Origin of the sequence: Burkholderia sp. AU17457 (assembly GCF_002223255.1) — a bacterium.
Lineage (GTDB): Bacteria > Pseudomonadota > Gammaproteobacteria > Burkholderiales > Burkholderiaceae > Burkholderia > Burkholderia sola.
The window spans coordinates 1,030,695-1,142,742 of sequence record NZ_NKFB01000008.1; the positions used below are offsets into that span (position 1 = coordinate 1,030,695).

Genomic DNA, 112,048 nt, shown 5'->3' on the forward strand with positions numbered 1-112,048 from the left:
AGCAACTTCCTGCCGGCGATCGTGTTCCTGTTCTACGGCCGGCTCGGCCCCGAGCAGCCGGACCTGCGCTGGACCCACGCGTTCCTGATCGGCGGCGTGCTCGCGCTCGTGCACGGCGCGTGGCTGCTGCGCCGCGCGCAGCGCAACAGCATCGCGATCGGCGTCGACCTGTTCCTCGTGATCGGCGCGGTGCTCGCGCTCGTGTCGCCGACAGGTAGCCGTTTGTGGGGCGAGGAACTCGGGCCGGCCGCGATGCTCGTCTGCGTGCTGGTGGTCGGCATCGTGCATACCGCGTGGTCGGACGGCGGCTTCGTCGACGGCACGTTCGTCGACCATGCGCGGGTGCGTTCGCTGTCGCTCGTGCTGCTCGCCGTCACCGTCGTCGCGCTCGCGGTGTCGATCGCGATGCGCCACAGCCCGCTGTGGGGCGGCGTCGTGCCGCTGATCGCGCTGGTCGTCGTGCGCGGCCGGCTGCGCAAGCAGCTCGCGCGGGCACGCTGACGATGAACGCGTTGCCCGCACACGCGGCACACCCCGCGCAACGGCACGCGCTCGCCGCGGCGCTCGGCGACGGCTGGCTCGAAGGCGCGGCATGCGAGCCGTATGCGACCGACGTCATGCAGTACGGCGGCGTGCCGCTCGGCGTCGCGCGGCCGGCATCGACCGCCGACGTGCGCGCGCTGGCCCGCGTCGCCGTCGCGCACCGGATCGGGCTCGTCGCCCAGGGCGCGCGCAGCGGCCTCGTCGGCGCGGCCGTGCCCGATCGCAGCGGCACCCAATGCGTGGTGTCGTTCGAGCGGATGCGCGCCGTTCGCGCGTTCGATCCGGCCAATCGCAGCATCACGGTCGACGCCGGCGTGCGGCTGTCCGACCTCAACCGCGTGGCGGGCGAAGCCGGCCTCTGCGTGCCCATCGATCTCGGCAGCGATCCGGCGGCCGGCGGCCTCGTCGGTGCGAACGCGGGCGGCAGCCGCCTGATCAAGTACGGCGACGTGCGCCGTCACGTACTCGGCGTCGAAGTCGTGCTGGCGGACGAAGCCGGCACCGTGATCGACGCGCTCGCGCCGCTGCGCAAGCGCAACGCGGGCTTCGACGTCGCGCAATGCTTCATCGGCGCGAATGGCGCGAACGGGCTCGTGACGGCCGTGTCGTTCGCGCTCGCGCCGCTCGAACGGTCGGCGTGCGCGGCGTTCGTCGCGTTCGCGTCGTACGATGCGGCGCTCGCCGGCCTGCTCGCGTTCGAACGCGCATTCGGCGAGATGCTGTCGGCGTTCGAGTTCATGTCGGCGGCGGCGGTCGGTTGCGTCGCGGCGGCGTTTCCGGCATTGCGCGCGCCGTTCGAGCCCGGTGAAGCCGCCTGCCACGCGCTCGTCGAGATCGCGACCGGCATGCCGGGGCTCGATGCGCTGCTCGAGGAACGCGCGGTCGCAACGCTCGACGCGCTGGCCGGCGATGGCCTGGTGCTCGACGCGGCGTGCGCGCCGGCGGAACGGTTCTGGCGGATTCGCGACGCGCTGCCGGCCGCGGTCGCGCAGGACGGCCTGCCGCTGTCGTTCGACGTGTCGTTCCCGCGCGGCGCGCTGGCCGGATTCGTCGCCGACGCCGAGCGGTGGCTCGCCGCCGCGCATCCGGCGCTGCGCTGTCATGCGTTCGGCCATTTCGGCGACGGCGGCTGCCATCTCGTCGTGTCGATTCCGCCTACCGCGGCGCAACGCTACGGGCCGCTGCAGCAAATGGCGCTGCGCGGCGCGCTGTACGACCGCGTCGTGCAGGCAGGCGGCTGCTTCAGCGCGGAGCACGGCGTCGGGCCGGTCAATATCGCGTACTACCGCAAGCACGTGCCGGCCGCGCAACGGCAGCTCGCCGGCGCCGTCCAGCACGCGATCGATCCGCTGGGTCTGGTCGGACGCGTTCGCTACTGATTCGCCGATTCGCGGCGCCACGGAGATTTCGCATGATGTTTCGACACCCGCCCGAGCGCGGCATCGCGTCCGAACCGGACGCCGACCCTTCGTCCCCCGGCATCCCGGCCAGGCTGCCCGACTCGGGCGTGGTGGTCAACGTGCGGGGCGTCGCCTGCGTGATCCCGTTGCCGCCGCGCGACCATGCGCGCCCGGCGCTGTGGCGTGCGCTGGCGGACTGGCGCGACGAACGGTCGGCCGATCGCCACGTCGAGCCGGATGGACGGCAGGATTGAGCAGCCGGCTCGCGGCGGGCCGGCAAGCGCCCACATGCGGCCGCGGCGCCGGACGACCAAGGGTGTCCGGCGCCGCGACAGGCAAAGCGTGCAATCAGAATACCGCGTGCCCGCTGATCAGGCTCGGCAGCCACGTCGAGAAGAACGGCATGTACGTGACGATATTGATCGCGCTGAAGATCGCGAGGTAGTACGGCCACGCCATCTTCGTCGTCTCGCCGATCGACACGTTGCCGATCGCGCAACCGACGAACTGCACCGACCCGATCGGCGGATGCACGAGGCCGAGCGAGCAGTTCAGCAGCAGCATGATCCCGAACTGCACCGGCCCGACGCCGCACGCCATCGCGATCGGCAGGAACAGCGGCGTCGTGATCAGGATGTGCGCGGCCATGTCGACGAACGTGCCGAGGAACACCTGGATGATGTTGATGTACAGCAGCATCAGCCACGGCGCCGCGGTCGACTGCTTCAACAGCCCTTCGATCGCATCCGGGATCTCCAGGTACGACATCTGGAAGCGCAGCATGTTGGACACGGCGATCAGCAGCAGCACGACACCCGTCGTGCGCGCCGCATGCGACAGCGCGCGGCGCAGCTTCTCGGCCGTCAGCGTGCGGTAGACCACCGCGGTCAGCACGAGCGAGTACACGACGGCGATCGCGGCCGCTTCGGTCGCGGTGGCGATGCCCTTCGCGACGCACACGAGGATGATCGCGATCACCATCAGCCCGGGCACCGCACCGACGAAGCTGCGCAGCACCGCATACCAGCCGGGAAACCGCGGCAGCGCGGACGAGCCGTCCTCACGGCGCGGGTAGCCGTGACGCACGGCCTGCCAGTACGCGGCGGCGAGCACGAAGCCCATCACCCACAACACCGGCAGGAGTCCCGAGAACAGCAGGTCGCCGATCGACACGCCGCTCACCGGCTGGCCGTGCAGCATCCCGGTAATGCCCTGCGCGGCGAACGCGTAGATGATCATGTTGGTCGACGTCGGCATCAGCGCGCCGGCGAGCGATGCGTGCGTGGTCACGTTGACCGCGTACGCGGCGCTGTAGCCTTCGCGCTTCATCAGCGGAATCACCACGCCGCCCATCGCAGACGTATCGGCGGTCGGCGAGCCCGACACGCCGCCGAACAGCGTGCACGCGACGACGTTCGCCATCCCGAGGCCGCCGCGGAAGTGGCCGACGGTCGCCTGCGCGAAGCGCAGGATCCGGTCCGCGATGCCGCCATGCAGCATCAGCTCGCCGGAGAAGATGAAGAACGGCACCGCGAGGAACGAGAACGCGTTCATCCCCGAGATCATCGCCTGCATCGCGGTCGCGATCGGCAGGCCTTCGACCATGTAGGTCAGTACGCATGCAATGCCGAGCGCGAACGACACGGGCACGCCCAGCACGAGGAATATCAGAAAACTGACGGACAGGATCGCGAGTTCCATGGCGTTATTGTCCCGACGAAGAACGGCGAAGCGCGAGCAGGTGCTCGAGCGAGAAGAAGATGATCGCAACCGCCGCGGGCATCGTGATCAGGTAGCGCACGCCTTCGGGCAGCCCGATGATCGGGATGCGGTCGCCCATCGTCTCGACGGCCATGCTGCCGCAGCCGATCATGATCATGATCGCGAACGCGATCAGGCTCAGGTGCTGGATCGCGACGACGACCGTGCGCGCCTTCGGCGACAGTCGCCGCACCAGCGAATCGAGGCCGATGTGGCCGCCGTCGCGCACCTTCATCGCGGCGCCGAACATCGCGATCACGATCACGAGCAACAGCGCGATCGGCTCGACGAAATCCGGTGCGTTCTCGAACACGTAGCGCATCACGACCGCATAGAACACCAGCACCGTGAGCACCGCGAGGCACGCCGACGCGATCACGGCGAGCACGCGGAACAGCCCGTCGTTCACGCACCGCAGCAGCGGCGCGGCCGCGCGCGGCCGGCACGGCGGCGCGCCGTCGGTGGCCGGCGCGTCCGGCGAGCCCACGGTCGCGGCGCCATTCAAGGAAGTGCGACGCGTCACTTGGTGGCCTCGATCTCGTCGACGATCTGCTTCATCTGCGGCGTCTTTTCATACTTGGTCCACAGCGGCTGCATCGCCTTCACGAACGCCGCGCGGTCGATTTGCGCGGCCGGCAGGATCTTCGCGCCGCCCTTCGTCACCAGTTGCTGCGCGGACGCCTCGCGCGCGGTCCACAGCTTCTGGTAGTACGGCACCGAATCGGCCGCCGCCTTCCTGAGCGCCGCCTGCTCCTGCGGCGACAGCGTGTCCCAGATCTTCTTCGAGAACACCAGCACTTCCGGCGTCATCGCGTGCTGCGTTTCCGAGTAATCGGGCGCCACTTCGTAGTGCTTGGTTTCCTCGTACGACGGCAGGTTGTTTTCCGCCGCATCGACAAGGCCCGTCTTCAGGCCCGTGTATACCTCGGCGAACGGCATCGGCGTCGGCGTGCCGCCCATCGCGCGGATCTCGTCGACCATCAGGTCCGACGGTTGCACGCGCACCTTCAGCCCCTTCATGTCGGCCGGCGAGCGCACCGGGCGCTTCGCGTAGATCGAGCGCGCGCCGCTCTCGTAGAACGTCAGCGCGATCATCCCCTTCGCGGTGAACGCATCGAGGATCTTCCGGCCGGCCGGGCCGTACATCGCCTTGCGGAAATGGTCGACGTCGCGGAACAGGAACGGGAACGACGGGATCAGCGATTCCGGCACGATCTCGTTGAACGACGCGCCGTTCACGCGCGCCATGTCGATCGCGCCGATCCGCACCTGGTCGACCGTGTCCTTCTCGGAGCCGAGCGCGCTGTTGCCGAACACCTTGATCGAATCCTTGCCGCCCGTCTGCTTCGACAGTTCGTCGCCCATGAACTTCACGGCCATGTTGGTCGGGAAGTTGTCGCCGTGCACGTCCGCCGAGCGGAACACGCGCGCCTGCGCAGACAGTGCGAAGCCAGCCATCAAGGCGACGGCCAGGACGGTACGGGAGCCGGTGAATCGGTGCTTCATGGTGAGTCTCCTGGATGGTCGATCGTTGTTGTGCGGCGATCCGGCGGCCCGCTCGGGCTTCGCCGAGACGATTTCCGCAATCGCCGAGTCATACGTCGTATGATGTGTTGAGCGAATGTACGTCGGTTAACCGTTTAACTCACTTGGTGCATACCCGTATAACCGCTTTCATCAAGGGCTTGATGAGGAATCGGGAAACCGGATTCTCCGTTTTCCTCCTTTCTCGCGAAACGTTTTCCGGAAGCGGATCGCGATCCCGATCGCGCATCGGCGTCGCGGTTTTCGCCCGCTCAACGGCCTTCTTTCGCTTCATTGGTCGACGTTATAGGATGACTGACCATGATCTTGCCGCGCCGCCGCGATAACCGTGCGATCGATCCGTCGTCGGGCGTGCCGCCTGACAGGCACGCGCGATGCGCGCCGCCACAGCGTGAAAACGCGAAAGGAGCCAGTCATGTCGATCACGAAGCGATCAGCGCCAACCGACCCGGCCACACCGCCGAACGCCGGCGACGAAGGCCCCGCGGACGCGCCGGGCATCGGTGAGGACACGTGCCGCGTCTGCCGCGGCACCGGCATGGTGGAGGGACAGACGTGCACCGTCTGCGGCGGGACGGGCAAGGTACTGCAGGGAATCGGCGGTGGATAGGTAAAAACGCAGGCGCGCCCGCGCGCACGGATCGCTCAGGTCTGCATGACCAGCGACGTCAGTTGCGCGGCGCGCGCCACGTCCGTCTTCGTGTAGATCGACTTGATCTGCGCGCGAACCGTGCCGATCGACACGCCGCGCAGCGCCGCGCATTCCTGCGGCGAGCGCCCGTCGCAGCACAGCAGCACGGCGAGATCGGCTTCCGCCGACGACAGCCCGTAGAACACCCGCAAGCGCTGCGCGCGCGCCGACGGCGAACGAACGTCGGCGGCCGTCATCAGCGCCGCGACGCCGGGCCGTTCGCGCGCGAGACGCGACTGTTCTGGAACGGGGATCAACGCAAGCGGCAGCGGCTCGCCCGTCGCACGACGCAGCAGCAGTCCGCCGCGTGCGAATGCATGCCGCCATTGCGCATCGTCGACGCAGCCTTCCGGCGCGAAACGCCCGTTCAGGACCCGCAGCGCCGGTTCGGCGGCGATCAGCTGATCGGCCGCGCGGTTCGTATAGCGCAGTTCACGCTGCGCGCCGAGCAGGAATACCGGCACCGGCACCGCGTCGAGCGCCGATTCCGCGGCGGCCACGCGCGCTTCGAGCTCGCCGATGCGCGCGTGGATGCGCAACGCGCGGCTGATGTGGGCGCCCATGATTTCGATCGCCCGACGCTGCTCGTCGGACAGCCCTTGCGATTCGGGGCCGCCCTGTACGCTGAGGAAAGCGCCGGCGCCCTCGCCGCGATGGATGTACAGGCCCGAAATGCTGCCGAGCCCGAACGGCTGCAGGAATTCCCGATAGAACACGCCATGTGTGCGCTGCCGCACCGACAGGTGCTTGACGTCCTCGAACCAGCGCCCTGCCTGCCAGTCGGCGGCAACCGGCACGACCGGGTCGTACAGGTAGAACTCGGTGTTGTAGCTGCGGTGGCACGCGGCGACCCATGACGGATCGTCGCCGGCCGCCCGCTCGATCGCCGGCAGCCGCGCCGCATCGTCGAACGACAGCAGCGTCGCCATGCGTACGCCGACCGACATGCGCAGGCCGTCCAGCACCGCTTCCCATCGTTGGTCGCCCAGCGCCGCAGCATAGACGTCATCGATCCATGCCGATGGAATCAACCCGTTCATCTGCATCTGGCCACCCCGTGCCGTGCGTTTTTATTGAACGCCGTTCGGGCATCTTACTCAATCGGCCTCATTGTTCAAATTGCCGATGCGGGTGTGATCGAAATACCACGGTGATGACTGCTTCTCGTCAAACGAAACGGTTATTTTCGACAGCGAGAAGCAATCCGTGTTGACGCGGGGCGGCCTGCGCGGCGCGGGTCGGCGAGATGGCGCCCGGTCAAGACGATGCAACCGAACATGCGACGGAGCGCGTTGCGCCGCCCGGTCCGACGATGCACTTACTTCATCGTCGTGAACCGCGCTTCCATCTCGTCGATCTTCGCGAGCACCGCTTCGCTCAGCTTTCTGACGTGACGCGGCACGTCGGGCGTCGACAGCAGTTCCTCGATACGCCCGCGCCAGTATCTCGGATGCCTGACGCGCCCCGCGCCCGACATCGACACATCGGCGACGGCCGTCTCGCTGTCCAGCAGCGCCACCATTCTCTGGATGTGAGAGAGCTCACGTTCCACATAGTCTCGTGCGAGCATATTGATTGAAATTCCCCGAAATACGACATGAGGCCTTCCGTCATCCACGCGCGATCGTCCGCGGTGCCACGACGCACCGCATACGTTGCGCATCAGCGTACGCGCCGATCATGTCAACCGATTGTGCGGACGCACACGGCGATCGACAAAGGAATGACGGGCCTGTCCGATTGTCCTGGCGACATCCGGTCGCGATGCCCCGTTGACCATCGTAGGCCCACCGTTCGGCGCCGGCATCCCCAAAAATGGGGATGCCGGCCGATATGGGCTGGACGACGACTTCCGGAAAGGACGGGGGTAAAAACGGCCGGCTGGCGCGACGGCTCGTTGCACGGCAACACGATGGCGGCATTCCGGCGAATCGTGCGCTTTCACGTCTGACGAATCGGCCATCGGCAGCGACGTGCGGCTTCGTCGCACGCCTCGCGAGATTCCAACGCACGGGGCATCGTAGCAGTCGCAATTCCCTGGACGGGGAATCGAGCATGGGCGTGCCCGGTATCGCGCCGCCTGTCGCCCCTTGCATGTCGATTGGCGCGCTTTGCGAGTGAAGTGGCGCGCAAATGGCGGCATCATGGCGCATCCTTTCTGCCACGGAATCCCGTCCATGAATATCGATACCGACCTGCCCGTCATGGTGACCGGCGCGACCGGTTATGTCGCAGGCTGGCTCGTGCAGCGGCTGCTCGAGGCCGGCCTGACGGTCCATGCGGCCGTCCGCGACCCCGACAGCCCGGACAAGCTCGAGCATCTGCAGCGCATCGCGGCCGGCCAGCCCGGCACGATCCGCTATTTCCGTGCGGACCTGCTCGAACCCGGGTCGTACGCCGACGCGATGGCGGGTTGCGGGACCGTGTTCCATACCGCGTCGCCGTTCACCGTCACCGTTCGCGATCCGCAGAAGGAGCTGGTCGATCCGGCGCTGCTCGGCACGCGCAACGTACTCGAGACGGCAAACCGCACGCCGTCGGTGCGGCGCGTCGTGCTGACCAGCAGTTGTGCGGCGATCTACGGCGACAACGCCGATCTCGCCGCGACGCCCGATGGTGTGTTCACCGAAGCGATCTGGAACACCAGCTCGTCGCTGACGCATCAACCCTATTCGTATTCGAAGACGGTCGCCGAGCGCGAAGCGTGGAAGATCGCTCGCCAGCAGCAACGCTGGGATCTCGTGACCATCAATCCGTCGCTCGTGATCGGGCCGGGTATCAATCCGTACGCGACGTCGGAGAGCTTCGAGATCGTGCGGCAAATGGGCAACGGCACGATGAAGGCCGGCGTGCCGGATCTCGGCATGGGCGCAGTGGATGTCCGCGACGTCGCCGACGCGCATGTGCGTGCGGCGTTCCTGCCGAGCGCCCACGGCCGCTACATCGTGTCGGCACACGACACGAGCCTGCCGGCGATGGCCGCCACGCTGCTGGAACGGTATGGCGCCGACTATCCGGTTCCGCGGCGCATCCTGCCGAAATGGCTGGTGTGGCTGGTCGGCCCGCTCGCGAACAAGAGCGTGACGCGCCGCATGATCGCGCGCAACGTCGGGCTGCCCTGGCGCGCGGACAACAGCCGCAGCCGCAACGAACTGGGGATCCGTTACCGCCCGCTCGCCGAGTCGATGAACGACTTCTTCCAGCAGCTCGTCGAAACCGGGCAATTGCGCCGATGAACCGCTTCGCGATTTCGCCGGGCTGGCAGGTCGTGATGGTCGACCTCGGCCTGCGCGTCGACGAACTGCTGCGGTGCGCACAGTTGCCCGCCGATCTGTTCACGCGGCCGGAAAACGGGCTGACGACCCGCGAATACTTCCGTCTGTGGCGCGCGATGGAGGACATGGCGAATACGCCGGCCGTCGCGCTGCGCATCCTCGATCTGCTCACCGTCGAGACCTTCGATCCGCCTCTGTTCGCCGCGTTGTGCAGTCCGAACCTGGAGATCGCGCTCCGGCGGATCGGCCAGTTCAAGCCGCTGATCGGCCCGGTCCGGTTGCGCGTATCGCACGAGGCCGACGCGCTGACCCTCGCGGTCGACTTCCTGGAGCGCGACATCCCGCCACCCGGCATGCTGGTCGCGGCCGAACTCGGCTTCTTCGTGAAACTCGCTCGGCTGGCGACCCGTACCGAGTTGCCGGCGCGCGCCGTCACGCTGCCGCGCGACGTCAGCCCCGATCCCGGCTATGCGCGCTTTTTCGGCGTGACGCCGCGGTACGGCGATGCGCCCTCCGTGAGCGTGGCGCTGCAGGATGCGCGGCGTCCGTTCGTGACCGCGAACCACGCGATGTGGCAGATTTTCGAGCCCGACCTGCGCCGTCGCCTCGACGCGCTGTCGGCCGATGCCGGCATCGTCGAGCGCGTGCGCGCGGCGCTGCTCGAATTGATTCCGGGCGGGCTCGCCACCGCGGACGGCGTCGCGCAAACGCTTGCGATCAGCAAGCGGACGCTGCAGCGGCGGCTCGGCGACGAAGGCGCGAACTTCAAAACCCTGCTGGCGGAAGTGCGCGAGAAGCTCGCGTGGCATTACCTCGATCGCTCGGATCTGCCCTACAGTCAGATCGCTTTCCTGCTCGGCTACCAAGATCCGAATTCGTTCTTCCGCGCATTCAACGAATGGACCGGGATGACGCCCGACACAGCCCGCTCGCGCACGGCGCACTGATCGATACCACGCGGGCCGCTGTCCGGTCGCCGCCGTTATCCCGAATCAACCGGCGGCGGCGCCGCGATTCAGCCCGAAAATGAAATCGGCTTCGACCGACGCGCCCTTCGGCAATTGCAGCACGCCGACCGACGAACGCGTATGGACGCCGGCGTCGCCGAGCACCGCGACCAACACGTCCGACGCGCCGTCGGCCACTTCGCTTTGCATCGTGAAGCCGGGCGCGCTTCGCACGTACACGGTCATGCGCGGCACCGTTGCGATCGCATCGAGCGTGCCGCACTGCTTACGGATCAGCGCCAGCGCGCGCAGCGCGGAAATGCCGGCCGCGCGGCGGCCCTCTTCCAGCGAAACGGATTCGCCGACGATACCGACGAAATGCACGACTTCCCCGATTCGCGGCACCTGGCCGGCAATGTAGGCGGTGCTTCCGTCAATCAGGACCGGCGTGTACTTTCCGCCGATCCTGATCGTTTCGTCCGGATCGAATCCGAATTCGGCTGCGACCTGTTTCAGCTTTTCATCCCTGTTCATCAGTGAATTCCCCAATCCCTCTGAAAAAAGATAAAGAATAATTGAGTCTCCGAAGCTTGTCCCGTACGAGAAGATCGGACGCAAACGATCCCGTCAAGCCACTTCTCAGGTGTTCGAAGCAGTCATCCATTGCGATATCCACAATGGAATTCGTAGTCGAAGCAATTTTCTTCGTCATTTCCGGTTGAAACCGCTATCATGTATGGACACAACCTGAAGAGTGATATATGGCAACTTACAAGGAACTGAAAGCCCAAATGGATGCTTTGGCCGAGAAAGCCGAAGCAGCGCGCGCCGCTGAATTCCAGGCGGTCGTCGACGACATCCGCACCAAAGTCGCGGAATACGGCATTACCGAAAAAGACATTTTCGGTACGCGCCGCGGTCGGCCGACCAAACAGGCGGGCGCCCCCGTGCAGGCCAAGTATCGCGATCCGAAGACCGGGGCCACCTGGTCGGGCCGCGGTCGCGCGCCCGCATGGATCAAGGATGCGAAGAATCGCAATCGATTCCTGATCCAGGAATAAGATTCCCCGCATATGGGCTGGCGCGTGATTCAACACGCTGCCCGGCAAATTGGGCATTGATTGGGACATCGATACCGGCGGTATTCCACGGCCGCTCCGGTTGACGAGGTTTTGCCCGATCGGCGTGTCGCGCACGGGTTGATCCACCGACCGTGCCGCACGCCCATCCTTTCTTCAGCGTTCGTAATAGATCGCAAGCCAGACAGTTTGCAGTTCGTCATGCGTCCATGCGACACGATGACGGCAATGCGGCTCGATCAGTACGTAATCTCCGGCGCGCATATCGAGCCGCGTCGCATCCTCTTCGAATTCGAGCACGGCCGCGCCGGACAGCAGCACGACCCATTCGGCTCTTGGGTCGTCATACCAGAACCCGGCCGGGCTCGCATGCCCCATTGATACGATTCGCTCGACGTTCACGCGCGAGCCCGTGACGAGCATGTCGATTCGCTCGTCGCCGCCGCGCCGCCCTTCGACGCTGAATAAATTACCGGTTTGAAGTTGCATGGCTTCGCCTCGCCGTTGACCTTCGGGTAAAGGATGCGGATTTAAACGCGACGGGAAATATTCGCTGCAGCCTGACGTCGCCCAGGGTTGGCGTGCATCGTTAAAAAACCGTATCAAAAAGATGAAGACTGACGGTGATTTCACCGGCGCCGATTCGTTGCAGCGATAAGGCACGCATCGGCATTCTTTTAGCGACGCACGCCGGAACACGCCATTTCGATAAAAGCCGGCCAACATCCTGCCGCCCTGCGCAGCGTCGGGACAAGGGCTGTTCATGCCGATGACCAGCTTTCAAACGTGTCTCGGTCGACCCATTTTCCGTTCGCTGGCTGGCATGAGCAAGCATCGGCAAGGTCATTCGTTCTTTATTTCGATTCGAGGCGGCGTCTGCCTCTTAAGCGACAATATTGTCTCGGGCGTTGATATCGATAGCGAGCGTCGACGAAGTACCGGCCTGCGTCAAACCATCCCCCTCAACCAGCCCAACAACACCGCCTGCGCACTCCCGTCCGCCACTGGCGCGGGGGCCAACAGGTAGTAATCCGATCCATCCTCGACGAACCCCATCGGCGCAACCAGCACACCGCTTTCGATGTCGTCGCGCACCAGATGCCACGGCCCGATCGCTACCCCCAGCCCCGCGACGGCCGCTTGCAGACTGAAATAGAAATGATCGAACTGCTGCCCGTGCCCGTTCGCGGCCGGCTGATTCGCCGCCCGCGCCCACGCGTTCCAGGCGTCCGGCCGGGTCCGCGTATGCAGGAGCGCAGCGTCCGGCTTCAACGCGCGTCCGCCGCGCCGCGACGCAAACCACGCACCGACCTTGTCCGGCCGGCAGACCGGTCCCACCCGTTCGGCGAACAGATGCTCGGCGTGATACCCCGCCGGCCACGGGAAATCGTTGCGACGAATCGCCATGTCGATACCGCTGTCGAACGAGAACGGCCCGCCCGCCGCGGCCAGATGGATATCGACGCCCGCATGCCGCGCCTGAAAATCCGGCCAGCGCGGGATCAGCCAGCGCATCAGGAGCGTCGGCTCGCACGACAGCACCGAACGCCGCGCACGGGCGGCCTCGGTGCGCAACGCGTGGGCGGCGTGACGCATCAGGCCCAGGCCGTCATGGACGGCCTGGGCGAGTGTGCGGCCCGCATCGGTCAGGAACACGCGCCGGCTGCGCCGCTCGAACAGCGCCACGCCCAGATCGTCCTCGAGCAAGCGCACCGCGCGGCTGACGGCACCATGGGTCAGGCACAGCTCGTCCGCCGCGCGACTGAAATTCTCGTGACGCGCCGCCGCGTCGAAACAGCGCAGCGCCATCAGCGACGGCAGGTTCGTCCGAATCGACTGTGATTCAAACTCACCATTCTGGTCAGAAATCATCGTTTTTCCTGATGAGGCACGATCGATAAGATTGTGCCATCAACACATCCCCCGCAGGAACGACGCCATGACCGAACTGATAGTCGTAGTCACCATTACGCTGCTGGCCGTCATCAGCCCGGGACCGGACTTCGCGATGGTCACGCGCAACAGCCTGATGCAGTCGCGTCGTTCCGGCGTGCTCACCGCGTGCGGGATCGGGCTCGGCGTGACGGTCCACGTGAGCTATACGCTGCTGGGCGTCGGGCTCCTGATCCGTCAGTCGCCGTGGCTCTTCGATGCCGTCAAGCTGATCGGCGCGATCTACCTGATCTACCTCGGTGCAAAGATGCTCACGACGAAAGCCGGCAGCGTGCAAGCCGACACGCGCGTCGCGCCGCTGTCCGATCTGGCCGCGCTGCGCACGGGCTTCCTGACCAATGCGCTGAACCCCAAAACCACGGTGTTCATCGTCAGCCTGTTCATGCAGGCAGTCCGGCCCGACACGCCGTTGATCGTGCAGATCGGCTACGGCGCATTCATCGCGACCGCCCATGCCGGCTGGTTCAGCCTCGTGGCGATCTGTTTCTCGGCCACGGCTGTCCGCGATCGCCTGCTGTCGCTGCGGCACTGGATCGATCGCACGTTCGGATGCCTGCTGGTGGGCTTCGGCGTCGCGCTCGCCATCGCACGCGGCGGGCGCTGACACGCGACCCGCGCCGGCGACGTCAGAACGTCGGTGCGATCGCCCGTGCTTCGTCGATCGCCCGGCTCCGGTCGGCCTTCCCGTCCGGGCCGAACAACGTGCGCTCGACGACGATCCCCGTAATGTCCGTCACGCCCACGAACTTGAGCCACGTTTCCATGTAAGGGCGCTGCAGATCGAATTCGGCGGCCGGCGTAAACGACCCGGGCGACTGATAGGCGAGCCCGCGTGCGTAGACCACCGCCGCCTTTTTCCCGGCCAGCTTGCCGGTGAAACCCGTTCCGTCGAACGTGAACAACACATCCTTCTGCGAGATCACGTCGATCAGGTGCTTGAGCTTGTACGGAATGCTGAAATTCCACAGCGGCACGCCGAACAGGAATTTGTCCGCTTCGTGGAACGGCGCCGCGAGCCGCTCGATCTGCTGCCACGCCGCCGCCTGCTCCGACGTCAACGCCGTGCCGCTCAGTCCGGCATATTTCGCGGCCAACGCGGCGGCGTCGAATTCGGGCATCGGCAGATCCCAGATATCGAGCTTCCGGATCTCGTGATCGGGATGGGCCTGCCGGTACGCGTCGAGAAACGCATTGCATACCTCGATGGACGCCGAATGGGCCTTGTTGGGTGAGCCTTCGATATAGAGCACGCGTGTCATGGCGCCGGTCCTTGCCAAGAGTGACGACGGCGCGCCGGATGCGCGCTCGCCCACTTCGCTTCGCAGCCTATCGGGTCGGCCTATAATCCGGAAACGATATTAATTAATCAAATTAACCCGGATTGGTGATAAATGAATGCTCCCCTCGACACGGCGCTGCTTCATACATTCGTTGCGGTTGCCGACGTGCGCAGCTTCACCGGCGCCGGGCGTCGGTTGAACCTCAGCCAGTCCGCGGTCAGCGCGCAGATCCTTCGTCTCGAGGAACAGGTCGGCCAGGCGCTGCTCGTGCGCAACACGCGCAGCGTCACGCTCACCGGGCATGGCGAAACGCTGCTCGGCTACGCACGCGCGATGCTCAATCTGAGCGCGGAAGCCCGCGCCAGGCTGGGAACCGGTGACGCCACCGACGTCAAGCTGCGGATCGGCGTGTCGGAAGACTTTGCAGGCGGCTGGCTGCCGGACCTGATGCGCCGCCATGGCGCCGCGCGGCGCGGCCTGCGGCTGGATCTGGTCGTCGACATCGGAGACAGCCTGTTTCGGCGGCATGCCGACGGCGAATTCGATCTCGTGATCGGCAGCCGGTGCTCGCACTCGGGCCACGGCGCGACGTTATGGCACGAGCCGCTCGTCTGGGCGTTCGCGCGCCACGAGCCGCTTCCGGAAGGCGACGTGCCGCTCGCGTGTTTCCCCGATCCGTGCCCGTACCGCGGCGCCGCCATCACGGCGCTCGCGCTGGCCGGCATGCGCTACCGGATCGCGTGCGAAAGCCCCAGCGTGACCGGCATCCGCACCTTCGCACGGGCCGGCATCGCGATCGCGCCGGTGCCGCGCAGCGCGCTCGACGACACGCTTCGTGAACTGGGATTGCCCGAAGGCTTGCCGGAACTGCCGGAGATGGAATTCGTGATGATGCACGACGCGCGGATGCCGGCGGCCGTCGAATTCGCCGCGACGATTCTGGACGAAACCGCTGCCCGCACGGGCGCGGGCAAGCGCAACCGGGTGTAGCGGTAGCGCCCGCGAGCGATCGCCGGCGGGACTCCGTTCAAATCACCTCGAAGCGCAACCCGGCATGGCGCACCAGACGCTCGATATAGCGTTCGTCGAACATCGTCGCAGGTGTCCAGAACCCGCCGCCGCGTCCGGTCTTCACGCCGTCACGGCTGCAATCGAGTGCGAGACCGATCGCGGCCTGGCCGAGCATCTTGCCGGCGGAGCCATAGCCCGGATCGCGATCGCCGGTGACTTTCACACGCAAGGTTCGGCCGTCGTCGGTGCGGCCGAAGAAGCGCAAATCGTAGCGGCCGGCCTGCTGGGCTTCGACGCTCGGCCCTTCGCCGGGTTTCGGCAGCAGGAAGCGCTCCATCAGGCCGCACACCGGCCCGATGAGGACGCCGACCATGAATGCACCGAGGCCCGCCACCATCGTCAGCGCGGTCATGCGCCCCTTCAGACCCGTGCCCGTCATCACGGCTTCGTCATAGGTAAAGCGGCTGCCGTACGCATGGCCGGCCAGCGCATTGGAGCGATGCACGACGCGCTCGTTGATCGCCGCCATCACGAACGGCGCGATCCACGCATCGCAGTCGCGATCGAATTCGGCGGATCGAACCGCATGCTGCCGCACGGTGAAACCATGCCGTTGCGGGCACAACGAATAAGGATCGAGCAGTTCGCGGCGCAATGCCGGATCGGCAGCCGCTTCTCGCACCACGTTGATCACGCTGGCCACGGTGCCGCCCGATGCACCGCCCTTCAGCGTTTTCACGCGCATCTTCACGTGAGCGGCCGGCACGCCCCACTGTTGCCGAGCCTGTTGCTGCAGGAAGAACACGCCCATGTCGGACGGCACCGAGTCGAAGCCGCAGCAATGCACGATGCGCGCGCCCGATTGGCGGGCCGCGGGCTCGTACTTGTCGATCATCCGCTTGATCCACTGCGTTTCGCCGGTGAGATCGCAATAGTCGGTGCCGGTCTGCGCGCAGACCCGGACCAGCGGCTCGCCGTACAGCGCGTAGGGGCCGACCGTGGACACCACCACCCGCGTTTGCGCGCACAGCGCCCGGAGTTGCGTCTCGTCGGCCGCGTCGGCGACGATGATCGGCACCGTCTGCGCGGCCGCGCCGAGCGTATCCCTGACCTGCCTGAGCTTCGCGTCGGATCGTCCCGCGATCGCCCAGCGCAGCGTTTCGCCCGCACCGGCGTCCGACAGAAAGTCGGACAGATAGCGGGCCAGGATCTGCCCGACGAAACTGGTGGCGCCGAATACGACGAGATCGTAGGTCGGTTGCGGCATGGACGACTCCTTCGGTGCGCGCACGTCGCACGCATCCGTATCGTTAGCGTGGCTTTCCGGGTTCATCGAAGGCCGTCAACGGCGTCGGCAGATTCAGCACCAGTTGCGCATCCTTGACCACGTCGAGACGCATGATTGTGGATGCGCCGAGCCCGTCGAGCAACTGGCTGAGCGGCCCACCGTGCCGCACGAGCTCGACGTTGCGCGGCAACAGGCGCTGCGCGAACGACAGCATGTTGGTCTGCACCGACGCCTGATGCCATGCGCCGTCGATGCGGTTGACCATCGTCGTCGTGCCCATGTGCGATTGCGACGGCACGCTGGTCAGCACCGGCAGCGGCACGCTCAGGCTCAGATCCGGCCGGCCGCCCGGACCCGCGACACGCGCGCGCGCCGTGGCGCCGATGCTCACGTCGATATCCGCGAGCCACTTGGGCAGCTGATAGCCGTGCACGCCGCGTACCCGCGCGATTTCCGTCGTGACCGGCAGCGCGAGCACGTGCGCGAAGAAACTCCGGCGCCGCATCGAGTCGATCAGCTCGAGCGCGTGCGAGCCTTTCGCGCCGGGCCGGCGGATCACCACCGCGACCGATACTTCGTCATACGGATCGTTGTCGCACACCGCGTACGAAAAGAACGTCAGCGCAACGAGCCCGTAGCCGGGCAGCGCCCGCAGCGGTTCGAGCGGAACCGGCAGCATGGTGCGCAGGCGTTCGAGCGGCGCCAGAAACAGCAGCTGAATGCTGCTGGAACGATAGTAGAAGTTCGGCGCCCAGGTCGGGCCCACCCGCGAGATCACCTGACGCTTCGGAATCCGCCGGAAAAAATCGATGTTCCCCGCGGCGGGATCGCGCGCCACGACATCCAGGTCCGGATTCATGCGGAACCGGTCGTAGTACCCGCCCTCGGGCACGTCGACCGTGTGCGGCCCGAATTCGACCTGTGTAAAACGCCTGTCCATGTTCGTTGTCTCCCGTCGATGGTCGACCAGTGACAGGCGAGATACGAAGCCTGCCGATTCACTGTCGTCGGCAAGCACTCTAAGCTTCAAGTCAACTTCAAGGTCAAGGCGACGAGTAGAGGAACATGTCGGACTACGGCGGCGCACTTTTCAAGTCGGTCCTTTCGCGTATCAAACAGGACGATCATCGCGCATATGGACGATCAGCCACCGTCGGCAGCGTTGGCTTATAGTGCCGCTTGCCCATTCAACGAAGAGAACAGTCATGAAACTGCAGGCCCGCGGTCCATTCGAAGTGAAGCTGAATCCGGAACCCCTGAGTCCCGTCGCGGAACACAGCGGGCTCGGCCGCATGTCGCTGGACAAGCATTTTCACGGCGATCTGGAAGCCGTCAGCCAAGGCGAAATGCTCGCGTTTCGCAGCAGCGTTCAGGGTTCGGCCGGCTACGTCGCGATGGAAACCGTCCACGGCGTGCTCGGCGGGCGCAAGGGCAGCTTCGTGCTGCAGCACTGCTCCACCATGACGCGCGGGCAGCCGACGCAGTCGATCACGGTCGTGCCCGATTCCGGAACGGATGAATTGCTCGGGCTGTCCGGCACGATGCTCATCGATATCGACAACGGCCAGCACGCGTACCGCTTCGACTACACGTTGCCGGACGCACCGCAATAAGCGTACACGTCACGCGAGCGCCGCTTCGCGCAGCCGGAACTGCGCGACCGCCGCGCTCAGCCGCGCGCCCTGTTCGTCGAGCGACAGTGCCGCGGCCGCCGCCTCCTCGACCAGCGCGGCATTGCGTTGCATCGTCTGCTCCATCTGGATCACCGCGGCGTTCACCTGCTCTCCCGCGACGATTTGTGCATGAATACGTTCATCCATCGTGTACTCGAAGGATAGTGATGAGAGTGCAATTCTCGCATGGCGTCGAGGCTCCGCTGCGGATGCTGGATGTGCATCTCTTGGCCGACGGAGCCCAACAAAGGGGCATCTATATTTCGCAAATGGCAACTGTTTCGTTTGTTCTACAGTAAACTGTAATTTCCCTGAAGGCCTCAATAGGAAACCTGATTTCGACACCGTTAAACCAAGCGCACCTCAATGAAGTAGCCACAAGTGTCTTAGCGTGATGTCATGCGAGCCGATAGTCAAACTTGGCCGAGCATGAACAGTGTTAGCAATGTCAGACGCCATCAAGCCCGGGGAATCCATCACTTTTTGAGGGAAGGATCGGCAGCCAAGCCGATCGCCGTTGGTCATACTTTCACCGCGGGCTGTTTTCCCAAGGTATCGCTTCAGGCAGGGTACAGGGGAGGTATTTGTCCCACCAAGCACGTAAGCAATCATGCCAGCATGCTGCATGCGACTCGCATACCAACCATCAGCAAATCGCTTCATGCCCTTTTTGTCGTACAGGCTTAGCCCCCTAGACCGATCGAGCACCTTGCATTCAAAGAATAGCGCATCGTGCTGGTCGTCGCTCACTTCCGGGCGAGGTATGGCCGGGTAGATGGTGAGATCGGGTGTAGGGTCTATAGATGTGCCTGACGAATTTCGCACTTTCGAATCACGAGTTGGAACGCCAAATAGCGAATTATTGAAGCCGGGCGGAAAATCAGCTTTTCTCAGTGCCACAAGCTCTGTCTTCAATTCGTCAGTAATCTGATCCTCGTCACCAGTCGCTAGCACCGTCGGGCATCTGTTTTTGACACGTTTCCACGCCTCACAAATCGCCAAATCAACAACTTCCACTAGCGCTTTGCCCCACGCCGGGTAGATATTTGATTGGGGCGGCGTTCCCAGGTTCGCAAACATGTGGTTTATTCTTTGTTAGTTGACGAGTGGTCCATGCTGCAGCCAGTCCAAAGCTCTAAGACGCGCTTGCGTACGCGTCCAGTAGCGAGATTGACTTAGCTGCCCCATCAATTGCGAACCATCCTTGCGGCGAACACAAATTTGCGATGACCAATATGTTCCAGCAAGAGATGCCATCGCCTTGAGATCTGCCACAGGAGAGTCATGATCCGCATCCTCGGTCGAATGAGGGGATTGCATTTCAACAAAAGCCCAACCATCGATGTATTGCTCCAAGGACGGGTAAGCGATGTCTTCGCACCTTCCTTTCAGGAAAGGACGAACCAACCGATTAAACGTCTCCGTATACGCTTGCAACTGAACTGGCGTGACGGATTCGCTGGCGCCCTTGCGGGTGCCCGTGAACGGAAGCTCCATCGCGAGTGTATCTTGGATCAATTGCTCGTCCGCAGCCGACAAATCATATAGCGAAGCCATAACCGAATCGACTCGGTTCCAGCATTCCTCTCCCGACCGTAGCGCCGCTGCGACCGCGGCCACTTCTTTACGCAAATTCCCGTCAACTCCGTCGATGTCTACCAAGGGAAACGCATCGAGGTCTGACTGAAGAGAAGAATCTCGTTCAACACCGAATTTCGGGCTGGTTAGCAATTGATAATACAAAAATAAATCGCTATATGAAAGCACGTACAGCAAGTCAACGAGAGGCTTGAGGGTTTTCCGTCCGTGAAATGACAATCCAAAGAAGCTTTCGCTGTATGCGGCATCCGATTCTGCGTAAAGCGCTCCACGCAATGCCCGGTCGCTTTTGGGTGACTCGCGGAATAGCAGAAGAGGACCTCGATAAATCTCACGCGCGCGAGGCCACTGCACATGCGTCAGACCGAAAGGTGTTGCATGCTTTGGGACACTAAATCTCATAGCGAGCGTGGCAAGCGGCAAGCCTTCCAAATGAGCAGCCGATTGGGTTCTCTTGAGCTCTTTGCCGAGTTGATAGCCACTCCAGAACTTCAAATTCGCCGACTCGAGCTGCTGAGCTACCGTGCGACTACTTTTCTTCTGAATCCGATTCAAGAGATCCACCCCTAAGAGACCGCCCTTGAAGACCGCCTTCAGTGCATATACGCTGCTTCCAATCAATCTTAGCGGAATCGATATCGCTGCCGATGGATCAACACGAAACTGCCCCATTTCCGCCAGTTGAGGTTCGTGCTTCGGGCTGACAAAGAAAAAGCTTTCCCCTCCAACCGGCTTCTCGTTCTGTGCGACAAGCAGCATAAACGGAGCACTATTCGTCGGCCAAAGCTTCTTGTCCTGGCGAAGTGCGGCGAAGTTCATGATCCCCGTCACGCGAACGGCGCTAAACACTCGCCTCCTGAGTTCGTACGCTTCCGGTTGGAACAACAGTCGGGCATGCAAGGCAAAGCCTAGCGCCCCAGCCGGTTTAGCCCATCTGGCGGAGGCAAGAAGAAAAGCAACGTCGGGCGAACCATACCTCGCGACGAGCTGGCTAGGCACCATAGCATCGTCCTCTGACTCTCGCGAAATTGACTGCGACTCTGAGGAGAATTCGACGTCCGGAACTTTCGACAGTCCAGGAGACGGGGTTGCGAGGTCAGCCAACAGCCCGGTCATACAATTATTCAGCGCTACTGCTGCCTCCCCTTTCAGACCTGTCCACGGAGGATTACCCACGACAATGTCGAACGATTTTTGGTAAATCGCACGTACCCGTGTGGACAGGCTTCCAAGCTCATCGTCCGCGTTTTCTCCTCCGAGCGCTTCAACATCGACGACGTGCAGCACGCTCCCGATCAGCTTTTCAAACTTAAGCTCACTCAGAGGACTCGGCGCCGGATCCAATTCAAGCGCGGCCAGATACAGACTCAAAGCACTGATGTTCAGAGCATCGCGATTGATGTCGAAACCTGTAAGTTGAGTCATCAAGATCTGACGAATATCCGTTCGCGACGGGCGGGTGCCGAACGCCCGCCAGCGTTCCGCGACCAACCGTCTAAACGCGAGGACCAAGAAGACTCCTGCGCCTGCAGAAGGATCGAGTACCTTTGCATAATGAGGTGCGCAGGACCGAACCGCACTAAACGCACCATCGATCACGACTTCAGCAAGTTGACGAGGGGTGAAGTGAACACTTGTCGCACGAGCCAAATCGGGCACAAATTCATGCGCAAAATCTTCATAAACCTGACTAAGAACATCAACTGGTACGTGACGAAAGCGGATGCCTGACCAATCCAGAGGCAGTTGCCCACCGACCGATCTGTGCTGAATGTTCGTTAGATGCCAGCAGATCGTGCCGATATTTTTACCGGCGAGCCTGATCAAGCCTTCATAGTCTTTATCTCCCAGAGAGAGCAAGTCGCCATTAAACGTCTTATCCAACCATCTGCAGGTATCGACCAACGATGCTGCATCAGCAAACATCGACACCAGTGATTGTTCTTTAGAAGAAATTGACGAAGTGCTACTCTCCGTCACGATCCCTCTATCCACCAAAAAGCGAAAAAACAATGCTCGCCCAACCAGGGCGATCACTTGTTGAATCGAAAATCCTGGCGCAGCCTTTTGAATGCCTCTTGCTGCATCAACGAGAAGCTGAAAAAGGAGAGTTTCAAGCCATTTCTCGTTAGCGCGGCTTTGTGCAGTGCTGCTCGATAACGGAACACCGGCGCTCAACAGCGCTCGCCAAGACGGTCGATCATCCTTGTCACGTAGTTTGAGCGGAGGGGGAGCCGATTCAAATATGGCGAGGGGGTAAACATCGAGCACGCCGGGCCGGACGACGCAAAGATACCTAGCATCCGATCGACAAGCCAGGACGCGCACAAGCTCAGCCAAACGGGCCTGAACCCCTTGGGGCAAGTCTCCCAAACGGTTGCCCCGAATCACGTAGGCAAATGGCTGCCCGCTTGATTCAACAACCGCATCTGGCAAGACTTCAGTGGATGCTTGATTAGTTGACATCAAGTCAACGTACCGTATATGCCGTGGATCAGGAGTTTTATCAAGACGCACCAAGCTATCGGGATTTACACCGCTTAGATTAAGCTCCTGAATGAGATCATCCAATGTCATTTCCGACGTACCCCGCTAATTCGGCTTTCCGCGCCGCTCTCTCTTTTGTCAGTTGCACTCGCGGGCTCTGCTGTCGATCGGGCTATAGCGACCGGACCGAGATCGAGCGAGCGCTGCCCTGCCCAGTCATACCGAGGGTCACTGTTCAAGTGGTTGTAGACGCGCTCAAATATCGGCTCGACCGGCAAAACGATACCGTCGTCGACGGAACAAAATGGGGCAAGATACCGCACCGCCGGAGGTTGTACGTTTATGAGGAGACGTGCATGTGCGACAACGTCCCGGGGACCGCTCATCATCGTCCGCAGTTCTTCGAAAACTGACGCCACCGCGTCGCGGCGCAGCCCATAGCGCGTCTGAAGTTCACAACAAACGGCGAGCAGGACAAGTTCCTGGATGGAATACTCCCGTGCGACGCGTGCACGTTTCTCGTGTTCGTCGAACCCGGGGAGGCCCGCCAGAAGTCCGCGCAGCTGATGCCGGGTTAGCCCTGTAACAGCCGCGACATCAGCGGTTGTAATGCGTTTGGATATCATCTGCGCATAATAGACGCAGAAGTGCGCTGCGGCAACGCACTTCGAGTTGTTCGCACAATATTAAATGAATACTTAAAAAAGACTTGGCGTTGATGTCCAAAGTGCGGGCACTTCGCCCCGCAGATGATGGAGGCGGGGCTTCTTGTCAATCGAAGGGACACAGCCCGCAGCACGGGAACAACTGGTACCCGGAGCAGCCCGTCGAAACGCCGGACATAGGCTCTCGCTTAAACCAGCGAGTAGGCATAAGACTGTGTTTTTGCCTAACACCAGGCAGGAAGCGATGGAAATGTTGACGGGCCGCGAGCGTTGGCGGCGCTGGAAACAAGGGGAACAGCAATGAAACTGCAGGCCCGCGGTCCATTCGAAGTGAAGCTGAATCCGGAACCCCTGAGTCACGTCGCGGAAAGCAGCGGGCTCGGCCGCATGTCGCTGGACAAGCATTTTCACGGCGATCTGGAAGCCGTCAGCCAAGGCGAAATGCTCGCGTTTCGCAGCAGCGTTCAGGGTTCGGCCGGCTACGTCGCGATGGAAACCGTCCACGGCGTGCTCGGCGGGCGCAAGGGCAGCTTCGTGCTGCAGCACTGCTCCACCATGACGCGCGGGCAGCCGACGCAGTCGATCACGGTCGTGCCCGATTCCGGAACGGATGAATTGCTCGGGCTGTCCGGCACGATGCTCATCGATATCGACAACGGCCAGCACGCGTACCGCTTCGACTACACGTTGCCGGACGCACCGCAATAAGCGTACACGTCACGCGAGCGCCGCTTCGCGCAGCCGGAACTGCGCGACCGCCGCGCTCAGCCGCGCGCCCTGTTCGTCGAGCGACAGCGCCGCGGCCGCCGCCTCCTCGACCAGCGCGGCATTACGCTGCATCGTCTGCTCCATCTGGATCACCGCGGCATTCACCTGCTCGATGCCCGACGACTGCTCGTCGAACGCCTGGCTGGTTTCGCCCATGATCGCGTTGACGCGCTCGACCGCCGCGACGAGCTCGGCCATCGCCGAGCCGGCCCGTGCGACAAGGCCGCTGCCGTCTTCGACGCGTCGCGCGGAATGACCGATCAGCTCGCGAATTTCCTTCGCCGCCGCGGCACAGCGCTGGGCGAGCCCGCGCACCTCGGTCGCGACGACCGCGAAACCACGCCCCTGCTCGCCCGCGCGCGCGGCTTCGACGGCGGCGTTCAACGCGAGGATGTTGGTCTGGAACGCGATGCTCTCGATCACGCCGACGATGCCGGAGATGCGCGTGGAGCTGTTCGAAATCTCCGACATCGTCTCGACGACGCGCTGCATCGCTTCGCCGCCGCGCGACGCGATGCCGGCCGCGCCCTCGACGTACGTGCGCGCATCGCGCGCATTGTCCGCGTTCTGGCGCACGGCCGCCGTCAGCTGCTCGACGCTCGCGGCCGCCTGCTGCAGCGACACAGCCTGCTGCTCGGTGCGCGCAGACAAATCGACGTTGCCGCTCGCGATCGTGCGCACGTCGCCGACGATCGTCTCGGTGCTCGCGCGCACCTGGCTCACGGTCTCGACGAGGCCGTCCTGCATCCGCTTCAGCGCATTCAGCAGATACGCCATTTCATTGGCGCCCGGGACGACGACCGCGCCGGTCAGGTCGCCTTTCGAGATTTTCTCGAACTGGTCGACCGCGAGGTTGATCGGCTCGATGATCGCCTTCGAGAGCACGCGCTGCGCCAGGAACCCGACGACGAGCGCCAGCGCCGCGACCGCCCCCATCCCCCATACGATCCGATGAAAATTGACGCCGGCCGCATCGTAGCGCGCCTTCTGGCGCGTGACCTGGAACGATTCGAGCGCGTCGATCGCCGCCTGGTAGGCGGCGAACAATGCGGGCGGCGCCGTGCGCTGCGTGTCGAGGAAGTTGAACGCGTCGTCGCCGTCGAGCTGCGACAGCGCCTTCAGGAACACGCGGTCGAGCAGCGCGCGACGATGGTTCTGCAGCGTATCGAACAGCGCCTGCTCGCTGGCGTCGCGCGCGTGCAGACGCGTGTACGCGTCCAGTTCGTCGTTGCTCTGCTTGAGCAGCGCGTGAAGTTGCGCGACTTCGTCTTTCGCCGGCTGGCCGGCGCTGATGATCTGCGCGACGTCGCTCATGCGTTCGCGCAGCACCAGCATTCGCTCGGAACTGGTCTTCAGGTGCAGCAGCGACGCGGTGTCGTCGCGGTACATCGCCTCGAGCGAGCCGTTGCCGATGTAGAGCGCCGCGATGCAGGCGCCGACCACCAGCACGAGCAGCACGGTATAGCCGGCGATGGTCGCGACGAGTCCACCACGGATAGTGAGTTGTTTTCGCATGACGTTCCCTTGAGCCGGCCAGGCACGGCCAGCGGCGGATGTGAATTCCGGAACACGAACGACGCGCGCCATCACGCAGTACGCGGCGCGGGGGCTGCGAACGGGTTAACGGCGCCGGGAACGGGCGGCTTTTATCCGCACGCGACGCGAATCTTGACGATTGCGACAAGGGAAGGCGGAAGCAGCGCGGCTACCGGCCGCCGCCGCGCCTGGAACGAACCTCGTCGGCCGACAGGATGCGCTGATGCCCGGTGCGCGGCCAACCGTTTCCGCACGCGTCCGGCACCATTGCCCACCGATCGCTATAGCGCATGTCGGCAGGCGTTTCCGGCGGATCGCCGGCATCGCGTCACGCGTCGGTCTCGTAACACAGCCCGTATTCGCCGTTCGCTCGCCTGACGCGCGCGAACCCGGGTTCGCCCAGGTGCATGCCGGCGATCAGCAGCCCGTCCGCGCTGACCCGATCCAGCAACCGCGAACGCGTCGTCGCCGCCTGCGACGCATCCTGGTCGAACGCGATCGATACGTCCGGCCGCTTGATCTGAATATGCGGAAAATGCACGATGTCGCCCCACACGAGCAGGCCTCGATCGCCGGATTCGAGCACATAGCCGGTGTGTCCGTCGGTATGCCCCGGTAGCGGTATGGCCGCGATGCCGGGCAGCACCTCGCCTTCATCGAAGGTCCGCAACGCGTCGCCGTAAGCGTCGAATGCGTGACGCGCGATCCGGAAATTGCCGCGGGCGCGTTCGCTGGCGCGGCTCAGGTTGCCGTCGTCCCGCCAGAATTCGACCTCGCGTCGATGCGCGACCAGTTCCGCATTCGGAAACGCCACGTGTCCGGCCGCATTCACCAGCCCGCCGACGTGGTCGGGATGGGCGTGGGTGAGCAGGACGGTGTCGATCGCGACAGGATCGATATCGGCAAGTCGCAAATTGTCCATCAGGCGGCCGCCCCATTCCTTGATACCGCCGGCTCCGGCGTCGATGAGAACCGTGCGGCCCGCGCCGCGCACCACGTAGCAGTTGATATGCACGGCGGACGGCTGCTGCTGGCCGGCCGCGCGCTGCATCGCGGCAGCGTCGGCCGCGTCGATATTCGACAGGAAATCGAGACTGGCCGTGAGGTAGCCGTCGCTGATCGCGGTGATCGTGAAATCGCCGACACGCCGGCCGGGAAACGTAACGTTGGACATCATGCTTCTCCGCAGCGGCTAGTTCCGGGCGTGAAGGTCCGGCGCGGCATGACCGAAGCAACGGATGCGCGCCGTCAGCCCCGTGCGGCGAACGATCGCGTGATCCAGCGCCTCCATGAACGCGTTCATGACCGCGGGCGGGCGAGACGACGCCACGCGATACCGGATTTCCGCGAAAACGGGATGCCCGCATCCGTGCCGGACCGCCACGTAAATGACGTGGACGTTCGTCAGTTCCGCCTGCAGGACATCCGTGCACAGTTCGATGCAGTCGCCGGAAAGTTCGGCGAGGCGCGCGTCAGGCGGCATGCGTTCCGCATCGATATGGAAAGTCAGGTTAGGCATCGCGGGCGGCCTTCGTCAGTTGCGCCGTCATCGGTGCGTACAGGTCAAGATCGTCCGGCACGTTGTCGGCAAGCGGCGCATCGCTGCGCGGCAGGACCGCGAGCCAGCGACGCGCCGGACACTGCTCCAGTGCAACGGCCTGCATGGCCAGCGGCTCGAGGCCCAGTTCGATCATCGAGTCGGGTCCGCTGGCGCTCAGCACGAGCAGTTCGTCGGCATTGACCGCCGGCGCCGGACCGATATCGCCATAGAGGTTGCGGTGCCAGTCGGTGATGTGCTGCTGCCACCGCGCGAAATTGCCGCCGCCCTTGCGCCGATATTCATCGCCGGTCAGCACGTCGAGGCCGTCGATCGTGTGAACGGCCAGATAAACGGGGCAACCGTCGCTGATCGCGCTGAACCGCTGCGACGTGTGAAAACCGGCCACCGAGATGAGGGCCGGCAGCTTGTCGAGACTGTAGAAGTCGTTCCATTCGGCTTCGCTCGCCGGGTCGGCGAAGCTGCATTCCACGGTGTAGATCATCGGCTTGTCCTTCGCTTCGAATGCGGGATATTCAGTGCAGTGACGTAATGCTAATCTGCGGTCTCCCACGTAGATATCGACTTAAAGTCAGCCTTCAGTGATATTTGATCAAGCTGACGCTCGAACACACTCCGACCGGCGAGACCCCGATGCGACGCAAGATCCCGAGCAATTCCGCGCTCCTGGCCTTCGAGGCCGCGGCCCGACACGGCAGCTTCGCCCGCGCCGCCGACGAGCTGGCGCGCACCGAGGGCGCGGTCAGTCGCCAGATCGGCCGGCTGGAGGCATTCCTTGGCGTGACGCTGTTCGAGCGCGTCGGCAACCGCGTGCGGCTGGCGCCCAACGGCACGCGATACGCGGTACAGGTGCGCGAGATTCTGGATCGCCTGGAACGGGACAGCCTGTATCTGATGGGGCAGCCCGTCGAAGGCGCGAGCATCGACATCGCCGCGATTCCGACCTTCGCGACGCGCTGGCTGATCCCGCGGCTGAAGCGCTTCCAGGATCGCCATCCGAACGTCACCGTGCATATCGCCGAACGGATGGAACCGTTCCTCCTGGCCGGCAGCGGCTTCGACGCGGCCATTCATTTCGCGCATCCGGCCTGGGCCGGCATGCATGTGCATCCGATGCTGGAAGAGGTGCTGGTGCCCGTCTGCAGTCCGGCGCTTCTTGAAGGCGCCGGCGCGAACCCGTCGCTGGATGCGCTGCCGCGCCTTCACCGGCGGCAGAATCCGGATGCGTGGCAGGTCTATGCGCAGGAGACCGGCATCGTGCTGACCAATTCGGCGGTCGGCCCGCGATACGATCTGCATTCGATGCTGATCGAGGCCGCGCTGGCCGGCCTTGGCGTCGCACTGGTGCCGCGCCTTTACATCGGGGCCGAGCTTGAACAAGGGCGTCTGGTCGCGCCCTGGCCCGACGGCAAAGCGGTGACGAAAAACTTCTGCCTCGTGCTGCCCGAGCCGATCGAATTGAGTGCGGCGCCGGTGCGGGCGTTTGCGGAGTGGGTGCTGGGCGAGGCGCGGGATTCGGTGCGTTGATGCAGTGGCCGGACGTTCATCGCCACACGGATTCGGAAAATCCTGCAGCCCCCTCCGCTAATCGAGGTACGGCTTCAACACGCCCGCGATCCAGTCCATGAACGCCCGCACGCGCGGCGAAAGATTGCGCCGATGCGCGACGACGAGCGACGCGGCAAGCGGCTCCGGCCGCAAGTCGGGCAATACCTCCACGAGCGCGCCGCTTTCGATGTGATGCGCGAGCGCCGAATAGCCGGCCTGGATCAGCCCGATGCCGGCCAGCCCCGCCGCGTGATAGGTCTGCACGCTGTTGACCTGCATCGCGCTGGGCAACGGTAGCCACGCATAGCCGTCGCCGTCCGGATACTCCCATCCGGGATGCCGCGCGCCGAGCGTCAGCGTGTAGTGGATCATCTTGTGCCCCTGGCTGCGCAGATCGGCGAGCGTGTGCGGTACGCCATGCCGCGCGAGATAGTCGGGGCTCGCCGCATTCGTCATGCGCAGCCGGCCAAGCGGCCGGGCAATCAGCGTCTCGTCGGCGATCGGACCCAGCCGGATCACGCAATCGAACCCTTCCCGAACCAGATCGACACGCCGGTCGGTACTGGAAAGCTCCAGCTCCAGATCCGGATGCGCGGCCATCAGTTGCGGCAGCGCCGGCACCACGACACTGCGCGCGAGTTCCGTGGGCATGTCCACGCGCAACCTGCCGCGCAGCGACGTACCGCGCCCCGAGAACATCGACTGCAACTCCTGCACTTCGGCGAGCAGGTCGGTTGCGCGCGCATAGAACGCGCGTCCGTCTTCGGTGAGCTGCACGCGCCTCGTGGTTCGATGCAGCAGCGCGACACCCATGTCCCGTTCGAGCACACGGACGACCGTGGATACCCGTCCTTTCTGAATACCGAGGCTTTCGGCCGCACGCGTGAAGCTCGCCATTTCGGCGACACGGGCAAAAATCAAAAGCGCGTCAAGGTTCTGCATTGTTCATCCGGAAAGTAACGGAACGTTCAATCTGTCGTCGTTTATAACCCGGTTACGGCTCGGTAGAGTAGTTTCCCACGTCGTCCGAACGACAACCCGAACGAAAGGAAACCACCATGGATCAACTCTACCCGCCGGTAAAAACGGTCGTCGTCTATCACTCCGGCTACGGCCATACGCAACGGATGGCCGCCGCTGTCGCGGACGGCGCCGGCGCCGCACTCGTCGCGATCGATGCCGACGGCCACCTCGCCGACGATGCGTGGAACTCGTTGGCCGACGCCGACGCGATCCTGTTCGGCTCGCCGACCTACATGGGCGGCCCGAGCTGGCAGTTCAAGAAGTTCGCGGATGCATCGTCGAAGGTCTGGTTCGACAGCGGATGGCAAAACAAGATCTTCGGCGGCTTCACCAATAGCGCAAGCGTCAACGGCGACAAGCTCAATACGCTCGAATACTTCTTTCTGCTGGCCGGACAGCACGGCGGCATCTGGGTCAGCATGGACATCAAGCCGGCCAATCTGAAAGCGTCGACGCGCGACGACCTGAACCGCATGGGCGCCTACATCGCGCCGATGGCGCAGACGCCGGCCGATGCGTCGCCGGAAGAGATGTCGCCGGGCGATCTCGAAACGGCGCGCCGCTATGGCGCGCGCGTCGCGGCGATCGCCGGGCAGTTGCGGGCCGGCAAATCACGCGCCAACTAACGTTCCGACGTTCATGCGGGGGCGCCACCGGTCAACGCCTCGCATTGTGTCCGGCCGATTCTGAAGGGCGCCGCATCGACGTCCTCCCCCGCCATCGATGGCGGGGCTCTCGGAGCAAATTCTGATGAAATACAAGCAATTGGGCCGCACCGGCCTGTATGTGTCCGAGCTGTGCCTCGGCACGATGACGATGGGTGGCAACGCGGATGCCGGCATGTGGGCGGCGATCGGCGCGGTCGGCCAGGACGACGCGAACCGTTTGATCGCCCGCGCGCTCGACGCAGGCGTCAACTTCATCGACACCGCCGACATTTACTCGTTCGGCCAGGCCGAACGCGTGGTCGGGCAGGCGCTGCGCGACCTCGGCGTCCCGCGCCACGAGATCGTGCTGGCGACGAAGACGGCCGGCGTGATGGGCACGGGCCCCAACGACCAGGGTGCGTCGCGCGGTCACATCATGGATTCGGTGCAGCGAAGCCTGGAACGGCTCCAGGTCGACCATATCGACCTGTACCAGATTCACGCGAGCGACCCCGTGACGCCGATCGAGGAGACGCTGCGCGCGCTCGACGATCTGACGCGGCAGGGGCTGATTCGTTACGTCGGCGTGTCGAACTGGCGCGCGGGCAAGATCGGCAAGGCGCTCGGCCTGAGTGCCGCGCTTCACGCGACGCGTTTCGAGACGCTGCAGGCGTACTACTCGATCGCCGGGCGCGACGTGGAGCGCGAACTCGTTCCGCTCGCCGTCGACGAGCAGATGGGGCTGCTCGTGTGGTCGCCGCTCGCCGGCGGATTGCTGTCGGGCAAGTTCGGGCCCGGTGCGTCGACCGAAGCAGGTTCGCGGCGCGGCCATTTCGATTTTCCGCCGGTCGATCTGGATCGGGCTTGGCCGTGCGTGGCGGAGATGCGCGCGATCGCCGGCGCGCACGGCGTGTCGGTCGCGCGGATCGCGCTCGCGTGGCTGCTCGCGAAGCCGGCGGTCACGAGCGTCATCATCGGCGCCAAGCGGATCGACCAGCTCGACGACAATCTCGGCGCGGTCGACGTCGTGCTGACCGACGACGAACTGACGCGTCTCGATGCCGTGAGCGCGTTACCGCCCTGCTATCCCGGCTGGATGATCGCGCGTCAGGAAGCGGGCCGGATTCCTGCACCGTTCACACCCGCGGCGCAATAGGATCGGCGGTACTTCATCTCATCGGCGGTTCGACGCGGGCAGGGGCGAGTCGACCCGTGTCGAACCGGGTGCGTGCATCCTCGCGAACGCATCGCGCAAATCGGCGCAAAACGCGTCGCCGATCATCGACAGCGGCTGCGATGCGGACGTCACCAGGTAGAAGTGATCGGGCACGGCCGGCTCGAAAGGCTTGACGGCCACGCGCTGGCCCGCGTACGCGGCCGTCACCGGATCGATCAGCGCGACGCCGGCGCCGTTCGCGACGAACGCGACGATCGTCCGCGACAGCTGCGCCTCGATCGACAGCACGCGCGACACGCCGGCTTCGACGAACACGCGGTCGATCGCGCTGCGCGCCTCGAAACTCGGCGGAAACGAGATGAACGACTCGTCGCGCAGGTCGGCCGGCTGCACGACGCGCTTGCGCGCAAGCCGATGCCCGCGCGGCACGATGCAGCACATCGCGCTTTCCGCGAGCCGCTCGCCGCGCACGGCCGGATGCGGGACGGGTTCGGCGATCAGCCCGACATCGCATTGCCCCGACGCGACCTTGTCGACGACGGTGGACGCACTATGCGCGAGCAGCGTGATGTCGACGCCCGGATGCGCGTGCGAGAAACGGGTGACGATTTCCGGCAGCAGGTCGAGCGCGACGGCGGGCGAACCCGCCACGCGCAGCGTGCCGCGCCGCATCGCGCGGATCTGCTCGGCGGCCTGCGCGACGCGGTCGAGGCCGACGAACGCGCGTTCGACCTCCTCGTACAGCACGCGCGCCTGCGCGGTCGGCGTGAAGCGCCCCTGCTGCCGCTCGAACAGCACGAAGCCGATCCGCTCCTCGAGATCGGCGATCAGCCGGCTCACGGCCGGCTGCGAGATATGGAGATCGCGCGCCGCGCGCGTGACGGTATGGCGCTGCATCACCGCGCGAAACGCTTCGATCTGGCGAATCCTGAGCGAGGGCGTGGTCATAACACTGGATTATGGGTCGTTGATCAAGCTGTATTGGACAGCCCATTTTGCCTGTCCGAACATCGGTTCCGCAACGTAATGAAAGCAAGGAGCCGCACCGCCATGGGATATAACATGCAACCGCCTCGTCCGCGACACCGGAGCCGCGCATGACCGTGCGCCGCTTCGACGTCGTCGTGGCCGGCGGCGGTCTCGTCGGCATGGCCATCGCGTGGGGCATCGCGCGTCTCGGCCAACGCGTCGCGGTGTGCGACGGCGACGACATCGCGTTTCGCGCGGCGCGCGGCAATTTCGGGCTCGTGTGGGTGCAGGGCAAAGGCGGCCGCTGCCTGCCGTATGCGCGCTGGTCGTGTGAATCGTCGGCGCGCTGGCGCGCGTTCGCCGCGCAGTTGCAGCGCGAAACGGGCGTGGATTGCGCGTTCGAACGGCCGGGCGGCATCGAGCTGTTCGAGCATCGCGCGGAACTCGACGGTGCGACCGGCCTGCTCGAATCGCTGCGCCGGCAGGACGCCGCGCTGTCGTACGAGGTGCTCGATCCCGCCGCGCTGCGGCGGCTCATCCCGTCGGCGTCGCCGTCGCTGGCCGGCGCGCTGTGGTCGCCGAACGACGGTCACGCGAATCCGCTCGCCACGCTGCGCGCGATGTTGCAGGCGCTCCAGCAGTGCGGCGGCGTCTATCTGCCGCGCAGCGAAGTCGCCGAGATCCGCCCGCGCGCCGGGCGCTTCGAGATCGACACGCGCCACGCGCAACTCGAAGCCGGGCGCGTGGTGCTCGCGGCCGGCCTCGACAACGCGCGGCTCGCGCCAATGGTCGACCTGCGCGCGCCGATCTCGCCGCTGCGCGGCCAGATCATGGTCACCGAGCGCCTCGCACCGTTTCTCGACTATCCGACGCTCGTCGTTCGCCAAACGGCGGAAGGTTCGGTGTTGCTCGGCGACTCGGCCGAAGACGTCGGCTTCGACGATGGGCAGACGCGCCCCGCCATGGTCGACATCGCGCGCCGCGCGCGCACTGCGTTCCCGGCGCTGGCCCATGCACGCATCGTGCGCGCATGGGGTGCGCTGCGCATCATGACGCCCGACGGCTTGCCCGTCTACGAGGCGTCGACCACGTATCCCGGCGCGTTCATCGCGATCTGCCACAGCGGCGTGACGCTCGCGGCGACCCACGCCGATCTCGTCGCGCCGTGGATCGCGGGCCACGCCGCGCCGGCCGACCTGTCCGCCTTTACCACCGCGCGCTTCGCCGCGCCCACGGAAGCCCGGCATGTTTGAATCCCTCGTTCCCGCCGCCGCGACGCTCGAACGCGTGCGCATCCATATCGACGGCACGCCGCACGACGTGCCCGCGCACTACAGCGTCGCGGCCGCGATGCTCGCCGCCGGTTCGGCCGCGTGCCGCACGAGCGCGGTGAGCGGCGCGCCGCGCGGCCCGTTCTGCATGATGGGCGTGTGCTTCGACTGCCTCGTCGACATCGACGGCGTGCCGAACGTGCAAGGCTGCATGACGCCCGTCGCCGACGGCATGCAGGTGCGCACGATGCACGGCAAGGCGAGGCTCGCATGACGCGCCGCCAGTGCGACCTGCTGATCGTCGGCGCCGGGCCGGCCGGCATGGCGGCGGCGACTGCCGCGTGTGCGGCCGGCTTGTCGGTCGTCGTCGCGGACGAAGGCCGCGCGCCCGGCGGCCAGATCTATCGCAACGTGGCCGACGCGCCGGCGCCGCTCGCGCAATGGCTCGGCGCCGACTACACGGCAGGCCGCCCGCTCGTCGACGGCTTGCTCGCGAGCGGCGCGCATTACCTGCCGCGCAGCATCGTATGGCAAATCGCGTTCGAGCCGGAACCCGTCGCGATGCTCACGCAAAGCGGCCCGTCGCGCGGCACGCTCGAAATCGGCGCACGCGCGGTGCTGATCGCGACCGGCGCGCAGGAGCGCGCGTGGCCGGTGCCGGGCTGGACGTTGCCCGGCGTGATGGGCGTCGGCGCCGCGCAGACGCTGCTGAAAGCGTCCGGCCTCGCGCCATCGGCCGACGCCGTGCTCGCCGGTAGCGGCCCGCTGCTGTGGTTGTTCGCCGCGCAATTGCTGAATGCCGGCCGGCGCGTGCGTGCGCTGGTCGACACGACACCGCGCGACGCGTGGCGCCGCGCGCTCCCGCATGCGTTGCCGGCGCTGCGCGGCGCCGACTATCTGCTCAAGGGCTGGCGCATGCTGCGCGCGGTGCGCAGCGCCGGGATTCCGGTGTATCGCGGCGCGACCGATATCCGCATCGACGGCGACGACCGCGCCGAATGCATCCGCTTTCGCGACGCGCAACGCGTCGTGCAGACGCTCGACACGTCGCTCGTGCTGCTGCATCAGGGTGTCGTTCCGTCGACGCAGCTTGCGCGTTCGCTCGGCTGCGCACACGAATGGGACGAATCGTCGGCATGCTGGCGTCCGCAGTGCGACGCGCGCGGCCGCAGCAGCGTGCCGCACGTGTGGATCGCGGGCGACGGCGCGGGCATCGGCGGCGCGCGGGCGGCGGCGCTCGCCGGCGAAGTGTCCGCGCTCGACATCGCCGCGCGGCTCGGTGCCCTCGACGCGCAACGGCAGGCCGCACGCGAACGCCCGGTGCTGCACGCGTTGCGCCGCCACCTCGCGGTGCGCCCGCTGCTCGATGCGCTGTACACGCCGCCTGCCACGCTGCGCCACCCCGACGACGACACGATCGTGTGCCGCTGCGAGGAAGTCACGGCCGGCGAAATCCGCCGGCTCGCGGCGCTCGGCTGCCAGGGGCCGAACCAGATGAAGGCATTTACGCGCTGCGGGATGGGCCCGTGCCAGGGACGCTGGTGCGGCACGACGGTCGGCGAACTGATCGCCGACGTGCAGCAACGCAGCGTCGGCGACGTCGGTCACTACCGGATTCGCGCGCCGATCAAGCCAGTCACCGTCGGCGAGATGGCCGACGCGCTCGAACTGTCGAACGATTTTCAGCGCGGCGAATTCCCGAGCTGACGCGCCCGCCCACTCTTCCCCACACGAACGGAGCCTGACCATGAAGACGCGCCTCACGATTCTCCTTTCCGCCGCCGCGATGGCCTTCGCGTCGCTGGCGTCGGCGAAGGAATGGACGACCATCCGCATCGGCGTCGATCCGACCTACCCGCCGTTCGAGTCGACGGCGACCGACGGCAGCGTGAAGGGTTTCGACATCGATCTCGGCAACGCGCTGTGCGCGAAGCTGAATGCGAAATGCGTGTGGGTATCGAGCAGTTTCGACGGGCTGATTCCGGGGCTGCAGGCACGCAAGTTCGACGTGATCCTGTCGTCGATGGCCGCGACTGAACAGCGGCGCCAGCAGATCGACTTCACCGATCGCCTGTACCGCAACCAGACGCGATTGATCGCGCGCACCGGATCCGGGCTGCTGCCGGACGCGGCGAAGCTCGCCGGCAAGCGCGTCGCGGTCGAACAGGGCACGGTGCAGGAGACCTATGCGCGCGAGAAGTGGGCGGCCGCGAAGGTCGAGGTCGTGCCGTACCCGAGCTACGACCAGGCGTATGCGGATCTCGTCACCGGGCGCGTCGACGGCGTGCTGATGGATGCCGTGCAAGGCCAGCTCGGGTTCCTGTCGACGCCGCGCGGCAAGGGCTTCTCGTTCGCCGGCGGCGTGGTGTACGACGCGAAGATCATGGGCAACGGCGACGCGGCCGGCGTACGCAAGGCCGACACCGACCTGCGCGACGCACTCAATCGCGCCATCGCGCAGATTCGCAGCGACGGCACGTACAACAAGATCCAGTCGAAATACTTCGACTTCGACATGTACGGGAACTGACGGCAAATACGGGGGCGGTTCCGCTTCGCCCGAGCGGCTCATGCGAGCGCTGCGCCATGCGGCGCTCGGCAGGGCCGCGCCGCGTCGAGCGGGCTCCAGGTTGCACGGGCAAGTCCTTTTGGGACATAATTCTTAAATCTTGAGTCCCGTAAGGTCTGACATGCTCGACATCCGCCAGCTTCAGTACTTCATCGCGGTCGCGGAAGAGGAACACGTCGGCCGCGCCGCCGAGCGCCTGCATATTTCGCAATCGCCGCTCAGCCGCCAGATCGCGCAGCTCGAGGAAAAGCTCGGCCTCACGCTGTTCGAACGCAGCCAGCAGCGCATTCGCCTGACGCGCGACGGGCGCACGTTCCTCAGCGAAGCGCACGCGTTCCTGCGCCACGCGAACCGGCTCGAATCGCTCGCGCGCCGGCTCGGTCGCGGCGACGAAGGCGGCCTCTGCATCGGCTACCTCGAAACGGCCACGCACTCGGGCGTGCTGCCGCGCGCGCTGAAAACGCTGCGCGCCGGGCGCCCGTCCGTTCACATCGCTTTGTATAACTATCAATCGGCCGCGCAGCTCGAAGGCTTGCGCGAGCGCAGCCTCGACATCGCGCTCGTCACCGAGCCGCCCGCGCCGGACGATCCCGAACTCGAATCGACGAAGGTGCTGGACGATCCGATGCTGCTCGCGATGCCCGACGGGCATCCGCTCGCGAAGAAAAAGACGCTCGTCGCCGACGATCTCGCCGCGCAGGCGTGGATCGGCGTCACGCAGCAGGACAGCGCGCCGCGTCACGGCGCGTTCGTCGCGGCCTGCGCGAAGGCCGGCTTCTCGCCGGACATTTCGGTGGAGGCAACCGAGCCGCTCGCCGCGCTCGGCCTCGTGGCCGCGGGGCTCGGCGTGACGATGATCCAGCAGAGCCTGCGTCACCAGGTGCCGGAAGGCGTCGTGCTGCGCGAGCTGCCGTGGTTCAGCTACCGCACGCCGCTGTGGGCCGCATGGCACAAGGTCAACCTGCGGCCGCTGGTCGGCATCTTCCGCGAGATCCTCACCGGCGAGGAGGTCGTCGCGGCAGTCGGAAATTGAATCGCTGAAAGCGCGGAGCGTCGATTGCTTCGCTTCGCTGATCTTCTCGCACATCGCGCGCGCCACGCATGCGCCAACGGCTTCGCAGCAGGCCGAAGCCCGTAACGAAGGCGCTGACGGAGCCTGATTTCGCCAGGCTCCTGCTCACGGGATGCAGCGTGCCGCCGCCATCAAGCCGGCGCAAAACGCTTCGCCAGCTCCGCGAGGCCGTCTTCGTAGATCCCGCGAAACAGCCGGACGGCTTCCTCGTCGGTCGCGCCGTGCGGCGTGAACATGCCCGACCACTCGACTGTCGACGCGTTCGGGCCGTGCTCGCGCACGCGCAGCGTGGAGCGATAGTTCACGACCGGGAACGGTGCTTCGAGGATCGCGTACGTATAGCTGCGCTCCGCTTCGTCGAACGCGACCAGCCGCTCGACGATCGCGTCGCCCGCCGGATTCGCGAGACGCCGCACGCGCCCGCCTTCGCTCAGTTCGCTGGCCGGAATGTACGGCAGCCAGTCGGGCAACGACCCGAAGCCGCCGATCAGTTGCCAGACCGTGTCGGCCGAAGCCGCGACCTCGATACCTGCATTTGCCTGTGCCATGTCGTCACCTGCCAGGATCAACGATCGGCCGGCAGCGGCGCATTGGCCGCGATCAGACCTTGTTCGCGCATCTCGCGCCAGAAGTCGGCCGGAATCGCCACGTTCAGCGCCGCCTGGTCTTCCGCGATCCGCTCCGGACGGCTCGCGCCCGGAATCACCGCGACGGTGGCCGGATGCGACATCGAGAACTGCAGCGCGGCAGCCTTGATCGGCACGTCGTAACGCGCGGCGATCGCCTTGATCCGGTCGACCTTCGCGAGGATGTCCGGCGAAGCCTTCTGATATTCGAAGTGTGTGCCGCCCGCGAGCACGCCCGAGCTGTACGGGCCGCCGACGACGATCCCGACGTTCCGCGCGGCTGCCGCCGGCATCACGCGTTGCAGCGCGCGCTCGTGATCGAGCAGCGTATAGCGGCCGGCCAGCAGCATGCCGTCCGGTTGCGGTTCGGCAAGGTCGAGCACCAGCTCGATCGGTTCGACGCGGTTCACGCCGAGGCCCCATGCGTTGATCACGCCTTCTTCGCGCAGCTTGCCCAGCACGCGGAACGCGCCCTTGCGCGCCACTTCGAATTGCGCGAGCCATTCGTCGCCGTAGAAATCCTGCGCGATGTCGTGCACCCACACGATATCGAGGCGGTCGGTGCGCAGGCGCTTCAGGCTGTCCTCGATCGAGCGCAGCGTCGCGTCGGCGGAGTAGTCGTTGACGATGCGGTTCGGCCGGCCGTGTTCGAACAGGCCGCCCTTTTCGCCGAGATCGCGCGCCGACACGTCTTCGATTTCGTCGAGGATCACGCGGCCGACCTTCGTGCTCAGTACGTATTCGTCACGCGGATGGTTCGCCAGCGCGTCGCCGAGGCGGATTTCCGCGAGGCCGGCGCCGTAGAACGGGGCCGAATCGAAATAACGGATGCCGTGTTGCCACGCGGCTTCGACGGTGGCCGCGGCTTCCGCGTCGGGGATGTTGCGGAACATGTTGCCGAGCGGGGCGGTACCGAAACCGAGGATCTTGTTGCCGGGCAGCTTGTCTTTGAGACTCATGATTTCTCCAGGGAAGGATGGAAAGCGAGTTCAGTCTAGGCAAACGGGTTAAGTCTGTCCAAGACGGAATTCGACACAGTTGAGTCCCGTGAGGTCTGACCGGGCGATCTGCGGCCCGTTTCGATCCGCGGCTCCGGCGCGCTGTTCGGGCGAACGGCCCGACAGGCAAGGCTACCGACCGAATTCATGCTCGATTCATGACTCGGGATCAAAAATGATTTGGCGGGACGGCCATTTTTCCCGGCCGTCGCGATACCTATATTGGGTGCACTCGCAACGACATCGACGGGGTCGACGTTGGTTGCGGCTGACTCAACCACAGGTACCCATGATGAAAACGCTCGTTTCCTCCACCCTCGCCGCCCTGATCCTTTCCGCACCGGCGCTGTCGTTCGCGCAATCGGCCGACCATCAGTTGACCCGTGCCGAAGTGAAGGCCGAGATGGCCCGCCTCGCCGCCGTCGGCTACACCCCGGCGCTGGATCACAACCAGTATCCGGCCGCCATCCTTGCCGCCGAAAAGCGCGTGCGCGAAAACGCCGTCGCGCAGGCAACGCCGCACGCCGCCCCGACCGCGGACAAGACCGGTTACGGCAGCGAACCCCGCACCACCGGCGAATCCGGCCGCGCGATGATGATCAACGGCCGCGACTCGATCTATCGCGGTCATTGAGTCACGTCGGCGCGCACGAGAGCACGCCTTTCGATACGCGCACCCGCTCGTCCGTCCCCTCCGCATGGCCGGCCCGAATCGCCTGAACAGGCATTCGGGCCGCGCGTCGTCGCTGCATTTCCGTTCCCTCGCCCTGCGCCGCGAAACCGGCTCGCGCGTCGCCGCTGTGGGCCGCGATTCGTGACTGCGCAGTACAAGTTCTTATGCCGCTTCATCGGTTTATCCGCCGCGCGCCGCGCACGATACTTCGCACCGTCCGGCGCCACGCGCCCCACTCGACATTTCGCACGCATATGAACCGATATCCAGGATTGAAGCGCATCGCGCGACCGGCCGTGCTGGCCGCCGTTCCGCTGGCCGCGCTGTTCGCGCTGTCCGGCTGCCAGTCGGACGACAAGGCGCCGCCCGCGACGCCGAGCGTGATCGTCAGCGCGCCCGTCGTGCGCGACGTCCACGACGTCGACGTCTACACCGGCCGCTTCGAAGCGGTCGACACCGTCGACGTGCGCCCGCGCGTGAGCGGCTATCTCGACAAGGTCGCGTTCCAGGACGGCGCGGTCGTCCGCAAGGGCGACCTGCTGTTCGTCATCGACCCGCGCCCGTACCAGGCGGCCGTCACGGCCGCGCAGGGTGCGCTCGAGCGCGCGCAGTCGCAACTGAAACTGAGCCGGCAGGATTTCGAGCGCGCGAGCGTCCTGATCAAGACCGATACGATCGCGCAGAGCCTCTACGACCAGCGCAGACAGGCCGTGCAAAGCGCGCAGGCCGAAGTGACGAGCGCGCAAGGCGCACTCGAACGCGCGCGGCTCGACCTGTCGTTCACGCGCATCGTCGCGCCGATGTCCGGCCGCATCAGCCGCAAACGCGTGAGCGAGGGCAATCTCGTGAAAGGCGGCGACAGCGACGCGACCGTGCTGACGACGATCGTGTCGCAGGACCCGATCGACATCTACTTCGACGTCGACGAGGAAAGCTACCTGCGCTATACGCGCGAAGCGCGCAAAAGCGGCGGCAACGCGTCGTCGCGGCAGGTCGCGATCGCGCTGCCGGGCGACACGCAGCCGTCGCTGACGGGGACGATGGATTTCGTCGACAACCGCCTCGACGACTCGACCGGCACGCTGCGCCAGCGCGCGCGCGTCGCGAATCCGGACCGGCGCCTGAGCCCCGGCCAGTTCGGCCGCGTGTATCTGTCGAGCCGTGTTGCGCACCACGCGCTGCTCGTGCCGGATACGGCCGTCGCGACCGATGCGACGCGCCGCGTGCTGTACTTCGTCGACGCGAACGGCGCCGTCGCGATCCGCCCGGTGACGCCCGGCCGCCTGCACGGCAACCTGCGCGAAATCGACGCGGGGCTGAACGCGGGCGATCGCGTGATCGTCGACGGCTTCCAGCGCGTGCAGGCCGGCGACAAGGTCAAGGCCGTGCCGCGCGCGATCGACGCGGCCATGGTGGCCCACGCGGCGAGCGGCACGACCGGGAGCGCGCAATGAACCTCGGCCGCCTGTCCGTCCAGCAGCCGGTGCTCGCGATCGTCCTGTCGATCGTGCTGACGATCGTCGGCGCTCTGGCCTATTTCTCGCTCGCGGTGTCCGAGTATCCGGACATCGCGCCGCCGACCGTCGTGATCCAGGCGACCTACCCGGGCGCCTCCGCGGAAACGGTCTCGCAAACGGTGTCGACGCCGATCGAACTGGAAGTGAACGGCGTGGAAGACATGCTGTACATGTACAGTCAGGCGACGTCGGACGGCAGCCTGAACATCACCGTGACGTTCAAGCGCGGCACCGACGTCGACAAGGCGCAGGTGCTCGTGCAGAACCGCGTCGCGCTCGCGACGCCGCGCCTGCCCGAGCCCGTGCAGCGCAGCGGCGTGTCGGTACGCAAGTCGTCGCCGACGCAGCTCGGTACGATCTTCCTGTACTCGCCCGACCAGCGCTACGATCCGCTGTACGTATCGAACTACGCGATCCGCAACGTCGCGGACGTGCTCAAGCGGATCGAAGGCGTCGGCGACATCAATGCGCTCGGCGCGCGCGAATACTCGATGCGCATCTGGCTCGACCCCGAGCGCGTCGCGTCGTTCGGCCTGAGCCCGGCCGACCTGATCGCCGCGGTGCGTTCGCAGAACACGCAGCTCGCGGGCGGCGTGGTCGCGCAGGCGCCGATCGCGAACCAGGCGTTCCAGCCGAACCTGATCTTCGAAGGGCGGCTCAAGCGTCCGGAGGATTTCAGCGACATCGTCGTCAAGCAGGGCACGGACGGCAGGCTCGTCCGGCTGAAGGACGTGGCGCGCGTCGAGGTCGGCGCACTCGCGTATGCGACCGACAGCTACATGCTGCGCCATCCGACGATCGCGCTGCAGGTACTGCAGCAACCCGGCGCGAACGCCGTCGCGACGATGGACGCGGTCGAGAAGAAGATGGCCCAACTGTCCACGGACTTCCCGAAGGGCATCGTCTACAACATCGGCTACAACCCGACCGCGTTCATCGGCGACAGCATCCACGAACTCGTCAAGACGATCTACGAAGCCGTCGTGCTCGTCGTGTTCGTCGTACTGCTGTTCCTGCAAGGCTGGCGGCCGTCGATCATTCCGATCCTGTCGATTCCGGTGTCGCTCGTCGGCACGTTCGCGGCGATGGCCGTGCTCGGCTATTCGATCAACAACCTGACGTTGTTCGGCCTCGTGCTCGCGGTCGGGATCGTCGTCGACAACGCGATCGTCGTGGTCGAGAACGTCGAGCGGCACCTGTCGGCCGGCGCCGGGCCACGCGACGCGACGCTGCTGACGATGAAGGAAGTCGGCGGCGCGCTGTTCGCGATCACGCTCGTGCTGTGCGCGGTGTTCGTGCCGACCTCGTTCATTCCCGGCATCTCGGGCCAGTTCTTCCGACAGTTCGGCGTGACGATCGCCGTGTCGACCGCGATCTCGTTCTTCACGTCGGTGACGCTCGCGCCCGCGCTGTCCGCGATGATGCTGAAAGCGCACGCCGGCGACCACGACGCCCCCGCGCCGACATCGCGCATGGCCGCGCCGTTCGCGCCGGCGATGCGCGTCGCGCGGCGCTTCTCGACCGCGTTCAACCGCCTGTTCCAGCGCCTGTCCGATGCCTATGGCCGGCTGGTCCGGAAAATCGTCCGGATCATTCCCGCGATGGCTGCACTGTACGTGGTGCTGATCGCCGCGACCGGCTACCTGCTCGTGTCGAGCCCGAAGGGCTTCATTCCCGCGCAGGATCGCGGCTACCTCGTCGTGCTCGTGCGGATGCCCGACGGCGCGACGCTCGAACGCACGAGCGCGGTCGCGCGCAAGATCGAGGACATCGCGCTGTCGGTGCCCGGTGTCGCGCGCGTGCCGGTATTCTCCGGCGTCAACGCGGCGACCGGCACGAACTCGGCGAACAGCGCCGGCCTGTTCCCGGTGTTCCAGCCCTGGCCGGAACGCAAGGCACGCGGCCTGACGATCGACACGATCGCCGCCGAGATGCGCAAGCGGCTCGCGACCATCACCGAAGCGTCGATCGTCGTCGCGATGCCGCCGCCGGTGCAGGGCCTCGGCAGCACGGGGGGCTTCGCGATGCGGCTCGAAGACCGCAACGGCCTCGGCACCGCCGCGCTCGCGAAGGCGACGCAGGATCTCGTCGCGGCCGCCAACCGCACGCCCGGCATGGTCGGCGTCTACACGCCCTACTCCGCGACGAGCCCGCAGGTGCACGTCGAACTCGACCGCGAGAAGGCCGAGATGCTCGGCGTGCCGAGCCAGGCGATCAACGACGCGGTCGAGACGTATTTCGGTTCGACCTATATCAACGACTTCAACATCGTCGGTCGCACCTATCGCGTGACCGCGCAGGCGGACCTGCCGTTCCGCGTCGACGCGTCGGATCTCGCGCGGCTGAAGGTGCGCAATCGCGACGGCGAGATGGTGCCGATCGGCAGCGTGACGCGCATCGACGACATGCTCGGCGTCGATCGCGCGCCGCGCTACAACCTGTATCCGGCCACCGAAATCAACGGCGATACCGCACCGGGCCTCGGCTCGGGCTTCGCGATCGCGACGATGGAAACGCTCGCGAAACAGGTACTGCCGCCCGGCATCTCGTTCGAGTGGACCGATCTGTCGTATCAGCAGACCACGGCCGGCAACACGGGGCTGCTCGTGTTCCCGCTGTGCGTGCTGCTCGTCTATCTGGTGCTCGCCGCGCAGTACGGCAGCTGGAGCCTGCCGGTATCGATCCTGCTGATCGTGCCGATGTGCCTGCTCGCCGCCTCTCTCGGCGTGCGCGCGCTCGGCCAGGACGTGAACATCCTCACGCAGATCGGCTTCATCGTGCTGGTCGGGCTCGCCGCGAAGAACGCGATCCTGATCGTCGAGGTCACAAGGCAGCTGGAGGCCGACGGCGCCGAACTCGTCGAGGCCGTCGTCGACGCGTGCGTGCAGCGGCTGCGCCCGATCGTGATGACGTCGCTCGCGTTCATCCTCGGCGTGCTGCCGCTCGTGATCTCCGAAGGCGCGGGCGCGGAGATGCGCCAGGCGGTCGGCGCGGCAGTGTTCTTCGGGATGATCGGCGTGACGTTTTTCGGGCTGCTGTTCACGCCGGTGTTCTATGTGATGGTTCGCCGGCTCGCGATGCGCCAGACCGCTGTCGCGGCCGTCGCGACGGAGGGAGTGCATTGACGTCCTCCCTCCCTAAAGGGAAAGGATTCCCACATCTGGCGATGCACGTCCGCATCGGAGAATGTTCAACGCAGCGTTGGTATCTCGATCATGCACAACACCACAGTCACTGCAGGCCCATTCTCTTACTCGCAGTCCCGCGATACCTTTCGGCCGCGTCGTGCTGTCTTTCGACCCGCACGCCGAACAGGACTGGGTAGAACCGCTTTCGTCGACTTCCTCGAACGTGGCCCCGTGCGCGATCGCCTTGTAACGGAGCTTGTTCCGGAAGGACGACCAGGATGCGTCGTAGACGCTTTTCGCCATCCTGGTTCTGGCGAGCTTCGCGGCCGACACGTTGCCGACCGCGATGTAATCGAAGCGCCGCACCAGATCGAGCGCGAGCTTATGCTGGAAGTCGGCTCGGGCATTCGCGATCTTGGCGTGCAGCTTCGCGATATGCCGCTTGTGCTTTCGTGCCCGTTGCGCTTTCGCCAGCTTTTCCGCCGCTCGTCGACCGAATTGGTCATTGGGCAGCTTTTCGCCGGTCGAAAGTGTGGCGAAGTCTTTCAGGCCGAGATCGATGCCGACGCCGGAACGGATCGGGCGAGCCTGAACATCGGGCATCTCGATCACGATGTTGAGAAACCAGTTGCCACGCGCGTCCTGCGCGAAGTTGCTCCCGTCCTTGATCTTGCCTTCGGGAAGCGGTCGGCTGTTGAACACGCGAAACGTGTTGCCGGCGAAACGGAACGCGTCACCCTCGCGCTTCAGGTCACGCCCCTTCAGCGGCACCCAGCCCAGCGATTTCCTGCCGCGATAGCGCAGGTAGGGCCGACGGTGCTGACTGCGCGACTTCGCATATTGCTCGCACGTCGCGTTGATCGTGCCGGAGTGGATGTCGAGTTCCTTGCTGCTACCGGTCGTCAGCACGTTCAGGTCGAAACCCGTCGGCCACTTCTTGCCCCACTTGAGCGCGTGCTTCTGCGTGTCATTGCAGAAGTTCCAGACGTAGTTCACCACACGGCTCTGCTTGTTGAGCAGTCCGTTGAGCGACTTCACGCGGTAGCGGTAGACAAGGATCATGCCGGTGATCCTAACCCGTGGAAGAAGCTGCCTGTCAACAGCACCCCTTTCCTCCCCGTCCTGAAGGATGGGGTTTCTCGGAGCAACTGATGAAGTTCGTTCGACTCGTGGCCGCGCTGTCCGCTGCGGCCGTCCTGACCGCGTGCACGAGCACGCCGGTCGCCACCGTCGCGCCGCCGCCGCTGGCCGCGACCTATGCGAACGCGGATCTCGCGGCCGGCGGCCCGGCCGCCGACACCGCTGCGTGGTGGCGCGGCTTCCACGATCCGATCCTCGACCGGCTGATCGACACGGCACTCGCGAACAACCTCGATCTGCAGGCGGCCGTCGCGCGCATCGACGCGGCCCGCGCGGTGCGCATCGGCGCGGCGTCGCAAGGGTTGCCGTCCGTCGATCTGAATGGCGGCGCCAGCCGCCGGCGGTTGTCCGCCTCGCAGGCGTTCCCGACCGACACGCCGACGATCGGCAACGCATTCGACCTGAATGCGAGCCTCGCGTGGGAAATCGACATCTTCGGCCACATCCGCCAGGGGGTGTCGGCGGCCGACGCGGATATTGCGTCGGCGCAAAACGATGCGGCGGCCGTGCGGATCGCGACGATCGACGAAACCGTGCGCACCTATGTGACGGTGCGCGGCCTCGAACAGCGGCTCGCGCTGGTCGAGGCCAACGGGTTGAGCCAGCGCAGCACCGAGGAATCGACACGGCGCCTGTTCGACGCGGGCGTCGTGCCGGTCGCCGACGTCGACCGTGCCGCCGCGCAAACGGAAACGACGCTGGCCGAACTGCCCGCGCTGCAACTGCAGCGGCAGGCCGCGATCCATCGGCTGTCGATCATTACCGCGTCGACGCCGCAGGACGTCTATGCGCGGCTCGATCCGCCCGTGTCCGAGCCGATGTGGACCGCCGCCGCACCGGGCATCGGCACGCCGGCCGATCTGCTGCGCCGGCGGCCCGACGTGCGCGCGGCCGAGGCACGCGTCGTCGCGGCCTATGCCCGCATCGGCGTGGCCGAGGCCGACCTGAAGCCGCACCTGCAACTGATCGGCGTGATCGGCGCGGCGATCGACGGTTTCTCGGGCGCGTCGCTCGCGCGTTCGCTCGCGTGGATGGCCGGCGCCGGCGCGAGTGCACCGCTGTTCGACGGCGGACGGCGGCGCAGCGTCGTCGCGCTGCGTCGCGCGCAGGCCGACCAGGCGCTCGCCGCCTATCGCACGGCGGTGCTGACAGCCGTCGCCGACGTCGAGACATCGGTGGCCGCGGTCGCCCGAAATCACGGCCGAACCGAGCGCCTCGAGCGCGCGGTGTCGAATGCGCGCGGCGCGTACACGCAGATCAACCGGTCTTGGCGCAGCGGCGAATCGGCGTTCATCGACACGCTGGAAGTGCAGCGTGCGCTGCTCGCGGCCGAGGATTCGCTCGCGCAGGCACGCACCGAGGAAACGCTGAGCCGGGTCAGGCTGATGAGCGCGCTCGGGCAGTAGGCGCGCGGGCCGGGATCGACCGATGCGCAAAGGGCGACGGGTTCGATGTCATTCGAACCCGTCGCCCCTGTTACATGGCGCGAACCCGCGCGTGCGGCATCGACTCAATCGATGTCGCCGCCTTCCTTCAACTGCGCGCTCACATAGTCGAGAAAACTGACGACGCGCGACGACAGCGTCGCATTGCGATAGAACACCGCATGAATCGGCTGGCGAAACTCGACCGTGTCGTCGACGAGCAGTTCGACGAGGCTGCCATCGCGGCGATACGTGCCCGTCATATAGTCGGCCAGGCATACGATGCCCGCGCCATTGAGCGCGAGCGTCAGCAGCGTCTCGCCGCTCGACGCCTGCAGCGCCGGATGAATGCGGTACACGTCGCCGTCCGCGGTACGCAGCGGCCAGTGGTTCAGCGTTTCCGGCTGCACGAAACCGAGCAGCGTATGGTTCGCGAGATCGGCAACGCTCGTCGGTACGCCGGCTTTCTCCAGATAGGCGGGGCTCGCCAGAATGCGCAGTCGGCTGCTGCCGAGCTTGCGGGCGTGCAGCGTCGAATCGCGCAGCTCGCCGATCCGGATCGCGACGTCGGCGCGCTGTTCGAGCAGGTCGATGATTTCGTCGCTCGTATGAAGTTCGGCCTCGATCGCCGGATACGCGTCGCGAAAGCCGGGCATCATCGGCGCGATCACATGTTGCATGAACGGCATCGCCGCATTGATCCGCAGCCGCCCGGCCGGCGTCTCGCGCTGGCTCGCGATCTGTTCCTCGGCGAATTCGACCGATGCGATGATGTCGCGCGCGTAGTCGAGGAAAAGCGTGCCCTCCTGGGTCACTTCAAGGCGGCGCGTCGTGCGGCGGATCAGCGTGGTGTCGAGCTTTTCCTCGAGGCGTCGCAGGATCCGGCTCATCACCGAGGTCGGCTGGTGCAGTTTGTCGGCCGCCCCCGTCAACGAACCGGTATCGGCGATGGTCACGAACGCGAGCATCTCGTCGAGGGTCGTCTTCATGGTCGGCAATCGTCAGCGGTGTCAGGAACCGTCACGATAGTGCCGCCGGGCCCGTTTGATAAGCGGGCGCACACGCGAATCACAGTTGATTTCGATTCAATAATTCGCTGCGAATATTGTCCGAATAGGCGGGTATGAAGCGGGCGGCCCGACCCGCGAACACGCGCAGGTCGACGCGCGTTTCTCGCGACGCAGCCCGAGGCCGTCGCCGTAGATCATGCCGTTGCAGATCACGGCCCCTTTCATCCGTTGCTCCGGCGGCGAGACGGGTCATGCGGCACCGTCTCGCAAAAAGTCGTGCGTCGCAGTATCGGCGGCCGGCGCCAGCGGCGGAAGGCGTGAATCACTAAAACAGCTTTGCGCGCGGCGGGATGATCGGCCGTGTCGGACGCATCCTGCTTCGACCAGCGTGCGGCCGTCGGCCGTGATCTCGTGCCGCTGGCCCGAGCCGGCGACCGCGCGACGCCGGCTCCCCGGCACGAGCGCGGCGCCGTTACCGGCCGTCGCCGAGCGATCCGAGAATCCGGTACGCGGCCTTCACGCGATCCTCGATCGGCACGTTGCCGTTCGCGAGCATCACGATCCCGATCCGCTTCGCGGGAACGAACGCGACGTACGTGCTGAAGCCGCCGGTCGACCCCGTCTTGTTGATCCAGGTCGCGGGGTTCGGCGCGAGCGGCGGCTGGATCGCGCGGGCCGGCACCGCATCGAACAGCATCTTCGGCGCGTTGCCCGCGAGCAGCGTGGGCAATGCGACCGGATACGGATACTGTTCCCAGATCAGATCCTGCGTCAGCGGCCCCGCGCGGAAATAGCCGGTGTGCGTGCGTTCGATCGCGCGCTGCAGGCGCGGCGCCGTCTGGATCATCCCCAGGTTCGCCTGCACGAAGCGCAGCAGGTCGGCCGCCGTGGTCCGCACGCCATACGCCGGCTGCCACAGCATGCCTTCCGTCATCCGCACCGGCTTGCCGTCCTTCGTATAGCCCTGCGCATAATCGGCCATGCGCGCGGCGGGCACGTCGATGTACGTGTGCGTCATCCCGAGCGCGGAAAAGAGCCGCTGCGCCATCAGCGTCGCGAAATCCTTGTGCGTCGCCTTCGCGGTCAGCCAGCCGAGCATGCCGATCGCGACGTTCGAATACTTGCGGTGCGTGCCCGGCGCATACTCGGGCCGCCACGCGTCGAGATAGCGGATCAGGCCCGCGTCGTCGCGGATGCTGTCCGGCACCTGCAGCGGCGTCCCGCCGGGCGTGTGCGTGCCGAGCTGGAGCAGCGTCACGACGCCGAACGGCTTGCCCTGCAGCTCGGGCAGATAGTGGGCCACGGGGTCCGCGAGCGACAGTTCGCCGCCCTCTTGCGCGTCCGCGGCGAGCGTCGCGGTCAGCGTCTTGCTGACCGAGCCGATCTCGAACAGCGTGTCGCCGGTCACCGGCTTGCCGGTTTGCGTCGACATCACGCCGTAGTCGAACACGTACGGCTTGCCGTCGGCGACGATGCCGATCGCCATGCCGGGGATCGCGTACTGCTTCATCAGCGGTGCGATCTGGCGCGTGACGGTGTCGTGGAGCGCATCCTGCGTGACGGCGGCCGCGCGACCGGCCGTGGCGGTCGCGCATGCGGCGACGAACAGGATCGCCGCGAAGCGTGTCGCGTTGAATCGCATGGGTGCGGTTCCTTTCCATTTCTGATGGTTGCATGGACAACAGATCCGGCCGCGCCGCGCGCAGCGCGCGTCGGCCGGCCTGTCGAAGCAGGACTATCCGCTACCGCCCGGCCGCCAACAATCGACGATATGTTGCGCGAGCCGAAAGAAAAACTTATGAGACGTGGAGAATGCCGGACGGACCACGATCGCCTCCGGGCCGCATGCCCGGTTTTCAGGAAAACCTGTCGGTTTCGACAGCATCGAATCCGGCGGTCGATTGGCGCGGTATCGAAAATCGACGAAAAAGAGATAACTCTTGTCAGATCCGCCGGCGCCGGCCAGCGGCGCGATTGATTCATCCGCATGGATCGAAGTAGACTCGCGGAAGCAAAAAATAAAACCCATCCTGAGAGAAACAATGTATCGCCCTTTCCCGATCGCCCGCTCCCGCGTGGTCGCGTGATTTTCACGCACCGACCGACCTGAACCGAAATACGCGACGCCGCCGCATTTCCGCGCGCACGTTCGCCGTTTCGTCGTTGAGCCAGAAGAACCGCCAGGGCCCCGCGCGCACTGCCCGCGCACGCCCTGCCCGACCGGAGAGTGAGCCCGTGACCGAAACCGTGGCCGCGTCGGCCTATCGGCCGCGCGATGTCGTCAATGCGCCCGACATCAAGGCGGCCATCGCGCGCCGCAGCGCCGAGCGCGGCGATCCGGCCGAGATCCGCGCGTGGCTCGGCAACCATTTCTTCCGCTGGGTCGTCGGGGCGTTCGAGCAGGCGCAGCCGCTCGCTTCGCTGGCCGATTACCGCGCGCTTGCCGGCGCCGACCGGCCGGCGCCCGAGTGGCTCGTGCGCCGGTTCCGCGCGCAATCGGCATCCGCGGCATCCGGCCCGACGCCCGATGCGCCGCCGCCCGCCACCGAGCCGGCGGCGCTCTACTTCATCGATCCCGAGCACATGCTGCTGATCGACCGCGAGCGCGTGCTCGTCGAATTCCTGCGCTCGCGCGCCGGCACGCGGCTCGCGCAGAAACTGCAACGCATCACCTGCGCGATGGCGCTCGACATGTGGGAACGCGAGCACCAGCGGATGCAGGCGCGCCGCGACAAGGGCTGGGTGCCGAGCAGCGGCCTCGCGCTGCGCGAGGTGCTGCGCACGCCGAACGGGATCGTGTTCGAATTCGTCGGCGATCATGCGGCGCTGCGCGAGGAGCTCGCATACGAGTCGTACTACATGCAGCACTGTCTCGGCCAGTTCGCGGATCGCCGCCGGCTGCGCGGCGGCTACGGCGAGCAGTACGCGCAAGCCGCACGGGACGGACGGCTGCGCCTCTTCACGCTGCGCGGCGCGGGCAACCAGCCGCACGTGACGATCAGCCTGCAGGCGAGCGGCGACGGCCTGCGCATCGACCAGATCAAGGGCAAGCAGAATCGCCATCCGGTGCGCCGCTATGCGGACGACGTTCGCCAGTTCCTGCGTGCGCTCGCGCCGCGCGGCGAGCGTCATCCCGATTGCGAGGGCATGGGCCTCGTGTTCGAACCGGATGCGCCGGGCGCGGCCACCGGCGCGTGGACCTTCGTCACCGATGTGCGCTCGTCCGACCATCTGCTGAGCGTGATGAGCGAGAACTTCCACCTGATCGAGCATTTCGAGCAACCGCCGGCCGTGCTGCAATGGCTGCTGCTGCGCAATGCGCCCTATGCGCTCGGCCAGTTGCGGCAGATCGATCCCGCCGTCGCGGCGGCCGCGCGCCATGCGTTGCCGGCCGATGCGCTGCCGAGCGCGCGCGCGCCCGACGCACCGCCGGCGGCGACCGCATTCGAGATCGAAGGCATCGCGATCGATCCCGCGCTGTGCGCGGCGTTCGCGTTGCCTGCGCCGACGGACGGGAGCGCGTCATGCTGAGACTGCTGCTTGGCGTGGCCGTGCTGGGGCTCGTGTGGTACGTGTGGCGCTCGTTGCGGGTCGCCGCACGGATGGTGCGCGAAGTCGACGCCGACCAGGCCGCGAGCGCCGACAGCACGGTGCCGGTGCGGCAAACCATGGCCGTCAGGCTCGCGCAGGCGCAGGCCGAGCAGGCGCCGCCGAACCGCCGCCGCTGGGCGCTCGCGCTGGCCGACATCCTGCTGATTCGCAACGGGCTGCGCTGCGATTGCGACGACCTCGTCCATGCGCTGCCCGATTCGCAGCGCGAACAGCTCGCGCGCCAGGTACGGCGCGAACTCGACCTGCCGGCCGACCTGCCCGAGTGGCAGATCGTGCAGCGCGTGCCGTCGATCCTCGCGGGCTGGATTCGCGGCGTCGGCCGCTCGCACGACGGCTTCTACGAACAGCTCGCCGCGATCGGGCGCGTGCGCGACGCACTCGCATTCGATTGCGCGCGCACCGCGTTTCTCGTCCGTTGCATCGCGCTGCTCGGCTGGACGTCCGAACAGCACGCGTGGGTCGTGCTGCTGCTCAATGCGCAGCGCGCGCAGGACAGCTTCGACAGCTGGGAAGACTTCGGGCTCGCGTATGCGCGGGCGCGCCAGCAGTGGCTGCGCGGCAGCGGCCAGGACGGCCCCGCGTCGTCGCGCGCCACGCAGGAAGTGCGCGAGTACCTGCGCAATCCGTCCGGAAACTGGCTTTCGCTGCCGTGGAAGCGCTACCGCATCTTCGACCCCCAACCCGTTTCGTCATGACCGCCGATACCGACATGTCCTCCGCCTCCGCCGACCTGATTCCGCCCGCGACATCCCGCTGGTTCGTCTGCGATGTCGACGCGCTGCTGCGCGCCGGCGACTATGCCGCACTCGACGCGCAACTCGATGCCGCGCTCGCCGCCAGCTTCGCCGATCGCACCGCCGAGGGGCGGTACGTCGACGCGCTGCCGGCCGACGTGCAGCCGTGCATCGATGCCGGCGCCGACGGACTCGCGCGCCTGCGCGCATGGCAGGCCGCGAACCCGCGTTCCGCGCACGCGTGGCTGTGCGAAGCGCATTACTGGCACCACTGGGCCTACGAGTACCGCGGCAGCGGCTGGGCCGAGACGGTGACCGAAGCCGGCTGGATCGGCGCGCATGCGTGCGCGACGCTGACGCTCGTCGCGGCGCTGCGCGCGCTGGCGCTCGCGCCGACGTTGTGGAGCGCGCCGATGGTGATCTTCACGAGCGTGTCGTCGTTCGGCGAACCCGAGTGGCTCGCGCAGCTCGTGCGCGAGCGTCGCTGGCCCGTCACCGAACTGCGCCTGAACGCCGGCGCCGACGACGAAGCCACGCGCGCCGAGCTGCAGCACATGTTCGCGCGTTCGGGGCTGAACCCCGACGTGCCGGTCGCCTGCCCGCCGGAATTTCCGGACGCGCTGCCCGGCCCGGTCCAGGGCAGGAAGCTGCGCAAGGAAAAGTGGTACTGGATGGAAGCGACGCTGCACATCCACCCGAAGCTGTTCTTCCCGATGCGCACGTTCATCTGGTACATGCAGCCGCGCTGGGGCGGCTCGCACGATCACATCCGCGCGTTCGTCGCGTCCGACGCGTGCGCGCACCTCGATGCGGTCGAGAAGGACCGGCTGCTGCACGAGATCTGGCGCGACGACTACGCCGGCAGCACGCTCGATGCGGATGACGACGACGACGATGCGCGCCACGCGATGACCGCAACGCTCGTGCGTGCGCACGCCGCGCTGCATCCGTATCACCGTTGGGAAACGCTGCATTGGCTCGCCTACAGCCATTTCAAGCGCAACGAGTATGAACAGGCCTACGCGCGGCTGCAGGAAGCCGAACGCAACGAGCCGATCGACGACAACCGCGCGATGGCGATGGGTTTGCGGCTCGCACTCGCCCTCGATCCGGATGGCGCCTGGCTGACCCGCGCGATCGAACGCGCATCGGACGCACGCGCGTGCACGGCGGCGATGATCCTGCGCGGCTACGGACATCGTACCGGCACGTTCGGTTTCGCCCAGGACGACGCGCTCGGAGACGCATGGCTCGAAGCGGCACGCGTGAACGAGCCGGGCTCGCTCGCCTGGAACCAGATCGCCACCGCCCTCGAGTATGAAAACCGGCGCCCCGCCGATGCGCTCGCCATCTGCCGGCTCGGCTACGAGGCGGGCGGCGATTCGTGCGACTACCTGCTCGGGTGCTTCTACAAGGACGGCACGCATGTCGAGGCCGACCCGTACCGCGCCGCCCACTACTTCCGCGAGTCGATGGAAGCCGGCGGCAACATGGCCGCGTATCGGCTCGGCTACACGTACCATCACATCGGACAGACCAGCACGGACCGGGCCGAACGCGCGCGCATGCAGGTCGAAGCCGTCGAGGCCGCGCGCAAGGCGCACGAGATGGGGCATACCGACGGCCTCGAGTGCATGCTGATGTTCATCGGCGACATCGACGACTATCCGTCGCGCCATCGCTACGTCGACGAACTGCGCCGGCATGCCGAAGGCGGCCACCCGGCCGCAATGGCCGCGCTGTCGTTCTTCCTTGCCGACGTCAACGACAAGTCGCTGTACGACTATCGCGACAGCGTGCGCTGGATCATGGGGGCGCAGGCCATCGCGCCGGACGACGAGTACGTGCGCACCATCACGCGGGTCAGCCACGAGGACGGCATGCTCGGGAAGCTGCGCTACAAGCTGCAGCGCAAGCAGATCAAGGCGCACGAGATTCCCGGCGCCGACAACGCGATGGTCTGAACGCGGGCCGCCGCACGCGCCCGCTCACCCGCGAGCCGCGCGCCCTGCCCGTGGATCATTCCGGCAGCCGGTCGAGAAACGCCAGCATCGCCGCGTTGAACCGCGCGGGCCGCTGCAGCGGCGCGAAATGGCTCACGCCGGGCAGCATCGTCAGCGTCGCGCCCGGGATCGTCCGCGCAAGGTACGCCGCATGCTCGGGCCGGATGAATTCGTCGTGCTCGCCCTGCACGATCGCAACCGGCACGGCGATCGCCGCGAGATCCCGCGCGGTGTAATTCGGTTGCGTGCGCATCATTTCGCTGACGGCCGCGACGAACGCGTCGAACTGCTCCGGTGTCGCGGACAGTCGCGCATAGTCCTTGCGGTGCCGCGCGAAACAGCGGTCGATCAGCGGGCTCGGCGCCATCTCCTTCGTGCCGCCCGGGTCCATGTTGCAGGCGAAGAAGAACACGCCGGCCGCGCGTTCCGGTGCGCGGGCGGCCAGCACGAGCGCGATGCATGCGCCGTCGCTCCAGCCGACGAAGCGTGCACGGTCGACGTGCAGCGTGTCGAGGACGGCTAGCACGTCCGATGCCATGCGTTCGTACGAATAGGGGCGGTCGTCGCGCGTGCTGCGGCCGTGCCCGCGGCTGTCGATCACGATCGCGCGGTAGCCGGCCGCGCGCAGCGCCGGTACCTGGTTGCCCCAGTTGCCGCCGTGGCCCAGGCCGCCGTGCAACAGCACGACCGCCGGCCCCTGGCCGAACGACGCGTGCCAGATGCGCGCGCCGTCATGGTCGAGCCATCCTTCGGCGTCGGCTGCCGGCAGCGGCGTGCCGCCGTGCGCGTCGAAGCGAACGAGTTCGTCGTCGTCGAGTTCCGCATTCATCGTTCAGCCGTCCTTGAGAGGGAGACGAGCGTGCGATTGTAATGCGTGCGGCCGACGCTGCCGTGGCCGCTCAGGCCTGCGTCGACACCAGCCCGCCCGACTGCGAGCCTCCGGATTTCTCGAGCGCCGCGGCGAGTTGCGAGATCGCCGTGGCAAGCGCGGCCGAAATCGCGCCGGCTTCCGCGCTCAGCGACTGCTGCTCGATGGCTGCGGCCGGGTCGTCCTTCGCGCGCTGGGCCGCGGTGGCCATCTGCCGCTCCAGGGTCGCGAGCTGCTTCTGCAGCCGCTCGATCAGCGCCTTCAACTGGGCGACCGCCGGGTCTTCCTGCGATGCGGCCGCAGCGCCCGCTGCGCCGGTGGCGCCGGTCGAATCCTTCGTGCCGGTGGCGCCGGTCGTGCTCGCGGCATCCGCCGCGCCGCTGGTGGATGACGTCGCGGCGGGCGGGTTCGCGGTCACGCCGCTGTCCGCGAGCGGCGATCGCGCGGTCGTGGAGAAATCGATCTGCATCGTGTCGGTTCGTGTGTCGGTAAACGAAGTGACGGGGGCGGAAATCGCCTTCCAGTTCATTTACGGCATTCATCACACGAAACTTGAATATCGGGGTCGGGTGAATTGCCGCACGATGACCGACATTGATCGCGAAAGGGCCAGATTGGCGGCATGGCGGCGCTGGTAAAATCGCCGCTTCGCCGGCGGTATGCGCACGTCGGACGCCTCCTTCAGGCCCGATCGCGCGATGCCGCCGGCCCCGGCTCCGGACTGTCGAGGCACGGCATGCAACGTATGCCGACGACGCCCTCGCGGCTTCCCGAGTCGCCTTTTCCGTCCGCCTGCATGCGTACCCCGCTCACCGCCCGAGCGGCGTACGCCGTGCGGCACGCATTCACTTCATCACGCATTCGAGGAACACACGATGGCCCGCATCGGCGCCTTCTGCATCACGACGTGGCTCGCCGCCGCGATTCTCTACTTCGGCCAGCACTCCGTCGCGATGATCGCGCTCAGCGGTGTCGTGGTTTTCGGCGGGTTCGATCTGCTGCGTCCGTAACGGCGGTCGTGCGGCCCGGTGCGGCCGTACCACGCGCTTCTTTTCGCACGCATCCTCGTGTACGCGCCGCCGGTTCGCCCGCGCCTTCATCCGTTGAAGGGGTGCGTGCCGCTCACGGCCGAACGGCCCGCATACGCTCCGTCGCCACACGCCGTGAACAAAGCCCGTCAGCGCGGCAACGTCCTCAACGAAGACGGCCCGCCCGTCAGCGCGATCCGCTTGCCCGTGTCGCGCAGCTTGCCGCCCTCGACCGCATACAGCGCAAGCTGCCGTTCGACGTTGAACTGCACGATCACGTGCCGGCTGTCGGCGGTAAACACGATGCCCTGCGCGGCTTCGCCGCCCGGCACCTCGTTCACCTTCACGGCCTGCCCGTCGCGGATCTCGAACAGCAGCACCTTGCCGAGCTTGTGGCGGCCCGGGTTGTCGGCCGTCAGGTTCGAGCCGTCCATTGCCTGCACGGCGATCCACTTCCCGTTCGGCGAAATCGCGACGCCTTCCGGCAGCGACGGCACCGTCAGATACTGGACCGTGCGGAACGGCACGCGCGACACGTCGATCAGCGCGACCGAATCGGCGTCGCCCGCGAGCGTGCCGGTATAGCCCGGCAGTCCGGCGAGCCCGACGTTGCTGACGACGGCCCAGCGGTTGTCGCTCGACACGTCGATCGTGTAAGGCGCGACGCCCGTGCTCAACCGCGTGCCGCTGTCGGTCACCTTGCCGTCGTCGACGTTCAGTACCGCGATGCCCTGCTCGTCGCGCAGCGACACGAGCGCATGCTTGCCGTCGTGCGTGAAGCTGATCCCGGCCAGCCGCTTCTTGCCGATTTTCAGGTTGCCGTCGAGCGTCACCCGCGCGCCGTCGATGCGCAGGATCGACACGCTGCCGTCGACATTGGCGACGAGCGCGAGCCGGCCCGAGCGATCGATCGCGATCCCTTGCGGATGCGTGCCGAGCTCGATGCGCGTGATCGCGGGCGGCGCGCTGTCGAGATTCACGACCTGCAGGAACGTGTCGAACACGAGTTGCTTCGCGGCCGTGTCGTAGCGCGTCGGCGCGCCGACCAGCGCGAGCTTCGCGTCCGGCGTGATCGCGACGGCCTGCGGCGGCCCCTGGATGCCGTTCTCGACGTCGACCTGCACCGCGACCTTCGGCGGGAATGTACTGGCATCGAGCAGCGTCAGCGTGTCGGCGGGCGGAGAAGGCAGATAGGTGTCGCGGCCCTCGACGCGCTGGTACTTGCCGTCGTTGCCGGACACGATCCAGTCGGCGGCATGCACGGCAACGGTCGTCGTGGCGAGAGTCAGCGCGGCGAGCAGGCGCGCGCTGCGCAGGCGGAAAGGATTCGAATGCATGGCGGTCGGTTCTCCGGATCGGTTGCGGACGCAATGGATTGCCGACCCTGCTGCCCGACGGGCCGGCGCCATCGCATGATGCCCGAAAGCGCACGCGCCCGGTGCGTCGTACCCGGTTCGGTTCCGTCAATCCGTGCGTCGCGTGCCCGACGACCAATCGACGATGTCGTCGAGCGGATACACCGGCCGCGCGAGCCGCTCGTAGCGGAACAACCCGTAGTCCGAACCGGTCACGCCGCGGCTGTCGCATTCGACCAGCGCGGACGAAATCGGCACGAACACCGGCCGGCAATACATCCGCGACTTCAGCAACAGGAAGCGCGCGCGGCGCGGATCGACGCCGACGCTCTCGAACACGCCGAGATCCCACGGCTCCTGCGTGCGCTCGGTGACGACGAGCGTGGCCGTGCCGATATCGAGCACGGCTGTGCGGCCCATGTACGCACGCTGCCCGGTGTACGTCGGGCCGGTAATCACGTATTCCCCGTCGGTGATCGCGCGCACGATGCCCGTCGCGCGAAACGGTTCGCGCCGCACGCCGCCGTGCGACGGCAGCCGGTTGCCGACCGGCACCGTGACGGTTGCGCCGACGCCCGCGTCGATCAGCGCCGCGACGGCTTCGGGGTCGCACAACGGCCCGCTGACGATCCCGTCGAGCCCGTGCGCGAGCGCGGCTTCCAGCAGGTCCATCGTGTCGCACGGGCCGCCCGACATGCAGTTGTCGCCGTGATCGAGCATCAGCACCGGGCGTTCCGCGCCGCGGGCGAGCGCCGCGGCCTGCGCGACCGATTCGGCGAGCGGCGCGCTGCGATAGACGAATGCGTCGCGCGCGTCCCAGATCTGCCGTGCGATGCGCTCGGCCACCGCGTCGGCCGCCGGACGGTCGCCGTCGGCCACCACGACCACGCTGATGCACGGCGCGGGAATATCCGCGAGCGAGAAGCCGGGCAGGATCGACACCGCGAGCATGCCGTCCGCCTCGGCCGCGCGCGCGGCCTCCACCGCGCGCCGCATCGCGCCGTCGGCGCTCGCGCTGCGCAGCGTCGACGTCATCAGCGGCGGCTGCCGCCATGCGAGCACGGGCCGCGCGCGGCCATGAAGCCGGTCGAGCAGCAGCCGTGCCGCATGCTCGCCGGTCTCAACCATGTCGACGTGCGGATAGGTCTTGAAACTGACGATCACGTCCGCGTGATCGATCATCTTCTGCGTGACGTTCGCGTGCAGGTCGAGCGCGACTGCGATCGGCGCATCGGGCAGCGCCGCGCGCACGCGCGCGAGCAGGTCGCCCTCGCCGTCCGCGCTCTGCTCGGCGACCATCGCGCCGTGCAGGTCCAGCATCACCGCGTCGCAACCGGGTGCGGCCGCAACGATCGCATCGCAGATCGCCGCGTACGCATCGGCCGCAACCGGCCCGCTCGGGTTCGCGGCCGCCGACACGGGCGTCACGATGTCCGCGCCTTCGCGCTCGGCTGCATCGATGAACGCGGCCATCGCGGTGCGCATCCCGCGATTCGCGCGATATGCGTCGTCGCCCCAGTCGGGGCCGCTTCGGCCGAATGCGGCAAGCGGCGTCGGCACCGGCGAGAACGTGTTGGTCTCGTGGTTCATCCGGGCGATCAGGATCTTCATCGCGCATGGCCCTCCGCGATCCCGGCCGCGCCCAGCATCGCGTGCAGCAGCACGTTGCAGCCGGCTTCCAGATGTGCCGGATCGGCGTCCTCGATCTCGTTGTGGCTGATCCCGTCCTTGCACGGCACGAAGATCATCGCGGTCGGCGCCACGCGCGCGAGATACACCGCGTCGTGGCCCGCACCGCTGATCACGTTCATCGACGACAGTCCGAGTGCATTCGCGCCCGCGCGAACCTGCTCGACCAGTGCCGGATCGAACGGCTGCGGCGGAAAGTACACGACCGGCTCGATGTCGATCCGCATCCCGGCCGTCGCGCCCAGATCCGCGCATGCCGCACGCAGCGCCGCATCCATCGCCGCGAGCGTCGCGTCGTCGGCCGCGCGCAGGTCGACGGTCAGCGTCACGCGGCCGGGAATCACGTTGCGCGAATTCGGGTGCACGTCGACCCAGCCGACCGTGCCGCGTCCGTGCGGCGGATGCGCGCGCGCGATGCCGTTCACCGCACGCACGAGATCGGCCGCGACCAGCAGCGCGTCGCGCCGCAGCGCCATCGGCGTCGGGCCCGCATGCGCCTCCATCCCGTGGACGGTCACGTCGTACCAGCGCTGTCCGAGCGCGCCCTCGACCACGCCGATCGTCGTGTCGTGCGCCTCCAGCACCGGACCCTGCTCGATATGCGCTTCGAAATACGCGCCGACCGGGTGCGCGCCGTTCCCCTCGTCCGCACTGCCCGCGTAGCCGATCGCGGCCAGCGCGTCGCGCACCGACACGCCGTCGCGATCGCATTGCGCGAGCGCATGGTCGAGCGTGAACGCGCCCGCGAACACGCCGGAACCCATCATCACCGGGACGAAGCGCGACCCTTCCTCGTTGGTCCAGACCGCCACCTCGAGCGGTGCGCGCGTGCGCACCCCGGCGTCATCGAGCGTGCGCAGCACCTCGAGGCCGGCCAGCACGCCGTAGTTGCCGTCGAACTTGCCGCCCGTCGGTTGCGTGTCGATATGGCTGCCCGTCGCCACCGGCGGCAGGTCGTCCCGTTCGCCCGCGCGCCGCGCAAAGATATTGCCGATCGCGTCGACGCGCACCGTGCAACCGATTTCCCGCGCCCACGCGACGAACAGGTCGCGCGCGTCGCGATCGAGTTCGGTGAGCGCGAGACGGCACACGCCGCCCTTGTCGGTCGCGCCGATCCGCGCGAGACGCATCAGGCTGTCCCACAGCCGCGCGCCGTCGACGCGCAAGCCGGACGCCGCGACGCCCGGAGTCGAATCCTGTACTTGCATCGTTGCCATTCCTCGCATTGAAAAGGCACGGCTCATGCGACGCCGACGCCCAGGTAGCGGTCCTTCACGTCGTGATCGGCGGCGAACGCCGCGTTGCTGCCTTCGTAGACGATCACGCCCTGTTCGATCACGAAGTGGCGGTCCGCGAGCTGCGTGCACACTTCGAGGTTCTGTTCGACGAGCAGGATCGCGACACCGGCCGCCTTGATCCGCTTCAACTGCTCGACGATTTCCTCGACGATCACCGGGGCCAGCCCCTCGACCGGCTCATCCAGCATCAGCAGCCGCGGATGATTCATCAGCGCGCGGCCGATCGCGAGCATCTGCTGCTCGCCGCCCGACAGCTGCGCGCCGCCGTTGCGGCGACGCTCCTTCAGGCGCGGAAAGATCCGATAGATATCGTCGAGCTGCCACGGCGAATCGCGACGCGCGCCGAGCCGCAGGTTCTCCTCGACCGACAGCAGCCGGAAGATCCCGCGATGCTCGGGCACGAAGCACAGGCCGCGCGCGGCGATCCGGTGCGCCGGCTGCCCGGACACCGGTCGGCCCGCGAACGTCACCGTGCCGCCGGTCGGCGCGACGACGCCCGCGATCGTCTTGAGCGTCGTCGATTTACCCGCGCCGTTGCGGCCGAGCAGCGTCACCGTCTCGCCTTCGTTCACGTTCAGCGAAATGCCCTGCAGCACGTGGCTCTTGCCGTAGCAGGCGTGCACCTCCTTCACGTCGAGCATCATGCGCGGCCTCCCGTGATCATGTTGCCGAGATATGCACTGCGCACGCGCGCGTCGCCGCGAATCGCGTCGGGTTTGCCTTCGACCAGCACGCGCCCCTGCTGCATCACCGTGATCGTGTCCGAAATGTCCATCACGATGCCCATGTTGTGTTCGATCAGCACGACGGTGTAGTCGTCGCGCAAGCCGCGGATCAGCGCCTTCATGTCGTCGAGATCGTCGATTCCCATGCCCGACGTCGGCTCGTCGAGAAAGATCGCGCGCGGCCGCGCCGCCAGCGCCATGCCGACCTCGAGCCGGCGCTGCTGGCCATGCGACAGCACGCCGGCCGCGGTATCGGCGAAGCGCTGCAGGCCGAGCCGCTCGAGGACGTCGTCGACGATGCCGTCATGCGCGAGCGCACCGCGCGGCGGCGTCCACGGATTCAACGCCCGCCGCGATTCGACGCCCTGCGCGGCGACGCGCAGGTTCTCGCGCACGCTCAGGTTCTGAAACAGGCTCGTGACCTGGAACGAGCGTGCGATGCCGCGTCGCACGCGCTTGTGATCGGGTTCGTGCGACACGTCGTGACCGTCGAACAGGATCGAACCCGACGTGATCGGCAGCGTGCCGGTCAGCGTATGGAACAGCGTCGTCTTGCCCGCGCCGTTCGGGCCGATCACCGAATGCACGGTGCGCGGCATGATGCGCAGATCGACGCCGCCCAGCGCGGTGAACTTGCCGTAGCGCTTGACGATGCCGCGCGCTTCGAGAATCGCTTCGCTCATTGCCGCTCCTTGACCGTGGCCGCCGCGCGATCGCTACGCCGCAGCGACGCCACGATGCGTTCGCCCAGCCCCCACAATCCGCGCTGCATGAACAGGCTGACCGCGATCAGCACGAGGCCGAGCAGCAGCAGCCAGCGCGGCCACAGCGTCGACAGCCAGTCCGCGAACAGCACGTAGAACGCCGCGCCGAGCACCGACGCGAACAGGTTGCCCGTGCCGCCGATCACCGTCATCACGAGGATCATCTCGCTCGTGTGGTAGTCGATATTCGACAGCGGTGCGATGCCCGTCATCAACGCGTGCAGCGCGCCCGCCAGGCCCGTGACCGCGCCCGAGATCACGAACGCCGCGAGCTTGAAGCGCTTCACGTCGTAGCCGGCCGCGGCCGCGCGCGCCTCGTTGTCGCGAATCGCGAGCAGCGTGCGGCCGAACACCGAGCGCGATACGCGCAGCAGCAGCCAGAACACCGCGACGAACAGCACCGCGACGAAGCCGTAGTAGCGCCACGGCGAATCGAGCGGGACGAGCGGATGCCCGAACGCGGCGAGCGCCGGGCGCGGGATGTCGAGCAGCCCGTTGTCGCCGCCCGTCACGTCCGGCGTCGTATACGCGAGGAAGTAGAACAGTTGCCCGAACGCGAGCGTCAGCATCACGAAATAGGTGCCGCGCTGCCGGATCGAGAACCAGCCGACGAGTGCGGCCGCGACCGCGCCGAGCACCGCGGCCGCGAGCAACGCGGCCGTCACGGACGCGACGCCGCGCGTCAGCACCAGCCCCGCCGCGTAGCTGCCGAGCCCGAAGAAGATGCCCTGCCCGAACGACAACAACCCCGTGTAGCCGAGCAGCAGGTTGCAGCCGAGCGCGGCGAGCGCGAACACCAGCACTTCGGTCGCGAGTGACCCCGAACTCAGCACCAGCGGCAACACGCACGCGGCCACCACCGCGAGCCAGCCTTCCGGCCGTTGCAGCACGCCGCGCCACGGCTGCGGGCGTTGCGACGCTGCCGCGCCCGGCGGCAGCGGTTTCGACGAATCGATCATGCGGCTCTCCCCAGCAAACCGTTCGGACGCAGCAGCAGCACGGCCGCCATCGCGACATAGATCATCAGCCGCGCGCCTTCCGGCCACAGCGTGCTCATCAGGCTCTGAACGATGCCGACCAGCAGCCCGCCGACGAGCGCACCGAGAAAATTCCCCATCCCGCCGACGACGACCACGACGAACGCGACGCCGAGCGCCTCGATGCCCATGAACGGATCGACGCCGCGGATCGGTGCGGCGAGTACGCCGGCCAGCGCGGCCGTCGCCGCGCCGAGCGCGAACACGAGGCTGAACACGCGCGTCACGTTGATGCCGAGCAACGACACCATCTCCGTCGATTCGCTGCCCGCGCGCACCGTACTGCCGAGCCGCGTGCCTTCGAGCACCCACCACAGCAACGCGGCGAGCACGGCCGTGAACGCGATCACGAACAGCCGGTATTTCGGGTAGACGAAGCCGCCCCAGATCACGACGCCGTTCAGTGCGTCGGGCGGCGGCACGTTGTCGCCGAGCGGCCCCCACGCGAGGATCGCGCACTCCTGCAGCACGAGCGCGAGCCCGACCGTCGCGAGGATGTGGAATTCATGCTGCTGCGCGTACACATGGCGCAGCACCAGCTTCTCGACGATCCACGCGAACGCGCCGACGACGAGCGGCACGAGCGCGAGCGCGACCCAGAAATTCGCCGACCATTGCAGCGCCTGGTAGCAGAGATACGCACCGAGCAGGTAGAACGCGCCGTGAGCGAAATTCACGAAGCGCAGCAGGCCGAACACGATCGACAGGCCGACCGCGAGCAGGAAATACAGCATGCCCACGCCGATGCCGTTGACGATCTGCAGCAGATAGACGTTCATGGCTTCCGTGTCGGAAAGGAAGGTAACGGACGCCCGCGGCGCGCGATGCGCCGCGAACGCATGCACGGCGTCACGCGAGCTTGCAGCCCGTCCTGTCGAGCGGCAGGAACGACTGGCCGGAGCTGACGATGTCGGCATAGTCGTCCGCGTTCTTCATCCGGCTCTTCGGCTTGCCCTTCAGCAGGTAGTAGTTCTTCAGCACCTGGTGGTCGCCCTTGCGAATTTCCTCGGGGCCCGTGAGGCCGTCGTACTTCATTCCTTCCATCGCCGCGACGACCTTCTTCGGATCGGCGCTGCCGGCCTTCACCATCGCGTCGACCAGGATCTTCGAGCAGATGTACGAACCCGCGAGGCTGTAGTTCGGGTTCGCCTTGAACGCGGCGTTCGCGCGCTTCACGAGATCGCGGTTCAGCGGCGAATCGATGCCGTGCCAGTACTGCGCGCCGAAATACACGCCGTCGCAGATGTCCGGCCCGAGCGCCTCGAATTGTTCGAGGCCCGATGCCCACGCGAGCAGGATCGTGCAGTTGCGCTTCATCCCGAAGCTGACGGCCTGACGCAGCGTGTCCGACGATTGCGAGCCGAAGTTCAGGATCAGCAGCACGTCCGGCTGCGCGGCCGCCGCGTTCGTCAGGTAGCCGCTGAACTCCTTCTCGGCGAGCGAGTGGTAGCTGTTGCCGACGTGCTCGATGCCCTTCTCCTTGAAGACCGCCTTCGCGGCCGACAGCAGGCCGTCGCCGAACACGTATTGCGGCGTGATCGTGTACCAGCGCTTCGCCTTCGGCAGCATTTGGATCAACGGACGCACCGTCTGCTCGATCGCGCCGAACGTCGGCACCGACCAGCGGAACGTCGCCGCGTTGCAATCCTTGCCGGTGATCTCGTCCGCGCCGGCCGTCGTGATGAACACGCCGTCCGCCTTCTGGACTTCCTTGCCCATCGCCAACGATTCGGATGACAAAATACCGCCCGCGAAGAAACGCACGCCCTTCTGCTGTGCGATTTCCTGCACGCGCCGCACGGCGGTCGCGGGCTTGCCCTCGGTGTCGAGCGCCGTATACGCGAGCGGCGCGCCGAGCACCTTGCCGTATTGCTTGACGACGAGCTGCATGCCGAGATCGGCGTACTTGCCGTTGGCGGCGAACGGGCCGGACATCGGTACCGGGCAGGCAAGCTGGATGGGCGAGCCCTGCGCGAACGCGGCCCGGGACGACATGCTGCCGAGCGCGCCCGGCACGGCCGACAGCGCGGCCAGTTTCAACAGTTCTCGGCGATTCAAGTTGACGCTCCTCATGAGGGGGGACACACGCGATACGACCGACTGCCAAACCGTGCCCACGCCATGCCTGGATGCGCGTCGCCGGTTGATCCTATTTATCATGATAAATAGAATGAACCTGATGCTAGAGTTGATCAAAATTGGTGTCAATCAGGCAAAATTCCGTACCCCGCGCCGGGACGATCGTCGACGATGACGCGGCGCGCGGTCAGACAAAGGAGTCGTGAAGATGGTCATGGACCGAGCCAGGGCGGGCCTCGCGGTCGAAATCAAGCAGCCGAAGCGGGCCGACCTCGTCGCCGAGGAGATCAAGCGGCTGATCACCGAGAAGGACCTGAAGCCGGGTGACCGCCTGCCGCGCGAGGCCGAGCTGCAGCAGCTCTACGCGGTGAGCAAGAGCACGATCCGCGAGGCGCTGAAATCGCTCGAGGTGCAGGGGCTCATCAAGGTCACGACGGGGCCGTCGGGCGGCGGGATGGTCGTCGAGGTGCCGCTCGACCGCACGCTTCAGCTCCTGCAGAACTACCTGTTCTTCAAGGACGTGACGATCGACGACATCTATACGGTGCGCAAGCTGCTCGAACCCGAACTGGCCGCCGGCGCCGTGCCGCATCTGACGGAGCGCGACTTCGCGGCGCTGGAAGCAAACATCGCGTGCTGCGACGGCGCGTCGGGCGTGCACGATCGCGGCCACATGCTGCGTCAGCGGCAGGAGGACACGACGTTCCACGACATCCTCGCGGCCGCGAATCCGAATCCGTTCCTGCGCTTCAGCTGCGAACTGATCAACGAGATGATCCGGCAGTTGATCGAGTTCCGGAACGACACGCCGCTCGTCGAGCACAAGCGCTTCGGCGAAGCGAACGTGTCGATCCACAAGGCGATCCTGCACGCCGCGCGCGAGCGCGATGCCGAGCGCGTCCGGGCGCTGATGGTCGAGCACATGACCGAGGCGCCCAAGCACGTGAAGCGGATGAAAGGCAAGCTGCGCGGGCGGTTGATCCTCGATTCCGAGATCCGCAGGCGCGCGGCCGCCGGATCCGTTGCGGCACTCGATGCGGCCGCAACGGATCCGGAAGAACGCTGAGCGACGGCACACATGCGGCGCGGGCGCACTCGCCGATGCGCTGCACCCGACCGAACGCACGCTGCGCAGCCGGCTCGACAAGGACGGCATCACGTTCCCGTCGCCGCTCGACGACGTGCGTCCCGACGAAGCCGTGCGGTTGCTCGACGATCACGCGCTGACGGTCGCCGCGATCGCGGAGCGGCTCGGCTACAGCGAGCCGGGCCACGCTTCCATTCCGCTCGCACCGGGCAATACCAACAAAAACCGCGGCAAAAGTACGGCTCGGCGACGGCCGGTTGACGCTGGTCGAATAGGACGCGCGCCGGCGCGGCGATCCGGACACCCCATGACGCGTGGCGGCGTATCGAAACCGAGACGCGTCAGCGCAGCGGCGTGCGGATTTTTCCGTCGACCTTCAACGTGCGCCGGTCGCGCGCGACTTCGTATTCGACCGTCTGCGCGGGCGTGACCGCGCCATAGGATCGGCCGTTCACATAAACGACGCCATCGCGCAACTCCACCCTGTCGCCGTTGACCGTCGCGGTGGCCCGGTCGCCCTGCAACACCGCGCCCGAACAACCGGCGGTCGAGACGCTGCGGACCGACGTGCCCGGCATCGCGGCGTTCCCGCCCTGGTCCGCCGCATGCGCGGCGCTGCACGGCGGTGCATCCAGCGTGCCGGCCGCGTGGAGCGGCGCCGCCCCGATGCCGCTCCCGGCAAACAACGCGATCGTCATCGGCAGCAGCTTGTTCATCAGGATCTCCGCGGTCCGCAGTCGTCGATCGAGGGTCGATCGGCGCCCTGCTCGCAGATCGGCCTACTCCGCCCAGTATGCGGCCACTTCGCCGCGGGCGGCGATCCGCTTCAATACCCGTCGCGGCCCCGCAGCCCGAGCGTGGTACCAGCGCTGCGCCCGCCGGGCCCCCCGGCAGCACGGAAACGCCCGCCCGAAGCAATCGATCCGATGAAAATCCGCCTTGCGCAAGTTGCGACCCGCAACTATTATCGATTGCGATACGCAACCGTTCGGGAGCAAACCATGGACCTCATCGATGCACCGGCCAAGCCGCGCGACGCGACCATCCTCGAGCTGCGCGACTTCTCGCGCAAACTGGTGCGCGAGCTCGGCTTCATGCGTGCGACGCTGGCCGACAGCGACTGGGCGCCGTCGGCCGTGCACGCGATCCTCGAGATCGGGATGGCGCCCGGCATCAACGCGAAGGATCTCGGCGCCATCCTGCGGCTCGACAAGTCGAACACGAGCCGGCAACTCACGCGGCTCGAAGCGGCCGGTATCGTGGAGCGCCGCGTGTCGAGCGAGGATGCACGGGCGATCGAGCTGTACCTGACCGCCGAAGGCAAAAGGCTCCGCAAACGCATCGACACGTTCGCGACCGACCAGGTGTCGAATGCGCTGCGCCGCATGATGCCGGCCGACCAGCAGGCGCTGCTGCGCTCACTCGCGCTGTATGCCGATGCGCTCGCGCAGGACAACGCGGCCAGGGCGAGCGTCGCGCCCACCGATGCGCCGTCGATTCGCGAGGGCTACCAGCCGGGCTGCATCGGCGACATCGCGAGCCTGCATGCGCGCTTCTATGCGGAACACTGGGGTTTCGGCGCGTTCTTCGAGCAGCGGGTGGCGACCGAACTGGCTGCCTTCGCGGGCGCGCTGCCGGCCGACGGCAAGGCGCTCTGGCTGTGCCAGGAAGACGGGCGCACGCTCGCGTCGCTCGCGATCGACGGCGACCCGGCGACCGGCGTCGCGCACCTGCGCTGGTTCATCGTCAACGATGCGTTGCGCGGCTCGGGCGTCGGGCGACAGTTGATGACGCTCGCGATGCGCTTCGTCGACGAACACCGGTTTCGCGAGACCTACCTGTGGACGTTCAAGGGGCTCGACGCCGCACGCCATCTGTACGAGTCGTTCGGCTTTGCGCTGACGAGCGAAGCCGCGGGCACGCAGTGGGGGACCGAGGTGGTCGAGCAGCGCTTCAGCCGGGCCGGCAGATCGAAGCCGTCCATCGCATAGCCGATCGCCGATCCGGCCAGCGCTTTCCACGCGTACGCCCCGCTCCACGCGCGGGGCCGACGGGCCGCCGAGCGTCGAAGATTTGATGTTTGCCGCCATGGCGTCCTGCCACGAATGTCCGGCGACACGCTAAGGCCGGTGCCCGCGAACGACGGAATCGGACGCGCGTCGGCCCGCGCTGGCCGGACGGCTGACGCGAAACGGCGGGCAATGCGCGGAAACGGAAAAGAGAAAACGTCGATCCGGTGCGGCGGCGAGGCCGGCGATGTCGCGATCAGGCCGGACACCGAATGAAAGACAGCAGGCCGGCGGGGGATTGCCGGCCGGCCCGCCTGCGCGAACCGGCCGGCGCCGGACGGCCTTGCGGCGCGGCGGGCTTCAGCCCTGATCGTCCCCCGGCCACCAGGTCTTGGCCTCGCGGTCGACGGCGAGCGTGTCGAGATCCTTGCCTTCGAGCCATTTCGGCCGCGGGCCGCGCCCCGACCACGAGCGGCCGGTCGACGGATCGTAGTACTTGGCAGGCGCCTTGCGCTTGCGCTGGACGATGTAGCCGAGCGCGCTCAGCACTTCCTGCTGCGAAATTCCCAACAGCTCGACCTGTTCCTTGAACGCCGCGAGCGCGGCTTGCTTCTCCTTCTGCTTCGCCTCTGACAGCTTGATGTTCAGGTCCCGAAGTTGTGCTTCGAGTTCCTGCAGGGCCTGGGTCATGTATTCATCCTCTTTGGGCATGTTTTTGCAAAAAGCTCCGATGGGCGAACCTACCACGAAGTTCCGCCGATAGGGGCTGTCAAATCGGTGAATCGTCCACCTGAGCCGGCATGATTTGCGCGATGCGCACCAAACGACGTCGTGCGTCAGTGGCAGGCAGGACCAGGCCGGCAACGGGCGGCACGCCGCGCACGCATGCACGGGCGAACGGCGGCGGCAAGTGATCCGCCGCACCCGACACGGGCGCGGCATGGCGCGAATGATAGCAGTGCGCGGCGCCGTGTTGCAGAAGTCGCTGACCGGAGTCGATGCGGGCCCGACGGTTCAGCGGTCTTCGCCGCCGGCATCCCATGCGATCCGGTCGAACAGCGCGCGCAGCTTCGCGCCGCGCGCCGCATTCAGCGCCGTCGCGTGCGCGACGCGGCCGGCCAGATGTGCGCGGAAATCCGGATGCGCGTCGCGATTCTGCGACGCCGGGCCAAGCCGGATGCAGTTGGTCAGGATAGCCTTCAGGCGATCGAACGCGTCGCGCGCCAGGTTCGGATGACGGTTGACGACCACACCGGCCAGTTGCTGGCGCGCGCCGCGCCGCATCACACGGGTCTTGCGCAATTGCAGCGCGAAGCCTTCCTCGAGTGCGATCGCAGCGACCCGGATCTGCAGCCGCTCGACGTCGCGCGCGAGCGCGCCGCCGCCGGAAAACGCGAGATCGTCCGCATAGCGCGTGTAGGTCGCATCGAGCGAACGCGCGAGCGCGGCAAGCCGCATGTCGAACCGGAACCCGCACAGGTTCGCGAGCGCCGGCGACGTCGGCGCACCCTGCGGCAGATGCCGTTCGCGATAGCGCTGGCGGCCGATCCAGTCGAACCGGTCGCGCAAGTCCGGCGCGAGCAGCCGTGCCGACGGCACGCGGTTGGTGCACAAGCCGGTGAGCGCACGCGCGACTTCGGCCGGATACCCGAGCGTCGCGAACAGCGCATGGACGCGCGCGGCGCGCACCGACACGAAGAAATCCGTGAGATCGAAACGCACGACGACATCGCGATCCGCGTGCGGCGCCGCGAACGACACGATCCCGTGTCCCTTGCGAAAACCGTGTACCGCGCCGTGCGGCGCAATGCGATCGAGCAGCCCGTGCAGGATGCGGCGCTGCGCCTCGCGCAGCCGCCCCTTCGGAATTTCGACGAGACGGCACCCGCCGCTGCGCTTGTCGACCGGGACGTACGTGTAGTGATGCAGCGGCGTGGCGCTGCCGCGCGCGTCGACGCGCCAGTGATCGGACAGCCAGTCGAGTTCCGGCGGGCTCACGCCGAGCCAGCCGGCGAGATCGCCGGGCGTCGGCCATTGCGGCACGTCGCAACCGGTGAGTGGCGCCGGCGGCGGTCGCTGGACCAGCGGCCGCCGCACGACGCGGACCACCACGGGCCGACGGTCGCCATACCATGCCCGCACGAACGCGGGCGCCTCGGCCAGCACTGCCGCGAGCGCGTCGGTGTCGGTATCGGCCCAGTTCGCGCCGAAGCGGACGAGCGCGGCGTCTGCGCATTCGTGCGTCCACGGCGGTGTGTCGCCGAGCACGGCGGCCATCCGCGCGACGATGCCGTCACGTTCCGGCGAACCGGCAAGCATCGCCTCGGCAATCGTTCGGGTGGTGTCGCGCAGGGATGAGTGCATGGACGAAGATGGGCGGGACGACGAGCCAACGTGGCTGGTACTGCGAGGGGTCATGTTGCGCGACGCGCAACGGCGCCCCTTGCGACGCATCGGCGTATCGATCTGATCCACGGGGTAGCCCCGTAGTTCTGGAACATCGGCTGCCTGTTCCGGGCGTGTGCTTGACCCGCCGCCCCGCGTCGCGACTTTAAGCGGCGACGACGCCAGGTGTCAAATCGAGCCGGGCGATGCGCGATGCGCGGCGGCGTCGCGATGCGGTCGCCCGGTTTCCCGACGCGCCCGGCCGAAACGGCAAACGGCCCGCTCCGCCCGGGCCCACCTTGCTTCCCTACATATTGCCCGCCAGATGAAACCGCGACGCCGGATGCCACAGCCTGACCGACGTGGCGACCTGCTCGCCGACCCACGTCCGGCGTCGCAACAGCAAGCATGGCTCACCGATTTCCATCACGAGATGCCGGCGCACCTGCGCATTGGGCTTCTCCGCGTAGATCTGGAACTCCGCACGCTGGATCGGCGCCAGCCGCACCATGTAATGATTCGGCGTCTCGAGCGTGAAGTCCTGCTCCAGATACGCGGGAAACAAGGCCGGATTGACGTAGCGATCCTCGAACTGGATCGGTTCGTCCTCCTCGTAATGCACGATACGTGAATGAAACACGGGCCCCGCGCGCAGTCCGAGCGCGTCGATCGCATCCGGGTCGACACTGCGCTCGATCATCAACACGCGCGCGCTGTGCCGATGGCCGCGCTCGGCGATCTCGTCCGCGATGTTGCGGATCTCCAGCACCGTCGATTCGTAATGCCGGCGCTCGACGAACGTGCCGGCGCCCTGGATGCGCGTCAGCACGCGCTCGGCCGTCAGTTCGCGCAGCGCGCGCGACACCGTCATCCGGGCCACGCCGAATTCCTTGACCAGCTCCGCCTCGGTCGGGATCGCGGCGCCGGGCTTCCAGTCGCCCTTCGCGATCCGCTCGACGACGTAGCGCTTGATCTGCTGATAGGCCGGCAGCGCCCGTGCCGGTACGGTGTCGACCGATGCCAACGCCCGCCGTGCGGAAAGTCTGCGTTCCGTTTCGCTCATGCGCCCTCGACCGGATGAATGTGGGGTGATCGGCCCGTCCTTGACCGTCGTCACTGCAACGACGGCGGCACACCGGCGACGATGCCGGCCGCGATCGCGATATCGTCCGCGAGCGGGCGGTCGTCGTGATATGCCGGCACGCGTTCGCGCACATGCCGCCACAGCGCGTCGGTCGACGCGGCCCGCCCCGTTTCGGCCGGCAGCAAGTCGTACGCCTGCGCGGCCGCCAGCAGTTCGATCGCGAGCACGCGCGTCGTGTTCTCGATGATGTCGAGCGCCTTCAGCGCGGCCGGCGTCGCGTGACACAGGTGATCTTCCTGCAACCCCGACGTGATGCCGCCGTCGAGGCTCGCCGGCGCGGCAAGCCGCTGATTCTGCGCGACCAGCGCGACCGCCGTGTACTGCGCGATCATGAAACCCGAACAACTGCCTCCCGGCGCGGCAAGAAATGCCGGCAGCCCGCTGACGAGCGGATTCACGAGCCGGTCGAGACGCCGCTCGGCGATCGCCGCGACCTGGGCCATCGCCGCCGCGAGGCTGTCCATCGCGAGCGCGATGCCGGCGCCGACCGCATGCGCCTGCGAATGCACGGCCGGCGCCTCCCGCGTGCCGGCGACGATCGGATTGTCGGTGACCGACGCAAGTTCGCGATCGACAACCTCCGCCGTGACGTCGAACACATCGCGCGCCGCGCCATGCACGTGCGGAATCGTGCGCAGGCTCAGCGGATCCTGCGTATGCCGGCCGCTCGCCGCGACGAGCATGCCGCTGTCCGCCAGCAGTGCCCGCAAACGGGCGCCGACCTGCCCGATACCGGGCGAAATGCGCAGCGCGAGCGAAGCCGGATCGAATGCGGCGAGTTGCCCGCCGAGGTTCTCGAAGCTCATCGCCGCGATCCAGTCGGCCCAGTCGAGCAACCGTTCGGCGCGGACCAGCGCGAGCGCCGCCAGCCCCGTGACGCACGGCGTCCCGTTGACGAGGCTCAACCCCTCCTTCGCGCCGAGGACGAGCGGTTCGCGGCCGATGCGCCGCAGCGCCTCGTCGCCGCGTATGCGTTCGCCGCGATGGCGCGCATGGCCGTGCCCGACGCAGACGAGCGCGACGTGCGCCATGTGGGTCAGGTACCCGACCGAGCCGTGCGCCGGCACTTCGGGCAGGCAATCGTGCTCGAGCAGTGCGACGAGCTGTTCGACGACGTCGGCCCGGACACCCGAATGCCCGTGTGCATAGTTGTTGATCGCGGCCGCGATGATCGCGCGCGTTTCGGCCGCGCCAAGCGGCATGCCGACGCCCACCGCATGGCTCATCAGGATGTTGTGCGACAGCGTGCTCTGCTGGGCCGGCGATACGATCACGTCGCACAGCGCGCCGACGCCGGTATTGACGCCGTACGCGCGAATCCCGCGCGCGACGATCTCGTCGACGAGTTCGCGCGCGGCCACGACACGCGCGCGCGCATCGTCGGCCAATGCGAGCGGCTCGCCGGCCGCCACGGCCGCCACCTGTCGCCAGTCAAGCGGCCGCGCCGCACGGAATACGGTCATGGCAGCCTCAGTTCGTCGTGCGGTCGTGGTGGCTCGACACGAATTGCCGGAAACGCTCGGAAGTCTGCCCACCGAAGACTTCATCGGGCGTCCCGTCCGTATCGACCTCGCCCTGATGCAGGAACATCACGCGATTCGACACGTGGCGCGCAAAACCCATTTCATGCGTGACGACCAGCATCGTGCGCCCCTCTTCCGCCAGCGAGCGCATCACGCGCAGCACCTCGCCGACCAGCTCCGGGTCGAGCGCCGACGTCGGTTCGTCGAACAGCATCACCTTCGGATGCATCGCCAGCGCGCGGGCAATCGCGACACGCTGCTGCTGGCCGCCCGACAGGTGCGCGGGGTAGTAGCCGCGCTTGTCCGCGAGGCCGACGCGCGCGAGCAGCGCCTCGGCCTCCTCCACCGCTTCCGCGCGGCTGCGCTTCTGCACGCGCAGCGGCCCTTCGACGAGGTTGTCGAGCACCGTCATGTGCGACCACAGGTTGAAGTTCTGAAACACCATGCCGAGCTGCGAGCGGATCCGGTCGACCTGGCGCCGGTCGCTCGGATGCAGCTTGCCGTCGCGCGCGCGCCTCATCGCCAGTTCTTCGCCCGCGAGCGCGACGGTGCCGTCGTCGGGCGTCTCGAGCAGGTTCAGGCAGCGCAGGAACGTGCTCTTGCCCGATCCGCTCGCGCCGAGGATCGAGATGACGTCACCCTCGTGCGCGTCGAGCGAAATGCCCTTCAACACATGATGATCGCCGAACGACTTGTGGATGTTTCTGACCGACAGCGCAACGGGAGCAGGAGTGTTCATCGGATTCTCTTTGAAAGGACTGCGACGCTCAGGATGCGGCGCGCTGAGGATTGCGCGCCGCCGCGGCGGGCGCACCGGACGGCTTCGGCGCACGCAGGTGCCCGGAGAGCCGCCATTCGAGCGCGCCGAGCAGGCGCACGACGATGAAGTTCAGGCCCAGATAGATGAGGGCCGCGCAGACGAACACCTCGGTCGTCCGGTAGGTTTGCTGAATGATCTGCTGCGCGACGCCCGTCACTTCCCACACCGTGACGAGGCTCGCCAGCGCGGTCGACTTGACGAGCAGTACGGCCTCGGTCGAGTACGCGGGCAGGCACTGGCGCAGCGCGATCGGGCCGATCACGCGCCGCAGCAGCGCGAAGCCCGACAGGCCGATCGAATAGCCGGCCTCGATCTGCCCGACCGGTACGGCCATCAACCCGCCGCGGAGGATTTCGGCCGTATAGCCGGCGGTGCACAGCGCCAGCGACAGCACCGCGCAGACGTACGGCTCGCGCAGCACCGGCCACATGAAGCTGTCGCGGATCACGCCGAACTGGCCGAGCCCGTAATACACGAGGAACATCTGGATCAGCAGCGGCGAGCCGCGAAACACGAGGATGTAGGCCCGCGCGAAGCGGTTCGGCAGCCAGCTCGGCGACACACGCATCGTGACGATCACGAGCGACAGCAGGCCGCCGAGCACGAGCGATGCAAAAAACAGGCCGAGCGTGGTCGGTACGGCCGCGAGCAGCTGGCGCAGCGTATCGACGAGAAAAGCGAAATCGATGGACATGCCCGTTCTCCGTCAGTTGCGCGCGAAATTGCGGCGGAACGACCGGCCGACGATCGCTTCCGCCCGGTTGAACACGCGGTTCGACACGCCCGTCATCAGCAGATACAGCGCACCGCCCGCGACGAAGAACACGAAGTACTGGTGCGTCGAATTGGCGGCGATCTGGCTCGTGCGGAGCAACTCGGCGAGACCGGTGACCGAGATCAGTGCGGAGTCCTTCAGGCTCAGTTGCCACACGTTGCCGATACCGGGCAGCGCGAAGCGCAGCACCTGCGGCACCAGGATGCGCCGCAGCACCATGCTGCGCGGCATGCCGATCGAGCGCGCCGCTTCGAGCTCGCCTTTCGACACCGCCAGCACCGCCGCGCGATAGACCTCTGCCTGATAGGCGCCCGAGATCATGCCGACCGCGAGCGCACCGATCACGAACGGCGGCACGCCGATGAAGCCTTCCGCGCCGAACCACTGGCCGACGGCCGTCACGAGCGTCGAGCCGCCGAAATAGAACAGATAGATGACGAGCAGTTCGGGCACGCCGCGAAATACCGTCGTATACAGATCGCCGAGCAGGCGCAGGGTGCGGTAGCGCGACAGCTTCGCCGCCGCGATCGCCGCGCCGATCACCGCCCCGACCGCGAGCGCCGCGAGCGTCAGCGCGACCGTCATCAATGCGGCGAGAAGCAGCACACCGCCCCAGCCTTCGGTACCGAAGCCGAGCATTCCAAGAATCTCCATGCGTGCCTCCCTGCATGCGTTGAATGAAACCGCTGGATGCGCGCCGCCGCGCGTCGTCCGACGACCTTACGCGGCGGCGGCCGAACCCGCGCTTACGGCGTGACGTCGGTCTTGAACCACTTGTCGGCGAGCTTCTTCACGGTGCCGTCCGCGAGCGCCGCGCCGATCGCCGTATCGAACTTCGTCTTCAGGTCGGCATCCTGCTTGCGAAACGCGAGCCCCTCGCCCGGCCCCCAGATCGGGCCGCCGAGCTTCGGCCCCGCGAGCACGATCGATGCGTTGTCCTTCTTCGCGTTGTTCGCCGCGTAGTACGTGACGTCGTCGAACGATGCGTCGATGCGCCCGGCGACCAGATCGAGATCGCGTTCGGGCGACGTCTTGTACACGCGAATCGACGCAATGTCCTTGAAGCTGTCGTTGATGAATTTCGTGTAGACGGTGCCCGACTGGATACCGATCGTCTTGCCCTTCAGCTGCTTGCGCAGCGTGTCGACGGTCGGCTTGTCCGCGTTGGCGTCACCTGTGAGCTTGACGATCGGCGCGCCGGGCGCGGCCTTCGGCAGGATCTTCGTATCGGTGACGGCGAACGTCGCCGGCGTCGCCGCATACGGACGCGAGAACAGCAGGATCTTTTCGCGCTCCGGCGTGATGGAAATCGCATCCATCAGGACATCGAACTTGCCGGCCTGCAGGCCGGGGATCATCCCGTCCCAGTCCTGCGCGACCATGTTGCACTGCACCTTGATCCGCTCGCACACGTTGGCGAGCAGTTCCGGTTCGAAACCGCCCAGCTTGCCGCCCGGCAGCGTGAGGTTCCACGGCGCGTAGCCGCCTTCGAGCGCGACCGTCACCGTCTTCCATTCCTTCGCCTGTACCGGCGCCGCGAGCGTTGCCGCCGCAGCCGCGATGACGCCGATCGTCCTGATTGCCCACTTGATGCGCTTGCCGTTCACGAGAATTCTCCTTGCGTTGAGGTTCGCCATCCCTTCGGTGCAGCAAGCCGCCTCAGGAATTTGTCTATACAAGCATGCAAGAAGAAAAACAGCGGAGCAAGCTGTGGTCAATAAAAACGGGGGAAACGCGGGAAATCCCCTAATTTCAAGGGTCTAGCGTGCATCGTCGCGGGGAATTCCGGCACATGTTTGGTGCAATCCGACTGATCGAATCTCAAGGATGACTAGACAAATTTTGAATTCGATCGCCCGTCCGGGCGACCGGGAAACACATCTGAGGATTGGCGGTGCGCAAGCGCCTGCGCGTTGCCGGATGCGATGGCGCCGCGCAATACGGCATTTGCATCGGACTCGATTGGCCCGCCATCGTCAGCGGCGCGAGTGCTGCGTTCGTCCAATGAATATCGGGCGGCGGGTCGCCTGACTCCCGAAGAGGGGATTGAGCCGCTGTCCGATCCGCAGCGGATTGGCGGGTAACGTCGGCGGAGGTACCACGAGCGTGAAGGACGCCAATCCTACCGCGCCGGCGGCGCATCGCGCAGCACGGACCGCAACGCGGTATCGAACGGCGTCGCGTAATCGATCCCGAGCGCGCGCACGCGCGCGGCATCCAGATGGCAGTCGTACGGGCGCGGTGTCGCATCGGTCGGCTGGGTGATTGGCGCGAGCGACGCGTCGATGCCGAGCGCGGCCGCGATTCGCTGCGCGATGTCGTACTTCGTCATCGGCTCCTCGCTCGACCAATGGCGGATGCCCGTGACGGATTCACCCGCGAGATGGCGCAGCGTCAGGTCGCGGATGACCTGCGCGACGTCCGGCGTGTAAGTCGGGTAACGGATCGCCCATGCGTCCATGCCGACTGCGTCGGCGCCCGGCTGTGCCGACGCGACGACGGCCGGCACGAGGCTCGTGACGGCCGATTCGCTCCAGTCGGCGATCGGGCCGAAGAGCAGCGGCAGGCGCAGCACGCATGACAGCGGCGAGGCGGCAAGGAGCGCGGCCTCGCCTTCCAGTTTGGTGCGCCCGTAGATGTTCAGCGGGTTCGGGGCCGCGTCTTCGCCGTAAGGGGCGGCCTTGCCGTCGAAGACGTAGTCGGTCGAAATGCCGAGCGTCCATGCGCCGCATCGCGCGGCGAGCGCGCCGATGCGGGCCGGTGCCGTGACGTTGATGGCGCGGGCGGCGGCCGGGTCGCGTTCGCAGACGTCGGGGCGGCGTTCGGCGGCGCAGAGAATCACCGCTGCCGGTCGGTGGGTTTCAAAGACGCGTTCGAGGGACGGCTGGTCGAGGACATCGAGTTCGGCGATGTTTTCCTGCGGTAACGCAAGCAGTTTCGCGCCGGCGGTTTGCGGGTTCCGGATGGTTGCCAGCAGGGTCAGCGACGGTTCGCGAGCCAGGGAGGCCGCAACCGCGCGGCCGAGCAGGCCGGAGGCGCCGATGAGGAGGACGGTTTTGCGCAGGGTCGACGGGGATGGGTTTGGCATCGGTGGCGTAAATCACGGAAACGAATGGATGATCGGGCCTATTGAATAGCAGGAACGATCGCGGCGCAACGCTTCGGTCTACTGGCTCGCCTCCGCGAACATGCGCACCGATCTCTCCGTCGCCCGAAAAAGCAAAACCCGGCGCACTCGCGCGCGCCGGGCTCCCGATACCGAACGGAAACGTCGCCCTGCGTTACTTCCGGTCGACCGAATACCGCCCCGGCCCGCTCAACGCGAGCAATAGCAGCCCGCCGATGATGCTCACGTTCTTGTAGAAGTTGATCATCGCCATGTACTGCTCCATCCCCTGCAGCGCCCAGTAGCGATGGCCGATCAGCGCGGTCGCGAGCGTATAGGCGGCGAACGCCAGCGCGAGCGGACGCGTATAGAAGCCGATCGCGATCAGCACGCCGCCCCCCAGCTCGATCGCCACCGCGATCGCGGCCGCCAGCTCGGGCGCCGGGTTGCCGGTCGACGCCATGTACGCGACCGTGCCCGAGAAACCGGTCAGCTTCTGCCAGCCGAACAGCACGAACAGGATCATCATCAGCACGCGAGCCGCCAGCAGCAGCTCGTCCTTCTTCGACTCCAGCGAAACGTAACGCATAGCAATCACCCTTGAATTGACGGTTTGATGCGTCCGGTGCCGCTGCGCGCCGAATCGGCGCGCGATGCCGGCAACGGACCGCTCTTCGCAATCGGACGGCAAGCCATCTGGCCTGCCGCCGAAGAATCCGCCTGGTGGCGCCGCGGCAGGCGGCGCGCTCCGGACCGGTTCTGGCGAAGCACGGGTGCAGTCTACTGTCCCGCTGAAAATCATCAATCCGCCAAACCATGATTCGCTGTCTCGAATTAGTGGACAATCGGCGAAGATCCATCCGTCACGCGACGTCTGCTGGCTACGCAAACCACCGCCTCCGCCTGTCAGCAAGGTGAAGCTTCTTTACGTTACGGAATCAGTTGATAGTCGACACCACGCTCGCGGATCGCGGGCGGTTCGAGAGGTCGTGATGGGGCGAATGACCGTCGAATGACAGTCGGACGGTGTGGCGGTATGGCGTACGCGTTGCCGCCATCGACGGGATGGGAATCGCGATGATTGGATTGCGCCGCGATCGCGATGCATCGCGCAAGACGAATCGTTCCGGCACGCAACGGGCGTACCGGCCGCATGCACCGCGCGGGCCGCGATCACGCGCCGCCGGCGCGGCGCGCGCCCTCCGTTATAACGCGGCGATCCGCCCGCGGAAATGCTCGGTGCCGGCCACGATCTTGTCGAGCACCGCGTCGAGCGCCCAGAAGCGTTCGCGCACGTCGTAGTCGATCGCACGGCATTTGATCGACGCGAACGTGCCGATCCGCTGGTGATACAGCTTCGCGAGCGCCGGGTAGCCCAGCGCCTCCGATACCGCCGAGACGACGAGGAACGTCGACAGTTCGTCGGCGAGCGCCGGATTCGACTCGCCTTGCGTGCGCAGCCACCGGTAGAGATCGGGATGGAAGTTGGTGAACACGCCGTTGAAACCGGCGGACCCGGCCTTCATCGCGTCCCACGCAATCGCGGCGTTCGCGTTCAGGATCTTCAGCGGCGATCCCTCGGCAAGCGCGACGCGCCGCTTCACCGTCGCGAGATCGCAACTCACGTCCTTGAGCATCACGAACCGGCCCGTGTCGATGCACGCGCGCAATTCGTCATCCGACAGAAGCCGACGGTAAGGCGCCGGGCATTCGTACAGCCCGAGCGGGAGATCCGACGGCAGTCGCGCGAGCAGCCGGTGCAGATGGTCGAGCAACGCGGCGCTGCCCTTGCGTTGCGGATCGAGCCGGTTGGTCACGAGCACGACGCCCTGCGCGCCCGATTCGGCCGCCGCGCACAGTTCGGCGACCTGCGCGTCGAGATCGTCGCTGATGTGGCCCGACGCGACGACCGGCACGCGCCCGCCCACGCGCTCGACCACGAAGCGCGCGAGCGCCGCGCGTTCGGCCAGGCTCAGGAACTGCATCTCGCTCGATTGCGCGACCGCGAACAACGCATCCGAGCCGTGCGCCAGATACCATTCGATGAGCCGCTCGAGCCCGGCGTAGTCGATCGCGCCGGCGTCGTCGAACGGCGTCAGCATCACCGGCACGATCCCCTCGATGGTCACGTTCGATTGCTGCGGATGTTGCATCGGTTTCTCCTTCCTTCAGTGAATGCGAATGCAGGCTGCACGATCACGCCGGCAACGGTCCGGGCGCGGCGTTCGCGGCCTGTTCGGGAATCGGCTTGCGCACGAGCAGCAGATAGGCCATCGCGCCGGCGAACGCGATCGCCGCCGCGGTGAGCAGCGCGGGCACGAACGACCACTTCTGCGCAATGATGCCGGTCAGGATCGGGGCCAGCGCGCCGCCGATGAAGCCGCCGAAATTCTGTATCGCGCCGAGCGAGGCGATGCGGCTCGGCGGTGCGGCCGCCGTCGCGAGCGCCCACGAGCACGCCGACGCCGCGTTGGCGAGAAAGATCACCACCGAAATGCAGGCGAGCGCAACCGTATTGCTCTCCACGAGCGCGGCCGGAATCGTGAACGCGACCATTCCGAGCATCGCGGCCACCACCGCGTTGCGCCGGCTCACGACCGGCGACCGGCTGCGGCGCGTGACGAAATCCGACAGCCAGCCGGCGACCAGCGAACCGACGAACCCGCACAGGAAGGGCACCGATGCGGCGAATCCCGTGCGGATCAGGCTCATGTGCCGCTCCATCGTCAGGTAGCCCGGCAGCCAGGTGAGGTACACCCAGTTCAGGTACACGGAGCCGAAGAAGCCGATCAGCATCCCCCACGTCGTGCCGTGCGAGAACAGGCTGCGCCATTCGGCGAAGGTCAGCTTCGGCGCCGCGGCGACGCCTTGCGCATCGGCATCGAGATAATGGCGTTCGGCAGCGGAAAGTTGCGCGCGCACCGGGTCGCGATACAGCGCGAACCACACGACGGCGACGACGAGGCCGAGCGCCCCGGTCACGACGAACGCCCAGCGCCAATGGAACGACGCCACGAGCACCGACAGCAGCAGCGGCGCAAGCGCGGTACCGAGCGGCGACGCGGCATTGAAAATGCCGGTCGGCGTGCCGCGCGCCCGCAGCGGAAACCAGTTGCTCACCACGCGCGCGGCCGACGGGAATTGCGGCGCCTCGCCGATGCCGAGCACGATGCGTGCGACGATGAACCAGCCGAACGTGGACACGATGCCGCCCGCGGCCTGGGCGAACGACCAGACGATCAGCCCGATGCCGAGCAGCCGGCGCGGGCCGATGCGGTCGACCAGCCCGCCGACCGGAAACTGGCACAGCGCGTAGCTCCACGAGAAGGCCGACAGCAGCAGCCCCATCTGCGCGAGCGACAAGCCGAGGTCGCCGCGGATCGCGGAACTCGCGACGGCCAGCGTGCCGCGATCGAGATAGTTGACGATCCCGCTCGCCATCAACAGCGCGAGCGCGATGCGTTGACCGCGCCGAATCCGGGGGGGCGCGTGCGGAACAGCTTGGTTGTCGTTCATGTCGATTGTCTCCATGTCACTGATAGAGGCCGGTTCGGCCGTTCCGTCGCATGCGGAATTCAGGTATCCATACGGATTACTTCGTCGCGCGTCGGGATCGACGTCTGCGCGCCGTGGCGCGTGACGCTGATCGCGGCCGCACGCTGGCCGAAGCCGATTGCGTCGTCCATCGACGCGCCGCCGGCCCGTGCGGCTGCAAACCCGCCGACGAACGTGTCGCCGGCCGCGGTCGTATCGACGGCCGCCACCGCGATCGCACGATGGCGGCCGCTGCCTGCGCTGCCGCGCCAGCAGACGCCGCGCGCGCCGAGCGTGACCAGCACGTTGCCGGCGCCCTTCGCGCACAGCGCATCGGCGGCGCGCGCGGCCGACGCGTCGTCGCCGACGGCGATGCCGGTCAGCGACTCGGCCTCGGTTTCGTTGACGACGAGATAGTCGACCCGCGCCAGCAATGCATCGAAGAGCGGCTGCGCGGGTGCGGGATTGAGCAGCACCGGCGTGTGATGCGCGCTGGCACAGGCAATCGCGCGCGCCACGGTGGCGACCGGCACTTCGAGTTGGCACACGAGCAGCGCGGCCCCGGCGATCGCGTCGCGCGCCGCGTCGATCCGGTCGGCATCGACGCACGCGTTCGCGCCCGGCACGACGACGATGCTGTTCGCGCCGCCATCGTCGACCGTGATCGTCGCGACGCCGGTCGCCGTGCCGCCGATCCGGTGCAGGTGCGTCACGTCGATGCGCTCCGCCGCCAGCGCCGCGTGCAGGCGCGCGCCGAACGCGTCGTCGCCGACGCTGCCGATCATCGCGACCGACGCGCCGAGGCGCGCGGCCGCCACCGCCTGGTTCGCGCCCTTGCCGCCGTGAACGGTCTCGAACGTCGTGCCGAGCAGCGTCTCGCCCGGCACCGGCAGGCGCGGCGCGCGCGTGACGAGATCGATGTTGACGCTGCCGACGACGGCGATACGCGGTAACCGAAGGCCGTTCATTGCTTGATGTAACCGCTTACATTCGCGACCGACAAAATGACCGGAATGGTCGTCGTCTCGGAAAAGTTCGCCATACGGTTTGAACGAGTGTCTGACATAATAGGGAAGCAGCAACAAGATAGCGCTTACATTCTCGCAGGCTTGGTCGAGAATGCAAGCGGTGGCATCACGAATCGAGGGTAAACAATGACGCTTTTGACGGCACACGGCAGCGGCACGGCCGCCACACGCGGAGACGGCCGATGAGCACGCCCCGCGCACGCCGCGGCAGCGGCCGCTCGGTGCTTGGCGACGTCGCGAAACTCGCCGGCGTATCGACCGCGACCGTCTCGCGCGTGTACAACGATCCCGGCAAGGTGTCGGCCGACGTGCAGCAGCGCGTACGCGACGCGGCGCTCGCACTGAACTGGATCCCGAATGCGGCCGGCCGCGCACTCGCGTCCACGCGCACCCACATCACGGGCGCGATCATTCCGACCCTCGACGATCAGGTGTTTGCATCACAGGTCGCCGGCATGCAGACGGTCATGGCCGAGCACGGCATCACGCTGTTCCTCGGCTGCTCGAACTACGACCCCGCGCAGGCGCTCGCGCAGGTGCGCGCGATGCTGTCGCGCGGCGTGGAAGCGGTGTCGCTGGTCGGCGAAGCGTATCCGCCGGAACTGTTCGAACTCCTTGCGATGCATCGCGTGCCGTACGTCGTTACGTATGCGTACCGCGACGACAGCCCGCACTGCTGCATCGGCTTCGACAACCGCGCGGCGTTCGCGCGGCTCACCACGCACCTGCTCGACCTCGGTCATCGCGATTTCGCGATCATCATGCAGCCGTCGACGGACAACGACCGCGTGCAGGCCCGGCTGCGCGGCATTCACGACACGCTGGCCGCGCACGGGCTCGCGGTGCGCCCCGTGCATCAGCACGAAGGCGCGGCCACGATCGCGTTCGGGCGGGCGAGCCTGCGCGCGATCGCCGACGGCGACGCGGCGACACGGCCCACCGCCGTGATCTGCGGCAACGACGCGCTCGCGCTCGGCGCGTTGCTCGAAGCGCAGGCGCTCGGCATCGACGTGCCCTCGCAGCTGTCGATCACCGGGTTCGACGACATCGCGCTCGCGCGCGAGATCCAGCCGCCGCTGACGACGATGTGGGTCGACACCGACGCGATCGGGCGCCAGGCCGCGCACGCGTTGCTCGACGCGCTCGAGAACGGCGCCACGGGGCCCGGCCATGCGGTCCAGCCCGAGTTGCGCATACGGGAATCCGCGGCGCCACCGACGCAGACGCAGGCCCGCACGGCGCGCAAGAGCAAGACATAGCGGGGCAGCGCCTGCTTACTGCATCACGTCGATCGGCAGCGTCTTGTCGAGATTGTCGTGCCACGCGTGGATCGTCTTCGGCACCGTTTTCTTCCACGCGGGCACGTTCGAGTAGTAACGCATCCGGACGTTGTTCTTCGCATCGAACACGAGCAGCCCGATCCACAGATCGGTGCCGCGGCGCATCACGATCGCCGCGTTCGTCGTCGCGATCCCGCGCACCCAGTACGACGTCACGTGTGCGTTGAGGCCGTCGAGGTCCTTTTCGTCGGCGCTGAGATTGACCACGTCGACGAGCGTCTGATAGTCGGCGCCGAGCAGCTTGTGCGCGGCCGCGTTCTGCTGTGCGTCGGCGACGACCTTGAGGCTCAGCAGGTCGGCCGGCGGCTTTGACTGCGCCTGCGCGGCGGTCACGTAGTCGCCTGCGTACATGACGCCCATACCGGCGCCGCAATCGACATCGGCACCCTGCTGCGTGACGCGGATGCGCCCGCCCTTCCGGTCGAAATCGAGCCGGCACTTGTCCTTGCGGTAGGTGCCGCTGTCACCGTGCAGCACGATGTTGCCGTCGAGCCCGCCATCATGGGCGCCGTTGTTGGCGCTCAGCTCGAAATGCAGGCGCGGCACCGTGCCGGTGAACGTGAGCACACCGCCGAACGACGGGTTGTCGCTGTCGAGATACCACGTCTGCTGCCAGCGATCGGCCGCCAGCGGCATGCCGTTCAGGCTCGCGAGCCGTTCGCGGTAGCGGTCGCCCAGGCACGACGCATCGCTGCCGCACTGGTCGCGCTGCTTGAGCCACTTCAATTGCGCCGCCTTCAGCGCGGCCGTATCGCCGCCCTTCGCGAGCGCCCTCTTCCACGCCGTCGACAGCTCGCCGTCGAGCTTCGACAGCGCGGTGTCCGCACAGATCGTTTTCTCGGTCGGCGACGCGGCCTTCGCACAGTCGAAGCCGGCCGCATGCGCGACGGGCGGCAGCAACATCAACAACACGGCCGCCGCGACGGATGACAGGTACGTGCTCCGCTTGCCACTTGCACAACGTGCAGCACGCTCGCGCGCATTCGATCGGTTCTGGGTTCTCATCGGCTTGATCGTCGCTGAGTCGCGCACCGTAGAAGCTACCTGCACGCGACATTCGAGGTAAAAACGCCCGGCCCGGCATGCGGCGCATGGCGCCGCCCGGCGAAGCGTAACCCGAATGCGCGACGCCGATCAATCGACGTTCGATGTCGTCGCAACCCAGTCGGCGGCCGCGCTGCAACGCACGATACCGTCGCGCAACGCCGCTTTCGTCTCGCGACCCATGATCCCGATGAACACGATCACGCGAGCGCCGTCCGCGTGGTCGGCCCGTCGTCTTCCAGCGACGAGAACCGGATGCGCCGCGCGGCGACCTGCCACACGCGGGTGGCAATCGCACCCGCTGCATCGGCCACGCACACGATGCCTTTCGCGCGCAGGACGAGACGAGCCGGCAATGACGTCAGCCGTCGAACGGCACCAGCTCGTAACTCGTGCTCCGCCCGCCGGACTGCGAGCGACGCAATAGGCGCTGCTCGACGAGATCCGTGATGTCGCGCAGCGCCGTGTCTTGCGAGCATTTCGCGAGAGCGGCCCACTTGGTGGTCGTCAGCTTCCCTTCGAAGCCGTCGAGCAGGCGATTCATGACCTTGACCTGGCGCTCGTTCATCGCGACGCCCGCGCATCGCTGCCAGAAGCGCGCCTTGATCAGCACCGCATCGAGCGTCGTGTGCGCATGATCGATGGCGCGCCCCAGCGTATTCAGGAACCACGCGAGCCACTCCGTGACGTCGAGCGAGCCGCGCTGCGTGCGCTCCAGCACGTCGTAATACGCGTTGCGCTCGCGCTGGATCTGCGCGGACAGGCTGTAGAAACGCTGCGGGCTTCGATCCGCGCGCGCCAGCACCAGATCGCCGAGCGCGCGCGCGATACGACCGTTGCCGTCGTCGAACGGGTGGAGCGTGACGAACCACAGGTGGGCGAGGCCGGCCCGGATCAGCAAGGGCTCGGCCGGCGGCGCGTTGAGCCACGCGAGAAAGCGCCCGATCTCGCGCGTCAGGCGTGGGGCCGGCGGCGCCTCGACATGCACGCGCTGCCGGCCGATTGGCCCGGAGACCACCTGCATCGGCCCGCTCGCCTCCGTGCGCCACCCGCCGACCGTGATCCGCGACAGCCCCGAATAGCCGGTCGGAAACAGCGCGGCATGCCACCCGAACAACCGCGCTTCGGTGACCGGTGCGGCAGAATGGGTCGTCGCATCCAGCACCATGTCGACGACGCCTTCGACGTGGCGATCGACCGGCGCCAGCGCGCCAATGTCGACCCCGAGCCGGCGCGCGATCGACGACCGCACCGATGCGACATTCAGGTTCTCGCCCTCGATCGCGCTGGTCGTGACGACGTCCTCCGTCAGTGCGGCCAGGCTTGCCTCGTCGCGCAACGTCAGGCCGACATCCGCCAGTCGGCCGACGAGCATGCCTTGCGCACGACTGACGTCGGCGAGCGGCGCGGCGAGGACCGGAAGGTCGAAGCGCCAGGCCGGCCAGTCGGCCGATTCCCAGATAAAGGTGTAATCTCCGCTCATGATGCGGAGATTATCCGCCCATTCGCCGCATGACTCAACAACCTCCGCAAATCTTGCGGAGATTATGCCCCCTTCACCGCAAGCAGCCGGCTACCGTACCCGGCCCGCCGCGCTCGCTCCCGCCGGCGCCGGCTCCCCGAGCCGCTCCGCGAGAAACCCGATGAACGTGCGTAGCGTGACGAATCCTTCCCGGTGCTGCGGAAACACCGCGTTGAGCGTGATCGGCGGCGGCGCGTACGCGTCGAGCACCGGCACGAGCGCACTGCTGTCGAGCGCCGCGCCGACGATGAAGTGCGGCAGCCGCGCGATGCCGAGCCCCGCGATCGCGGCGTCGCGCACCACTTCGCCGTTGTTCGCGACGAGCGGCCCCTGCACGTCGAACGTGCGCGCCGCGCCGTCGACGCGGAATTCCCAGCCGACCCGCCGCTCGCGCCCGTACAGCAAGCACGTGTGGCCGGCGAGATCGGCCGGCGTCTGCGGCGTGCCGTGCCGCTTCAGGTAGGCTGGGCTCGCGCACGCGATCATCCGCCACGCGCCGAGCGGACGCGCGATCAGCGTCGAATCCTCGAGCGAGCCGATCCGCAGCACGAGGTCGAAGCCCTCGCCGATCAGGTCGACGCGCCGGTCGGTCAGGTCGAGGTTCAGCCGCACGGCCGGGTGCGCGGACAGGAATTCGGCGATCAGCGGCGACACGTGCGTGATCCCGAACGACAGCGGCGCGCTGATCTTCAGCGAGCCATGCAGCTCGGTGCTGCGCACCGACATCGCCTGTTCGGCATCGGCGATCTCCGCGAGGATCCGCTGCGCGCGCGCATAAAACTCCTGCCCGGATTCGGTGACCGCGAGATTGCGGGTATTGCGATGCAGCAGCCGCACGCCGAGCGACGCCTCCAGCGCCATCGTGCGCCGGCTGACGAACTGCTTGGACAGCATCAGCTGATCGGCCGCCGCCGTGAAACTGCCTGCATCCACGGTCGCGACGAAGATCCTCAGGTCGTTGAGTTCCATATTGTCCACTCCATAGCGACAGTCATTATCCCTACAGCGATTTATTTGTCAAATCGATTGACCTAAGATTCACCTCAACGAACGGCCGAGCCCACTTCCGAGGTCCGGCGACTTCAAGGACAAAAAATCATGATCGATATCCGTGCAGCAAACCAACGTGGCCGTGCGGAGCATGGCTGGCTCAGCTCCCGTCATACGTTTTCGTTCGCGAATTACTACGATCCGAAGCAAGTCGGCTTCTCCGACCTGCTCGTGATCAACGACGACCGCGTCGCCCCGGGCCGCGGCTTCGGCACGCACCCGCACCGCGACATGGAAATCCTGTCGTACGTGCTCGACGGCGCGCTCGAACACAAGGACTCGATGGGCACCGGTTCGGTGATCGTGCCGGGCGACGTGCAGCTGATGAGCGCCGGTACGGGCGTGCGCCACAGCGAGTTCAATCACTCGCCGGACACGCCGGTCCACTTCCTGCAGATCTGGGTCGGGCCGGCCGAAAAGGGTGCCGAGCCGCGCTATCAGCAGACGAATGTCGCGGCCGACGACAAGCGCGGCAAGCTCGCCCTCGTCGTGTCGCCGAACGGCGATGCCGGTTCGCTGAAGATCCGGCAGGACACCCGGATTTACGCGGGCCTGTTCGACGGCGACGAAAGCACTACGCTGGAACTTGACCCGGACCGCTTTGCTTACGTGCACGTGGCGCGCGGCAGCGTGACGGTCAACGGCGTGACGCTCGGCGAAGGCGACGGCGCGCGCATCCGCGGCGAACAGGCGCTGACGATCGCCGACGGCAAGGATGCCGAGGTGCTGGTGTTCGATCTGCGTCCGGTCGAAGTGACGGCCGAATGGGCGTGACGCCCGTTCGGGAAACCGGGCCCCGCTGAGCGCGGGGCCCTTTTAATCGGAGATTCCCAACATGGCCAAGGTTCTCGTTCTGTACTACTCGTCCTACGGGCACGTCGAAACGATGGCGCAGCATATCGTGGAGGGCGCGCAATCGGTGCCCGGCGTCGAGGTCACGCTCAAGCGCGTGCCGGAAACGATCCCCGTCGACCAGGCCCGCGCGATCGGCGTGAAGGTCGACCAGGCTGCGCCGGTCGCCACGGTGGACGAACTCGCCGACTACGATGCGATCATCTTCGGCACGCCGACCCGCTTCGGCAACATGGCCGGCCAGATGCGCACGTTCCTCGACCAGACCGGCGGCCTGTGGATGAAAGGCGCACTCGTCGGCAAGATCGGCAGCGTATTCGCGTCGACCGGCACGCAGCACGGCGGCCAGGAAACGACGATCACGTCGTTCCACACGACGCTGCTGCATCACGGGATGGTGATCGTGGGCGTGCCGTATGCGTGCAGCGGCCTCGTCAACATGAACGAAATCACCGGCGGCACGCCGTACGGCGCGACCACGCTCGCGGGCGCGGACGGCAGCCGCCAGCCGAGCGCGAACGAACTCGACATCGCGCGCTACCAGGGCAAGCACGTGGCGGAACTCGCGAGCAAGCTCGCGTCGTAACGCGGGGGCCTCGCGGGCCCGCAGTCCTGCTGTCCTGCTGTCCCGCCATTGCGCACATGAACGAACGGCGCCGGGTCGACCGGCGCCGTTCGTCCTGTGCAACGCGTTCGACCGTTACTGGCCCGAAGCCGGCGCGGCCGGCGCCGCGTTCGCCGCGGGCGCCTTCTGCACGGCATTCTGCGGATAGTTGCTCTGGTCGTTGGTCAACCGGTAGCCGCTGCCGGTGCCGATCGCCTTCAGGTCCGACGCGTGCCGCGCGCGGGCCGCCTTGCGCGCCGCCTTCTTCTGCGCCTTGGCGAGCTGCTTCTGCGTCGGCGCGGACGCCGCCGCGTCCTGCGCGTATGCCGCCGGCGCGGCGGTCAACAACAGGCCGAACGACGTCGCTACTGCTACTGCCACCGAAACCACGCGAGACTGCTTCATGGCCGATCTCCTTGTCGATTGTTGAGTGTGGGTCGGACACCGGCGTGCACGCGACGGCTTGCGACAACGGCGCCGATGCAACGTTAGCCGATCGGCGCGCAAATGTCCGTGCGCGTTCCTGAATTGTCCTGATAACGTCGACGATACATGCGCGCCGGGTGCGCGGTCCTTTCGGCCCGCCGTCCGCGCCATCGGGGAAACCGATACCCCGGGGCGGACGCGGGCTGGCGCTCAGATCCAGCGCGACAGCACCGGCAGCAGGATCGGTACGACGAACGCCGTCAGCACGCCGTTCAGCCCCATCCCGAGCCCGGCGAACGCGCCGGCTTCCTCGCTGACCTGGAACGCGCGCGCGGTGCCGATCCCGTGCGACGCGACGCCGAGCGCGAAGCCGCGCACGGCCGGCTCGTCGATCCGCAGCACGTTGAGAATGCCGCGCGCGCACACCGCACCGAAGATCCCGGTCGAGATCACGAGCACGGCGGTGAGCGACGGAATGCCGCCGATCTCGGCGGCGACGGCCATCGCGATCGGCGTCGTCGCCGATTTCGGCGCGAGCGACGCGATCGTCTGGTGCGACGCTCCGAACAGCGCGGCGATGCCGACCGCCGACACGATCGCGGTCAGCGAACCGGCGAGCAGGCCCACGAGCAGCGGCAGCGCGGCGCGCCGCAGCTTCGACCACTGGCGGTACAGCGGCAGTGCGAGCGCGACGGTCGCGGGGCCGAGCAGGAAGTGGACGAACTGCGCGCCTTCGAAATACGTCGGATACGGCGTATGCGTGAGCGTCAGCAGCACGACGATCATCGCGACCGCGATCAGCACCGGATTCGCGAGCGGATTGAAACGCGCCCGCGCATAGACGGCCTGCGCGAACAGATACGCGACCAGCGTGATGGTCAGGCCGAGCAGCGGGCTCGCGGCGAGATAGACCCAGATCGCGCCGAGCTTCGGGAACGCCGTCATTGCGCGCCCTTCGCGGGGCCGCCCGCGCGGTGCTGGCGTCGCAGCAGCGCGCGCGTGACGAGCGCCGTCACCGCGATCGCGAGCGTGGTGCTGACGGCCAGCGCGACGACGACCGCGACCGCGTCGCCGCGCACGCGGTCGGCCGACACCATGATGCCGACGCCGGCCGGCACGAACAGCAGCGACAGGTGACGCAGCAGCTCGAGCGCGGTCGGCTCGATCGCATCGGCCGCCTGCGGGCGCAGCATCACGAAGCCGAACAACAGCAGCATGCCGATCACGGGGCCCGGCACCGGCAGGCCGAACAGATAGGACACGCCTTCCCCGAGACACTGGAAGATCAGCAAGACCGCGAACGCCTGCAACATGAACCGCTTCTCCCGAACGTGGCCGCGCTACCGTGCAACCGGCCGATGAGCCGGCGGCTGGCGACGCCGGCGTGAACGATACGCGCGATCGTACCAACAATGCCGACGGCCGGGCGCGATTGTGCGACGGCGCGTTCGCCATTCAACCGTTTCGCACGACCTGCTGCCGGTATCGGAGAAACACCCACACGCAAAAAACGGCGGGCACCTGCCCGCCGTCCTGTCGCGCCGCTTCGAGCGATCGCCGATCGCGTTACTTCAGCCGCGTCGCGATTTCATTGGCCATCGCCTTCGTGGCGGCCTTCGTCGGCGCATCGTCGGCCAACGCGTTCAGCAGACCGAAATCATGGATCGTGCCGTCGTAGCGCGTGGTCGTCGCATCCACGCCGGCCGCGTCGAGCTTGCGGCCGTATGCTTCACCTTCGTCACGCAGCACGTCGAACTGCGCGACCTGGATCAGCGCGGGCGGCAATCCCTTCAGCTGCGCGAGGCTCGCGCGCAGCGGCGATGCGTAGATCTCGTTGCGTTGCGCTTCGTTCTTCGTATAGGCGTCCCAGAACCACTTCATCATCGGCCGCGTCAGGAAGTGGCCCTGCTGGTATGCGTTGTACGAACCCGTGTTGAAATTGTGATCCGTGACCGGCCACATCAGCCCCTGGAAGCGGATCGCGGGGCCGCCCTTGTCCTTCGCCATCAGCGCGACGGCGGCCGACATGTTCCCGCCGACGCTGTTGCCGACCACCGCGAGGCGGCTGCCGTCGACGCCGATCTCCGCGCCGTGCGCGGCCACCCACTTCGTCGTCGCATACGCCTGGTTGATCGCGACCGGGTAACGCGCTTCCGGCGACGGCGTGTAGTTCACGAACACCGCGACGGCGCCCGACTGCACGACGAGATCGCGCACGAGGCGCTCGTGCGTCGGAAAATCGCCGAGCACCCAGCCGCCGCCGTGGATGAACACGAATACCGGCAGCGTGCCCGTCACGCCTTGCGGGCGCACGATCGTGACCGGCACCGACAAGCCGTCCTGTTCGATCGTGCGGTTCGACACGTCGATGCCGGACAGATCCACCTTCACGCCGCTCTGCGCGTCGACCAGCACCTGGCGCGCCTTCGCGGGGCTCAACGTTTCGAGGCCCGGGCCCTTCTGGCCGTTCAGCGCGGCGAGAAACGCGCTCGTCTTCGCATCGGGACCGACGGCATCGGCGCCGGCGGCGAACGCGGCAGGTACGGCGGACAGTGCGGCTGCGACGGCGGCGGCGATCAGCAGCGGCTTGACGATCTTCATGGTGCGACTCCTTGGTCGAATCTTCGAATGACGATGAATGGCTGGCAGGCGACTTATTGAACGAGCGTGAGCGTGACGTCGATGTTGCCGCGCGTCGCGTTCGAGTACGGGCAGACGACGTGCGCGCGGTCGATCAGCGTTTGCGCGATGTCGCGATCGAGGCCCGGCAGCGAGATCTTCAGTTCGACTTCGATGCCGAAACCGTTCGGGATCGCGCCGATACCGACGCTGCCTTCGATCGCCGCGTCCGCGGGGATCGCGATCTTGTCGCGCGCCGCGACGAACTTCATCGCGCCGATGAAGCACGCGCTGTAGCCGGCGGCGAACAGTTGTTCGGGGTTCGCGCCCGCACCGCCCGCGCCGCCGAGCTCGCGCGGCGTGGTCAGCTTCAGGTCGAGGCCGCTTTCGGGCACCGTCGCACGGCCGTCGCGGCCGCCGGTGGCTTTTGCATGGGCGCGGTACAGCACTTTTTCGATCGACATGACAGACTCCTTTTCAGCAAATGAATGAAACAACCTTCGAACCGGGGAGCGCGTGCCGGTGGCTCCCGCCTCGGCTTCGCATTCGCTTATCTACTCATAGATAGATAAACATCCCCAAAAAATGCAGCCGGATGATCCGTCTGCGCCAAATTATCTATCTACTGCATGATAGACAACGAGATTCAATAAAAAGGCGGCGAACCGCCTCACTGCTTGCGCCGCCCGTCAGGGCCGCGTTTTCCAGACGGCCTCGACGTCCTCGAGACGCGCCCGCGTGTGAAACAACCGGCTGGCCAGCACGCTGCCCTGGAACGCCGCGTACAACGTGCGCGCCGCGGTTTCCGGCTCGCCGCTGAACTGCAGCGTGCCTTCCTTCGCGCCTTGTGCGAGCAATTCCGCAAGCCAGCTTTCGTTGGCCTTGAAGAACGCCTGCACCGCCTGCCGCACGCTCTCCGGCAACGTTTCGATGTCGGACGCGAGCATCCCGCACAGGCAGATCAGGTTGCCGTCGCCGAGCGTGCGGCCGAACATCTTCGTGTACAGGCTCAGCTTCACGTCGGCCGGCAACGCCGGATCGATCGCCCGCACGGCCGCGAGGACTTCGTCGCTGTAGGCCGCCACCGCTTCCAGCACGAGATCGTCCTTCGACGGGAAGTAGTAGTGGATGCTCGACGTCTTCACGCCCACCAGGTCGGACAGGTCTCGATAACTGAAGCCGTTGTAACCGCGCTGCATCATCAGCGTGATCGCGTGGTCGAGAATCTGTTCGCGGACGGTCGGTTTCGTTTCCATGGATCGAACTTTATCTACTCATAGATAGATAGTCAAGCGGTTTTTTTAAGGGCGTGATGAACCGCCTGCGAGCCGATGCGCCGGTCCGGCGTCATTCGCAGGGCCGACGCGACTTACAACCGGCCTGCAGCACGATCGAATCGATGCGACACTTGGCGCCGGGCCATACGATCGCGGCGCAACGTCTGTCGGCTGGACGGACGTGCCGGCACACGATCACCGTATCGCGTCCGGCCCGGCATCACCGGCCGGCCCGCCGCGCCAGGCCGCATAAGGAGAACAAGTCGATGTATTCGTGGTTTGAACGGCGCCTGCCGACTTTCCCGCTCGAAGATCCCGTCACGCCGCCGAAGGGATTCTTCTCGTTCGTCTGGGCGTGCACGAAAGGCGCGCGCGGCTGGATCCTGCTGATCGCGCTGACGTCGGCCGCACTGGCCGCGTACGAAGCCGCGCTGTTCGCGATGATGGGACACGTGGTCGACTGGCTGTCGTCGTCAACGCCGGCCGAATTCGGCGGCCGCCACTTCGGCACGCTCGCCGGTTTCGCGGCGATTCTCGTCGGCAGCGCCCTGCTGATCGCGCTGCATACGATGGTCAAGCACCAGGTGCTCGCGATCAACTTTCCGATGCGGCTGCGCTGGCTGTTTCACCGGCTGATGCTCGACCAGAGCCTGTCGTTCTACGCGAACGAGTTCGCGGGCCGCGTGACGACCAAGATCATGCAGACCGCGCTGGCGGTGCGCGACGCGCTGTTCATGTCGGTCGACGTCGTGATCGGCGTCACCGCGTACCTGATCGGCATCCTCGCGCTCGCCGCGAGCTTCGACTGGCGGCTGATGATTCCGCTCGTGCTGTGGGCGCTCGGCTACGGCGCGGCATGCGCGTATTTCGTGCCGCGCCTGGGCGCCGTCGGCAGCCGGCAGGCCGACGCGCGCGCGCTGATGACGGGCCGCATCACCGATGCGTATTCGAACATCACGACCGTGAAGCTGTTCTCGCATACGCGGCGCGAAGCCGACCACGCGCGCCGCGCGATGGAAGCGTTCAAGGCGACCGGCGACGCGCAGATGCGGCTCGTCAGTGCGTTCGAGATCGTCAACCACCTGCTGTCGACGCTGCTGCTGGTCGGCTCGGCCGGGCTCGCGCTGTATCTGTGGATGCACGGCGAGGCGAGCGCGGGCGTCGTCGCGGCCGTGATCGCGATGGCGCTGCGCCTGTCGAGCTACTCGCACTGGATCATGTGGGAAATGACGGAGCTGTTCGAGAACGTCGGCACGATCCAGGACGGCATCAACACGCTGACGAAGGTGCGCAGCGTGGTCGACGCGCCCGATGCGAAGCCGCTTACGGTGCAGCGCGGCGAAATCGTGTTCGACAACGTGCAGTTCGCGCACGAGGACAACGATCGCGCGGTATTCGACGGGCTGAACCTGACGATCCGGCCGGGCGAGCGGATCGGCCTGATCGGCCGCTCGGGCGCCGGCAAGTCGACGCTCGTGAACCTGCTGCTGCGCTTCTACGACGTGAACGGCGGCGCGATCCGGATCGACGGGCAGGACATCGCGCACGTCACGCAGGACAGCCTGCGGGCCGCGATCGGGATGGTGACGCAGGATACGTCGCTGCTGCACCGGACGATGCGCGAAAACCTGCTGTACGGCCGCCCCGATGCGACCGAGCGCGAGATGCAGGACGCGGCCGTGCGCGCGGAAGCGGCCGAGTTCATCGACCGGCTGCGTGACCGCCACGGCCGCAGCGGCTACGACGTCGAAGTCGGCGAACGCGGCGTGAAGCTGTCGGGCGGCCAGCGCCAGCGCGTCGCGATCGCCCGCGTGATGCTCAAGGACGCGCCGATCCTCGTGCTCGACGAAGCGACCAGCGCGCTCGATTCCGAGGTCGAAGTCGCGATCCAGCGCAGCCTCGACACGCTGATGAACGGCAAGACGGTGATCGCGATCGCACACCGGTTGTCGACGATCGCCGCGATGGACCGGCTGATCGTGCTCGACGAAGGGCACATCGTCGAGGAAGGCACGCACCAGCAGTTGCTGCAGGCGGGCGGCATTTACGCGGCGCTGTGGGCGCACCAGAGCGGCGGGTTCCTCGGCGAAACGGCGGAAGCGGAAAGCGTGGCGCAGTAGGGACTGCCTGCACGATGCACGAGATATCCGCGCGCCGCGCGTCAATCCGTTGCATGCGCATCCATCGCCGCGCCGCCTCATAAGGATCCGACAATTTATTGGTTCCCTCGACGATACGCCGTCCGTATCGTTCACCGATTCGTCAGACCAATCGACCAACGGGGGAATCCAACCATGAAACAGATCCGGTCATTCGCGCTGCTCGCCCTGCCGGCCGCGCTCGTCGCCGCCGGCGCCCACGCACAAAGCAGCGTCACGCTGTACGGTATCGCCGACGCGGGCATCGCGTACGTCCACAACGCGCAGAACGCGAACGGCAGCAACGCGTCGAGCCTCGTGAAGTTCAGCAGCGGCAACCTGTCGGGCAGCCGCTGGGGGCTGCGCGGCATCGAGGATCTCGGCAGCGGCCTGTCCGCGCTGTTCCAGCTCGAGAACGGCTTCAACATCGGCACCGGCGCGCTCGGCCAGGGCCAGCGCGAATTCGGCCGCAAGGCCGTCGTCGGCCTCGCGAGCAGCACGTACGGCACCGTGACGCTCGGCCGCCAGTACGATCCGGTCGTCGATCTCGTGCAGGGCCTCACGCAGGACAACTACTTCGGCGGCGTGTTCGCGACGCCCGGCGATCTCGACAACTACGACAACAGCCTGCGCGTCAGCAACTCGGTGAAATACACGAGCCCGCTGATCTCCGGCTTCCAGTTCGAGGCGCTGTACGGCTTCGGCGGCGTCGCGGGCGCGACCGGCAGCGGCCGCACGTACAGCTTCGGCGCGAGCTATGCGAACGGCCCGCTGTCGCTCGGCGCCGGCTTCTTCTACGCGAATGGCGGCACGACGGTCGCGAACGGCGTGCGCACGTGGTCAAGCAGTTCGGACACGCTGTTCAACACCGTGATCAACCAGGGCTTCTCGAGCGCGAAGTCGATCCAGATCGTGCGCGTGGCCGGCCAGTACGTGGCCGGGCCGGCGACCTTCGGCCTTGCGTATTCGAATACGCAGTACGGCGCGGACACGCTGTCGGCGTTCAGCCAGAACGCGAAGTTCAACAACGGTTCGGCATTCTTCAACTGGCAGTTCTCGCCGGCCCTGCGCGCGGGCGTCGGCTACAACTACACGTCGCTGACGGGCCCGGCTTCCGCGCACTACAACCAGGTCAACCTCGGCGCGGATTACGCGCTGTCGAAGCGCACCGACCTGTATGCGCTGTTCGGCTATCAGAAAGCGAGCGGCAATACGCTCAACGCGAGCGGGGCGACCGTGAAAGCGGCCGCGTCGGTCGGCTCGTACGGCGTGAACTCGGGCACCGATACGCAGGAACTCGCGATCGTCGGCATCCGCCACAAGTTCTGATCGTCGCGTTGCACGCCGCCCGAGCAGCGCGATACCGTGCGCATCGCGCAATGCGCGCGGTATTCCGGCTGTCGACACCGTGCTGGCCCGGCAGCCGGTTCTTGCCGGCGATGCGGTCACGCTCGCCGACATCGCGGCCGGCACGCACCTTTACCGGTATTTCGAACTCGATATCGCGCGACCCGACGTGCCGAACGTCACGGCGTGGTACGAACGATTGAAGGCGCGACCCACGTATCGCACGCACGTGACGATTCCATTCGACGATCTGCGCGGAAAGCGCGGCTGAGCGGGTGCGAGGCCGGCAGCGTCGCCGCCTCGCGCACGACGCGATCGCGGGCCATACCGCAACGCACCCGGTTCGAAGCCATTACGCCGATTCGCGTCGGGCGGCATAGTAGACCGCGGCTGCCGTGATCCCGAAGATCAGATGAGCGATCAGCGTGATCGCACCGCGGACCGGGATGAACCACGGAAAGATCGCCGTGAACCCGTACAGGTTCACGCCGTACAGGAGAAGCCCGAACGCGCCGCCCGCGAACAGCGCGGCCACGCACGACAGACCGTGAACCAGCCGTGCCAGCACGGCCGCATAGGCCAACGAAAGCATCGCATGCACGAGCGTCGCCACGCCCATCACCAGCGGATCGAAGCCGCGGGACGCACCGAGTACGCTTCGCCCCATCACGATCGCGGCCGTGAGGCGCGCGTCGCGGAACAGATTCTGGACGGCGTCGTCGCCGGCGATTGCCCAGAGCAGCAACTCGACGACGGTCGATCCGACCGCCGCGCCAAATGCTGCCCAGAGAATCGAAACCACACGCGCTTGTTTCAATGCTCGTCCTCATGGCGGGCCGATCGATGCATCGAGCGCACCGCCGTGCAAAGCGGCGTACTACGCCCCTTCGCAGTCCGACCAGTACGCAAACGGATCGCGATGTTTCGGATAGTGCTCGTCCAGCCATTTCAGCAGCGTCGCCCGCGCATTGTCCATATCGGCCTTCAACGACGACGTCGTCAGTTCGTGCACTTCGATGGACTTTTCCCGATCGATCACGAAGCAGTTCCAGTCGGGGCCGTCGAGATCCGGATCGTCGGATGCCTTCGACGACTTGCTCCAGCCGAAACGCTTGCGCGCATCGATGTAGTAGCGCGGATGCACCTTCAGATACGACATCTCGCCGCCCTGCAGGCTGCTCTCGGCGCGCAGCACGTCGCGCTCGTCGACGATCTGCGTGACTTCGGGAAGCCGGCGCGAGCGCCATCCGGCAGGCAGCGTCGCCACCGCGCGGATGCTGTCGTACGTGCCCCACTCGAGGCCCCACGCTTCGGCCATGCGCTTCATGAACGCGTCGGCGCTCGGATAGCCGCGCAACTGGATGCGGGTCGACAGCGTGACTTCCACCCCGCCGCGACCGCCGGATGCGCTCGACACCTCGTCGTCCGTTGCGAACGGATTGCCCGGACGCGGCGATTCACGCTTCGCGTCCGTGGGCGCCAGGCCGGAAAAAAGTTGATCCAGCGCCGCACGCGCTTTCGACGATTTGTCTGGTCTGTTCATCGGTTCCCTTTTATGCAAATTTGAACCCGTACTGTAATGGTTGGTGATTGCCCTGCCGTCGGGCAAAGGCTCGATTCCGCTTCACTGCGGCGATCTCGCCGTATTCCGCGGCTGCATTGTAACGATTTGGCGGCCGCGGCCGAACGAACGTGACAGCGGCCCGCCACACGCATGACACGGGTGCCGAAGCGCTCGCCTGCGCGAACCGCCGGGTGCGCGCTACCGCAGCGCCTTCACCATCCGCTCCATCAACGCGAGGACCTCCGGCCGATTCTCGCCCTTCGCATGCACGAAGTGATAGCTGAGCAGCGAATCGACCTCGTGACGGCTCACGCGCACGAGCGCGCTACGCTGCAGATACGCATCAGCAAGCGGCGTGCGCGCAAGCGCCACGCCCAGCCCCGCTTCGGCCGCCGCGAGCACGAGGTTGTAATCCTCGAACCGGCGATCGTGCGCCCGCGGCTTGAACGGAATGCCGAGCGCATCGAACCACGTGCGCCAGCCGGTCACGTCGGAATCGTGCAGCAACGGCATGTCGAGCAGCGCGGCGTCGCCCGTTGCGCGGCGCATTCTGGCCAGTTGCGCGGCGAGCCGCGGATGGGCGATCGGATACAGCCGTTCCGGCATGAATGGCCGCGTGTCGAGCTGACGCCAGTTGCCGCGCCCGTACCGGATCGACAGATCGGCTTCGCCGCCGGCGATATCCACGTTGCGCAGCTCGATACCGAGCTCGATGCGCAACGCGGGCGCTTCACACTCCAGCGCCTGCTGCCGCTCCAGCAGCCAGAGCTGCGCGAACGCAGGCACCACGCTCATCCGGACCAGCCGCGGCGTGCGCGGCGAGCGCCACTGATCGGCCGCGCTGTCGATGATCGCGAACGCCTGCTCGATCCGCCCGACGAAGCGCTGCCCGTCCGGCGTCAGGCGCACGCCGCGCGCATGCCGTTCGAACAGCGCCATCCCGAGCCAGTTTTCCACGGCGGCCACCCGTCGGCTGATCGCGCCGTGCGTGACGCCGGAGGCGTCGGCGGCCGCGAGAAACGAACCCTCGCGCGCCACCGTGCAGACCGTCTCCAGGCTCGCGAGCGGCGGCCGCGGGGCCGGCATCGGTGCGGCGGCCACCGGGCGCACCGGCGCCGGACCGTCGGCCCGCCGTGCCCGCGAGCTGTGAGCCATAGTCATATCCGGGTATTGATCTGTGCGCTAGCTTAGCATCTCGCGACGCCGCACCATGGCTGCATGAATACGCTTTCGTCACCGACGTCGCGCCGCGCGCGACAACCGCTCGTCGCGGCAGCGGCGGTCGCGTTCACGATCGTCTCGTGGGCGTCCGCGTTCCCGTTCATCCGGATCGGCCTGCACGGCCTCGCGCCGCTGCAGCTCGCGGCCGCGCGCTTCGCGACCGCCGCGTTGCTCGTGATCGCGTGGCTCGCATGGCGGCGGCCGCCGCTGCCGACGAAAGTCGACGCGTGGCGCTTTCTCGCATGCGGCCTGCTCGGCATCGCACTCTACAACGCGCTGCTCAATACCGGCGAACAGACGGTGTCGGCCGGCGCGGCGAGCTTCATCGTGAACACGCTGCCGATCTTCACCGCGTTGCTGGCCGCCGTGTTTCTGCGCGAGCGCTTCAATCGCTGGGGCTGGCTCGGATCGCTGGTCAGCCTGGCCGGCATCGCGGTGATCGCACGAGGGCAGCCCGGCGGCCTTGTCCTCGGCTCGGGGAGCACGCTGATCCTCGCCGCGGCGCTGTGTTCGGCCAGCTATTTCGTATTGCAGCGGCGGCTGATTCCCGTGTACGGCGCGCTGCCGTGCACCGCGTACACGCTGCTGGCCGGTGCGGTGCTGCTCGCGCCGTGGCTGCCCGGCGCGCTCGTATCGCTCGGCGGCGGGTCGCGCGACACGGCGTTGGCCGTCGTCGTACTCGGCGTCTTTCCCGCCGCGCTCGGTTACGCGACCTGGACCTTCGCGCTCGGCTACTTCGGCGCGGCGCGCGCGGCCAGCTTTCTCTACCTGACGCCGGCGGTCGCGACCCTCCTGTCGGTGGTGCTGACGGGCGAGCGGCCTAGCATCGCGACGGTGTGCGGCGGCCTGCTGGCGATTGCGGGGGTCGTGGTCGTCGCATTGCGCGGACGGTCGTAGCGGCGAGCATGCAGCGATGTGCGTGGCCGACGCGACGCCGGGCCCAAGACGCCCCGCGCTTTGCCGATCTGAATGGACGGTTCGGTCCGTGCAATCGGCACCCATTCATCGATGCCGCCAAACTCGACCGTTAGTTGCATAACGACGGCAATCGACGTCGATGAATCATGACCATGAAACCGGATACGCGAGGCGCAATCGACCAAACTGTGCAGACAAATCGACCGAACAGTTCCCGATTGACCGCCAGCCAGTGTCCATGGCTTCGCCGTGGCGACCGGCCGAATAATGGATGCGGCCGTCAGGCTGATGACAGCGAACCGCAATCCGCGGGCCGCGACGGCCCGCTGTACGGTGCGCCGCAGCGCACAGAAGCGGGTTCCGATATATTCATACGAATTGCATGGCGTCGGGGTGCCCGTCCGCTCGCCCGGGCGGCCGGTCATCCGGCCGGACGCCATGCAAGCGACGCCCGTGACGGGTGGCAAAAATCGTCGGATCGCGCCCGGCCCCCAGCCGGCCGGTCGAGACGTCAATAGAAAGACATTCAATTCGGAGATGGCAGATGGAACGAAGCACTGTCGGCATGCGCTGCAAACCCCTGATCACCGTTGCACTGGCTGCCGCCGCGTTCGCGGCCGCGTCGAGCGCGATGGCCGACCAGGTCGTGAAGATCGGCAGCGTCGAACCGACGACGGGTGGCATTTCGCACCTCGGCAAGGACAATGAAAACGGCGCACGCCTCGCGGTCGAGGAAATCAATGCGAAGGGCCTGACGATCGGCGGCAAGAAGATCACGCTGCAACTCGACGCGCAGGATGACGCGGCCGACCCGCGCCAGGCGACGCAGGTGGCGCAGAAGCTCGTCGACGACAAGGTCGTGGCCGTCATCGGCCACCTGAACTCGGGCACGTCGATTCCGGCGTCGAAGATCTACAGCGACGCGGGCATCGTGCAGATCTCGCCGTCGGCCACGAACCCGACCTACACGCAGCAAGGCTTCAAGACGACCTACCGCGTGGTCGCGACCGACGCGCAGCAGGGTCCGGCGCTCGCGAGCTATGCGCAATCGAAGGGCGTGAAGAGCGTCGCGGTGATCGACGATTCGACCGCGTACGGCCAGGGCCTCGCGAACGAGTTCGAGAAGAAGGCGAAGGCGCTCGGCCTGAAGGTGCTGTCGCACGACGCGACCAACGACAAGGCGGTCGACTTCCGCGCGATCCTGACGAAGATCAAGGGCGAGAACCCCGACGCGATCATGTACGGCGGCATGGACGCCACCGGCGGCCCGCTCGCGAAGCAGGCGAAGCAGCTCGGCCTGCGCGCGAAGATCCTCTCCGGCGACGGCGTGTGCACCGACTCGCTGGCCCAACTGGCCGGCCCGGCGGCCGACAACGTGCTCTGCTCGCAGGCCGGCGCGGCGCTCGAGAAGATGCCGGGCGGCGCGGATTTCCTCGCGAAGTACCAGAAGCGTTTCAACCAGGGCATCAAGTTCGACGCGCCGTTCGCGTATGACGCGGTCTACATCGCGGTCGACGCGATGAAGCGCGCGAACTCCACCGACCCGGCGAAGATCCTCGCGGCGATGCCCGCGACGAAGTACGACGGCGTGATCGGCACGACGACGTTCGACGCGAAGGGCGACCTGACGCACGGGATCATCTCGATCTACGGCTACAAGAGCGGCAAGAAGACCTTCCTCGACCAGGTGAAGATGTAACCCGACGCGGCGCCGGCACGACGGGAACGCCACTCGTCGGCGCCGGCGCCGCGCGGGCCGATTTCAGAGTCACGGAGACGAAGCATCATGTGTGCAATGGCGTATGCGGAATTCCAACAGGAGTTGAAGAAGGCGCAGTTGACGGCGCGCGAGTTCGCCCGCCTGATCCGGATGAACGAAAGTTCGATCACCAACTATTCGAGCAAGGGCACCGTCCCTTCCCACCTCGCGGTCATCGCGAAACTGATCGGCACGCTGGCCGCGCACGAGATCGATTTCCGGCGCGTGATCCGGCAAATGCGGATCGAGCCGAAACGGCCCCGCGGCGGCGGCGTGTTTCCCGCGGCCGAAAAACCGCATTCGCGGAAAGCGGCGAAAGCCGACGCCTGACCAGCGCCGGCGAAGGTCGACAGCGGCACGGGGATGGCCGCTCGACACGCGATCGACGCCCCGTTACCGGCCGTGCGCCCCGCACCGCCCTGTCGTCATCCCACCGCCCGCACGTGATCGAGCAGCGCCTGCAACGGGTGGCGCACCTGCTTCGCCGACAGGCGCTTCACCTGGCTGCGACACGAATACCCGGTCGCCAGCACCTCGCCTTCCGCGTCCGCCCCATCGACGTGCGCGGCCCACGACTGCGCATAAATCGTCTTCGACGTCGCGAGATTGCGCGCCTCGTGTCCGTACGTACCCGACATCCCGCAGCACCCGGCCGCCTGAACCTGCAAGCGCAGCCCACGACGCGCGAACACCTGCGCCCATTGCTTGCCGCTGTCCGGCGCATTGGTCTTCTCGGTGCAGTGCGGCAGCAACCGATACGAAACCGTCGCCCCGCCCGCACCGGCTTCCGGCAGTGCATCCAGCAGCCATTCCTGCGGCAGCGCGACCTTCGGCACATCGGCGAGCCCCGTCACCTTCAGGTACTCCTGCCGATACGTGAGCGTCATCGCCGGATCGAGGCCGACCAGCGCGACACCCGAGCGCGCCAGCGCGGCCAGTTGCGTCGCGTTGCGGATCGCGGCCTGTTCGAATGCGCGAAGAAACCCCTGCACGTGCAGCGCCTTGCCGTTCGGCGCGAGCGGCGCGAGCCACACCTGAAAGCCCAGGCGCGCCGCCAGCTCGATCAGCGTCGCCAGTTGCTCGGTATCGAAATAGCGCGTGAACGTGTCCTGCACGATGACGACGCTGCGCGCGCGCTGCGCATCGCTCAGCGCGGCGAGCGCATGCGCATCGGCCGGCTTCACGCGCCACGCGCGGATCACGGCCGCGAGATCGAAGCGGCTCAGCAGCGGGCTGTCGACCATGCCGACGTGGCGCTCGAGCAGCGTCCGCACCCAGCCGGCGCCCATCAGCCCGTTGTACAGCGCCGGCACGCGCGCCATCCACGGCATCGTGTATTCGAGCGAGCCGATCAGGTAGTCGCGCAGCGGCCGCAGATAACGCCGGTGATACAGCTCGAGAAAGCGCGAGCGAAACTCGGGCACGTTGACCTTGACCGGGCACTGCCCCGCGCACGACTTGCATGCGAGGCATCCGGCCATCGCGTCGTACACCTCGTGCGAGAAATCCGCGTCGCCGTCGCGGACGTTGCGGCTGTTGCGCCAGCGCTCGGCCAGCCCGCGCAGGAACGGCTGCCGCGTGCGCGCCGCCGCGACGACGTCGACACCGGCCTGCCCTTGCAGACGCAACCATTCCCGCATCAGCGACGCACGCCCCTTCGGCGACTGCACGCGTTCGCGCGTGGCCTTCCACGACGGGCACATCGCGTCGTCTGGATCGAAGTTGTAGCACGCGCCGTTGCCGTTGCAATGCATTGCGGTGCCGTAGCTTTGCCACACGCGCTCGTCGATCTGACGATCGTGATCGCCGCGCGTCGGCACCTCGTCGATCTTCAGCAGTCGCAGCGTCGAGTCCGGCGGCGTCGCGATCTTGCCCGGGTTGAACTGGTTGTGCGGATCGAACGCGGCCTTCAGTTGCTGCAGCGACGGATACAGCTCGCCGAAAAACGCCGGCGCATATTCGGAGCGCACGCCCTTGCCGTGCTCGCCCCATAAAAGGCCACCATGCCGCTGCGTGAGTTCGGCCACCGCGTCCGACACGGGCCGCACCAGCGCCGCCTGCTTCGGGTCCTTCATGTCGAGCGCCGGGCGCACGTGCAGCACGCCCGCGTCGACGTGGCCGAACATCCCGTACTGCAGCCCGTGGCCGTCGAGCAGCGCGCGGAATTCGGCGATGTACGCGGCGAGGTTCTCGGGCGGCACCGCGGTATCCTCGACGAACGGCTGCGGACGCGCCTCGCCCTGCACGTTGCCGAGCAGCCCGACCGCACGCTTGCGCATCGCATACACGCGCTTCACCGCATCGTCGCCGGCCGCGAGCGTGTGGCCGAGACGCGCCACGCTCGTATCGGTGCGCAGATGCTCGACGAACGCACGCACGCGCGCATCGACGTCGTGTTCGTCGTCGCCGCTGAATTCGATCAGGTTGATGCCGAGCGTCGGACGCGCGTCGTCCTGCGGGAAATACTCGGCCACGCTGCTCCACACGAAGTCCTTCATCGCGAGCATCAGCACCTTCGAGTCGACCGTCTCGATCGACAGCGGCTTGAGTTCGAGCAGCGCGCGTGCGTCGCGCAGCGCGTCCATGAAGCCCGCGTAACGCACGTTGACCAGTACCGAGAACTTCGGGATCGGCAGCACGTTGAGCTTCGCCTCGACGACGAAGCCGAGCGAGCCTTCCGCACCGCACAGCACGCTGTTCAGGTTGAAGCGGCCGTCCGCTTCGCGCAGGTGCGCGAGGTCGTAGCCGGTCAGGCAGCGGTTGAGCTTCGGAAACTTCGCGTCGATCAGCGCGGCCTTGTCGTCGCTGATCCGCCTCGCGGTGCGATACACCTTGCCGACGCGGTCCTGCCGCGCGCAGCGGCGTTCCAGTTCTTCATCGTCGAGCGCGTCGCTGTGCAGCCGCTCGCCGCCCATCAGCACGAAATCGAGTTCGAGCACGTGGTCGCGCGTCTTGCCGTACGTGCAGCTGCCCTGCCCGCTCGCGTCGGTGTTGATCATCCCGCCGACGGTCGCGCGGTTCGACGTCGACAGCTCCGGCGCGAAGAAGAGCCCGTGCGGCTTCAGCGCCGCATTGAGCTGATCCTTGACGACGCCCGCCTCGACGCGCACCCGACGCCGCGCGACGTCGATTTCGAGGATCCGGTTCATGTTCCGCGACAGGTCGACGATGATGCCGTCGGTCAGCGACTGCCCGTTGGTGCCGGTGCCGCCGCCGCGCGCGGCGACCGCGACGTCGCGGTGCGCGGGCTCGGCCAGCAGCCGGGCCAGCAGCTGGACGTCTTCCGCATGCGCGGGGCAGACCACCGCCTGCGGCAGGCGCTGATAGATCGAGTTGTCGGTCGCCTGCACGGTCCGGTTCGCGTGGTCCGCATGGATTTCCCCGGCGAAGCCGGCCGCCCGCAGCGCGGCGAGAAAGTCGCGGTAAACGTTCACGGACGGGCTGGCGGGACGGGGCAACGGGACGATCGACATGGGGTAAAAACGCAATGTAGGTGGAGCCGACCGGTTCGCGCGCGCCAAAACATGATTTTTTGGCAAGTTTCCGCACAACCGGGAATTCCAGTATCTTTGGATATCCCGCCAGAAACAAACGAATTCTCATCCGGCAAAACTTGCATAAAACTCATGAATTACCGCCGCCTCACCCCGTCGATGTCGCTGTTGCTCGTATTCGAGGCCGCCGCGCGACATGAAAGCTATACGCGCGCGGCCGACGAGCTGTCGCTGAGCCAGAGCGCGGTCAGCCGGCAGGTGCAGACGCTCGAGGATCAGCTCGGCGTGCCGCTGTTCCGGCGCGAGGGCCGCTCGGTCAAGCTGACCGAAGTCGGCCGCCGCTACTTCGCCGAGCTGAGCGGCGCGCTCGGGCGCATTCGCGGCGCGACGCTGCAGGCGATGTCGCACCAGGCGGGCGCCGGCTCGCTGCGGCTGGCCACCCTGCCGACCTTCGGCTCGAAATGGCTGCTGCCGCACCTGCACGGCTTCTACGCCGCACATCCGGGCGTGACCGTGCACCTGCATTCACGGATCGGGGCGATCGATTTCCTCAACGACGACCTCGATGCGGCGATCACCGTCGGCGCGGGCGACTGGCCGGGCCTGCACGCGCACCGGCTGTACAACGAGTTCCTGGTCGCGATCGCGCCGCCCGATACCGGCCGCGGCCGCAAGGCCGACGCGCGCACGCCGGCCTGGGCCGCGAAGCAGACGCTGCTGGGCGTGACGAGCAATCAGCAGGCCTGGGCCGAGTGGTTCTCGCACTATCGGCTCGACCATCGCCAGATGCGCGTCGGCCCGAGCTTCGAGCTGACTTCGCACCTGATCCAGGCCGTGCGAGCGGGAATGGGGATCGGGCTGGTGCCGAAGGTGCTCGTGGAAGATGAATTGAGCCGCGGCGAGCTCGTGTCGATCGGCGACGCGATTACCAGCCAGCGCAGCTATTACCTCGTCTACCCGCCGGGCAACGACACGCTGCCGTCGCTGGTCGCCTTTCGCGAATGGCTGTTGACGTCGTGCTGACGCGCAGACCGTAGGCGGGCCTCAGGCTCGCCATTCGCCCAAAATCTGCTCGGCGAGGTAGTCGCACGGCGGCCGCGCGGAGTGCGCGCTGCGCGCGAGCACGACCTCGAGTTCGCCGAGCGACGGGAGCCCGTGGCTCTCCGACAGCTGCAACAGGTGATCGGGCACGCAGCAGCGCGCAAGCGGCGCGATGGCGAGGCCGGCCTCGACCATGCTGAGCAGCCCGAGAAAGCTCGGGCTTTCATACGACATCCGGAACGGAATCTTCCGCCGGTTCAGCGCCTTGATCGCATGATCGCGCGCCATGCTGCCGTGCGAGAACAGCGCGACCGGCAGCGGCCGCTCTTCCCACACGTTCCGTTTCGCCGATCCCGTCCATACGATCGGCTCGAGCCGGATCAGCTCGCCGGACACGCCCTTGACGCGGGTCAGGCACGCGAGGTCGACCGTGTTGTCCTTCAGCATCGGCACGAGCGCGCTGCTCGGCTGGCCGATCACGCGCACTTCCACGCGCGGATGCATCGCGGCGAACTTGCCGAGCACCTGGGGCAACAGCGACGAGATGTAATCGTCGGGCACGCCGATCGTCACGCGGCCGCGGATCTCCGGGCGCACGACCGACGCCCATGCCTCGTCGCGCATCGCGAGCATCCGGCGGCCGTAGTCGGCCAGCATCCTGCCGTCGTCGGTCGCCGTCACGTTGCGCGTGTCGCGGATGAACAGCGGCTTGCCGAGCGCGTCTTCCAGCGTCTTGATCTGCATGCTCACCGCCGACGGCGACCGGTGCACGATCTGCGCGCCCTGCGCGAACGATCCGGATTCCGCGACGGCCACCACCATCGCGAGCACGTCGAGGTCGAGCTTCTTCATGTCGATTCAGAAAAACTGATCAATCGGTTCAGTTTATCCCGTTTTACTGTTCGCCTCCAGCGCCGGACAATGAACCTCGTCAGCACTCACTCGATGCAGGAAGCGGAAAACATGCACACGTCCGGATCGCTCTACGGGTTTCTCGTCATCGGCGGCATGCTCGCGGTCACGCCGGGGCCGAATATGGTCTACGTGATGTCGCGCTCGATCGCGCAAGGGCGGGCGGCCGGCCTCGTCTCGCTCGCCGGCGTGATGCTCGGCTACCTGTTCTACATGTTCGCCGCGGCGTTCGGCATCACGACGCTGTTCATGAGCGTGCCCTACGCAGGCAGCGTGCTGGGCGCGGTCGGGGCGACCTATCTGCTGTACCTCGCCTGGCAGGCTGTGCGGCCGGGCGGCCGCTCGCCGTTCGAGGTGAAGACGCTGCCGAACTAGCAGCCGCTGCGGCTGCTCGCGATGGGCGCGACGACCAGCGTGCTGAACCCGAAGCTCGCGATGCTGTTCGTGTCGCTGCTGCCGCAGTTCATCGACTACCGGCAAGGCAGCGTGTTCGGCCAGTCGCTGTTTCTCGGCTCGCTGCTGATTGCCGCGTTCGCGTCGGCCAACGGGATGGTCGCGATTTGTTCGAGCAACCTCGCGAAATTCCTGCACGGCCGCCCGATGTTGCTGCTCGCGCAGCGCTGGGCGATGGGCGCGGTGCTCGGCGGCCTCGGCGTGGAGATGATGATCGAGGCGTCGAAGTCGGCGGGCATCGCGTAAGCGTCGTGCCGCCGCGCGGGCCCGCACGATCGCGGGCGGCGCGCCGGGGGCGGGTCGGCGTCACGCGGCGATGGCCTGCCGCTGCGCCTCAAGTTCGCGCACGAGCGGCAGCACCCGTTTGCCGAAGTATTCGACCTCCTCGATGAAATGCAGGAATCCCGCGAGCACGAGATCGACGCCGATCGCCTTCAGCGCGACGATGCGCTCGGCGATCTGCCGGGGCGTGCCGATCAGGTTCGTGCGGAAGCCGTCGTTGTACTGCACGAGATCCTCGAACGTCGATTTCGCCCAGTTGCCCTCGCCTTCGGGCGACGCCTTGCCGGCCTGCTTCACCGCATCGCCGAACGCGTGCACGGCCTCGACGTGCGCATGCCGGATGATGTCGTCGAGCACGGCCTTCGCCTCTTCCTCGGTGTCGCGCGCGATCACGAACGCATTGACGCCGATCCGCACGCGATGATTGTTCGCGGCCGCCTTCGCGCGGATGTCGTCGATCTGCGCCTTCAGGTTCTCCGGCGTATTGCCGTTCGTGAAATACCAGTCCGACACGCTCGCCGCGTTGTCGCGCGCCGCGCGCGAGCTGCCGCCCTGGAAGATTTCCGGATGCGGCTTCTGCACCGGCTTCGGGCTCAGCGTGTAATCGTTGAAGCGGTAGAAGTCCCCCTTGAACGTGAAGTTGTCCTGCGTCCAGATGCCCTTCAGTGCCTGGATGAATTCCTTCGAGCGCCGATAGCGCTCGTCGTGCTCGAGCCACGGCTCGCCGATCGCGGTGAATTCGCCCTTGAACCAGCCGCTCACGACGTTGATCGCGATGCGCCCGTTCGAGATGTGGTCGATCGTCGCGAGTTGCTTCGCGACCACGGCCGGATGCCACGGCCCCGGCAGGATCGCGGCGAGCACCTTGAGCTTCGTCGTCGCATGCAGCAGCGCCTGGCTGAACGACACCGACTCGTGCTGGTATTCGGCGCCGTAGCCGGCCGTGAAGCGGATCTGGCTCAGCGCGTAGTCGAAGCCGGCCGCCTCTGCCGTGCGCGCGAGTGTCTGGTTGTATTCGAGGCTCCAGTCGGTGCGCTGCTCGATCGTGCTGACGACGAGGCCGCCGCTGACGTTCGGCACCCAGTACGCGAATTTGACGCCGTCGGCGGAAGGGTCGGGAAGGCTCATGAAGGTGTCCTGGTCGAAGGGGAAATGAAAAAGCGGCTTACGCGGCCGCGGCGGAGAGCGCGTGCGGGCGCAGTTGCGGCACCGCACGCGCCACGGCGAGCGCGATGCGCTCGCGCAACGCCGGGTTCGCGATCTGGTACTGATCGAAATCGCTTTCGGACGCATACACGCCGATCGGCAGCGTGCGTGCCTGGAAGAAGCTGAACAGCGGGCGCAGTTGATGATCGATCACGAGCGCATGACGCTCGCTGCCGCCGGTCGCGGCGAGCAGCACGGGCACGTCGACGAGCGCGTCGTGGCGCACGAGGTCGAACAGGTGCTTGAAGAGGCCCGTGTACGACGCGCGATATACCGGGCTCGCGACGACGAGCGCGTCTGCCGTCTCGATCGCGCGGATCAGCGCATCGAGATCGGCCGGCACCTGCGCGCGCGTGAGCGCGCCGGCCAGTCGGCTGCCGATCTCGCCGAGTTCGATCAGCCGCGTATCGATCGGCAGCGCGGCGCCGAGCGCCGTGACGATCGCGTCGGTCAGCGCCAGCGTGCGCGACGGCCGCTGCAGGCTGCCCGATATCGCGACGACGTTGAGGGTGTGGCTCATGCGATGCGTTCCCATGGTGGAGCCGCGTGCAATGCGGCGATACCGGTTCGGGTCAGCAAGGAGCGTGCCACCGGGACGGATGCATCGTGGAAAGGTCGTCTGCATCACGAAGTTTCTCGCCATCGACCGCCGGAAATGGTGTTCGGCCTAATGCGCGACAGTGGCAAGTGTTCCGTCCCGCGCGTCACATCGATATTCCGCCACGCGATGAACACCGTGCAGCAGGCCTGCTGATGCGCTGCTGATCAGGCAGCAGCGCATCGCACGCGATAGCGCCGAATTCGACGACAAGGCGTCACGACACCGCCGCTCGTCCGCGCCGTTGCGGGTTCCGCAGCAATCGCGCTTTGGTTATCAGAAATCGATGCTTTTCGCGCGCGGCGAAACGTTCAACACTCTGCTGACCACGCAGCAGCCGGCCCGCATTGCCCGGCCATCCAACGGTTCATCGCCATGACTTCCATTTCCGCATCGCCGCGCCCGCTCAATCTTCGAGTCGTCACCGCTTCCCGCAACCCGGCCCGGCTTCAGGCCGCGGCGCCCGTGCTCGCGCAGCCCGAGCGTCACACGCTGTCCCGCGCGCACGCGCACGTGTTCGCCGATCCGCGCTCGCTTGCGCTGCTCGAACAGGTTCGCCGCGTCGCGCCGAGCGACGCGAACGTGCTGATCGTCGGCGAGACGGGCACCGGCAAGGAACTGATCGCGCGCCACGTGCATGAGTTCGGCGCCCGGCGCGACGGGCCGTTCGTCGCGGTGAACTGCGGCGCATTCTCCGAAACGCTCGTCGACAGCGAATTGTTCGGTCACGAGAAAGGCGCGTTTACCGGCGCATTCAGCGCGAAGCCCGGCTGGTTCGAAGCCGCGCACGGCGGCACGCTGTTTCTCGACGAAATCGGCGACCTGCCGCTCGCGATGCAGGTCAAGCTGCTGCGCGTGCTGCAGGAGCGCGAGGTCGTGCGGCTCGGTTCGCGCACGGGGATTCCGGTCGACGTGCGCGTGGTCGCGGCGACCAACGTCGACTTGCAGCAGGCGGTCGCGGCCGGCCATTTTCGCGGCGACCTGTTCTACCGGCTCAACGTCGTGCAGCTCGCGGTCCCGCCGCTGCGCGACCGCCCGGGCGACATCCTGCCGCTCGCGCGCCATTTCTTCGACATTTACCGCGACCGGCTCGGCGGCGGCCCGCGCCGCATCGATCCGCGCGCCGAGCGCCGGCTCGAGGCGCACGGCTGGCCCGGCAATATCCGCGAACTGGAGAACGTGATCCATCACGCGCTGCTCGTGAGCCGCCACGATGCGCTGCAGGACACCGACCTGCACATCGCGTCGCCATGCCTGCCGGCCGTTGTCGCGCCCGCAGCGGCGTCGTCCGCCGACGCACAGGCGGCGCTCGAACACGCGCTGCGGGATCTGTTCGACGACGGGCACGGCAACCTGTTCGAACGTATCGAGGACACGGTCATACGTGTCGCATTCGAATTCAGCCATCGCAACCAGATCCGGGCCGCGCAGTTGCTCGGCATCAGCCGCAACGTGCTGCGTGCGCGGCTGATTCGCGCGAAGGTCATTACCGCGCTGAAATAGCGGCACGCGAGCACCGTCGCTGCGCCCCGGCACCATGACGCCATCGCGCCGCGATCCGCGCCGCAACATCCGAACCTGATGTATCGTGGCGCGAAGCGTACGCTTCGTTGCCCGCCCCGCATCCGGTCGCCCGTGACGCGACCTCCCGCGACCGGCAACAGCTCACGCACGATCCTCCGCAACACGAAAGCCGTCCGGCGCCCGTGCGCGTCCGGCCGAGCCCCGTTCACCCGTCCGGAATCCGTCGCCATGAAAAAGCTTGTGAACCGCCCGTCCGACGTCGTGCGAGAAATGCTGGAAGGCATCGCGCGGCAATCGCCGCATCTCGCGATCCTCGGCGACGAGCACGTGCTCGTCCGCCAGCCGCTACCCGAGCCGTCGCAGCGGCCGGTCGCGATCCTGTCCGGCGGCGGCAGCGGCCACG

The 112,048-nt window shown here is 66.8% G+C and carries 107 protein-coding genes and 4 pseudogenes (2 of these 111 only partly in view); 43 read left to right on the plus strand and 68 right to left on the minus strand.

Translation table 11 applies throughout. The annotated features are described in order from the left end of the window. The 3 genes in view from CFB49_RS34580 to CFB49_RS34590 are tightly spaced (at most 32 nt apart) and all read left to right on the plus strand, a layout consistent with a single transcriptional unit that may run on beyond the window. Positions 1-501, plus strand: partial view of a permease gene (locus CFB49_RS34580; RefSeq protein WP_089438037.1) — the 3' portion only. 42 nt of this gene lie to the left of the window's left edge; 501 of the gene's 543 nt are visible here — the last part of the coding sequence; its start codon lies beyond the left edge, outside the window; the stop codon is at positions 499-501. 2 nt (positions 502-503) lie between these two features. Then, positions 504-1,922 carry an FAD-binding oxidoreductase gene (locus CFB49_RS34585; RefSeq protein ID WP_089493630.1) on the plus strand — a complete coding sequence of 473 codons (1,419 nt, stop codon included), beginning with the start codon at positions 504-506 and terminating at the stop codon, positions 1,920-1,922. Between the two features lie 32 nt (positions 1,923-1,954). Beyond that, entirely contained in the window at positions 1,955-2,197 is a 243-nt protein-coding gene (locus tag CFB49_RS34590; RefSeq protein WP_089493631.1) for a hypothetical protein, read from the plus strand. 94 nt (positions 2,198-2,291) lie between these two features. Here the strand turns inward: CFB49_RS34590 and CFB49_RS34595 are convergent, their stop codons facing one another. From CFB49_RS34595 to CFB49_RS34605, 3 genes are read right to left on the minus strand one after another with little or no spacing between them, the layout of a single operon-like run. After that, complete coding sequence (locus CFB49_RS34595) at positions 2,292-3,644, minus strand: TRAP transporter large permease (protein ID WP_006481162.1); 1,353 nt, start codon at positions 3,642-3,644, stop codon at positions 2,292-2,294. A gap of 4 nt (positions 3,645-3,648) precedes the next feature. Further along, the gene (locus tag CFB49_RS34600; protein WP_089438041.1) at positions 3,649-4,227 is read right to left on the minus strand and encodes a TRAP transporter small permease; all 579 of its coding nucleotides are present in this window, start codon (positions 4,225-4,227) and stop codon (positions 3,649-3,651) included. Further along, positions 4,224-5,210: a TRAP transporter substrate-binding protein gene (locus CFB49_RS34605; RefSeq protein ID WP_089438042.1), complete on the minus strand. Its 987-nt coding sequence runs from the start codon at positions 5,208-5,210 to the stop codon at positions 4,224-4,226. Before CFB49_RS34605 ends, CFB49_RS34600 begins: the two co-directional genes overlap by 4 nt. Before the next feature lie 454 nt (positions 5,211-5,664). Between CFB49_RS34605 and CFB49_RS34610 the strand changes: the two genes are divergently transcribed. Then, entirely contained in the window at positions 5,665-5,859 is a 195-nt protein-coding gene (locus tag CFB49_RS34610; RefSeq protein WP_069619824.1) for a hypothetical protein, read from the plus strand. Positions 5,860-5,894: 35 nt separating this feature from the next. On the opposite strand, the gene CFB49_RS34615 is transcribed toward CFB49_RS34610, so the two are convergent. Together CFB49_RS34615 and CFB49_RS34620 are read right to left on the minus strand one after the other, a co-directional pair. Further along, complete coding sequence (locus tag CFB49_RS34615) at positions 5,895-6,980, minus strand: helix-turn-helix transcriptional regulator (RefSeq protein WP_249190429.1); 1,086 nt, start codon at positions 6,978-6,980, stop codon at positions 5,895-5,897. Positions 6,981-7,258: 278 nt separating this feature from the next. Further along, positions 7,259-7,510, minus strand: coding sequence for a hypothetical protein (locus tag CFB49_RS34620; RefSeq protein WP_069619822.1), 252 nt, complete (start codon positions 7,508-7,510; stop codon positions 7,259-7,261). Between the two features lie 607 nt (positions 7,511-8,117). On the opposite strand from CFB49_RS34620, the gene CFB49_RS34625 reads away from it, so the two are divergent. Both CFB49_RS34625 and CFB49_RS34630 read left to right on the plus strand, forming a co-directional pair. Next, on the plus strand, positions 8,118-9,176 hold the full coding sequence (locus CFB49_RS34625; protein WP_179235002.1) for an NAD-dependent epimerase/dehydratase family protein: 1,059 nt from the start codon (positions 8,118-8,120) through the stop codon (positions 9,174-9,176). After that, on the plus strand, positions 9,173-10,162 hold the full coding sequence (locus CFB49_RS34630) for an AraC family transcriptional regulator (RefSeq protein WP_089438043.1): 990 nt from the start codon (positions 9,173-9,175) through the stop codon (positions 10,160-10,162). Before CFB49_RS34625 ends, CFB49_RS34630 begins: the two co-directional genes overlap by 4 nt. Positions 10,163-10,207: 45 nt before the next feature. Here the strand turns inward: CFB49_RS34630 and CFB49_RS34635 are convergent, their stop codons facing one another. Beyond that, positions 10,208-10,696, minus strand: a complete 489-nt coding sequence (locus CFB49_RS34635; RefSeq protein WP_089493633.1) for a RidA family protein — start codon at positions 10,694-10,696, stop codon at positions 10,208-10,210. A 227-nt stretch (positions 10,697-10,923) separates the two neighbouring features. On the opposite strand from CFB49_RS34635, the gene CFB49_RS34640 reads away from it, so the two are divergent. Then, on the plus strand, positions 10,924-11,223 hold the full coding sequence (locus CFB49_RS34640; protein WP_089493634.1) for an H-NS histone family protein: 300 nt from the start codon (positions 10,924-10,926) through the stop codon (positions 11,221-11,223). A 174-nt stretch (positions 11,224-11,397) separates the two neighbouring features. Here CFB49_RS34640 and CFB49_RS34645 read toward each other — a convergent pair whose 3' ends face one another. Both CFB49_RS34645 and CFB49_RS34650 read right to left on the minus strand, forming a co-directional pair. Next, a complete protein-coding gene (locus CFB49_RS34645) occupies positions 11,398-11,730 on the minus strand; it encodes a cupin domain-containing protein (protein ID WP_069619818.1) in 333 nt (110 codons plus the stop codon). A gap of 459 nt (positions 11,731-12,189) precedes the next feature. Then, positions 12,190-13,113, minus strand: coding sequence for a LysR family transcriptional regulator (locus CFB49_RS34650; RefSeq protein WP_089493635.1), 924 nt, complete (start codon positions 13,111-13,113; stop codon positions 12,190-12,192). 67 nt (positions 13,114-13,180) lie between these two features. Between CFB49_RS34650 and CFB49_RS34655 the strand changes: the two genes are divergently transcribed. Beyond that, the gene (locus CFB49_RS34655; protein WP_089493636.1) at positions 13,181-13,798 is read left to right on the plus strand and encodes a LysE family translocator; all 618 of its coding nucleotides are present in this window, start codon (positions 13,181-13,183) and stop codon (positions 13,796-13,798) included. Between the two features lie 22 nt (positions 13,799-13,820). Here the strand turns inward: CFB49_RS34655 and CFB49_RS34660 are convergent, their stop codons facing one another. Next, positions 13,821-14,453, minus strand: coding sequence for an FMN-dependent NADH-azoreductase (locus CFB49_RS34660; protein WP_089438047.1), 633 nt, complete (start codon positions 14,451-14,453; stop codon positions 13,821-13,823). Between the two features lie 132 nt (positions 14,454-14,585). Between CFB49_RS34660 and CFB49_RS34665 the strand changes: the two genes are divergently transcribed. Beyond that, on the plus strand, positions 14,586-15,464 hold the full coding sequence (locus CFB49_RS34665) for a LysR substrate-binding domain-containing protein (protein WP_089438048.1): 879 nt from the start codon (positions 14,586-14,588) through the stop codon (positions 15,462-15,464). Positions 15,465-15,501: 37 nt separating this feature from the next. On the opposite strand, the gene CFB49_RS34670 is transcribed toward CFB49_RS34665, so the two are convergent. Both CFB49_RS34670 and CFB49_RS34675 read right to left on the minus strand, forming a co-directional pair. Continuing rightward, the gene (locus tag CFB49_RS34670) at positions 15,502-16,752 is read right to left on the minus strand and encodes a saccharopine dehydrogenase family protein (RefSeq protein ID WP_089493756.1); all 1,251 of its coding nucleotides are present in this window, start codon (positions 16,750-16,752) and stop codon (positions 15,502-15,504) included. 43 nt (positions 16,753-16,795) lie between these two features. Then, the gene (locus CFB49_RS34675) at positions 16,796-17,713 is read right to left on the minus strand and encodes an acetoacetate decarboxylase family protein (RefSeq protein ID WP_089493637.1); all 918 of its coding nucleotides are present in this window, start codon (positions 17,711-17,713) and stop codon (positions 16,796-16,798) included. A 265-nt stretch (positions 17,714-17,978) separates the two neighbouring features. On the opposite strand from CFB49_RS34675, the gene CFB49_RS34680 reads away from it, so the two are divergent. Beyond that, positions 17,979-18,386 carry a DUF3224 domain-containing protein gene (locus CFB49_RS34680; RefSeq protein ID WP_089493638.1) on the plus strand — a complete coding sequence of 136 codons (408 nt, stop codon included), beginning with the start codon at positions 17,979-17,981 and terminating at the stop codon, positions 18,384-18,386. A 9-nt stretch (positions 18,387-18,395) separates the two neighbouring features. Here the strand turns inward: CFB49_RS34680 and CFB49_RS37210 are convergent. The 3 genes and pseudogenes from CFB49_RS37210 to CFB49_RS34690 all read right to left on the minus strand — a co-directional run. Then, positions 18,396-18,557, minus strand: a pseudogene (locus CFB49_RS37210) (methyl-accepting chemotaxis protein); the annotation flags it as partial. A gap of 252 nt (positions 18,558-18,809) precedes the next feature. Further along, positions 18,810-19,526, minus strand: coding sequence for a hypothetical protein (locus CFB49_RS36165; protein WP_141723454.1), 717 nt, complete (start codon positions 19,524-19,526; stop codon positions 18,810-18,812). Positions 19,527-19,541: 15 nt separating this feature from the next. Beyond that, on the minus strand, positions 19,542-22,616 hold the full coding sequence (locus tag CFB49_RS34690) for an HsdM family class I SAM-dependent methyltransferase (protein ID WP_176730235.1): 3,075 nt from the start codon (positions 22,614-22,616) through the stop codon (positions 19,542-19,544). Between the two features lie 881 nt (positions 22,617-23,497). On the opposite strand from CFB49_RS34690, the gene CFB49_RS34695 reads away from it, so the two are divergent. Beyond that, complete coding sequence (locus CFB49_RS34695; RefSeq protein WP_089493639.1) at positions 23,498-23,905, plus strand: DUF3224 domain-containing protein; 408 nt, start codon at positions 23,498-23,500, stop codon at positions 23,903-23,905. A gap of 9 nt (positions 23,906-23,914) precedes the next feature. On the opposite strand, the gene CFB49_RS34700 is transcribed toward CFB49_RS34695, so the two are convergent. From CFB49_RS34700 to CFB49_RS34715, 4 genes are all read right to left on the minus strand, one after another. Further along, positions 23,915-25,480, minus strand: a complete 1,566-nt coding sequence (locus CFB49_RS34700) for a methyl-accepting chemotaxis protein (RefSeq protein ID WP_089493640.1) — start codon at positions 25,478-25,480, stop codon at positions 23,915-23,917. 349 nt (positions 25,481-25,829) lie between these two features. Beyond that, entirely contained in the window at positions 25,830-26,675 is an 846-nt protein-coding gene (locus tag CFB49_RS34705) for an MBL fold metallo-hydrolase (protein ID WP_089438187.1), read from the minus strand. Between the two features lie 18 nt (positions 26,676-26,693). Then, positions 26,694-27,020: a hypothetical protein gene (locus CFB49_RS34710; protein WP_069619806.1), complete on the minus strand. Its 327-nt coding sequence runs from the start codon at positions 27,018-27,020 to the stop codon at positions 26,694-26,696. Continuing rightward, complete coding sequence (locus CFB49_RS34715) at positions 27,013-27,543, minus strand: sugar ABC transporter (protein ID WP_069619805.1); 531 nt, start codon at positions 27,541-27,543, stop codon at positions 27,013-27,015. The genes CFB49_RS34710 and CFB49_RS34715 overlap by 8 nt, the downstream gene beginning before the upstream one ends. Before the next feature lie 149 nt (positions 27,544-27,692). Between CFB49_RS34715 and CFB49_RS34720 the strand changes: the two genes are divergently transcribed. Further along, positions 27,693-28,586, plus strand: a complete 894-nt coding sequence (locus CFB49_RS34720) for a LysR substrate-binding domain-containing protein (protein ID WP_089438052.1) — start codon at positions 27,693-27,695, stop codon at positions 28,584-28,586. A gap of 57 nt (positions 28,587-28,643) precedes the next feature. On the opposite strand, the gene CFB49_RS34725 is transcribed toward CFB49_RS34720, so the two are convergent. Then, entirely contained in the window at positions 28,644-29,549 is a 906-nt protein-coding gene (locus tag CFB49_RS34725; RefSeq protein ID WP_089438053.1) for a LysR family transcriptional regulator, read from the minus strand. 116 nt (positions 29,550-29,665) lie between these two features. Here CFB49_RS34725 and CFB49_RS34730 point away from each other — a divergent pair, with 116 nt between their 5' ends. Together CFB49_RS34730 and CFB49_RS34735 are read left to right on the plus strand one after the other, a co-directional pair. Next, a complete protein-coding gene (locus CFB49_RS34730; protein WP_089493641.1) occupies positions 29,666-30,256 on the plus strand; it encodes a flavodoxin family protein in 591 nt (196 codons plus the stop codon). A 124-nt stretch (positions 30,257-30,380) separates the two neighbouring features. Next, positions 30,381-31,433: an aldo/keto reductase gene (locus CFB49_RS34735; RefSeq protein ID WP_089438188.1), complete on the plus strand. Its 1,053-nt coding sequence runs from the start codon at positions 30,381-30,383 to the stop codon at positions 31,431-31,433. 18 nt (positions 31,434-31,451) lie between these two features. On the opposite strand, the gene CFB49_RS34740 is transcribed toward CFB49_RS34735, so the two are convergent. Next, positions 31,452-32,402 (minus strand): LysR family transcriptional regulator, encoded by a 951-nt coding sequence (locus CFB49_RS34740; protein ID WP_089493642.1) that lies wholly within the window; start codon positions 32,400-32,402, stop codon positions 31,452-31,454. 149 nt (positions 32,403-32,551) lie between these two features. Here CFB49_RS34740 and CFB49_RS34745 point away from each other — a divergent pair, with 149 nt between their 5' ends. The 5 genes from CFB49_RS34745 (at position 32,552) to CFB49_RS34765 (ending at position 37,296) form a co-directional block, all read left to right on the plus strand. After that, positions 32,552-33,676, plus strand: coding sequence for an NAD(P)/FAD-dependent oxidoreductase (locus CFB49_RS34745; protein ID WP_089493643.1), 1,125 nt, complete (start codon positions 32,552-32,554; stop codon positions 33,674-33,676). Continuing rightward, the gene (locus CFB49_RS34750; RefSeq protein ID WP_089493644.1) at positions 33,669-33,968 is read left to right on the plus strand and encodes a (2Fe-2S)-binding protein; all 300 of its coding nucleotides are present in this window, start codon (positions 33,669-33,671) and stop codon (positions 33,966-33,968) included. Before CFB49_RS34745 ends, CFB49_RS34750 begins: the two co-directional genes overlap by 8 nt. Beyond that, positions 33,965-35,401 carry an FAD/NAD(P)-dependent oxidoreductase gene (locus tag CFB49_RS34755; protein WP_089493645.1) on the plus strand — a complete coding sequence of 479 codons (1,437 nt, stop codon included), beginning with the start codon at positions 33,965-33,967 and terminating at the stop codon, positions 35,399-35,401. The genes CFB49_RS34750 and CFB49_RS34755 overlap by 4 nt, the downstream gene beginning before the upstream one ends. 40 nt (positions 35,402-35,441) lie before the next feature. Beyond that, the gene (locus CFB49_RS34760; RefSeq protein ID WP_089493646.1) at positions 35,442-36,224 is read left to right on the plus strand and encodes an ABC transporter substrate-binding protein; all 783 of its coding nucleotides are present in this window, start codon (positions 35,442-35,444) and stop codon (positions 36,222-36,224) included. A 160-nt stretch (positions 36,225-36,384) separates the two neighbouring features. Continuing rightward, the gene (locus CFB49_RS34765) at positions 36,385-37,296 is read left to right on the plus strand and encodes a LysR family transcriptional regulator (protein WP_089438060.1); all 912 of its coding nucleotides are present in this window, start codon (positions 36,385-36,387) and stop codon (positions 37,294-37,296) included. A 170-nt stretch (positions 37,297-37,466) separates the two neighbouring features. On the opposite strand, the gene CFB49_RS34770 is transcribed toward CFB49_RS34765, so the two are convergent. Both CFB49_RS34770 and CFB49_RS34775 read right to left on the minus strand, forming a co-directional pair. Further along, complete coding sequence (locus CFB49_RS34770; RefSeq protein ID WP_069619796.1) at positions 37,467-37,883, minus strand: SRPBCC family protein; 417 nt, start codon at positions 37,881-37,883, stop codon at positions 37,467-37,469. A gap of 17 nt (positions 37,884-37,900) precedes the next feature. Further along, a complete protein-coding gene (locus CFB49_RS34775) occupies positions 37,901-38,920 on the minus strand; it encodes an aldo/keto reductase (RefSeq protein ID WP_089493647.1) in 1,020 nt (339 codons plus the stop codon). Between the two features lie 328 nt (positions 38,921-39,248). Here CFB49_RS34775 and CFB49_RS34780 point away from each other — a divergent pair, with 328 nt between their 5' ends. The 3 genes from CFB49_RS34780 to CFB49_RS34790 all read left to right on the plus strand — a co-directional run bounded on the left by CFB49_RS34780 (position 39,249) and on the right by CFB49_RS34790 (position 44,274). Continuing rightward, positions 39,249-39,593, plus strand: a complete 345-nt coding sequence (locus CFB49_RS34780; protein ID WP_179235003.1) for a DUF4148 domain-containing protein — start codon at positions 39,249-39,251, stop codon at positions 39,591-39,593. Between the two features lie 293 nt (positions 39,594-39,886). Beyond that, positions 39,887-41,086: an efflux RND transporter periplasmic adaptor subunit gene (locus tag CFB49_RS34785; protein ID WP_089493648.1), complete on the plus strand. Its 1,200-nt coding sequence runs from the start codon at positions 39,887-39,889 to the stop codon at positions 41,084-41,086. Beyond that, positions 41,083-44,274, plus strand: a complete 3,192-nt coding sequence (locus tag CFB49_RS34790) for an efflux RND transporter permease subunit (RefSeq protein ID WP_089493649.1) — start codon at positions 41,083-41,085, stop codon at positions 44,272-44,274. Before CFB49_RS34785 ends, CFB49_RS34790 begins: the two co-directional genes overlap by 4 nt. Before the next feature lie 12 nt (positions 44,275-44,286). Here the strand turns inward: CFB49_RS34790 and CFB49_RS34795 are convergent, their stop codons facing one another. Next, positions 44,287-45,339: an RNA-guided endonuclease InsQ/TnpB family protein gene (locus CFB49_RS34795; RefSeq protein ID WP_089493650.1), complete on the minus strand. Its 1,053-nt coding sequence runs from the start codon at positions 45,337-45,339 to the stop codon at positions 44,287-44,289. A gap of 89 nt (positions 45,340-45,428) precedes the next feature. Between CFB49_RS34795 and CFB49_RS34800 the strand changes: the two genes are divergently transcribed. After that, positions 45,429-46,823, plus strand: coding sequence for an efflux transporter outer membrane subunit (locus CFB49_RS34800; RefSeq protein WP_089493651.1), 1,395 nt, complete (start codon positions 45,429-45,431; stop codon positions 46,821-46,823). A gap of 104 nt (positions 46,824-46,927) precedes the next feature. Here CFB49_RS34800 and CFB49_RS34805 read toward each other — a convergent pair whose 3' ends face one another. From CFB49_RS34805 to CFB49_RS36585, 3 genes are all read right to left on the minus strand, one after another. Further along, a complete protein-coding gene (locus CFB49_RS34805) occupies positions 46,928-47,830 on the minus strand; it encodes a LysR substrate-binding domain-containing protein (RefSeq protein WP_069619791.1) in 903 nt (300 codons plus the stop codon). A 493-nt stretch (positions 47,831-48,323) separates the two neighbouring features. Further along, entirely contained in the window at positions 48,324-49,493 is a 1,170-nt protein-coding gene (gene ampC / locus CFB49_RS34810) for a class C beta-lactamase (RefSeq protein ID WP_069619790.1), read from the minus strand. 93 nt (positions 49,494-49,586) lie between these two features. After that, positions 49,587-49,949, minus strand: a complete 363-nt coding sequence (locus CFB49_RS36585) for a hypothetical protein (RefSeq protein ID WP_179235004.1) — start codon at positions 49,947-49,949, stop codon at positions 49,587-49,589. Positions 49,950-50,086: 137 nt separating this feature from the next. On the opposite strand from CFB49_RS36585, the gene CFB49_RS34815 reads away from it, so the two are divergent. From CFB49_RS34815 to CFB49_RS34825, 3 genes are read left to right on the plus strand one after another with little or no spacing between them, the layout of a single operon-like run. After that, positions 50,087-51,382 carry a hypothetical protein gene (locus tag CFB49_RS34815; RefSeq protein ID WP_089493652.1) on the plus strand — a complete coding sequence of 432 codons (1,296 nt, stop codon included), beginning with the start codon at positions 50,087-50,089 and terminating at the stop codon, positions 51,380-51,382. Further along, positions 51,376-52,158, plus strand: a complete 783-nt coding sequence (locus CFB49_RS34820; protein ID WP_069619788.1) for a DUF1266 domain-containing protein — start codon at positions 51,376-51,378, stop codon at positions 52,156-52,158. Before CFB49_RS34815 ends, CFB49_RS34820 begins: the two co-directional genes overlap by 7 nt. Before the next feature lie 14 nt (positions 52,159-52,172). Further along, the gene (locus CFB49_RS34825) at positions 52,173-54,161 is read left to right on the plus strand and encodes a DUF4034 domain-containing protein (protein WP_249190430.1); all 1,989 of its coding nucleotides are present in this window, start codon (positions 52,173-52,175) and stop codon (positions 54,159-54,161) included. A gap of 55 nt (positions 54,162-54,216) precedes the next feature. Here CFB49_RS34825 and CFB49_RS34830 read toward each other — a convergent pair whose 3' ends face one another. Both CFB49_RS34830 and CFB49_RS34835 read right to left on the minus strand, forming a co-directional pair. Next, positions 54,217-55,029, minus strand: a complete 813-nt coding sequence (locus tag CFB49_RS34830; protein WP_089493653.1) for an alpha/beta fold hydrolase — start codon at positions 55,027-55,029, stop codon at positions 54,217-54,219. 70 nt (positions 55,030-55,099) lie between these two features. Continuing rightward, on the minus strand, positions 55,100-55,537 hold the full coding sequence (locus tag CFB49_RS34835; protein WP_089493758.1) for a hypothetical protein: 438 nt from the start codon (positions 55,535-55,537) through the stop codon (positions 55,100-55,102). Between the two features lie 406 nt (positions 55,538-55,943). Between CFB49_RS34835 and CFB49_RS37050 the strand changes: the two genes are divergently transcribed. Then, positions 55,944-56,078 (plus strand): hypothetical protein, encoded by a 135-nt coding sequence (locus tag CFB49_RS37050; protein ID WP_006405345.1) that lies wholly within the window; start codon positions 55,944-55,946, stop codon positions 56,076-56,078. A gap of 167 nt (positions 56,079-56,245) precedes the next feature. Here CFB49_RS37050 and CFB49_RS34845 read toward each other — a convergent pair whose 3' ends face one another. The 8 genes from CFB49_RS34845 to CFB49_RS34880 form a co-directional block, all read right to left on the minus strand. Next, entirely contained in the window at positions 56,246-57,433 is a 1,188-nt protein-coding gene (locus CFB49_RS34845) for a YncE family protein (protein WP_089493654.1), read from the minus strand. A 126-nt stretch (positions 57,434-57,559) separates the two neighbouring features. Further along, the gene (locus CFB49_RS34850) at positions 57,560-59,062 is read right to left on the minus strand and encodes a M81 family metallopeptidase (RefSeq protein ID WP_089493655.1); all 1,503 of its coding nucleotides are present in this window, start codon (positions 59,060-59,062) and stop codon (positions 57,560-57,562) included. After that, positions 59,059-60,348: a Zn-dependent hydrolase gene (locus tag CFB49_RS34855; RefSeq protein WP_089493759.1), complete on the minus strand. Its 1,290-nt coding sequence runs from the start codon at positions 60,346-60,348 to the stop codon at positions 59,059-59,061. The genes CFB49_RS34850 and CFB49_RS34855 overlap by 4 nt, the downstream gene beginning before the upstream one ends. Positions 60,349-60,380: 32 nt before the next feature. Further along, a complete protein-coding gene (locus tag CFB49_RS34860; protein ID WP_050013633.1) occupies positions 60,381-61,082 on the minus strand; it encodes an ABC transporter ATP-binding protein in 702 nt (233 codons plus the stop codon). Next, positions 61,079-61,846 (minus strand): ABC transporter ATP-binding protein, encoded by a 768-nt coding sequence (locus CFB49_RS34865; protein WP_069619782.1) that lies wholly within the window; start codon positions 61,844-61,846, stop codon positions 61,079-61,081. Before CFB49_RS34865 ends, CFB49_RS34860 begins: the two co-directional genes overlap by 4 nt. Then, complete coding sequence (locus tag CFB49_RS34870) at positions 61,843-62,886, minus strand: branched-chain amino acid ABC transporter permease (RefSeq protein WP_089438072.1); 1,044 nt, start codon at positions 62,884-62,886, stop codon at positions 61,843-61,845. The genes CFB49_RS34865 and CFB49_RS34870 overlap by 4 nt, the downstream gene beginning before the upstream one ends. Beyond that, entirely contained in the window at positions 62,883-63,743 is an 861-nt protein-coding gene (locus tag CFB49_RS34875) for a branched-chain amino acid ABC transporter permease (protein WP_050013636.1), read from the minus strand. Before CFB49_RS34875 ends, CFB49_RS34870 begins: the two co-directional genes overlap by 4 nt. Positions 63,744-63,813: 70 nt before the next feature. After that, a complete protein-coding gene (locus CFB49_RS34880) occupies positions 63,814-65,022 on the minus strand; it encodes an ABC transporter substrate-binding protein (RefSeq protein WP_069619780.1) in 1,209 nt (402 codons plus the stop codon). Between the two features lie 229 nt (positions 65,023-65,251). Between CFB49_RS34880 and CFB49_RS34885 the strand changes: the two genes are divergently transcribed. Then, positions 65,252-66,109 carry a FadR/GntR family transcriptional regulator gene (locus CFB49_RS34885; RefSeq protein WP_089438074.1) on the plus strand — a complete coding sequence of 286 codons (858 nt, stop codon included), beginning with the start codon at positions 65,252-65,254 and terminating at the stop codon, positions 66,107-66,109. A 25-nt stretch (positions 66,110-66,134) separates the two neighbouring features. After that, positions 66,135-66,311: pseudogene (locus tag CFB49_RS37055) on the plus strand (AraC family transcriptional regulator); the annotation flags it as partial. A 160-nt stretch (positions 66,312-66,471) separates the two neighbouring features. Here CFB49_RS37055 and CFB49_RS34895 read toward each other — a convergent pair. After that, positions 66,472-66,846 (minus strand): sugar ABC transporter ATPase, encoded by a 375-nt coding sequence (locus CFB49_RS34895; RefSeq protein ID WP_089493657.1) that lies wholly within the window; start codon positions 66,844-66,846, stop codon positions 66,472-66,474. Positions 66,847-67,131: 285 nt separating this feature from the next. On the opposite strand from CFB49_RS34895, the gene CFB49_RS34900 reads away from it, so the two are divergent. After that, the gene (locus tag CFB49_RS34900) at positions 67,132-68,121 is read left to right on the plus strand and encodes a bifunctional helix-turn-helix transcriptional regulator/GNAT family N-acetyltransferase (RefSeq protein ID WP_089493658.1); all 990 of its coding nucleotides are present in this window, start codon (positions 67,132-67,134) and stop codon (positions 68,119-68,121) included. On the opposite strand, the pseudogene CFB49_RS37215 reads toward CFB49_RS34900, so the two are convergent. The 14 genes and pseudogenes from CFB49_RS37215 to rbsK form a co-directional block, all read right to left on the minus strand. Further along, a pseudogene (locus CFB49_RS37215) lies at positions 68,097-68,220 on the minus strand (MFS transporter); the annotation flags it as partial. The gene CFB49_RS34900 and the pseudogene CFB49_RS37215 overlap by 25 nt on opposite strands. Positions 68,221-68,499: 279 nt before the next feature. Next, positions 68,500-68,829 carry an H-NS histone family protein gene (locus CFB49_RS34905; RefSeq protein ID WP_069619754.1) on the minus strand — a complete coding sequence of 110 codons (330 nt, stop codon included), beginning with the start codon at positions 68,827-68,829 and terminating at the stop codon, positions 68,500-68,502. Positions 68,830-69,153: 324 nt separating this feature from the next. Next, complete coding sequence (locus CFB49_RS34915; protein WP_089493659.1) at positions 69,154-70,503, minus strand: reverse transcriptase family protein; 1,350 nt, start codon at positions 70,501-70,503, stop codon at positions 69,154-69,156. Positions 70,504-70,831: 328 nt separating this feature from the next. Further along, on the minus strand, positions 70,832-71,587 hold the full coding sequence (gene hutC / locus CFB49_RS34920) for a histidine utilization repressor (RefSeq protein WP_089493660.1): 756 nt from the start codon (positions 71,585-71,587) through the stop codon (positions 70,832-70,834). Between the two features lie 50 nt (positions 71,588-71,637). Continuing rightward, on the minus strand, positions 71,638-73,131 hold the full coding sequence (locus CFB49_RS34925) for an HAL/PAL/TAL family ammonia-lyase (RefSeq protein WP_089493661.1): 1,494 nt from the start codon (positions 73,129-73,131) through the stop codon (positions 71,638-71,640). Between the two features lie 7 nt (positions 73,132-73,138). Then, on the minus strand, positions 73,139-73,930 hold the full coding sequence (locus tag CFB49_RS34930; RefSeq protein ID WP_089493662.1) for an ABC transporter ATP-binding protein: 792 nt from the start codon (positions 73,928-73,930) through the stop codon (positions 73,139-73,141). Positions 73,931-73,958: 28 nt separating this feature from the next. Continuing rightward, positions 73,959-74,705: an ABC transporter permease gene (locus CFB49_RS34935; RefSeq protein ID WP_069619749.1), complete on the minus strand. Its 747-nt coding sequence runs from the start codon at positions 74,703-74,705 to the stop codon at positions 73,959-73,961. A gap of 12 nt (positions 74,706-74,717) precedes the next feature. Further along, positions 74,718-75,440, minus strand: coding sequence for an ABC transporter permease (locus CFB49_RS34940; protein WP_089493663.1), 723 nt, complete (start codon positions 75,438-75,440; stop codon positions 74,718-74,720). A gap of 92 nt (positions 75,441-75,532) precedes the next feature. After that, positions 75,533-76,393, minus strand: coding sequence for a transporter substrate-binding domain-containing protein (locus tag CFB49_RS34945; protein WP_059638965.1), 861 nt, complete (start codon positions 76,391-76,393; stop codon positions 75,533-75,535). Positions 76,394-76,908: 515 nt separating this feature from the next. Then, positions 76,909-77,874 (minus strand): dTDP-4-dehydrorhamnose reductase family protein, encoded by a 966-nt coding sequence (locus tag CFB49_RS34950; RefSeq protein WP_089493664.1) that lies wholly within the window; start codon positions 77,872-77,874, stop codon positions 76,909-76,911. A gap of 193 nt (positions 77,875-78,067) precedes the next feature. After that, positions 78,068-78,481: a DoxX family protein gene (locus tag CFB49_RS34955; RefSeq protein WP_089493665.1), complete on the minus strand. Its 414-nt coding sequence runs from the start codon at positions 78,479-78,481 to the stop codon at positions 78,068-78,070. Between the two features lie 616 nt (positions 78,482-79,097). Then, on the minus strand, positions 79,098-80,045 hold the full coding sequence (locus CFB49_RS34960) for a dihydrodipicolinate synthase family protein (protein WP_069619745.1): 948 nt from the start codon (positions 80,043-80,045) through the stop codon (positions 79,098-79,100). A 43-nt stretch (positions 80,046-80,088) separates the two neighbouring features. Continuing rightward, a complete protein-coding gene (locus tag CFB49_RS34965) occupies positions 80,089-81,408 on the minus strand; it encodes an MFS transporter (RefSeq protein ID WP_089493760.1) in 1,320 nt (439 codons plus the stop codon). A gap of 59 nt (positions 81,409-81,467) precedes the next feature. Continuing rightward, positions 81,468-82,394: a ribokinase gene (rbsK, locus tag CFB49_RS34970; RefSeq protein WP_089438082.1), complete on the minus strand. Its 927-nt coding sequence runs from the start codon at positions 82,392-82,394 to the stop codon at positions 81,468-81,470. A 242-nt stretch (positions 82,395-82,636) separates the two neighbouring features. Between rbsK and CFB49_RS34975 the strand changes: the two genes are divergently transcribed. After that, positions 82,637-83,713, plus strand: a complete 1,077-nt coding sequence (locus tag CFB49_RS34975) for a LacI family DNA-binding transcriptional regulator (RefSeq protein ID WP_089493666.1) — start codon at positions 82,637-82,639, stop codon at positions 83,711-83,713. Between the two features lie 15 nt (positions 83,714-83,728). Here the strand turns inward: CFB49_RS34975 and CFB49_RS34980 are convergent, their stop codons facing one another. The 4 genes from CFB49_RS34980 to CFB49_RS34990 form a co-directional block, all read right to left on the minus strand. Then, complete coding sequence (locus CFB49_RS34980; RefSeq protein ID WP_089493761.1) at positions 83,729-84,799, minus strand: lysozyme inhibitor LprI family protein; 1,071 nt, start codon at positions 84,797-84,799, stop codon at positions 83,729-83,731. Between the two features lie 239 nt (positions 84,800-85,038). Further along, positions 85,039-85,194 carry a hypothetical protein gene (locus tag CFB49_RS36590; protein WP_179235005.1) on the minus strand — a complete coding sequence of 52 codons (156 nt, stop codon included), beginning with the start codon at positions 85,192-85,194 and terminating at the stop codon, positions 85,039-85,041. A 5-nt stretch (positions 85,195-85,199) separates the two neighbouring features. Beyond that, positions 85,200-86,321, minus strand: coding sequence for a Fic family protein (locus CFB49_RS34985; protein ID WP_212195528.1), 1,122 nt, complete (start codon positions 86,319-86,321; stop codon positions 85,200-85,202). Positions 86,322-86,411: 90 nt separating this feature from the next. Continuing rightward, positions 86,412-87,329 carry a LysR family transcriptional regulator gene (locus tag CFB49_RS34990; RefSeq protein WP_069619740.1) on the minus strand — a complete coding sequence of 306 codons (918 nt, stop codon included), beginning with the start codon at positions 87,327-87,329 and terminating at the stop codon, positions 86,412-86,414. A gap of 129 nt (positions 87,330-87,458) precedes the next feature. Here CFB49_RS34990 and CFB49_RS34995 point away from each other — a divergent pair, with 129 nt between their 5' ends. After that, the gene (locus tag CFB49_RS34995; RefSeq protein WP_069619739.1) at positions 87,459-88,184 is read left to right on the plus strand and encodes a pirin family protein; all 726 of its coding nucleotides are present in this window, start codon (positions 87,459-87,461) and stop codon (positions 88,182-88,184) included. Positions 88,185-88,245: 61 nt separating this feature from the next. Next, positions 88,246-88,848 (plus strand): NAD(P)H:quinone oxidoreductase, encoded by a 603-nt coding sequence (gene wrbA / locus CFB49_RS35000; RefSeq protein WP_089493668.1) that lies wholly within the window; start codon positions 88,246-88,248, stop codon positions 88,846-88,848. Positions 88,849-88,962: 114 nt separating this feature from the next. On the opposite strand, the gene CFB49_RS35005 is transcribed toward wrbA, so the two are convergent. The 6 genes from CFB49_RS35005 to CFB49_RS35030 form a co-directional block, all read right to left on the minus strand. After that, positions 88,963-89,271 (minus strand): hypothetical protein, encoded by a 309-nt coding sequence (locus tag CFB49_RS35005; protein ID WP_089493669.1) that lies wholly within the window; start codon positions 89,269-89,271, stop codon positions 88,963-88,965. A gap of 231 nt (positions 89,272-89,502) precedes the next feature. Beyond that, positions 89,503-90,237, minus strand: a complete 735-nt coding sequence (locus tag CFB49_RS35010; RefSeq protein ID WP_069619737.1) for an LrgB family protein — start codon at positions 90,235-90,237, stop codon at positions 89,503-89,505. Then, the gene (locus tag CFB49_RS35015) at positions 90,234-90,605 is read right to left on the minus strand and encodes a CidA/LrgA family protein (protein WP_069619736.1); all 372 of its coding nucleotides are present in this window, start codon (positions 90,603-90,605) and stop codon (positions 90,234-90,236) included. The genes CFB49_RS35010 and CFB49_RS35015 overlap by 4 nt, the downstream gene beginning before the upstream one ends. A 253-nt stretch (positions 90,606-90,858) precedes the next feature. Next, a complete protein-coding gene (locus CFB49_RS35020; RefSeq protein ID WP_089438087.1) occupies positions 90,859-91,893 on the minus strand; it encodes an alpha/beta hydrolase in 1,035 nt (344 codons plus the stop codon). Between the two features lie 53 nt (positions 91,894-91,946). After that, complete coding sequence (locus CFB49_RS35025) at positions 91,947-92,375, minus strand: organic hydroperoxide resistance protein (protein WP_050015594.1); 429 nt, start codon at positions 92,373-92,375, stop codon at positions 91,947-91,949. Positions 92,376-92,600: 225 nt separating this feature from the next. Further along, positions 92,601-93,167 (minus strand): TetR/AcrR family transcriptional regulator, encoded by a 567-nt coding sequence (locus CFB49_RS35030; RefSeq protein ID WP_089493670.1) that lies wholly within the window; start codon positions 93,165-93,167, stop codon positions 92,601-92,603. A 287-nt stretch (positions 93,168-93,454) separates the two neighbouring features. On the opposite strand from CFB49_RS35030, the gene CFB49_RS35035 reads away from it, so the two are divergent. From CFB49_RS35035 to CFB49_RS35045, 3 genes are all read left to right on the plus strand, one after another. Beyond that, a complete protein-coding gene (locus CFB49_RS35035) occupies positions 93,455-95,308 on the plus strand; it encodes an ABC transporter ATP-binding protein (RefSeq protein WP_069619732.1) in 1,854 nt (617 codons plus the stop codon). A 174-nt stretch (positions 95,309-95,482) separates the two neighbouring features. After that, a complete protein-coding gene (locus CFB49_RS35040) occupies positions 95,483-96,655 on the plus strand; it encodes a porin (RefSeq protein WP_069619731.1) in 1,173 nt (390 codons plus the stop codon). 79 nt (positions 96,656-96,734) lie between these two features. After that, positions 96,735-96,944 (plus strand): glutathione binding-like protein, encoded by a 210-nt coding sequence (locus CFB49_RS35045; protein ID WP_256979941.1) that lies wholly within the window; start codon positions 96,735-96,737, stop codon positions 96,942-96,944. An 81-nt stretch (positions 96,945-97,025) separates the two neighbouring features. Here CFB49_RS35045 and CFB49_RS35050 read toward each other — a convergent pair whose 3' ends face one another. The 3 genes from CFB49_RS35050 to CFB49_RS35060 form a co-directional block, all read right to left on the minus strand. Then, entirely contained in the window at positions 97,026-97,490 is a 465-nt protein-coding gene (locus CFB49_RS35050; RefSeq protein WP_089493671.1) for a sodium:proline symporter, read from the minus strand. Positions 97,491-97,550: 60 nt separating this feature from the next. Beyond that, positions 97,551-98,216, minus strand: coding sequence for a nitroreductase (locus CFB49_RS35055; protein WP_069619728.1), 666 nt, complete (start codon positions 98,214-98,216; stop codon positions 97,551-97,553). A 219-nt stretch (positions 98,217-98,435) separates the two neighbouring features. Then, complete coding sequence (locus tag CFB49_RS35060) at positions 98,436-99,398, minus strand: LysR substrate-binding domain-containing protein (RefSeq protein WP_089493672.1); 963 nt, start codon at positions 99,396-99,398, stop codon at positions 98,436-98,438. Positions 99,399-99,455: 57 nt separating this feature from the next. Between CFB49_RS35060 and CFB49_RS35065 the strand changes: the two genes are divergently transcribed. The 3 genes from CFB49_RS35065 to CFB49_RS35075 all read left to right on the plus strand — a co-directional run bounded on the left by CFB49_RS35065 (position 99,456) and on the right by CFB49_RS35075 (position 102,465). Then, the gene (locus tag CFB49_RS35065; protein WP_089493673.1) at positions 99,456-100,355 is read left to right on the plus strand and encodes a DMT family transporter; all 900 of its coding nucleotides are present in this window, start codon (positions 99,456-99,458) and stop codon (positions 100,353-100,355) included. A gap of 565 nt (positions 100,356-100,920) precedes the next feature. Beyond that, positions 100,921-102,075 (plus strand): branched-chain amino acid ABC transporter substrate-binding protein, encoded by a 1,155-nt coding sequence (locus CFB49_RS35070; protein WP_069619725.1) that lies wholly within the window; start codon positions 100,921-100,923, stop codon positions 102,073-102,075. A gap of 87 nt (positions 102,076-102,162) precedes the next feature. Beyond that, complete coding sequence (locus tag CFB49_RS35075; RefSeq protein WP_089493674.1) at positions 102,163-102,465, plus strand: DNA-binding protein; 303 nt, start codon at positions 102,163-102,165, stop codon at positions 102,463-102,465. A gap of 95 nt (positions 102,466-102,560) precedes the next feature. On the opposite strand, the gene ydiJ is transcribed toward CFB49_RS35075, so the two are convergent. Next, a complete protein-coding gene (gene ydiJ / locus CFB49_RS37230) occupies positions 102,561-105,608 on the minus strand; it encodes a D-2-hydroxyglutarate dehydrogenase YdiJ (RefSeq protein ID WP_089493675.1) in 3,048 nt (1,015 codons plus the stop codon). A gap of 153 nt (positions 105,609-105,761) precedes the next feature. Between ydiJ and CFB49_RS35085 the strand changes: the two genes are divergently transcribed. Beyond that, a complete protein-coding gene (locus CFB49_RS35085) occupies positions 105,762-106,652 on the plus strand; it encodes a LysR substrate-binding domain-containing protein (protein ID WP_089493676.1) in 891 nt (296 codons plus the stop codon). A 21-nt stretch (positions 106,653-106,673) separates the two neighbouring features. Here CFB49_RS35085 and CFB49_RS35090 read toward each other — a convergent pair whose 3' ends face one another. Next, positions 106,674-107,522 carry a LysR substrate-binding domain-containing protein gene (locus tag CFB49_RS35090; protein WP_069619721.1) on the minus strand — a complete coding sequence of 283 codons (849 nt, stop codon included), beginning with the start codon at positions 107,520-107,522 and terminating at the stop codon, positions 106,674-106,676. 111 nt (positions 107,523-107,633) lie between these two features. On the opposite strand from CFB49_RS35090, the pseudogene CFB49_RS35095 reads away from it, so the two are divergent. Next, positions 107,634-108,281: pseudogene (locus CFB49_RS35095) on the plus strand (LysE family translocator). A gap of 60 nt (positions 108,282-108,341) precedes the next feature. On the opposite strand, the gene sfnG reads toward CFB49_RS35095, so the two are convergent. Both sfnG and msuE read right to left on the minus strand, forming a co-directional pair. After that, the gene (sfnG, locus tag CFB49_RS35100; RefSeq protein ID WP_069619720.1) at positions 108,342-109,445 is read right to left on the minus strand and encodes a dimethylsulfone monooxygenase SfnG; all 1,104 of its coding nucleotides are present in this window, start codon (positions 109,443-109,445) and stop codon (positions 108,342-108,344) included. A gap of 37 nt (positions 109,446-109,482) precedes the next feature. Further along, the gene (gene msuE / locus CFB49_RS35105) at positions 109,483-110,043 is read right to left on the minus strand and encodes an FMN reductase (protein WP_089493762.1); all 561 of its coding nucleotides are present in this window, start codon (positions 110,041-110,043) and stop codon (positions 109,483-109,485) included. Between the two features lie 453 nt (positions 110,044-110,496). Between msuE and CFB49_RS35115 the strand changes: the two genes are divergently transcribed. Both CFB49_RS35115 and dhaL read left to right on the plus strand, forming a co-directional pair. Further along, positions 110,497-111,624, plus strand: coding sequence for a sigma-54 interaction domain-containing protein (locus tag CFB49_RS35115; protein ID WP_089493677.1), 1,128 nt, complete (start codon positions 110,497-110,499; stop codon positions 111,622-111,624). A gap of 249 nt (positions 111,625-111,873) precedes the next feature. After that, positions 111,874-112,048: the 5' end (the start) of a dihydroxyacetone kinase subunit DhaL gene (dhaL, locus tag CFB49_RS35120; RefSeq protein WP_089493678.1), read on the plus strand. The gene runs 1,526 nt beyond the window's last position; the window shows 175 of its 1,701 coding nt (coding positions 1-175); it begins with the start codon at positions 111,874-111,876; its stop codon lies off the right edge, out of view.

Excerpts from the sequence above, each read along its gene's own strand:
- CFB49_RS34585 (WP_089493630.1), top strand. The coding sequence starts at position 504 with ATGAACGCGTTGCCCGCACACGCGGCACACCCCGCGCAACGGCACGCG.
- CFB49_RS34590 (WP_089493631.1), top strand. The coding sequence starts at position 1,955 with ATGATGTTTCGACACCCGCCCGAGCGCGGCATCGCGTCCGAACCGGAC.
- CFB49_RS34595 (WP_006481162.1), bottom strand. The coding sequence starts at position 3,644 with ATGGAACTCGCGATCCTGTCCGTCAGTTTTCTGATATTCCTCGTGCTG.
- CFB49_RS34605 (WP_089438042.1), bottom strand. The coding sequence starts at position 5,210 with ATGAAGCACCGATTCACCGGCTCCCGTACCGTCCTGGCCGTCGCCTTG.
- CFB49_RS34610 (WP_069619824.1), top strand. The coding sequence starts at position 5,665 with ATGTCGATCACGAAGCGATCAGCGCCAACCGACCCGGCCACACCGCCG.
- CFB49_RS34615 (WP_249190429.1), bottom strand. The coding sequence starts at position 6,980 with ATGAACGGGTTGATTCCATCGGCATGGATCGATGACGTCTATGCTGCG.
- CFB49_RS34620 (WP_069619822.1), bottom strand. The coding sequence starts at position 7,510 with ATGCTCGCACGAGACTATGTGGAACGTGAGCTCTCTCACATCCAGAGA.
- CFB49_RS34625 (WP_179235002.1), top strand. The coding sequence starts at position 8,118 with ATGAATATCGATACCGACCTGCCCGTCATGGTGACCGGCGCGACCGGT.
- CFB49_RS34630 (WP_089438043.1), top strand. The coding sequence starts at position 9,173 with ATGAACCGCTTCGCGATTTCGCCGGGCTGGCAGGTCGTGATGGTCGAC.
- CFB49_RS34635 (WP_089493633.1), bottom strand. The coding sequence starts at position 10,696 with ATGAACAGGGATGAAAAGCTGAAACAGGTCGCAGCCGAATTCGGATTC.
- CFB49_RS34640 (WP_089493634.1), top strand. The coding sequence starts at position 10,924 with ATGGCAACTTACAAGGAACTGAAAGCCCAAATGGATGCTTTGGCCGAG.
- CFB49_RS34645 (WP_069619818.1), bottom strand. The coding sequence starts at position 11,730 with ATGCAACTTCAAACCGGTAATTTATTCAGCGTCGAAGGGCGGCGCGGC.
- CFB49_RS34650 (WP_089493635.1), bottom strand. The coding sequence starts at position 13,113 with ATGATTTCTGACCAGAATGGTGAGTTTGAATCACAGTCGATTCGGACG.
- CFB49_RS34655 (WP_089493636.1), top strand. The coding sequence starts at position 13,181 with ATGACCGAACTGATAGTCGTAGTCACCATTACGCTGCTGGCCGTCATC.
- CFB49_RS34660 (WP_089438047.1), bottom strand. The coding sequence starts at position 14,453 with ATGACACGCGTGCTCTATATCGAAGGCTCACCCAACAAGGCCCATTCG.
- CFB49_RS34665 (WP_089438048.1), top strand. The coding sequence starts at position 14,586 with ATGAATGCTCCCCTCGACACGGCGCTGCTTCATACATTCGTTGCGGTT.
- CFB49_RS34670 (WP_089493756.1), bottom strand. The coding sequence starts at position 16,752 with ATGCCGCAACCGACCTACGATCTCGTCGTATTCGGCGCCACCAGTTTC.
- CFB49_RS34675 (WP_089493637.1), bottom strand. The coding sequence starts at position 17,713 with ATGGACAGGCGTTTTACACAGGTCGAATTCGGGCCGCACACGGTCGAC.
- CFB49_RS34680 (WP_089493638.1), top strand. The coding sequence starts at position 17,979 with ATGAAACTGCAGGCCCGCGGTCCATTCGAAGTGAAGCTGAATCCGGAA.
- CFB49_RS36165 (WP_141723454.1), bottom strand. The coding sequence starts at position 19,526 with ATGTTTGCGAACCTGGGAACGCCGCCCCAATCAAATATCTACCCGGCG.
- CFB49_RS34695 (WP_089493639.1), top strand. The coding sequence starts at position 23,498 with ATGAAACTGCAGGCCCGCGGTCCATTCGAAGTGAAGCTGAATCCGGAA.
- CFB49_RS34700 (WP_089493640.1), bottom strand. The coding sequence starts at position 25,480 with ATGCGAAAACAACTCACTATCCGTGGTGGACTCGTCGCGACCATCGCC.
- CFB49_RS34705 (WP_089438187.1), bottom strand. The coding sequence starts at position 26,675 with ATGTCCAACGTTACGTTTCCCGGCCGGCGTGTCGGCGATTTCACGATC.
- CFB49_RS34710 (WP_069619806.1), bottom strand. The coding sequence starts at position 27,020 with ATGCCTAACCTGACTTTCCATATCGATGCGGAACGCATGCCGCCTGAC.
- CFB49_RS34715 (WP_069619805.1), bottom strand. The coding sequence starts at position 27,543 with ATGATCTACACCGTGGAATGCAGCTTCGCCGACCCGGCGAGCGAAGCC.
- CFB49_RS34720 (WP_089438052.1), top strand. The coding sequence starts at position 27,693 with ATGCGACGCAAGATCCCGAGCAATTCCGCGCTCCTGGCCTTCGAGGCC.
- CFB49_RS34725 (WP_089438053.1), bottom strand. The coding sequence starts at position 29,549 with ATGCAGAACCTTGACGCGCTTTTGATTTTTGCCCGTGTCGCCGAAATG.
- CFB49_RS34730 (WP_089493641.1), top strand. The coding sequence starts at position 29,666 with ATGGATCAACTCTACCCGCCGGTAAAAACGGTCGTCGTCTATCACTCC.
- CFB49_RS34735 (WP_089438188.1), top strand. The coding sequence starts at position 30,381 with ATGAAATACAAGCAATTGGGCCGCACCGGCCTGTATGTGTCCGAGCTG.
- CFB49_RS34740 (WP_089493642.1), bottom strand. The coding sequence starts at position 32,402 with ATGACCACGCCCTCGCTCAGGATTCGCCAGATCGAAGCGTTTCGCGCG.
- CFB49_RS34745 (WP_089493643.1), top strand. The coding sequence starts at position 32,552 with ATGACCGTGCGCCGCTTCGACGTCGTCGTGGCCGGCGGCGGTCTCGTC.
- CFB49_RS34750 (WP_089493644.1), top strand. The coding sequence starts at position 33,669 with ATGTTTGAATCCCTCGTTCCCGCCGCCGCGACGCTCGAACGCGTGCGC.
- CFB49_RS34755 (WP_089493645.1), top strand. The coding sequence starts at position 33,965 with ATGACGCGCCGCCAGTGCGACCTGCTGATCGTCGGCGCCGGGCCGGCC.
- CFB49_RS34760 (WP_089493646.1), top strand. The coding sequence starts at position 35,442 with ATGAAGACGCGCCTCACGATTCTCCTTTCCGCCGCCGCGATGGCCTTC.
- CFB49_RS34765 (WP_089438060.1), top strand. The coding sequence starts at position 36,385 with ATGCTCGACATCCGCCAGCTTCAGTACTTCATCGCGGTCGCGGAAGAG.
- CFB49_RS34770 (WP_069619796.1), bottom strand. The coding sequence starts at position 37,883 with ATGGCACAGGCAAATGCAGGTATCGAGGTCGCGGCTTCGGCCGACACG.
- CFB49_RS34775 (WP_089493647.1), bottom strand. The coding sequence starts at position 38,920 with ATGAGTCTCAAAGACAAGCTGCCCGGCAACAAGATCCTCGGTTTCGGT.
- CFB49_RS34780 (WP_179235003.1), top strand. The coding sequence starts at position 39,249 with ATGATGAAAACGCTCGTTTCCTCCACCCTCGCCGCCCTGATCCTTTCC.
- CFB49_RS34785 (WP_089493648.1), top strand. The coding sequence starts at position 39,887 with ATGAACCGATATCCAGGATTGAAGCGCATCGCGCGACCGGCCGTGCTG.
- CFB49_RS34790 (WP_089493649.1), top strand. The coding sequence starts at position 41,083 with ATGAACCTCGGCCGCCTGTCCGTCCAGCAGCCGGTGCTCGCGATCGTC.
- CFB49_RS34795 (WP_089493650.1), bottom strand. The coding sequence starts at position 45,339 with ATGATCCTTGTCTACCGCTACCGCGTGAAGTCGCTCAACGGACTGCTC.
- CFB49_RS34800 (WP_089493651.1), top strand. The coding sequence starts at position 45,429 with ATGAAGTTCGTTCGACTCGTGGCCGCGCTGTCCGCTGCGGCCGTCCTG.
- CFB49_RS34805 (WP_069619791.1), bottom strand. The coding sequence starts at position 47,830 with ATGAAGACGACCCTCGACGAGATGCTCGCGTTCGTGACCATCGCCGAT.
- ampC (WP_069619790.1), bottom strand. The coding sequence starts at position 49,493 with ATGCGATTCAACGCGACACGCTTCGCGGCGATCCTGTTCGTCGCCGCA.
- CFB49_RS34820 (WP_069619788.1), top strand. The coding sequence starts at position 51,376 with ATGCTGAGACTGCTGCTTGGCGTGGCCGTGCTGGGGCTCGTGTGGTAC.
- CFB49_RS34825 (WP_249190430.1), top strand. The coding sequence starts at position 52,173 with ATGTCCTCCGCCTCCGCCGACCTGATTCCGCCCGCGACATCCCGCTGG.
- CFB49_RS34830 (WP_089493653.1), bottom strand. The coding sequence starts at position 55,029 with ATGAATGCGGAACTCGACGACGACGAACTCGTTCGCTTCGACGCGCAC.
- CFB49_RS34835 (WP_089493758.1), bottom strand. The coding sequence starts at position 55,537 with ATGCAGATCGATTTCTCCACGACCGCGCGATCGCCGCTCGCGGACAGC.
- CFB49_RS37050 (WP_006405345.1), top strand. The coding sequence starts at position 55,944 with ATGGCCCGCATCGGCGCCTTCTGCATCACGACGTGGCTCGCCGCCGCG.
- CFB49_RS34845 (WP_089493654.1), bottom strand. The coding sequence starts at position 57,433 with ATGCATTCGAATCCTTTCCGCCTGCGCAGCGCGCGCCTGCTCGCCGCG.
- CFB49_RS34850 (WP_089493655.1), bottom strand. The coding sequence starts at position 59,062 with ATGAAGATCCTGATCGCCCGGATGAACCACGAGACCAACACGTTCTCG.
- CFB49_RS34855 (WP_089493759.1), bottom strand. The coding sequence starts at position 60,348 with ATGCAAGTACAGGATTCGACTCCGGGCGTCGCGGCGTCCGGCTTGCGC.
- CFB49_RS34860 (WP_050013633.1), bottom strand. The coding sequence starts at position 61,082 with ATGATGCTCGACGTGAAGGAGGTGCACGCCTGCTACGGCAAGAGCCAC.
- CFB49_RS34865 (WP_069619782.1), bottom strand. The coding sequence starts at position 61,846 with ATGAGCGAAGCGATTCTCGAAGCGCGCGGCATCGTCAAGCGCTACGGC.
- CFB49_RS34870 (WP_089438072.1), bottom strand. The coding sequence starts at position 62,886 with ATGATCGATTCGTCGAAACCGCTGCCGCCGGGCGCGGCAGCGTCGCAA.
- CFB49_RS34875 (WP_050013636.1), bottom strand. The coding sequence starts at position 63,743 with ATGAACGTCTATCTGCTGCAGATCGTCAACGGCATCGGCGTGGGCATG.
- CFB49_RS34885 (WP_089438074.1), top strand. The coding sequence starts at position 65,252 with ATGGTCATGGACCGAGCCAGGGCGGGCCTCGCGGTCGAAATCAAGCAG.
- CFB49_RS34895 (WP_089493657.1), bottom strand. The coding sequence starts at position 66,846 with ATGAACAAGCTGCTGCCGATGACGATCGCGTTGTTTGCCGGGAGCGGC.
- CFB49_RS34900 (WP_089493658.1), top strand. The coding sequence starts at position 67,132 with ATGGACCTCATCGATGCACCGGCCAAGCCGCGCGACGCGACCATCCTC.
- CFB49_RS34905 (WP_069619754.1), bottom strand. The coding sequence starts at position 68,829 with ATGACCCAGGCCCTGCAGGAACTCGAAGCACAACTTCGGGACCTGAAC.
- CFB49_RS34915 (WP_089493659.1), bottom strand. The coding sequence starts at position 70,503 with ATGCACTCATCCCTGCGCGACACCACCCGAACGATTGCCGAGGCGATG.
- hutC (WP_089493660.1), bottom strand. The coding sequence starts at position 71,587 with ATGAGCGAAACGGAACGCAGACTTTCCGCACGGCGGGCGTTGGCATCG.
- CFB49_RS34925 (WP_089493661.1), bottom strand. The coding sequence starts at position 73,131 with ATGACCGTATTCCGTGCGGCGCGGCCGCTTGACTGGCGACAGGTGGCG.
- CFB49_RS34930 (WP_089493662.1), bottom strand. The coding sequence starts at position 73,930 with ATGAACACTCCTGCTCCCGTTGCGCTGTCGGTCAGAAACATCCACAAG.
- CFB49_RS34935 (WP_069619749.1), bottom strand. The coding sequence starts at position 74,705 with ATGTCCATCGATTTCGCTTTTCTCGTCGATACGCTGCGCCAGCTGCTC.
- CFB49_RS34940 (WP_089493663.1), bottom strand. The coding sequence starts at position 75,440 with ATGGAGATTCTTGGAATGCTCGGCTTCGGTACCGAAGGCTGGGGCGGT.
- CFB49_RS34950 (WP_089493664.1), bottom strand. The coding sequence starts at position 77,874 with ATGCCAAACCCATCCCCGTCGACCCTGCGCAAAACCGTCCTCCTCATC.
- CFB49_RS34955 (WP_089493665.1), bottom strand. The coding sequence starts at position 78,481 with ATGCGTTACGTTTCGCTGGAGTCGAAGAAGGACGAGCTGCTGCTGGCG.
- CFB49_RS34960 (WP_069619745.1), bottom strand. The coding sequence starts at position 80,045 with ATGCAACATCCGCAGCAATCGAACGTGACCATCGAGGGGATCGTGCCG.
- CFB49_RS34965 (WP_089493760.1), bottom strand. The coding sequence starts at position 81,408 with ATGAACGACAACCAAGCTGTTCCGCACGCGCCCCCCCGGATTCGGCGC.
- rbsK (WP_089438082.1), bottom strand. The coding sequence starts at position 82,394 with ATGAACGGCCTTCGGTTACCGCGTATCGCCGTCGTCGGCAGCGTCAAC.
- CFB49_RS34975 (WP_089493666.1), top strand. The coding sequence starts at position 82,637 with ATGAGCACGCCCCGCGCACGCCGCGGCAGCGGCCGCTCGGTGCTTGGC.
- CFB49_RS34980 (WP_089493761.1), bottom strand. The coding sequence starts at position 84,799 with ATGAGAACCCAGAACCGATCGAATGCGCGCGAGCGTGCTGCACGTTGT.
- CFB49_RS34985 (WP_212195528.1), bottom strand. The coding sequence starts at position 86,321 with ATGAGCGGAGATTACACCTTTATCTGGGAATCGGCCGACTGGCCGGCC.
- CFB49_RS34990 (WP_069619740.1), bottom strand. The coding sequence starts at position 87,329 with ATGGAACTCAACGACCTGAGGATCTTCGTCGCGACCGTGGATGCAGGC.
- CFB49_RS34995 (WP_069619739.1), top strand. The coding sequence starts at position 87,459 with ATGATCGATATCCGTGCAGCAAACCAACGTGGCCGTGCGGAGCATGGC.
- wrbA (WP_089493668.1), top strand. The coding sequence starts at position 88,246 with ATGGCCAAGGTTCTCGTTCTGTACTACTCGTCCTACGGGCACGTCGAA.
- CFB49_RS35005 (WP_089493669.1), bottom strand. The coding sequence starts at position 89,271 with ATGAAGCAGTCTCGCGTGGTTTCGGTGGCAGTAGCAGTAGCGACGTCG.
- CFB49_RS35010 (WP_069619737.1), bottom strand. The coding sequence starts at position 90,237 with ATGACGGCGTTCCCGAAGCTCGGCGCGATCTGGGTCTATCTCGCCGCG.
- CFB49_RS35015 (WP_069619736.1), bottom strand. The coding sequence starts at position 90,605 with ATGTTGCAGGCGTTCGCGGTCTTGCTGATCTTCCAGTGTCTCGGGGAA.
- CFB49_RS35020 (WP_089438087.1), bottom strand. The coding sequence starts at position 91,893 with ATGAAGATCGTCAAGCCGCTGCTGATCGCCGCCGCCGTCGCAGCCGCA.
- CFB49_RS35025 (WP_050015594.1), bottom strand. The coding sequence starts at position 92,375 with ATGTCGATCGAAAAAGTGCTGTACCGCGCCCATGCAAAAGCCACCGGC.
- CFB49_RS35030 (WP_089493670.1), bottom strand. The coding sequence starts at position 93,167 with ATGGAAACGAAACCGACCGTCCGCGAACAGATTCTCGACCACGCGATC.
- CFB49_RS35035 (WP_069619732.1), top strand. The coding sequence starts at position 93,455 with ATGTATTCGTGGTTTGAACGGCGCCTGCCGACTTTCCCGCTCGAAGAT.
- CFB49_RS35040 (WP_069619731.1), top strand. The coding sequence starts at position 95,483 with ATGAAACAGATCCGGTCATTCGCGCTGCTCGCCCTGCCGGCCGCGCTC.
- CFB49_RS35055 (WP_069619728.1), bottom strand. The coding sequence starts at position 98,216 with ATGAACAGACCAGACAAATCGTCGAAAGCGCGTGCGGCGCTGGATCAA.
- CFB49_RS35060 (WP_089493672.1), bottom strand. The coding sequence starts at position 99,398 with ATGACTATGGCTCACAGCTCGCGGGCACGGCGGGCCGACGGTCCGGCG.
- CFB49_RS35065 (WP_089493673.1), top strand. The coding sequence starts at position 99,456 with ATGAATACGCTTTCGTCACCGACGTCGCGCCGCGCGCGACAACCGCTC.
- CFB49_RS35070 (WP_069619725.1), top strand. The coding sequence starts at position 100,921 with ATGGAACGAAGCACTGTCGGCATGCGCTGCAAACCCCTGATCACCGTT.
- CFB49_RS35075 (WP_089493674.1), top strand. The coding sequence starts at position 102,163 with ATGTGTGCAATGGCGTATGCGGAATTCCAACAGGAGTTGAAGAAGGCG.
- ydiJ (WP_089493675.1), bottom strand. The coding sequence starts at position 105,608 with ATGTCGATCGTCCCGTTGCCCCGTCCCGCCAGCCCGTCCGTGAACGTT.
- CFB49_RS35085 (WP_089493676.1), top strand. The coding sequence starts at position 105,762 with ATGAATTACCGCCGCCTCACCCCGTCGATGTCGCTGTTGCTCGTATTC.
- CFB49_RS35090 (WP_069619721.1), bottom strand. The coding sequence starts at position 107,522 with ATGAAGAAGCTCGACCTCGACGTGCTCGCGATGGTGGTGGCCGTCGCG.
- sfnG (WP_069619720.1), bottom strand. The coding sequence starts at position 109,445 with ATGAGCCTTCCCGACCCTTCCGCCGACGGCGTCAAATTCGCGTACTGG.
- msuE (WP_089493762.1), bottom strand. The coding sequence starts at position 110,043 with ATGAGCCACACCCTCAACGTCGTCGCGATATCGGGCAGCCTGCAGCGG.
- CFB49_RS35115 (WP_089493677.1), top strand. The coding sequence starts at position 110,497 with ATGACTTCCATTTCCGCATCGCCGCGCCCGCTCAATCTTCGAGTCGTC.